This is a genomic window from Cupriavidus sp. USMAHM13 (genome assembly GCF_001854285.1).
Classification (GTDB): Bacteria; Pseudomonadota; Gammaproteobacteria; order Burkholderiales; family Burkholderiaceae; genus Cupriavidus; species Cupriavidus malaysiensis.
In genome coordinates this window covers 848607-958688 of the sequence record NZ_CP017752.1, presented here as the reverse complement: position 1 = coordinate 958688, position 110082 = coordinate 848607, and the positions used below count along the sequence as shown (strand labels likewise).

The window sequence follows — 110082 nt, the reverse complement described above, 5'->3', positions numbered from 1 at the left end:
TCGAGGTGCGTGCCGATGCGCGCCGTGGCCCCCAGCGGACCCAGCGTTGCCAGCAACGCGGGATGCAGCAATACGCGATGGAGCTGGCGACGCCACGCCGGCATCGGCCCGAACAGGCTCTGGATATTGATGCCGGTGCCGTGCGGCGCGCGCGCGGCGTCGCTGAACACCAGATGCCGGTAGGTCTCGCGCCACGCAGCGCGGTGCACGAAGTCACGGGCGGCATGCCGGCGATAGAAAGCGCTGAGCCGGCTGTGGCGTTCGCCATGCCGAACCGCCTGCCAGCGCATCGGCACCGCCTGGGCGGCACCGGCGAGGCTGTGCGGCAGCAGGTCCGAGCCTGTGAGCGCGCCGAAGTCGACCTCTCCGCCATAGACACCGCGGGCAGTGCGGCGTCGGCGCAGCGCGGCGGCCAGCCTCCGCAGCGCGGCCGGACATGCTGCCACCCCGCGCGCCCCGAGATCGATCTGCACGACCGGCACCAGATGAACGCCGTGTGCCTCCGGCGCTCCGGTCAGCCAGCGGGCTTCCGCCGGCCAGCCCGCCATCCGCAGCAGGTTCAACAGGATGGCGGCGAAGCCGCCGACGCTGATCGACATCTCGGTCCGCAGCGCCGGAAGCGCATCGAGAGCCCTGCGGCGGTCGATGCTGATCACCAGCCTGCCCGGCGTTCCCGCCCCGCCGATCGCCGACGGTCCCCGGGCGTGCAGCAGGCTGACGTGCCAGGGCTGGCAATTATGCGAGGACGGCGCCAGTGCGGCGAGCGCCAGCAGGTCGCTCAGCGAACCCGGCCACGGCAGGCCTGCCTTCACATCCGCCGGGCTCATGCCTTCTGCACCAGTTCGAAGCCGTGCAGCCGCGCCAGTGCCGCGATCTCGCGGACCTGCGCGGTGGTGATGGCGGCCTTGCTGAAGTCGCGACGGATGCCGGCCAGGCCCAGCAGCAAGGTCTCGCCGGCGCAGGCGTAGACCTTGCCAGGCGGCAGGCGCATCCCGGGAAGCCCGAAGCCGGGCGCCATCGGCAGGCTGACGATGCCGCCGCGGATCAGGCGCACGTTGGCACGCGCGGCGAGCGAGCGGGCGTTCACGTCTCCGGGCACGGCCACGTCGCAGACGAGAACGGGACGGTCGGCCGCCAGGCAGGTCGCATCAAGTACCGCATGCGCGCTGTTGGAAGCACTGATGACGATATCGGCCTGCCGGCACAGCTCAGGTGCCTCGCCGAGCCGGATCAGTCCGCTCTCCAGCAGCCAGGCGGCCACCGGCTCGCTGTCGGGCAGCGGGCCGCTGCCCCACCTGTCGCGCAAGCGCGCCATCAACCGCCCTTCGGCGCCATCCGCGCACAGGCTGCCGGCCCGCGCGTGCCCGGGCATCCGCATGGTCTCCAGCAGCTCCGCCGCGATCGCCTGCGCGACCGCGCGCAGGCGGGCGAGCGAGCCGGGACGTCCCAGCAACAGCAGGCTGCCGCACTCCCGCGCCAGCAGCGCCGCGTGTGTCTGGCCGATATTGCCCGCCGCGCCGACCACCGCCACATCGGCACTCTCGAGTGCGATCCCCGCCTCGCGGGCTGCCTCGCGGGCCGCCGCCATGCTGGTGGCGACCGTCAGCGCATTGCCGGTCGTGACCGCCGGATGATCATGGTCGAAATCGGTGCAGTTCGCGGTAACGATCGAGGTGTAGCCGCCGAAGCCCACCAGGCTGCAACCGTCTTCCCGGGCCTGCCGGTAGGCGTGGTGTACCTGCGCGCGGATCTGCCCCGACTTGTTGAAGCGCATGTCCAGCTCGATCGCCTCCGCATCCATCAGGATCGCGTAGAGCACCAGCTCCACTTCGCGGCCGAGCGCAGAGCGCACGCGACGGCGCGCCACCTGGCGAGGCTCCAGCGCGCGCTGCATCCGGCCCCGCAGTTCGCCGATCTGGTCGTCGGACAGGCCGGCCACGGCGGGATCCCAGGCGCGCACGCTGTCGGTATCGACCAGGTGGGCAATGAATCCGACGCGCTCGCAAGGCCCGTCGCCACTGTCATGGGACATGGCGGCGTCCGCCCCGAAGCCGTCCGCCGGACGCTCGCCGGGCGTTCCATCGATTGCCGGGCCGGACAGGTGATGCAGCAAGGCCGCGACGTCCCCGGCATCGAGCACCGCGCAAAGGCCATCCAGCGCGCGGCAGGCCTGGCGCACGTCATCCGCGGCAAGATAGGCCGAAGGCTGCAGGCGCAGCACGCGCCGGCGTCCGAGCGATGGCAGCACGCGCACCTGATGGCTGTGCAGAAGGTAGCCCGCGCTCAGCATGCCGAGCATCTGCTGCTGCGCCAGGCTGGCCAGCACCGCCGACGGGTGATCCGAGAAGTCCTCCAGCTCGACGCCCAGCATGCAGCCGCGGCCGCGCACATCGCTGATCACGCGCGGCCAGCGCTGCTGCAGCCCACGCAGTTCCGCCAGCAGCGTTTCGCCGAGCCTGGCGCTGCGGCGCGCCAGATCGTCCCGCTCGATGATCTCCAGGCTGCGCTTGGCGATGATCGACGACATGTCGTCCTCGGCGAATGTCGAACTGTGCAGCATGCTGAACTCGGGGAAGTAGAGATCCGCCCGCACGGCCAGGGCGGAAATCTTGGCGAGGCCGCCGCCCAGCGACTTGGCGAAGGTCAGGTAGTCGGCCGGCAGCCCGCAGGCATGGCTCTCGACGGGCCGCCCGGAGCGGCCCAGGCCGCACTGGATCTCGTCCGCGATCAGCGCCACCTGCGGGTGGCGGGCACGCAGTTCCCGCAGCAGGGCCTGCTCCTCGGCGCCGAGTTCGACGACACCGCCCTCACCGCGCAGCGGTTCGTAGATCACGGCCGCCAGCGTCGGTACCCTGTGCCGGACCAGCGCGAACGGTTCGAAGGCGAAGCCGAAGAACTCGAGGCACCGGCCCTCCACCTCCTCGAGGAAGTCTCCCGGCGACTCGATGAAGACCGCGCCGTCGTGGTTGCGGATGAAGGGCAGCCTGGCATCGCGGTTCCAGGTATGCGCCAGCGATCCCATCGTCTTGCCATGGAAGGCGCGCGGAAAGGCCGCGATAACCGCCTGCGTGTTGGCGGCGCGCTGGTTCGCCGCCGACACTGCCGCCAGCAGGTCATCCAGGCTGGTGAGCGGCTCCTGCCTGAGGCGGCGCTCGCAAGCCTGCAGGAAGGCGGCGTCGACGCGCACTGCGCCGCGCTCGATCCGCGTCAGGAGTTCGCGCACATTGGACGCCGCGGCTTCGGCAAGCCGCGCCACCCGCTGGCCGAAGGCGTAGCGGGCGTGCTTCAACGCCGCCTCCACGGCCTCGGTTCCGGTGCTGTACAGCGCGATGCTGAAGGCCGTACCGGTGTGCCGCTGCAAGTAGTCGGCGAGGCTCTCCTTCAGGTCGAGCGAGCGCTTGCGGCATGAGCCTTGCGCGAGGAAGGGACGCCGCCGCGCAATGCAGTCCTGCAGCACCTCGGTGATCTCGGGATGGTAATGCCCGAGCAGTGAGGCGCCGAAGCCCCCGACCAGATCCAGCACCGGCACTTCGGCGCCATCGTCGTCCTGCAGGTACAGGTGGTCGCCCCTGGCTCGCGTGTACTCCACGTACACGCCCGCTGCCGCGAGCAGTTCCTCCTTGCCCAGACCCGCCTGGCCCACACTGGCTAGCGTCTTCATCATGCCCGTCCCGCGTGAGGTTGGAACTCGCGGCCGAGCTGCCTCAGGAGCTGGTCCTTGAGGACTTCACTGCCGCCCGAGAACAGTGTCGACGGCAAGGCATTGCGCAACTGCCGCTCCGCATCGCCTTCGAGCACGCCGGCCGCCCCGTGTATATGCACGGCGTCCAGTCCGTTCTTCACTGCCGCCTCCGACACCAGCAGCTTGGCAATGGCCGCCGCGTCCTGGGCCGGCTCGCCGTGGTCCAGTTTCCACGCCGCGTGCAGGCATGCCAGCCGGGCACTCTCCAGCCGCACGTGCATGTCGGCGATGCGATGCGCCAGGGCCTGCTGGGCAAGCAGGGGCTTGCCGAACTGCTCCCGCGTGCGGGCACGCTGCCACGTGCGGCGCAGCTGGCGCCGCATGCTTCCCAGATAGATCGCAAACAGGCAACTGCGCTCCCATTCCATGCTGGCCAGGAAGATCGGGCCGCCTGCGCCCTCGGCGCCGAGTCGCTGCGCGGCGCTGACCCAGGTTCCGTCGAAGCGGATATCCCCCATGGCCGTGGTACGCAGGCCGACCTTCTCGTGAGGCTTCGCGCTGATGTGCACGCCCGGGCTATGCCTGTCGAGGACGAAGGCGCTGTAGTCGAGGAAACCCCCGCCATTCCCGGTGCGGGCATGCACCACGATGAAATCGCATACCGGCGCGTTCGTGATGTAGCACTTCTCGCCTTGCAGGCGATAGCCGTCTCCCTCGCGGATCGCGGTGCATTGCATCGCATTGATATCCGACCCGGCCTGGGCTTCGGTGATGGCGTGCGCGCCTATCCAGCCCTGCTGCACCACGGCGCTGAGCCAGCGTTCACGCTGCGCATCATCGCCGAAGCGCGCCACCGGGTGGACGCAGGCGCAAAGGTGCGCGGCCAAGGCGAACAGCAGGCCGGTGTCCTCGCAATGCTCGGCAAGCGCTTCCAGCGCATGGACGAGGTCCAGCGCACCGTACCCTTCGCCCCCCAGTCCGGCGGGCACGTTCAGCGCATGAACGCGGTGGCTGGCCAGGATGGCCCAGCGTTCCGGGCAGAAGCGGCCCTCCCGGTCACGCCCGGCCAGGGCGGGATCCTGCAGGTCGCGCCCGAGCGCTCCCATGTGCGTGGCGATGTCCCGGTGACGGGCACTGGTGGAGAAGTCCATGCGTTCAGCCCCTGCTTTCCTCGAGTAGTACGTGATAGTTGACGCCGCCTGTGCCGAAGGCATTGACGGCGGCACGGCGGGTTCTCGCCTCGGCGGCCGGCCACGGCGCCCCGCGTTCGAGCGGATCGAAGCGGGATGCGGCAAGGCGCAGTTCCGCCTTGAGCGGCGCGCCGAAATAGTTGGCCGGAATCGCCTGGGCGCGCAGCGCCAATACCGTCTTGATCAGGCCGGCGATGCCGGCCGCGGCAAAGCAGTGCCCGAAGCGCGATTTCAGTGCGCCGAGGTGCAAGGGCCGGGCGCGCTGGCCATACACCGCGGCGAGGGAAGCGATCTCCACCTCGTCGCCGATCAGCGTGCCGGTGCCGTGCGTCTCGACGAAGTCGATCGCGTCCGGTCCGAAATCGACCTGGCCGAAGGCCCGCTGCATCGCCTTGACCTGGCCATCCGGGTTCGGCGCGACCATCGATCTGCTCTGCGTACAAGAGGCCGAAGCGCGTATGCGGGCCAGCGCAGGCACGCCCCAGCCTGCGGCATCGTCTGCCGTGGCGAGCACCAGGACCCCGGCGCCATCGCCTGGAGTGAAGCCGTCTGCCGCCTGTGTAAAGCTGGCGATCAGTCCGCTGGACAGCATTCGCTGCGAGGCGCACAGCACCAGGTCCGCAACGTTGACGGGCGTTTCCGCCCCAGCCACCACGGCCAGGCGGCAGCGCCCGCTGCGCAAGCTGTTCAGCGCCAGGTCCAGCGCCGCCAGCGATCCCGCGCAGGCGGCCTCCACCGCGACACAGCGCGCGGACGCGCCCGCAAGCCGCGCCAGCTCCCGGCTGATGCCGCTGGCACTGAGCTGCCGGCAGGCATCGCCGCCAAGGTCGGCCGCTTCCGGCCCGCCCTGCCCTCGCTCGCGCAGTCGTGCGGCGGCCGCCCGCACCGCAGGCTCGGCCATCCCCAGCCGCCGCGCCACGGTGACGAACGCTGCCTCGATGCGCGGCAGCGCATCGCGCGCGGCCAGCCGGCGCAGCGGTGACGGCGTCAGGTTGGATGCCGTCACCACCAGCACCTCGTCCGCGCCCGCCGGCAGCGGCAGGGGCAGCCCATCCAGCGCTTCGCGGCCTGCCGCCAGGGCCATGCCGAAGGCGTCGTCACGCAGCGCCGCCGCCGGATCGCCCCGCAGCGGCTCGCAGTAGCTGGCCGCGCCGATGTAATAGCTCAGCGGCGCCCGCGGGTCTTCGTCATAGTAGGCCGCGCTGCCGTGGCGCTCCGGCGCCAATGGACGGAAGCAGTGCGTCGGCGACTGCAGCGCCCGCCAGTAGTCCTCCTTGTCCTGGCCACCGCCGAAGCGCGCTCCGATGCCCAAGACGGCGACAGGCGCCGGCGGTTCCGCATCAGGCAAGCCAGCGGGCGCTCCGGCCGGTGCCGGTGCCAGGGCGATGTGGTAGCGACGACCGTCCAGTGCCTCCCCCCGCACCGCCACCCGCAGGCCGGTCGCGTCGCCTGCCTGGGCATGCCCGGCTCCTCCACGATGTTGTGCCAGTGCTGCCTGCAGCAGGGCGCTCAGCACCTGCATGGAGAAACCGTAACCGCAGGCATCGTGTGCCAGCAGGCAATCGACCGGCACCGCGCCCGCTTCCATGCCGGACCGCGGCGCCTCGATGCCGTCGAGTACCAGCAGGCGACGGCCGGTGCCGGCCGGCGGCTCCCCGGCTGGTGCCTGCCCGCAGTCCACGCCGAAGTCGTCGATCAGCGCCATGGCACGCGCGCCAGCCGTCGCCGCATCCTGCAGTACCAGCGCGCAAGCGCCTTCACTGAACGCCGACATCAGGGATGCCGGCAGGCACGCACGCAACAGTCTCTCCACCAGCGGCGAGGCCAGGCACTGGGCGCCGAGCAGCAGCACCGATCGGGCCTGGCCGAGCGCGATGGCGTCCGCCGCGGCCAGCAAGCCTTCCAATCCGCTGCGCTCCTGTGCCTCCAGCGCGAATGCGCGGCCGCGCAGGCGGAAATGCGCCGCCACACGTGCCGGGATGCTGCTGGCCATCTCCCCGATCTTGTCGTGGGTGGTCGCCTGGAAGGTCTCGTCGAGCGTGCGCTTCCAGGCCGCGCGCGCGCGGCCGGGCTCGATGCCCGCGCTTTCCCAGCACGGCTCCGCCCACTCCACGGCAGCAATACGCGCGTAGTTCTCGTACTGCCGGTTCATCCCCAGCGCGTTGCAGAAGATGACATCCGTATGCTCGCGAGCGACCGCGTCTGCCTCGATACCCGCCATCGCCAGCGCCTCGCCGGCCAGCGCCATCAGGTCCAGTTGCACCGCATTGATCGAGTTCCGGTAGATCGGCGGGATGCCGAAGCCGCCGGGATCGACGGGCGATGGCCCCAGACGCCCCGGCGATGCCGCCGGTCCCCGTCCCATGCGCTGCCACAGCGCTTCCACATCGGCCGCCTGCGGATAGCGGCAGGCCAGCCCGGTGATCGCCAGCACGGCACCGGTTCGAGGATGGCCGCTCATTTCGCCTCTCCCTGCCGCAGTTGCTGCTGCAGGCGACGGTAGTCCGCCTTGCCGTTCGGCGTGCGCGGCAGCGCGTCGATCCTGATCATGCGATTCGGGATCATGTAGCGCGGCAGCAGGTCCGCGCAGAAGCGCTTCAACTCCAGCACCGGCACCGCCTCTTCGCCGGGGCGCGTCACGTACCAGGCATGCAGGCCCGGCGCCGCGCCCTCCTCGCCGGCATGGGCCAGGACAGCGACCTCGTGCACGGCGGGATGGCGGGCCAGCGCGGCTTCGATCTCGCCAAGTTCCACCCGGTAGCCGTTGAGCTTCAGCATGCGGTCCTTGCGACCGCGATAGACGAAGCTCCCATCCACCAGTTCGCCATAGTCGCCGGTGGCGTGCATGCCGGCACGGTGGTTCGGTGTATTGGGGTCATCGTCGCGCCGCCAGTAGCCGGGCGTCACGCAGGCGCCGCGCACCCAGATCTCGCCGATTGCACCGGCTGCGGTGAGCGGCTTCCCGCAGTCGTCCTGGAGCCAGACTTCCGCCGCGCTCACCGGCCTGCCGATCGGCAGCGGGTCATCGCTGCGCAGATCCGCCGCTGTCACCCGATGGAACAGGCAGACGTTGGTCTCGGTCGGACCGTAGAAATTGTAGAGGCGGCATCCTTCCGGCAGCGCCCGTGCCATGGCCCGCAGTTGGGGCTTGGGCATGACTTCGCCGGCGAACACGATGCAACGGGGAGCGGCCGCGCCCAAGCACTCCCAGGCGCCGGCGCGGTCGAGCAGCGCCAGCATGGACGGCACGCTGTACATCACGCTGATGTGCTGCTGCACGAGGATGTCCGCGATCCTGGCGACCTGTCTGCTCTCGGCTTCGTCCGTCACATACAGGGACGCTCCGGCCCGCAGGCTTGCGAACAGGTCGAAGGTGCTGAGGTCGAAGTTGAAGCTCGCCAGGTTCAACAGGCGGTCCGAGTCGCGCAGATCGAGCGTTCGCGTGCTCCAGCCGACGAAGCTGGCCAGATTGCGGTGGCTGAGTTGCACGCCTTTCGGCTGCCCGGTGGAACCCGAGGTATAGAGCAGCGCGGCCACGTCGTCCGCCGATCCCGGCGGATCCCCGTTGGCGAGGGCGCCTGCCCCGGCTGCGGGCAGTTCGTACAGGCGCGCGCCAAGCTTGCGCACGGGGCACGACAGGCGCGGCGGTTGCGGGAATGGCGCGTCATCGATGACGATCAGGCAATCGAGCGGTGTCGTCGCCGCGCCGGACAGCCACTGGGCGGCATGCGCGCTGTCGGCGATCAGCACCCTGGCGCCGGCGTCCGCGACGATGGTGCCTGCGCGCTCGACCGGCTGTGCGCCATCCAGCGGCAGATAGCGGTTGCCGGCAAAGAGCGCCGCCAGGACGGCGAGCGCGTAGCCATTGCCCTTGTCCATCCAGATCGCCGCCGCCTCGCCCCGTCCTGGCAGCAGCCCGCTGGCCAGGAGCCGTCCTATCCACTGCGCTGCCTCGCCGTAGCTGACGCCTGACGCGCCCAGCAGGAAAGGCGCCTGGGGCCGCTCCCCGGCATGGCGCAGCAAGGCCAGGTGCACGAAGGCGTCGTCGGGCGTGTGCATGGTGCTCATTTCCTCTCGCATCGGGCGCGTTCAGTGCGGCAGCAAACCATGTTCGCGCGCGGACTCGATCAGGATCCGCACGGCTTCGTCGAGATCGTCGCGGGTGTGCGACTCGAGGACACTGATGCGCAGCCGGGCATCGCCCACCGCGACGCCGGGGAAGACCACGGTCTGGCAGAACATGCCGCGCCGACGCACCGATCGCCCCAGGGCCATGGCGCGCCCCTCGTCGCCAATCACGATCGGGATGATCGCGCTCGCGGAGCGCTCCGTATCGAAGCCGATGGCATCCAGCGCGGACTTGAGGTAGCTGACGTTCTCCCAGAGCCGGCGCAGGCGCTCCGGCTCGGCTTCGAGAACGTCGAGCGCGGCGATCAAGCCGGCCGCCACGGTCGCCGGGATGGTCGCGGCGAAGACGTAGGCATTGGCATAGAAGCGCAGGTAGTCGATCACCTCCTTGTCGCCGACGACGAATCCGCCCTGCCCGCCCAGCGCCTTGCTCATCGTGCCCACTTCGAGGTCGACCATGCCCTTCATGCCGAAATGCTCCGCGGTGCCCGAACCCGTGGCGCCGAGCACACCCGTCGCATGCGCGTCGTCGATCAGCAGCTTGGCGCCATACTTGCGCGCGAGCCTGACCAGTCCGGGCAGGTCCACGATATCGCCGTGCATGCTGAAGACCCCATCGGCCACGATCAGGCGGCCGCCCGGGCGGTCGTCGGCACGCTGCAGCACCGCTTCGAGCGCGTCCATATCGTTGTGCGCATAGATCTTGCGGGCGGCACCGGACAGCTTGCAGCCGTCCTGGATGCTCATGTGGTTGCAGGCATCGGTAATGGCGACGTCATTGGCTCCCAGCAGCGCGGAGATCGTGCCCAGGTTCGCCGAGTAGCCGGATGGAAAGACGATGCAGTCCTCGCGGCCCTTGAACCTGGCCAGGCGCTGCTCGAGCTGCAGGTGCAGGTCGGTGGTGCCGCCGATCAGGCGGCTTCCGGTATTGGTCGCGCCATAGTCGCGCACGGCCGCCGCGATGGCATCGATGACACGCGGATGGTTGGCCAGGCCCAGGTAGTTGTTGGAGGCAAACAGCAGGAACTCGCGTTCGCGGCATTCGGCGCGGTCGAAAATGCGCGCGCGGCTCGTGCACAGGCCGCTCGAGGCCATGCCGTACCAGAACTCCCCGGCCGCTTCGCGTGAGCGCAGGAAGCGGCCGAAGCGCCGCGTCTTGGCGAACAGGTCGGACTCGCCGGAGCCGATGAAGTCGCGCATGGTGAGGTTGCCCGGTGCCGGCTCCCCCTGGACGTCCTCCGGGAACGCGGTCCCTTCGAGTTCGAAGACGGCGAAGCCGTGCAGCAGCGCACCAAGCGTATCGAATTGCTCCGCGCTGACGCGATCCGCGCCCCGGAACCGCTTCTTCAGGTCGGCAATGATCTCTGCCAGCATGATCGAATCGATGCCGAGCTCTTCCTGGAGCAGCGCATCGGGGTCGAGATCCGACTCGGCATACTGCGAGTGCGTCCTGACCACCTCGCGCACGACGGCGATTTTCCTGGCGCTATCAAACAAAACGGCGTTGTTCATGAAGCCTCTGCGTGTGGATATCTGGAAGGTCTGCGCTTGGTGGAATCCGTCAGTCGAGCCTGGCTGCCGCTGCGGCGGGCGTGGAAGCGGCACGGGTCAGGCTGTCGCGCATCTTCAGGTAGTAGGCGTTGACCTTGTCCAAGGGAATCAGCTTGTTGGCCTGGAGGTGCGAGATGCGCGGCTCCTGGCCGCGGATGGCTTCCATATCCTTGGCCTGCTGGATATACCGCTCCATGCGGCACATCAGCCACGGCCGCACCCTGCGCCAGAGGGGGATGGGCAGCGGCTTGATCATCGGCAGCAGCAGGTCGCGCTTCGGCTCCTGGTAGCAGACACAGACCCAGCAGTTGTCGTCGTCGACCGGCGTAGCGATCAGGTAGACGTCGAACACGTCATTGCGGATCTGCACCATGTTCGGCATCTGCACGTCCACGCCGATGCGCCAGCCGCGATTCCAGGGCATCTTCGCGCTCAGGGTTTCCTCGGCGGTGCGCTCGTCGTCCGCCCGCAGGATGAAATTGCTGCTGATCAGCGTGCCCTTGACCTCGCACCGAAAGTCATCGACGCGGCCACCCTTCGGATCCCAGATATTGAGCACCGACCCCTTGTGCACGAAGGGCACGTGGTAGACCTCGCAGACGCTCTCGACATAGCGTGTGTAGTGCACCGGCGCCTCCCATCCATAGCGGGAGGTGAAGCCCTGGTACTGGCTGAAGTTCTCGAACATGGGCACCTCCGGCAAGGTCTGCCCGTCCCCGTCGCCCGTCCAGAACCAGATCAGCCCATGCTGCTCACGCAGCACATAGGCTCGCACGCACATGGCTTTCGGCACCGTTCCGTTGCGGCCCAGCACCGGCATATGCACGCACCTGCCTTTCTGGTCGAACTGGAAGCCGTGATAGGGGCAGGCGAGCAGGTCGCCATGCTGCTTGCCATGGCTCAGCGGAATGCCTTTGTGCGGGCAGCGGTCATCCAGGCATACGGCCCGGCCGCTGGTATCCCGATAGACCACCAGCCGCTTGGAGAAGCGGGTGATGCCGACAGGCTTCTTGCGCACGTCCTCGCTGCGCAGGATGGCGTACCACTGGTTTGGGATCATGGGGCGATCTCGACGGTTTGCGGGCCGGCCTGCAGCCGCCCGATCAGACGGGCCAGCGCTCCGACGCTGGCGAAGTTGCCCGGGTGAACTTCGGAGACGGGAACGGCGATGCCAAAGCGCCGATGGGCGAAATCGACCACGTCGAACAGCGCCGCGGAATCGAGGATGTTCAGTTCCAGCAGCGGCGTGCCGGCGTCGATCCGGGTGCCGTCGCCCAGGAAGCTGTCGCTGATGAAGCCGATCAGCGCCTCGCTCACGTTGTCAGGCAATGCCATGGGAGACTCCTTGCGAAGATTGCTTCAGATGCCAGAGGCGATGTATCTCGCGTGCGAGCAGCTCCGGCGTGTTGTGCCGATAGAGTGAATCCGGTGCCACCCCGATGCCGTGGCTGGCGTCGAGTTCAGAGAGGATCTCCAGCGAGGACACCGAATCGAGCGCCAGCTCCGCGAAGCTCTCGTCCGGCCGGATTCGCGACGGGTCCGAGCGAGTGATGCGGCCGATGCGGGCGACGATCCAGGCCTGGATGCCCGCCACCGTCCAGCCGCCGTCGCCCGGGGCGATGGCCCCCTCCACCGGCATCGGCCCGGCGGCCTCGCGACGGTCGTCGCTGCGGTGATAGACGGGCAGGTCGCCGGAGAGGAAATCGCGGCGGATCGCCGTACGCTGCAGCTTTCCCGAAGAAGTGACCTTGATGGTCTTGCGCGGCACGAACAGGATCACCTCGGCCTTGATGCCGAAGCGGGCGATCAGGCCCGCGTTGATGCGACGCGCGACATCGTTGTGGTGCGTGAGCGTGCGGGGGCATTCGGCCGCGATCGCCACCACCTCGGCCCCGTCCTGCGTCAGCGGGAAGGCGGCAAACCTGCCGTTGACCAGTTCCGGGGCCGCCAGCGCGGCCGCCTGTTCGATGTCCTGCGGGTAGTAGTTGGCGCCCCGGATGATCAACAGTTCCTTCATGCGCCCGGTCACATACAGCTCCCCCTGGTCGATGAATCCCAGGTCTCCGGTACGCAGGTAGCGGCCCGTGCCGCCCGCAAGCGGCTGCCGGAACGTCTTCTCGGACTCCTCGGGCCTCCCCAGGTAGCCATGCGCCACGCTCGGACCGCTGATCCAGATCTCGCCGATCTCCCGCGCCATGCGCTCACGGCCGAGTTCGGGGTCGACGATGCGCAGGTCCAGGCTGGGGTGCACCCTGCCGCAGCTCACCACCGACTGCGTGCCGCCTTGCGCCTGGTCTTGCTCACGGACGATGCCGCGCGCCAGCGCCCTGGCATCCACGTGCACGGCGCGCAGCGATTCGGCATGAGGCTTGCCGGAGACCATCAGCGTGGTTTCCGCCATGCCGTAGCAGGGATAGATGGCCTCTGGACGGAACCCGGCGCAGGCGAAGCGCGCGGAGAACTCCGTCATGGTGCGATGGCTGATCGGCTCCGCGCCGCAGAAGGCGATGTTCCAGCTGGAGAGATCGAGCTTGCGCAGGTCGCGCTCGCGCACATGGCTGACACAAAGCTGGAAGGCGAAATTGGGCCCGCCGCTGCTGGTTCCGCGGAAGCGGGTGACGGCCTCCAGCCAGCGGAATGGATTGCGCACCAGCAGGCTGGTCGGCATCAGCAGCGCGGGGAACCCGGCATAGGTAGGTTGCAGCACCCCGCCCACCAGGCCCATGTCGTGGTATGGCGGCAGCCAGATGACCGAGCGGCTGACGCCACGCCGGTGGTTGAAGCAGTCCTGGATCAGCGCCGAGTTCTCGACCAGGTTCCGGTTGCTGACCATCACCCCCTTTGGCCGGCCCGTGGAGCCGGAGGTGTACTGCAGCATGGCGATGGCGGCCGGGTCCGGCGAAAGGCCGGCCAGGCTCGCAGCCGGCATCCGTTCGAGATCGGACAGCGCGCACCAGTGCACGCCTTTCAGCTCGCCGTCCCGGCGCAGCGGCGCCAGCGCCGTGTCCAGGCATTCACGCTCGGCCAGCACGATGCATTCGCGCAGGTCCTGCAAGATGTGCCGGATGCGATCCGCCTGCAAGGGATTGCCAGGGGGAAAGGTCGGCACAGCGATGGCACCGGCGGCGATACAGCCATAGAAGGCTGCAACGAAGGCCGGACCCTGCGGCAACGCGATCACGATCTTCTGCTGCGCCGATCCTCCCGGCTGCGCCAGTGCCCGGAACCCCTGGGCATAGCGGGCCACGCTTTGCGCCAGCTCGCCGTGCGTGACCGGCTCGCCGGCGCCATCCTCCGGATGCAGGAAGTGAAAGGCCAGTCCTCCCGGCTCTTCCTCGGCATTACGTCGAATCGAGTTCAGAATTGTCCAGTTCATCGGATGGCGATGCGAATCGCGGTCGGCGCCAGCGTCGATCGGCGTGCGGTCCATGGGCGCGGAGTCAATCGAAAGGGTTGGGCGCAGCAGGGGCTGTGGCATGGATGTCAGGCCAGGGCGAGCTGCCCGCCATGCTGCGTGCCGGCGGCGCGGTGCCCATCCACAGGCGGGATCGCGTGTGCGTCGATCAGGCAGGCGATCAGAGACTCCTCGTCGTGGACCATGGGTGCGCCCACGCGTCGTGCGCTGAAGCCGGCCTTGCGCAAGAGGCGCTCGACCGCGAGGGGCGAGACGGTGATGACATGCGCAGCGCCTTGCCTTGCGGCGCAGGCCAACGCGGCCGCGAGCAGCGCAACCGCCAGCGGCGAGGAGAAATGATCGAGGGGTCCGTTCCTCGCGCCATGCGGCGGTGTCGCGGCGAAGCGCGACAGCTCCCAGACGCGGGCCGACGAAGGCGGAGCGGCGCCGTCGAGCAATTGCGGGAAGACCTCCGCGAGGAGATAGGGCCGGGTCGTGGGCAGCAGCCGCGCGATGCCCACGATCTCGCTATGCGATTGGGCCACGACATAGAAGGTCTCGGGGTGATCGAACTGGTCCAGTTCCCCTTCCTGCCCGCAAGGCATGCGCCAGCCGAGTTGCTGGACGAAGACCTTGTAGCGGTAGCGGGCGATACGATCCGTAAGCGATCTGCCCAATTCCTTCGCGGTTCCGGAAACGATGTTCAATGCAATCCCCTCAGTCAGAACTGGGCTAGATTGAACAATGTGCCGACGGATTCCGTAACTACCTGAAATGGTAGGACGTCATGACGCACCCTGTGGCCGCCGCGCCCGAGCCGCCTTGCGCTGTCGATGGACTCCGGCCGGCAAGGCAGCCGATCGGGATGGAGGCGAAATCTGCAGGGGTACGGCATGAGAACGCGCGACGGAGGCACCGCTGCGGGAAGCGCCGTGGCGCCGCGCTGCATTCCCCCCTTGCGGCGTTTTGACAACCAGGACTGCCCCGATCACACTGCCACAAAATCGAACGCATCGATGACAGGAACGACATGCGGATTGACGACAGATGGGAATCGCAGACGGACGGCATCCGGGCAAGGGATCTGCGGCGCGACGCGCTGGTCCGCCTGCGCGAGGCCGTTTCCCGCACCCGCGCTCAAGCGGATACCCCAGCGGATACCCAAGCGGATCGGCTGGCCGCCGATGCCTGCGTGGTGCGCAACGGCTGCTTCGACCATGCTTGATACCGGCGCCCAAGCCCTCGTGCTCGGCGGCGTGCTGAGCGCCGCCGCCGCCGCGGCCCACCTGGCCTGCATCGCCGTCGGTGCCCGCGCCTATCGGTTCATGGGTGCGGGCGAGCGCATGGCGCGCGCGGCCGAGGCCGGCCAGATCCGGCCGGCATTGCTGACCTTGTTCATCGCCGGCGTGCTGCTGCTCTGGGCCATGTACGCCTTCTCGGGCGCCGGCATCGGTCCTCGCCTGCCATGGACGAAACCAGCGCTCGCCTGCATCGGCGCGGTCTACCTGGCACGCGCCGTCTGCTTCCCGCTTCTCAGGCCCGCGTTCCCCGAGAACTCCACGCGCTTCTGGCTGGTGTCGTCGGGCATCTGCGCGGTGCTCGGTTCGCTCTACGCGGTGGGTGTCGTCGCGGCCTGGGCGGATCTGTGATCCGTCGTGGCGTCGCTGCCTGGGCTGACGCGGCCCGGCGCATCGTCCATCGGGTGGGAATCGATCATCGGGATCCGGTGGCAGGGGTCCTGATCTGGATGCCGGCCTGCGCTTTCGCCGCCGCAAAGAAAAAACGCCAGCCGCGCTGCGGCTGGCACTGAGCTTTCCCTTCCTGCCTGGGCTGCATGCGTGCGCAGCGTCTTGTTATCGATCCGGCCTGCGCCCGCCTTCGGGATCCCGCCCACGAAGACGATGCGCTCGCCGCCGCTCAGAACGGCCTGCTGCCGATAATGCCCGCCCGCTCCATCTTGCGGTGGCAGGGCGGGTAGTCCATCACCGCGTAGTGCTGGGTCGCGCTGTTGTCCCAGATCGCCACGCTGTCCGGTTCCCAGCGCCAGCGCACCTGGAACTCGGGGATATAGGCCTGGCTGATCAGGTAGCGCAGCAGGTCGGCCGCGCCGGGGTTGCCGTCCTGCCCGAAGCGCACGCGTGCCGGCGTGTGGTAGTTGGTGAAGTGGGTGGTGAAGCCGTTCACGTAGAGGATCTTCTCGCCGGTCTCGGGGTGGGTGCGCACCACCGGATGCTCGGCGTCCGGATACTGCGCCTTCAGCGCGAGCCGCTTCTCGATCGGCATCGCCGCGCCGAAGCTGGCTTCGATGCTGTGGCGCGCGCGCAGGTCGGCGATCTGTTCCTTGACGTGGGCCGGCAGGTTTTCGTAGGCCAGCACCATATTGGCCCACATGGTGTCGCCGCCCACCGGCGGGCACTCCACGCAGCGCAGCACCGCGCCGAACTGCGGCGCCTCGCGCCAGGTGGTGTCGGAGTGCCAGGCGTTCTCGTAGCGGTCGTTGGGCTGGTCCGGCGTCTTGTAGATGCGTACCAGGCCGGGGTGCTCGGGATCGCTGCCGGCGACCGGATGGTCTTCCAGTTCGCCGAAACGGCGCGCGAAGGCCACGTGCTCGGCGCGGCTCAGTTCCTGCTTGCGCAGGAACAGCACGCGATGGCGCAGCAGCAGGGCGCGGATCTCGGCGAACAGGCCGTCGTCGCGCACGGCGTCGGCAAGCTGCACGCCGCGCAGTTCGGCGCCGAGCGCACAGGTGAGTTGGCTGACTTGCATGGCGGCCTCCTCAGATGACGAAGATCGACGAACCGGTGGTCTTGCGCGCTTCCAGGTCGCGGTGCGCCTGCACGGCATCTTCCAGCGCGTAGTGCTGGTGGATCTCGATGCGGATGCGGCCGGCGCCGACGTGGTCGAACAGCTCGCCGGCCAGCTCGGCCTTCTCGGCCGGATCGGCGATGTAGTCGGCCAGCGCCGGGCGGGTCAGGAACAGCGAGCCCTTCATGGCCAGCAGCACGGGATCGAAGGGCGGGATCGGGCCCGAGGCGGTGCCGACGCAGACCATGGTGCCGCGCCGCTTGAGCGAATCCAGCGAGGCCATGAAGGTGTTCTTGCCGACGCTGTCGAACACCACCGATACGCCCACGCCGTCCGTCAGCTCGCGCACGCGGCGGGCGACATCCTCGTGGCTGTAGTTGATCACATGGTCGCAGCCATGGGCGCGCGCCACCTCGGCCTTGGCCTCGGACGAGACCGTGCCGATCACGGTCAGGCCGAGCAGCTTGGCCCACTGCGAGACGATCAGGCCGACGCCGCCGGCGGCGGCGTGCAGCAGGACGGTGTCGCCGGCGCGGAAGGCGTGGATGCGGCGCATCAGGTAGGCCGAGGTCAGGCCGCGCATGGTCATGGCGGCCGCGATCTCGCAGCTGATGGTCTCGGGCAGGCGGATCAGCGGCGCCGCCGGCACCAGGCGCTCGGTGCTGTAGGCACCCAGCGTGTTGACGAAGCCGGTGTAGGTGACGCGGTCGCCGACCGCCACGTTGTTCACGCCCGGTCCCACGGCCTCGACGATGCCGGCAGCCTCCACGCCAATGCCGCTCGGCAGCGGCACCGGATAGATGCCCGTGCGGAAATAGGTGTCGGCGTAGTTCAGCCCGACCGCCACGTGGCGGATGCGGACCTCGCCGGGGCCGGGATCGCCGACTTCGACCTGTTCGCAGCGCAGCACTTCGGGACCGCCGGTTTCATACATGCGGATGACCTTGGCCATCGGTTGTCTCCTGTCGTGATCGCGGCGCGCGAGGCGCGCCATGCATGCTGTGCACTGTAGGTGCCGGCGCCGCGGCGCGCTTTGCATTGCGCACCGGGAACTTTGCATTTCATGCCAGGCACATCTATGATCGCTGCGCGTGCCGGGGCGGCCGGCACGCCAGGCCAGCCCAGGGGCAACCCGGGACAACCCGGGACAACAATACGGAGACAGTCGGGACGTGGAGACGCTGATACGTGCCGCGGCACTGAGCCATTTCTTCGAGGTCGCGCACAGCCTCGGCCTCAATCCGCAGCCGCTGCTGCGCCGGGTCGGCCTGAGCCGCGCCATGCTGCAGGACCCGGACCGGCGCGTGCCGGCCGCCGCCGTGGTGGCGCTGCTGGAAGCCTCGGCCCAGGCCAGCGGCTGCCTGACCTTCGGCCTGCGCATGGCTGAAACCCGCCAGTTGTCCGATTTCGGCGCAATGAGCCTGTTGATCGGCCAGCAGCCCACGCTGCGCGCGGCGCTGGCCACGCTGATCCGCTACCGCCACCTGGTCAACGATTCGATCGCGCTGCTGCTGGAGGACGTCGGCAAGACGGTCGTGATCCGCCACGAACTGGTGTCCGCACCGGGCTCACGCCAGGCCACCGAACTCGCCATCGGCGTGCTGGCGCGCCTGGGCAGCGCGCTGCTGGGCGCGCGCTGGCAGCCGGTCAGCGTGAACTTCACGCATGCGGCGCCAGCCGACCTGCGCGCACATCGCCGGCTGTTCGCCTGCCCGCTGGTCTTCAACAGCGAATTCAACGGCATCGTCTGCCTGGCGGCCGACCTGGACGCGCCCAATCCCGGCGCCGACCCGGTCATGGCGCGCTATGCGCAGCGCTTCGTCGATGCCCTGCCGGCCCCCGGCGGCGGCGCCATCGGCCACGAGGTGCGCGCTGCCATCTACCTGCTGCTGCCGATGGGGCGGGCCACCAGCGCCGCGGTGGCGCAGGGGCTCGGCCTGAGCCTGCGTACCATGCAGCGCCAGCTCGACGAGGCGGGCGAGACCTTCACCGGCATCCTCGACGAAGTGCGCCGCGAACTGGCCCGGCGCTACGTGGAAAACCCGCAGTACTCGCTCACACGCGTGTCCGGGCTGCTCGGCTACGGCTCGCCGGCCGCCTTCTCGCGCTGGTTCTCGGCCCGCTTCGGCATGGCGCCGGTGGCCTGGCGCAAGCAGGCCGGCGGGCGCGCCGGCTGATCCCCTGTGCAGCGCAAGGCGCCTGGCCGCTCAAGTTTTCGCTCCGGCTGTCCGTAAAGGGTTCCCATTGCCATCCGATGTGGCATACGCCATCCCTGGACCCGGACATGCGAAGCATTCTTTTGCTCGAGGACGAGGCGGAACTGCGCGAGGAAATCGCCGCCTTCCTGCAGAAGCGGGGCTGGACGGTGCTCCAGGCCGGCAGCCTGGCCGAGTCCGCGCCCCTGATCGAACAGGCCGACATCGCCGTGATCGACGTGATGCTGCCGGACGGCACCGGCTTCGAAGCCGTCGCCCGCCTGCGCCGGCAGCGCCCGGGCTGCGGCATCGTCATGCTGACCGCGCGCGGCGAGACGCAGGACAAGGTGCGCGGCTTCGAGGACGGCGCCGACCACTACCTGGTCAAGCCCGTCAAGCTGCTGGAATTCGACGCGGTACTGCGCGCCCTGAGCCGGCGCGTGGCCGCGAGCTGGCAGCTCGACCGCCAGGCCAGCGAACTGATCGCGCCGGAAGGCTCGCGCATGATGGTCTCGGTCAACGAGGGCAGCCTGCTCGAACTGCTGGCACGCCACCCGGGCCAGCCGGCCAGCCGCCGCGAAATCGTGGAGAACTTCGGCCAGGAGTGGCTGCACTACGACGAACGGCGCCTGGAAACCCTGGTCAGCCGGTTGCGCCAGCGCTGGCGCAGCCTGACGCGCAGCGAACTGCCGCTGCGCACGGCGCACCGCGTCGGCTATATCTTCGCCGCGCCGCTGGCGCTGGCCTGAGCGGTCCTGGCGGGAGGGCCACGCCTCCCTGCCGGCCCTCCCGCCTTTTCCGCTCCCCCCCGTTTCCCCCGTTTCCCCCGTTTCCCCCGTTTCCCCCGTTTCCCCCGTTTCCCCCGTTTCCCCCGTTTCCCGCCCGTTTCTTACTCCCCGTTTCCACCGGTTGCCGGCAGGACTTGAGCCTTCTCGCTACCGCCGGTTTGCTCCCCTCTCCCGCTTGCGGGAGAGGGGCCGGGGGAGAGGGCAGGCGCCGGCCGGCCGCAGCTTGGGATTACACCATCGGCTTCGTCCCGATGCTCGCGTGCTGGACCACACCGACGGCTTCGTCATGCGTGGCGCCTTGCTAAACCACCCCTCTCCCCCGCCCTCTCCACATGCGGGGAGAGGGAGCCAAGACCGTGTGCTTGGCGTTCTGTGTTGGTGCACTCGTCGGCATCGTCCAGCGCGTCGTGTTTCGCACCGCGCCGGCCTGTTCCTCCATCACTCCCCCCTTCGCTCCCCATCGGTTCCCCCTTGCTGCCATTAAAGGCGCCGAAGCGGCGCAAATGGTGGCGACATTGTGAAAGCACATGCCCCGCCGTCTCCGGCACGCCACCGCATGCCCCTCCCATGGGGGGGGCGGGCGCGCCGACGGGGCCGGACCGGCGTGGCATAATCGGGCGGCCCATGCCGCTTCCGGCACGCCGCCTCCGCTGGACCCGAGCCGAAGGGATCGATGCCAGACTCCGCCGCCATCTCCGCCATTCCCCCCGATACGCCACAGTGCCTGCAGGTGCTGGTCGTCGACGACATGCCGGCCAGCCGCGCCGAGACCGCCCAGCGGGTGCGCGAAGCCGGGCACCGGGCGGTCGAGGCAGGCAGCGGCGAGGAAGCGCTCGCCGTGGTCGCGGCCCGCCATGTCGACCTGGTGCTGCTGGACCTGCTGATGCCCGACATGGACGGCTTCGAGGCCACGCGCCGCCTGCGCGCGCGCGAGCCATACAGCTGGCTGCCGGTGGTGGTGATGTCGTCGATGAGTGGCGCCGACCATTTCGTCAAGGCCATCGAGCAGGGCGCCGACGACTACCTGCTCAAGCCGGTCAGCCCGGAACTGCTGCAGGCCAAGCTGCGCAATATCGGCCGCGCGCTCGAGCTGCAGACGCGGCTGGCGGCGCAGGCCATGCACAACCGCGCGCTGTTCGACCATGTCGGCGACGCCGTGCTGGCGCTCGACGGCGCGCAGCGCATCTGCGACGCGAACCGCGCCGGCCTGGCGCTGCTGGGCTTGTCCGCCCTGCCACCCGACGGCATCCCGCTGCACTCGCTGATTCCCTCCGGGCTGCCGCCGCTGGAGCCGGGCGACGCGCGCCAGGTCCGCATCGAGCGCAACCTGCGCCGCGCCGACGGCCGCGAGAGCGCCGCCGAGATCGGCATGACCGGCTGGCCCAGCGGCAGCGCGGCACGCGTGTCGCTGGTGCTGCGCGACCTCAGCGAGCGGCGCCGCCTCGAACGCCTGAAGGACGAATTCCTCAGCACCATCAGCCACGAGCTGCGCACCCCGCTGACCTCGGTGCTGGGCGCGCTCGGCCTGCTCGCCGGCGGCGCCGCCGGCGAGCTGCCGGAGCAGGCGCGGCGCCTGACCGAGGTCGCGCAGCGCAACGGCGAGCGGCTCGGCCGGCTGATCGACGACGTGCTCGACCTGACCAAGCTGGAAGCCGACCGCATGATGCTGAACCTGCGCGTGCAGGCGCTGGAACCGCTGCTGGCGGAAGCGGTGCAGGCCAATGCCGACTATGCGCGCCGGCTCGGGCGCACGCTGCAGGTGGTGGCGCCGCCGCCGCCGGGACTGCGGGCCGAGATCGACGCCGACCGCTTCCTGCAGGTGATGGCCAACCTGCTGTCGAACGCGGTCAAGCACTCGCCGCCGGAGCAGCCGGTGGAAATCCGCTGCCACTGCACCCAGGGCCGCCTGCGCATCGCCGTGCGCGACCACGGCCCGGGCATCGACCCGGCCTTCCGCGCCAGGCTGTTCGAGAAGTTCTCGCAGGCCGAGCAGACCGACCGCCGCAGCGGTGCCGGCACCGGCCTGGGCCTGCACATCAGCCGGCTGCTGATCGAACGCATGGGTGGCAAGGTCAGCGCGGTGTCCACCGCCGGGCACGGGGCCGAGTTCGTGGTCGACCTGCCGGTCTGGCGGGGCGGCGCCGAACGCACGCTGTCGCAGCCGCAGGTGATGGTGATCGATGGCGATCCCCGCGCGCGCGACCGCATCGCGGCGCTGCTGTCGCCGCTGTGCGAGTTGCATTGCCTCGACGACCTCGGGCAGGCGGTGGACGAAGCGGCCCCGGCGCCTGCCCTGCTGATCGCCGACCCGGCCGGCGCGGACGGCCCCCTGGACACGGTCTGCGTGCGCCTGCGGCGGCTGGCCGGACCGGCACCGGTGCTGCTGTACACCGACGTGATCGGCGCGGAGCAGGCCGGCGCCCATGGCTTCACCCTGCTGAGCAAGCGCGGCACCGGCAACGATGCCTTCCTGCGCGCCGTGCGGCTGGCCGCCAACCTGGCCGGAGACTGACGCCATGGACGCCTTGCGGCGGGTGCTGTGCGCCGAGGACGACCCCGACATCCGCACCATTCTCGAACTCAGCCTGGCCACCGTCGGCGGCTACGAGGTCTGCATGTGCGCCGACGGGCGTGCGGCGGTCGAGCAGGCACCGGGCTTCCGGCCCGACCTGATCCTGCTCGACGTGATGATGCCGGGCATGACGGGGCCCGAGGCGATGCAGGCCATCCGCGCCATGCCGGCGCTGCGCGGCACGCCGGTGGTGCTGATGTCGGCGCGCGCCCTGCCGCACGAGATCGAGGCGCTGCTGGAGCATGGCGCCACCGGCGTCATCGTCAAACCCTTCGATCCCATGACGCTGGCGGACAACCTGCGCATCTACTGGGAACACGGGCGTGGCATCGGCGCCGGATAGCGCGGCGGCCGCGCAGCGGCAACTGCAGCGCCTGCGCGAGCGTTTCCTCGCCGGCCTGCCCGGCCGCGCCGACGAGCTGGCCCGGGCCGTCGAGGCCTGGGCCGCCTCGGCCGCGGCCGAAGCGGCGCCGGAAACGGCGGCACAGGCCCGCCTGGCCGCCGCCGCCGTGCTGCACCGCCTGGCCGGCGCCGCCGGCCTGCATGGCCTCGCGCCGCTGGGCGCGCAGGCGCGCGCGCTGGAAGACGCGGTCATGGCCGCCGCCGCCCCGTCCCCCGCCCTGCTGGCCACCCTCGCCGGCTTGCGCGCCACGCTCTCCACCCTCGCCACGCCCGCGGGCCCCGGCGGCACCTCCGGCGCCGATGCCGACGGCCTTGCCGGCTGATGCCGGTGCGCGGCAAGCGCGCGCGAATTCACAAAGCGGTGACATTGTGAACGCCCTTCCCGCATTTAATCACCCTGCGGCCGGCGCCTTTTTCCGCCCGGCCGGAGAACAAGGAGCTTGCCATGCAATTGACGGCCATCCGGGAAACCTCCGGCGTCCTGCTGATCCGGCTCGACGAGGCCCACCTCGACGCCAGCAACGTCAAGGCATTCAAGGAAGCCATCAACCCCTTGCTGGAAGACTACCAGCGCGTCGTCTTCGACATGTCGGCGCTGAGCTTCGTCGACAGCTCGGGCCTGGGCGCGCTGATCGCCTGCCTGCGCCGCACCCACAAGAGCCAGGGCGATTTCAAGCTGTGCGGCATGCTGCGCCCGGTGCAGGCCCTGTTCGAGCTGATGCGCATGCACCGCGTGTTCAGCATCCACGCTACCGCCGAAGACGCCGTGCGCGCCTTCGCCTGAGCCACGCCAACGGAGGTCACCATGCCAGCCCCGACCTGCCTCTACGCCGCCGCCCCCCAGGCCGGCCGCATGCCTGCCACGGCGACCGCCGCCAGCCAGCCGCGCCGGCAGCCCTCGCGCCGGCACGCACGGGCCGCGGCCGCGCGCTGCCAGCACCTGGCTTCGTACCGCCTGCCACGCGGCAACGCCGCGCGCCCGACCGCCAGCCGCCACGGCTGAGAGCCTGCCCGGCCGGAGCCCCGGGCCCCGGCCGGCATGGCGCATGACGAAGGCCGCTTGCCGCACCGCCTGGCCGCCGGCACGGCAGCATCCGCAGGAGGTCACCTGCGGCGCCCCCTGCCTTCCCCCCACACGACGCACACCGGACGACGGCGGACACCGGGAAGTCGCCCTGGTGCCGGGACACCGGGGTTGAGCCGGGCGCCGGCCGCGCACGAGGATGGCCGACAAAGTTCACAAAGCGGCCACATTGTGTCGGCCACGGTGCGCTTCAATCCAGGTACCGATTCAGGTACCGATTCCCCGGGGAGCCGCCATGTCCATCGCCCACCATGCCAAGCCGACACCGACGGCCGTCCTGGCCATGCTGCGGCGCGGAGAAACGGACTTGCCGGCGGGCCGCCAGCCGCCCCGCCTGCCCGCCCGCCGTGCCGGGCCGCCGCTGGCACTGTCCCACGCCCGATGGATGAAATATGGACCGTGGACCCCATTCCTCATCCTGAGCAGCGCCGCCGGCATGCCGGCGTCCCGCATCGACAGCGGCACGCTGTCCATGGCCGCGCTGGCAACGCTGGCAGCGCTGGCTGCCCCCGCCGCACTGGCCGCACTGGCCGCACTGCCGGCCGCCCCGTGGCCGGGCTGCCGCGCCGGCCGGCTGCGCGGTCGGCGCGCATGAACGCGTACCCCGCACCGCCGGCCACGGCGCCAGCCTCACGCGCGAAGAGGCCGACGTGATCCGCTTGCCCAAGCGCCATCCAGCCAAGAGCGGCAGCGCCGATTCCGGCCACGCCAGCCGCCAGATTGCCGCAGGCCCGACCGCGCTGACGGTCGGCGCCCGGCCCGAGTCATTTGCATTGCAAGGGGAAAACCAGAACATGACACCTGAACCCGACACCCGTCGCGGGGGCGCCGCTGCGCGCGCGCAGGCCACGCTGGCGCAGCGCGGCCCGTGGCGGATGGCCTGGCTGCTGGCCCTGGCCGCCTGCTGCCTGGCGGCGACGGTGCCGCACGCCCACGCCGGCGTGGTCGCCGAACGAGTCAAGAGCCGGCACCAGGTACGCGTCTGCATCTGGCCGGATTACTACGGCATCACCTACCGCGACCCGCGCACCCAGCAGCTGCGCGGCATCGACATCGACCTGTCGGCGGCGCTCGGCGCCGACCTCGGCGTCAAGGTGGCCTATGTCGACTCGTCCTTCGCCACGCTGATCGACGACGTGCGCGGCGACCGCTGCGACGTGGCCATGTTCGCCGTCGGCGTGCTGCCGCAGCGCCAGGCCGTGCTGCGCTTCAGCCAGCCCTACCTGCAGAGCGACATCTACGGCATCACCATGCGCGCCAGCCGCATCGTGCGCAGCTGGGCCGATATCGACAAGCCCGGCGTCAACGTGGCGGTGCAGGCCGGCACCTTCATGGAACCGGTGATGCGCGCCAGCCTCAAGCAGGCCAACCTGGTGGTGCTGGCTCCGCCGCAGACGCGCGAACAGGAGTTGCAGGCCGGCCGTGTCGATGTCTTCATGACGGACTACCCTTACAGCCGCCGCCTGCTCGATAATGCGGACTGGGCGCGGCTGGTCTCGCCGTCCCAACCCTTCCACCGCATACCCTACGCCTACGCCATGCGCCAAGACGACGAGGAGTGGTACCGGACCATCAACGCCTTCGTCGAGCGCATCAAGCACGACGGCCGGCTGGAACAGGCTGCGCGCCGCCACGGGCTGACCGAGGTGCTGATCCGCCAGTGAAACCACCCGAGGCGCCGCCCGGCCGCGGCACCGGCCATCCGCCTGCCTGGCTCACCAGCACCATGGTGCTGTGGGCCGCGGCCGCCATCGCCAGCCTGATGGTCGCCGCCGCCGCCGGCTTCGCCTGGTGGGAGCGCAGGAACGCCATCGACAACGAGCTCGACAACGTCGAGATGCTGGCGCGCGCGCTCGACGACCAGTCGAGCCGCGCGGTCGGCACGGCCGCCATCCTCGGCGACGCCTTCCGCGAAGACCTGGCCGCCTACGACAGCCAGGCCAGCCGCGAACGCATCGACCTGCTGCTCACCCAGGCCATCGCCGGCACGCCCTCGGTGCGCAGCTTCTCGCTGGTCGCCGCCGACGGACTGATCCTGGCCAGCTCCAACCCGCAGGCGCGCGGCAAGCGCATCGATCCGGAGCGCCTGCCGCGCCTCGCGGACACCGACAACGCCGACGCGCTGCGGATCGGCAAGCCGGTGGCGGGCCGCGACCTGGCCGATTCCGAACTGGCCCGCCATCCCGACCCGGCCCTGCGCATGCTGCCGCTGAGCTTCGTGCCGCTGGTGCGGCACGTGGCCCTGCGCAGCGGCGGCGACGCCTACATGGTGATCGCGCTGAACACCGACTACCTGGCCAATACCTTCGGACTGATGCTGTCCGACGCCGGCCGCACCGCCGCGCTGCTGCACTACGACGGCACGCTGCTGGCGGCCACCGAGGGCATCCAGGCGGCCCCCGGCGCCAACTTCTCGGCCAATCCGGTCTTCCGCGAGCTGCTGTCGCAGCGCGACCACGGCAGCCTGTCCGGCATCGGCCTGGACGGCGAGCCGGCCCTGCTCGCCTACCGCGCCTCGCGCCGCTGGCCGCTGGTGGTGATGGTCGAGCTGGGGCTCGACGCAGCGCTGGCCGGCTGGCAGGGCCTGATGCACTGGGTGGCCATCGCGCTGGCCGCCGGGCTGGCCCTGCTCGGCCTGGTGGCGGGGGCGGCCTGGCGCAGCCTGCGCAGCAACGAACAGGTGCGCGCCGCCCTGTTCGCGCTGCACCGCGAGATCGCCGCCAGCGAGGCGCGCAAGAGCGCCATCCTGGCCTCGGCCATGGACGGCATGGTCACGCTGGACGCGCGCGGCCACATCCTGGAGTTCAACCACGAGGCCGAACGCATCTTCGGCCACCGCGCGCAGGATGCGCTCGGGCGCTCGCTGGACGCCCTGGTGTTCCCGCCGGAATCGCGCGGCGCGCTCGACGGCGTGGCGCGCACGCTGCGCGGCGGCATCCACGCCCAGCACGCGGGACAGCGCTGGGAGCTGCCGGCCATGCGCGCCAACGGCGAGCGCTTTCCGCTCGAAGTCTCGGTGGTGCCGGTGGAGTCCGACGGCGAGAGCATCCTCTCCTGCACCCTGCGCGATATCTCCGAGGCCAAGCAGGCAGCCGAGGAGCGCGAGCAGCTGCTGGAGCGCTACCGCGAATCGTCGGCGAGCCTGCGCGTGCTCAAGCGCGCGCTGGACCAGCACGCCATCGTCAGCATCTACACGCCCGAGGGCGTCATCGCCTACGCCAACCGCAAGCTGGCCGAAGTCAGCGGCTACCGGCGCGAGGAGCTGGTCGGCCAGGACCTGCGCCTGCTCGCGCCGAAGGGCCAGCGCGAACCGATCGAGCACGACCCGCTCGCCCTGGTCCGGGCCGCGCAGGCCTGGGCGGGGCAGCTGGTGCACCAGAAAAAGGACGGCACCCTGTACTGGGCCGCCTCCACCATCGTGCCGGACCTCGACGCGCACGGACGGCTGCGCCAGATCTTCCTGATCCAGACCGACATCAGCCGCCAGATCGCCGGCGAGCGCGCCATCGAGGCGGCGCGCCGCGCCGAGCTGGAACTGGGGGCGGGCATCCAGCGCGCCCTGCTCACGCGCGACCTGCCGCCGGCCGTGCTCGACTGCTTCCTGTCTGGCTTCAATACCGCCTCGCAGGGCATCAACGGGGATTTCTTCGACCTGTTCCAGTTCAGCGAGGGCTGCTTCGACATCCTGGTCGGCGACGCCATGGGCAAGGGCGTGCCGGCCGCGCTGCTGGGCGCCGGCCTGAAGATGCAGTTCGCGCGCTCGCTGGCCGAACTGGTCACCCGCGGCGGGCCGGCCGACCGTGCCCCCCAGGCCGTGCCGGCGATCGCGGCGGGCGCGGCCGGCGCCGCGCGCGGCAACCGGCGCGCGCCGCCGCAGCCGGCCGAGATCATCGCCCACGTGCAGCGGGCCATGCACCGGCAGCTGGAAGAGCTCGAGAGCTTCGTCACCGTGTGCTACCTGCGCATCGACCGCAACCGCAACACCCTGACCTGGGTCGGCTGCGGCCACGAGGAGACGCTGCTGCTCGGCGCCGACGGCAGCCACCGCTTCCTGGCCAACCAGCATCCGCCGCTGGGCGTGCTCGAGAGCGCCGACATCGAGCAGTCCGAGGTGGCGCTCGGTGCCGGGCAGACCGTGGTGCTGTATTCCGACGGCGTGACCGACGCGGTGGGCACCGATGGCGAGCGTTTCGGCCTGCCGCGCATGACCGACACGCTGCACCGGCTGCTGGGCACGCACCAGCGCCCCGGCACCATCGCGCGCGGCATGCAGCACGTGATGCAGGCCTACACGGCGGACGGCAGGATCGCCGACGACATGACCATGCTGGTGCTGCAGACCCCGGCCGAGGCCGCCGGCGCGCGCGAATGGCGCTTCGAGATGCCGCGCGCGATGACGCAGCTCAAGGCCCTGCACACCTTCGTCGAGGCCCATGGGCGCGACGGCGGGCTCGACGAGGTGCAGGCCAGCGCCCTGGCCCTGGCCGCGGTGGAACTGGCCAGCAACGCGGTCCGGCACGGCGGCCACGCCGAAGACGGCGGCCCGCTGGAGTTCATCTTCCGCGCCGCGCCCGACGCCTGCCAGCTCGAACTGTTCTACACCGGCACGCCGTTCTCGCCGCCGCGCACGCTGGCACCGGACTTCAGCGGCGGCTCCGAAGGCGGCTTCGGCCTCTTCATCATCCGCGAAAGCTGCGACGCCGTGCGCTACGGCCACGCCGACGGCGTCAACCATGCCACCCTGGTCAAGCGCCTGCACGCGGCGCTGGCCGCCAGCGCGGGCGGCTGAGGCCGGCGCGGCCGCGCGCCCGATCCTGGCGGGCCGCCGCGGTTTTGCAATCGTGTAACCATCCCGGCGCCGCTCCGCGGTGCAATGGCATCCAGAACAACATGCTGGATGTCCATGATGGCCACGCCTCTCCTCTACATCCTCCCCAGCGGTGAGCTATCCGGCACCGAGCGGATGGCCATCCGCACGCTGCAGCACCTCGCCGACAGCTTCGACGGCGTGATCGTGGCGCCGCCGGGACCGGTGCATGCGCACGCCAGCCAGTGCGGGCTGCGCAGCGAGAGCTTCCGGTCGAGCGCCGGCCTGGCGCGCCTGCTGTGGCGCGCCGCGCGCCGCGAGCCCGAGCTCGCGGTGGCCTCGCTCGACCTGTCGCAGGCCTTCCTGGTGGTGCTGGCGCAGGCCCTGGGGCGCGCGCGCGTGCGCCACCTGCACATCGTGCGCGGGGGCAGCGACGAACGCCTCAGCTACGGCTACAAGCGCCTGCTGCAGCCGTTCCCGGTGGCTTTCGTCGCGGTCTCCGACTTCGTGCGCGAACGGCTGGTCGCGCACGGGGTGGACGCCGCGCGCATCAGCGTGGTGGAGAACTTCATCGAGCCGTCGGCGGTGGCCTGGCGCCCGGTGTTCCGCGAGGCCGGCGTGCGGCGCGTACTGATGCTGAGCCGGCTCGACCGCATCAAGCGCGCGGGCCTGCTGCTGCAGGCGGTGCGCAGCCATCCGGCCCTGGGCGCCATGCAATTCGACCTGTACGGCAGCGGTGAACAGGAAGCGGAACTGCGCGCGGCCGCGGCCGGGCTGCCCAATGTCACGCTGCACGGCTTCCGTGCCGACGCGGCCGGCCAGCTGCGCAGCTCGGACCTGCTGGTCCACACCTGCGCCGAGGAGCCGTTCGGCCTGGTGGTGCTGGAAGCCTTTGCCGCCGGCGTGCCGGTGCTGGTGCCCAACGCCGGCGGTGCCGGCGGCCTGGTGCGGCACGGCGAGACCGGCTTCCACTATGCGGCCAACGATCCCGACGCGCTTGCCGACGCGCTGCAGGCACTGCAGTCGGCCCCGGCCGCGCTGCTCAACGCGGTGGTGGCCAATGCCCGCGCCGAACTGTCGGACCGTTTCCACCCGGCCCGGCTGGCGCAGCGCTACCGCGACCTGCTGCAGCCGCGCGGCTGAACCCGCGCCGTACCGACGCACACCGACACAGACTGGACCGACCAAGCGGAGCCGACCATGCCGAATCCTCCCCTGCACCACACCCGCGACAGCCTGTACGGAACGGCCGGCCACCCCGGCTGCACGACCGCCCCCGACATCTCGGTGGTGGTGATCGGACACGACGACGGGGCCCGCCTGCGGCGCTGCCTCGACAGCGTGCACGGCGCCGACTGGCGCGGTCTGGCCTACGAGCTGATCTACGTCGAGGCCGGTCCGGTCGGTGGCAGCCCGGCCCAGGGCATCCGCCCCGGCAGCGCGGCCGGCCGCAATGCGGGCTGGCGGAGCGCGCGCGCCACCGCCGTGCTGTTCCTCGACGGCGATACCCTGCTCGCCCCCGCCTTCCCCCGGCTGGCGCTGGCCGCGCTGCGGCGCGGACGCTACGCCGCCGTATGGGGCGACGGGCACGAGGCGGCCTCCGGCCGGGCCGCCGATCGCGGCGCCAACGCCCTGTTCCGCCTCGACGCGCTGATCGAGGCCGGCGGCTTCGACGACAGCCTGGACACCGGCGCGGGACCGGAGCTGTGCCGCCAGCTGCGCGCCACGGGCTGGCGCATCCTCCTGCTGGACGCACCCGCGACCCCGCACGAGGTTGCCGTCCCCCGCACCGTCCCCCCCGTCAGCCAGGCCCGGTGCGGCACCACGCGCGCAGGCCGGGCGCAGGCCAAGGTCCCGGCGCACTGCCGCCAGCGCGACAACGCGCAGCAGCTGCGCGACATCCACCGCAACCTGCTGCATGGCGCCGCCATCGCGGCGCTGCCCCTGGTACTGGCCGCCGCCCTGGCGGCGGGGCCGGCGGCCAGCGCGGCCGTGGCCGGCGCGGCGCTGCTGGCCATGCTGCGCGCGGCCATGCACAGGTGCCTGGTGGACGGCAACGAACGCTCCGCCGCGCTTCACCTCGTGCACTCGCCCCTGCGGAAGCTGCCGATCCCGTGGCACCGGCTGCGCAGCGGCTGGCCGGCGCGGCACGGCGGTGCTCCCGCGCTGACCGACTACACGCTGCGGGCGTACGACGCTTCCCTGCACGCGCACCCCGGCATCACCTTCGCCGCGCGGCGCCGCGCCGGGCAGGGAGAGCCGCGATGAGACCGGGCACCTTGCTGCGGCTGGCCGAGGGCCGGCGCGCGCCCGCTGCGCCCGCCGGGAGACCCGCCATGCCGACTGAAACCTCGTACTACCAGTCCAACGGCCCGTCCCGCGACACGCGCCGCCACAAGCCCCGCGCGCCGGCACACGGCCTGGCGATCCTGGTCGTCACCCGCAACTCGGCGCACGGCATCCTGCGCCTGCTGGACGGCCTGCGCCCCGGCGTGCGGCCGGCCGACTGGCAGCTCATCGTGGTCGACAACGCCTCGCGCGACGGCAGCGCCGAGCTGGTCGCCGCGCAGCACCCCTGGGTCACGCTGGTGCGCAGCCCGCGCGACCTCGGCTTCGCCGGCGCGGTCAACCTCGCCGCCAGCCGCGCCGATGCGCACATCCTGCTGCTGCTCGATCCCCGCGTATCGGCCACGCCGGCCTGCATCGCGCAAGGCCTGCAGCGCATGTGGTCGGAACCGGGCGTCGGCATCGCCGGCGGGCGCCTGCTGGGTGACGACGGCAGCGACCGGCCCTCGGCCCGGCGCTTCCCCTCGCTGCTCAACGAAGCGCTGGCGCTGAGCGGCCTGGCGGCGCGCTTCCCGCGCTCGCGCCTGTGCGGCCGCGCGGACCGCACCTGCTGCGATCCCGCCGTGCCCGCCGAAGTCGACTGGGTGCCGGGCGCCTTCGCCTTCGTGCGCACGACACTGTTCGCGGCGCTCGGCGGCTTCGACCTGCGCTTCTTCCGCTACTACGAAGAGGTGGACCTGTGCCGGCGCGCGCGCGGCCACGGTTACACGGTGCAGTACTGGCCGGAACTGCGCGTGCGCCATGCCGGCGGTGACCTCCCCGGCGCCGGCGCCCAGCTCACGCCGTGGCACATGCGCAGCGCACTGCTGTATCACCGCAAGCACCACGGCTGGCTGACGGCCTGGGCCAGCAACCGGCTCGCATCCGCCTGGCACGGCCTGCGCGCGCTGCGCCACTGGCGCTTCGCCAAGGCCGGCGGCGCGCGCGGCGACAAGTACCGGCAGTCGCGCCAGCACGTGGCGCAGCTGCGCCGCGCCTGGCACGACACCATGGGCGGGCGCGTCTCGCCGCCCACGCCGTGGTGAGGCGCCCCGCCCCGCCCAGGCCAAGGCCGGCCCCCGGCGCGCGCCCGCGCCGGTAGCGCCGCGCGCCGGATCCCCGTGCCGGGCTTGATCTTCATCAACAGGAGGCGGGAAAGTGGAGCCGAGCCGTCAACGCGCCGGGGCCGATATCGGTTCTCCTGGCAGGCGCCGCAATCGTCCACCGCCCCGGAACACGCGGACGCCTGGAATACGGCCCCGGCGGGGTGATGACAGCGACAGCACCACACGTGCCGCCTGCGTGCCACCTGCGTGCCATCTGCGTGCCGCTCGCCAGCCCCTGTCACTGATAAGTAAAAAGAAAAGCATGACGATGTTACGCAGCCTGTATCGCCGGCTCGGCCTTGGGCACCTGGTCCTGGCCCTGGCGGTCTTCTCCTTGCTTGCTGCCTTCGCGAATACCTTCTATTCCGCCTACCGCGTGCAGCGCGAGATCCTGCTGACCAACGCGCTCGAAGCCAACCGGGTCTATGCGGCGAAACTGGCCGACAGCACCGCCAACTTCGTCAGGTCGGCCCAGCAGCAACTGGCCGTCAGCGCCTCCCTGCTGGGCGCCAGGCCCTTCGGGCGGCAGGCGCTGGAAGACGAAGCCTGGCGCCTGCTGCACCAGACCGACTCGTTCAACTCGGTGCTGATCGTCGACGCGCGCGGCACGGTGCTGGCCGTGATGCCGACCACGCTGAACCTCGCCGGCAAACAACTGGACAGCGAAGGCGCGCGCGCGGCGCTCGATGCCCGGCAGCCGCGCATCACCCAGGCCTACGTGTCCGCCGCCGGCAACCTCGTGGTCAATATCTCGCAGCCGATCCTGGGCAAGGACGGGCGCTACCTCGGCTATGTGGCGGGCTCGATCTACCTGCGGGAAAAGGGCATCCTGCATGCGCTGCTGGGCGAGCACTACTATCGCGACGGCTCCTACCTCTATGTGGTCGACCGCGCCGGCCGCATTCTCTACCACCCGGACAGCGGCAGGATCGGCAAGGTCGCCAGGGACAACCCGATCGTCGCGGACGTCATCGCCGGCAAGGCCGGCACGCGCCGGATCGCCAACAGCAGGAACATCGACATGCTCGCCGGCTTCGCTCCGGTGCCGGTCGCGGGCTGGGGCATCGTGGCGCAGCGCCCTGTCGCGGCGACACTGGCCGAGATGGACCGCCTCACGCTCGCCGTGCTGCGCGATACCGTGCCGCTCGTGATCGCTTCGCTGCTGGCCGCCTGGTACCTGGCCGGGCTGATCGCCAAACCCCTGCGCCAGCTCGCGCAGGCGACCGGGGAAAAGGACACGGCGGCCACCCTGCGCAGCATCCAGGGCATCCGTGCCTGGTACTTCGAGGCGAGGCAGCTCAAGCAGGCGGTGCTGGAAGGCCTCGCCACGCTGCAGGCGCAGATCGGCGCCCTCAACGAGGCCGCCGTCACCGACCCCATGACGGGCCTGCGCAACCGGCGCGCCCTGTCGGCGCAGCTGCGCAACTGGGGCGCCGCCGCCCAGCCCTTCGCGGTCATCGCCATCGACGTGGACCGCTTCAAGCGCGTCAACGACACGTACGGGCACGAGGCGGGGGACAAGGTGATCTGCCACATCGCCAGGCTCATGCGCGAATGCTCGCGCCAGGGCGATTTCCTGTGCCGGGCCGGTGGCGAGGAATTCCTCATGCTGCTGCCCGGCTGCGGCGCGGCCGAGGCCATGCTGATCGCCGAACGGCTGCGCCAGCGCACCGCCGCCACGCCCGCGCCAGGCGTCTGCGCGGTGACGGTCTCGCTCGGCGTCGCCAGCTGGCCCGAGTCGCACGGCAGCATGGAGCGGGTGCTGGCGCTGGCGGACGCCGCCCTCTATGCGGCGAAGGAACAGGGGCGGAACCGGACCGTGGCCGACGCCTCCCTCGACCTGCCGGACGCGCCCCGTCCCCCGGCGCCACGCTCCGCCGGCTGAGGCCCGGCCGCGGGCCGCCCGGCCCGATGGCGTCCGCTACCGCTGGCCGCTGCTCAATGCCGTACTGCCGCCGCCTCCTGTTCGAAGCGGTAGCCGTAGCCGTACACCGGCGCCACCCGCCAGCCCTTGCTGCCGTCGAGCTTGAGCTTCTTGCGCAGGCGGCTGACATGGGTGTCGACGGTGCGCGTGTCGACGTCGGCGTTCAGGCCCCAGATGCGGTTGAGCAGGTGGTCGCGCGAGAGCAGCTTGCCGGGACTGTCGAACAGGTAGACAGCCAGGTCGAACTCCTTCTGCGTCAGTTCGACAGCCTGGCCGTCGAGCGCGATGCGCACCGCCTGCAGGTCGATCTCATAGGCGCCATGGCGCTTGGCCGCCGTGCCGGCGACGGTGGTGCCGGCGGTGGCGCCGGTGGTGGTGCCGTAGCGGCGCGCCAGGGCCTCGATACGGGCCAGCAGCACCGCCGGCCGCACCGGCTTGACGAGGTAGTCGTCGGCGCCGGACCTGAGCGCGCTGACGGTGGTCTGCTCGTCCTCGCGCGCGGTCAGCACGATGATGGGCAGCTCCCAGCCGAGCTGCTCGCGCGCCCAATGGATGATGTGGCCGCCGTCGGTGTCGGGCAGCATCCAGTCGATCAGCAGCAGCTCGCAGCCGCGTCCCACCTGCGCCATGAAACCCGCGCCGTCGCCGAAGCCCTGCGCCACATGGCCGCCGCCCTCCAGCCAGGCCAGGATCACATCGCGCTGGTCCGGATCGTCTTCCAATACCGCGATCTGCATTGCCCCTCCCTTTCATCGCCCAGGCCCTCCCGCCATCGGCTGGCGGGGCCAGATTCTACCTGTTGCGCGCGCACAACCCGGCGCCACGCGGCCGGCCCGGGCGCGCCAGGGCCCACCCTCCCACCATAGCAGCCGGGCGCCTGCGAGCGCACCCCTCGCTTGATGGATATCAATCCGCGGCGTGACGGCGGCGTCTACAGTAGGAAGTGACTGTCCCGAGGCGCCGGCCGCGATTGCCTGCACCTGGCCGCGAGCGGCGCCGCCGGGACCCGACCGCATCGCCGCAACGCCGAACCGTTGGAAACGCGCCCCCTCCCACCCCAGACCGCCCGGACCGCCCGGACCGCCCGGACCGCCCAGGCTGCCGGCCCGCCCGGCAGCGCGCGGGTGCGCGCCATCCGTGGCGCGGTGCTCGACATCGACTGCGCCGGCCAGCCGCTGCCCGCTCTCTGCGACGTGCTGGCGGTAGCGCTGGACGGAGGCGGCGAGGTGCTGGCGGAGGTACAGGCCCACCTGGACCGCGGCAGCGTGCGCGCCATCGCGCTGCAGTCGACCAGCGGCATGCGGCGCGGCGCGGCCGTGCGCCTGGGCGGCGGACCGCTGCGGGTGCCGGTGGGCGAAGCCGTGCTCGGGCGCCTGCTCGACGTCACCGGCACGCCGCGCGACGGCGGGCCGGCACTGCCCGCCGGCACGCCGCTGCGCCCGCTGCACCGCGCCGCGCCGCCGCTGGCGGCGCAGGCGCCGGGCACCGAGATCTTCCGCACCGGCGTCAAGATCCTCGACCTGCTGACACCGATCGCCCAGGGTGGCAAGGCCGCCATGTTCGGCGGCGCCGGCGTCGGCAAGACCGTGCTGGTGATGGAACTGATCCATGCCATGGCCGAGCGCTACCAGGGTATTTCGGTCTTCGCCGGGGTCGGCGAACGCTCGCGCGAGGGCCACGAGATGCTGCTCGACATGCGCGGCTCGGGCGTGCTCGGCCGCACCGTGCTGGTCTACGGCCAGATGAACGAGCCGCCCGGCGCGCGCTGGCGCGTGCCGCTGACCGCCGTGGCCGCCGCCGAGTTCTTCCGCGACGAGCGCCGCCAGGACGTGCTCTTGCTGATGGACAATGTGTTCCGCTTCGTGCAGGCCGGCGCCGAGGTCTCCGGGCTGCTCGGGCGCCTGCCCTCGCGCGTCGGCTACCAGCCCACGCTGGCCAGCGAGGTGGCGGCGCTGCACGAGCGCATCACCGCCACGCGCGACGCCGCCATCACGGCGATCGAGGCGGTCTACGTGCCGGCCGACGACTTCACCGATCCCGCCGTCACCGCCATCGGCAGCCACGTCGACAGCATGATCGTGCTGTCGCGCGCGATGGCGGCCGAGGGCATGTACCCGGCGGTCGATCCGATCGCCTCGTCCTCGGTACTGCTCGATCCGCTGCTGCTGGGCGACGACCACGTGGCCACCGCCAACGCGGTGCGCCAGGCCATCGAGCACTACCGCGAGCTGCAGGACGTCATCGCCCTGCTCGGCGTCGAGGAGCTGGGCGCGCAGGACCGCCGCGTGGTGGCACGCGCGCGGCGCCTGCAGCGTTTCCTGACCCAGCCGTTCACCGTCACCGAGAACTTCACCGGCGTGGCCGGCCGCTCGGTGGCCGTCGCCGACACCCTGGCCGGCTGCCGCGCCATCCTCGACGGCGAATGCGACGACTGGCAGGAGCAGTCGCTCTACATGATCGGCACGCTGGACGAGGCACGCGAGCGCGAGCAGCAGGCGCGGCAAGGGGGCACGCCATGACACCCGCCATGACACCGGCCATGACGCCTGCCAGCGCCGCGCCGCGCGCCCTGCACCTGCGCATCGCCACCCCCGACGGACTGGCGGTGGACGAGGCCGGCGTGCGCGCGCTGCGCGCCGAGGACGACAGCGGCGCCTTCGGTGTGCTGCCGGAGCACGCCGACTTCCTCACCGTGCTGGTGCCCTGCGTGGTGCGCTGGCACGGCGCCGACGGCACGCATCGCTTCTGCATGGTGGAGGGCGGCATGCTGCGCGTGGACGGCGGCGCGGAAGTCGCCATCGCCACCGCCGCCGCGGTGCTGGGCGACAGCCTGGAGGCGGTGGCCGCGCGCGTGCGCGAAGCGCGCGAGCGGCGCCTGGAGGCAGCGCGCAATGCGCGCGTCGAGCAGACCCGGCTGCATGCGCGCGCGGTACGCGAGATCGTGCGCTGCCTGCGCCCGGACCTGCATGTCGACGGCATCGGGAGGCTGGAGCCATGAGCGCAACGCAGCACGATGGCGCACATGCCGCCGGTGGTCCTGGCGGTCCTGGTGACGCCGATGGCGCCGTCGATGGCGCCGTCGATGGGGGCGGCGGCAAGGGCGGCGCTCACGGCCAGGGCAAGGGCAACGGCAACGGCAACGGCGGTGAACGCGTGGCGCAGCGCGCGCTGGCCCGCGCACGGCAGGCCGCGCGCGTGCCGGAGCCCTCGCTGGCCAGCCGCCTGGCCCAGATCGGCGTGCTCGGCTGGACCATCGTGCTGCCCACCGTGCTCGCGCTGGCGGCCGGCCGCTGGCTGGACCGGCGGCTGCATACCGGCGTCTTCTTCTCGGCGCCGCTGTTGATGATCGGGGCCGCCATCGGCCTCTGGTGCGCCTGGCGCTGGATGCGGCGCCACGGCGGGGAGGATGGGCAATGATCGACCTGGGCGGAGCGGCTGCCGCGCTCACCGGCGGACTGGCCGGTGGAGCGGCGGGCGCGGTGGCGGGGCTCGTGGCGGGACTGGCGGGAGGGCTGGCGCACTTCGGCAGCCTGCACGCCGTGGTGCGGCGCCTGCAGCGCGGCGCCACCGCCGGCGCGCTGGCGCTGCAGGGCGTGCGCCTGGCGCTGACCGGCGCCCTGCTGTTCGCCTGCGCCAAGGCAGGCGCGGCACCGCTGCTGGGCGCCGGCGCCGGCCTGCTGGCGGCGCGCGCCGTGGTACTGCGCCGCCTGCCCCGGCCACGCGATGGACGCGCTGCGCGCGCGGACACGCCATGACCTTGCACTCGCCGCTGCTGACCGAGCCCTTGTTCCACCTCGGGCCGGTCCCCGTCTCCGCCCCCGTGCTGATGACCTGGGCCATCATGCTGGCGCTGGGCGCGGGCGCCTGGCTGGCCACGCGCCGCCTGGCGCTGCACCCGTCGCGGCACCAGGCCGCGCTGGAACTGCTGGTGACGACGCTCGACCAGCAGATCCGCGACACCATGCAGGTGGCGCCGGAGCGCTACCGCGCCCTGCTGGGCACGCTCTTCCTCTACATCCTGCTGGCCAACTGGTCCTCGCTGCTGCCCGGCGTCGAGCCGCCCACCGCCCACCTGGAGACCGACGCCGCGCTGGCCCTGCTGGTGCTGGCCGCGACGGTGCTGCACGGCGTGCGCAGCCGCGGCCTGGCCGGCTACCTGCGCACCTTCGCCGAGCCCAGCTGGCTGATGGTGCCGCTCAACCTCGTCGAGCAGCTCACGCGCACCTTCTCGCTGGTGGTGCGCCTGTTCGGCAACGTGATGAGCGGCGTCTTCGTGGTCGGCATCGTGCTGTCGCTGGCCGGCCTGCTGGTGCCGATCCCGCTGATGGCGCTGGACCTGCTGACCGGCGCGGTGCAGGCCTACATCTTCACGGTACTGGCGATGGTCTTCATCGGCGCGGCGGTGGCCGACGCGCAGCCGGGCGCGGTCGAAGGCATGCGGCCGCGCGGGCCGGACGAGCGGCCGGCCCGGGGCGCTGCACGCGAGCCGCGGGCAGCGCTGGATCAGGACAAGGAAAAGGAGAGCGCAAGATGAACAACCTCGTGGAAGTGGTCAGCATCATCGCGGCGGCAGTGGCGGTGTCGTTCGGCGCGATCGGGCCGGCGCTGGCCGAAGGCAGGGCGGTGGCCGCCGCCATGGACGCGCTGGCGCGGCAGCCCGAAGCGGCCGGCACCATCTCGCGCACCCTCTTCGTGGGCCTGGCGATGATCGAGACCATGGCCATCTACTGCCTGGTGGTGGCGCTGCTGGTGCTGTTCGCCAACCCCTTCCTCAAGTAGGCGGGGCCCATCATGCGCATCGACTGGTGGACGCTCGGCCTGCAGGCCGTCAACGCCCTGGTGCTGGTGTGGATCCTGTCGCGCTTCCTGTTCCGGCCGGTCGCCAGGATCATCGCCGCGCGGCAGCAGGCCTGCGACGACGCACTGGCCCAGGCCCGCACGGCGCGCGACGAGGCCGGGCGCGAGCGCGAAGCCGCCGCCGCGGCGCGCGCGCAGGCCGAGGCCGAGCATGCCTCGGCGGCAGCCGGCGCCGCCGCCGAAGCGGCGCGGCTGCGCGACACCCTGGCGCAATCGGCGCGGGCCGAGGTCCAGGCCGAGCGCGCCGCGGCCGAGGCCGACATCGCGGCCGCCCGGCGCGCCGCCGTCCAGCGCGGCGGCGAGGATGCGGCGCGCCTCGCGCTCGACATCGCCGCGCGGCTGTTCGCGCGGCTGCCGCGCGAGGCCCGCATCGGCGCCTTCATCGACGGCCTGGCCGCCGCCGTGGCCGCGCTGCCGGCCCCGGCGCGCGCCGGCCTGCTGCAGGCGGACGCCGGCCTGGTACTGGCCGCGCCCTGCGCGCTCGCGGCGGATGAACTGGCGCGCTGCGCGCAGGCACTCGGCGCGGCGCTGGGCGCGGCCCCGGTCCTGGCCACGCGCGTGGACCCCGGGCTGGTGGCCGGCCTGGCGCTGGAAAGCGACCGCCAGGTGATCGGCAACAATGTGCGCGAGGACCTGGCGCGCGTGCGCGCCGCCCTCGCCCAGGAGCACGACGATGTCCCTGCCGCCTGAACCGCCGCTGGAGGGGGCTCCCCTGCCGCCGCAGGCCGGGCCGGCTGAATCGGCGCAATCTGCACTATCTGCACCGTCGGCAGAAGCAGCGGGAGCAGCGGGAGCGGCAGACGACCGCCACCCGCGCGCCGGCGCCTGGCTGGCGCAGGCGCGCGGCGCGCTGGCGCGGGCCGAGCTCGGCCCGCTGGCGCGCGAAGTGGGGCGGGTGGAACGCGCCGCCGACGGCATCGCCATGGTCGCCGGGCTGCCGCAGGCACGGCTCGACGAACTGCTGCGCTTCGATGGCGACCGCTATGGCCTGGCGCTGACCCTCGACGCGGACCGCATCGGCGCCGTGCTGCTCGACGACGACGGCTCGGTGGGCGCCGGCTGCCGCGTCAGCGCCACCGGCGAGGTGGTCAGCGTGCCGGTGGGGCCTGCCCTGCTGGGGCGGGTGGTCGATCCCCTCGGGCGGCCGCTCGACGGCCTGCCGCCGCCGGAGTGCGCGCAGCGCCTGCCGATCGAGCGCGCCGCGCCGGCCATCGTCGAGCGCGACCTGGTCAGCCAGCCGCTGGCCACCGGCATCCTGCTGGTCGACGCGCTGTTCCCGATCGGCCTCGGCCAGCGCGAACTGATTCTCGGCGACCGCGCCACCGGCAAGACCTCCATCGCCCTCGACGCCATCGTCAACCAGAAGGACAGCGGGCTCATCTGCATCTATGCCGCGGTGGGCCAGCGCGCCGGCGCCGTGGAGCGCGCCATCGAGACCGTGCGCGCGCAGGGCGCGGCCGGGCGCTGCATCTTCGTGGTGGCCTCGGCGGCGGCGGCGCCGGGCCTGCAGTGGATCGCGCCGTTTGCGGCCTTCAGCATGGGCGAGTACTTCCGCGACCGCGGCGAACATGTGCTGGTGGTGATCGACGATCTCAGCCAGCACGCCGCCACCCACCGCGAACTGGCGCTGCTGACGCGCCAGCCGCCGGGACGCGAAGCCTACCCTGGCGACATCTTCTACCTGCACGCGCGCCTGCTGGAGCGCGCCGCCAAGCTGTCGCCCGCGCTCGGCGGCGGCTCGCTGACCGCGCTGCCGATCGCGCAGACCGAGGCGGGCGACCTCTCCGCCTACATCCCCACCAACCTGATCTCGATCACCGACGGCCAGCTGGTGATGAGCAGCGAGCTGTTCGCAGCCAACCAGCGCCCGGCGGTCGACATCGGCCTCAGCGTCAGCCGCGTCGGCGGCAAGGCCCAGCCCGCCGCGCTGCGCCAGGTCTCCGGCCGCCTGCGGCTGGACTACGCGCAGTTCCAGGAACTGGAGATGTTCACGCGCTTCGGCGGCCTCACCGATGCGCGCGTCAAGGCCCGCATCGTGCGCGGCGAACGCACCCGCGCGCTGCTGCGCCAGCCCCGCTTCGCCGCGCTGGCGCCGCTGTCCCAGGTGGCGCTGCTGGCGGCGCTGGCGGCGGGCGCCTTCGACGGGCTGCCGGTCGAGGACGTGGGCCGCCTGCGTGCGCGGCTGCCCGCGTGGCTGCAGGCACATGGCGCGGCCCTGCCCGATGGCGGCCCGCTCGGCGCCGAGGCCGAGGCGTCGCTGGCGGAGGCGGTGCGGGCCTGCCTGCGCGGGATGGCGCAGGAGTCCGCTCGGGGGGCGGCACAAGCGGCGGCACAAGCGGCGGCACAAGCGGCGACACAAGCGGCGGCACAGGACACGGCGCACGAGGCGGCGCATGCCAGCGAGGCGTCCGGCACTGCCACCGCGACCGCAGCGGAGCCCGCGCCGCAGCGCGCACCGGGGTCCCCGCCATGAGCACGCGGCGCGGCGAACTCCAGGCCCGCATCGCGGGCGTGCGCCAGCTCGAGGCCGTGGTCGGCGCCGTGCGCGGCATGGCGGCCAGCCGGTCGGCCGAGGCGCGCGCCCACCTGCCCGGCGTGCACGCCTGCGCGGCCATGCTGGCGCAGGCCATCGGCGATGCGCTGGCGCTGGCCGGCGCGGCGGACCCGGCCGGTGCCGCCGCGCAGCCGCCACGGCAGGCACCGGCCGCACCAGCCACCCCGCGCGTCAGCGTGGTGATCGGCAGCGACCAGGGCTTCGTCGGCACCTTCAACGAGCGGCTGCTGGACACCGCCCAGGCCGGCGCCGGCGCCCACGGCACGGTCTACTACATCGTGGGCCAGCGCGCCGCCGCGCTGGCCGCCGAGCGCGGCCTGGCACCGGCCTGGTCGGCGCCGATGGCCGCCCACCCGGGCGACGTGGCCGCGCTGGCCACACGCCTGGCGCACGCGCTCGAACCGCAGCTGGCGGCCGCCCGGCCCGCCGCGCTCAGCGCCTGGCACGCGTGCCCGCCACCGGCCACGTCGCCCATCCGCGAACTGCGCCTGCTGCCCTTCGACTACGGCCGCTTCACCCGGCCCGCCCACCGCCAGCCGCCGCTGGCCAGCCTGCCCGCGCCGCTGCTGCTGGCGCGCCTGGCCGAGTCGTATATCCACACCCAGCTGTGTGAAGCGCTGTTGCAGTCCTTCGCCGCCGAGAACGAAGCACGCATGCGCACCATGCTGTCGGCGCGCGACCACGTGCGCGCGACCCTGGCCCGGCTGGAGATGCAGGCGGGACGCGAGCGCCAGGAACAGATCACCAACGAGATCATCGAACTGGGCGCTGCCGGCGCCGGGGAGGAGGCATGAGCCCTGGGCCGCGCGGGCCGCCACCCCTGCCGCCGCGCTGCGGCCACAGGCGCGCCACCCGCGCTGCCTTGACGCAGGACAAGATGTGCACCACCGGCTGTGCCAGCATCACAGGCAACCATCACAACGCACCCGTCGCGGCCCGGCGCGCCCACCGGCGTCCGCCGCCACCCCGGGGCATCCAGGAGACCACACCATGACCCAGACCGCATCCACCCAGCCGCACGCGGCCACGCCGGGCCCCGCCAGCGCCGCTGAGATCCGCGCCGTGATCGGCCCCTTCGAGGCCGAAGTGATCGCGCAGATCCTTGCTCTCGAACCGACCCTCGATGAAGTACGGCTGGCCTACAAATGGCTGCGCTCCGACGAGCACCTGCTGCGCGGCATGGATTCGAGCCTGCTGTCCGGCCGCGCGGCCCAGGTGTTCGAGGTGCTCGACGCCGAATTTCCCGACTTCGACTCCGGCGGCCACCCGGCCTGAGCGCCAGCGGCAGGCCCGACGCAGCGCCGCGCCGCGCTCGGGCGGCGCTTGACCTGGATCGCAGCCGGTGCCGGTCACGGCGCGCGGATCAGCCGGCCTCGCCGATCATGATGGCCGGATGCGCGGCGAGAAAGCCGCCCGCGTAGGCCAGTTCGCCCGAGGCCTGCGCATGCAGCGTCAGCAGCGGCTGGCCGGCGCGCACCGTGTCGCCCAGCCGCACGTGCAGGTCGATGCCCGCGACCTGGCGCTCGGGCGCGCCGGCCAGCCTGGCGGCGCGTGCCAGCCGGCGGTTGTCGATGGTGGCCACCACGCCGTCGCGTGGCGCCGGTACATCGCGCAGGAACAGCGCGCGGCCAGGCGCGCGCAAACCGCCCTGCGCCTCGCAGATGGCCTGGAACCGGGTCCAGGCGGCACCGCCGGCCAGCAGCGCCGCGGCCAGCGCCGCCCCCTCGCCGGCGCCGCAGGCCCCGCAGAACTCCATCAGTTCGCCGGCCAGCATCAGGCTGCGCTCGCGCAGGTCGTGCGGCGCCGACGGCGCGCCCTGCAGCACCGCCAGCACGTCACGCGCCTCCAGCGCCGGCCCGATACCGCGCCCGACCGGCTGGGTGCCGTCGGTGCGCACGATGCGCACACGCACGCCGAGGGCCTGCGCGGCAAGCGTCAGCAGACTGCGCAGGCGCTCCAGGTCGGCTTCCTCGCGCACCTTGGCGGTTGGGCCCACCGGCACGTCGATCAGCACATGGGTGGAGCCCGCGGCCACCTTTTTCGACAAGATCGACGCCACCAGCTGCGCGTCGCTGTCCAGGTCGAGCGCGCGCTCGACCTGGATCAGCATGTCGTCGGCCGGACTCAGCCCGAGCGCCCCGCCCCAGGCCAGCGACGCCCCGGCCTGCTCCACTACCTGGCGCAGCGTGGCGGCATCGAGGTCGACGCGGGTCAGCACCGCCATGGTGTCGGCGGTGCCGGCCGGCGAGGTGATCGCGCGCGAGGAGGTCTTGGGCACCAGCAGGCCGGCCGCGGCGGCGACCGCCACCACGATGGGCGAGGTGCGGTTGCCGGGCAGCCCGCCCACGCAATGCTTGTCGGCCACCACGGGCCGATTCCAGGACAGCCGCTCGCCGGTGCCGATCATGGCGCGGGTCAGGTCGATGGTCTCGCGCTCCGTCATGCGCCCGCCCGCGCAGGCGGCCAGGAAGGCGGCGATGGGCACGCCGGTGTAGCTGCCGCTGGCCACGTCCTGCATGATGGCGTCGAGCTGCGCGCCCGCGAGTTCGTTGCCGTAGACCTTGGCGCGCACCCAGCGCAGCGATTCCAGCCCGGGCGCGTGGGTGACGTAGACCAGATCCCCCGCACGCGCCTCCAGCGCGCCGCTGGCGCTGGCCGACAAAGCCGCCTCGGCGCGGCCGAGCACGCCCGAGCCGACCACGTTGACGGTGGCGATCAGCCGCCGCGCGCCGACCTGCACCTGCACGCGCGCCTGCGCGCGGAAGCCCTCGGCGCGGCACACCGCGCAGTCGCGGTGCAGGTAGATCACGTGCTCCTGCCAGGTATCGATATCCAGCGCGCGGTAGCGCAGGGGCTCCAGCACGCAGGGGCTGTCGAAGCGGACCGTGTCGTTCATGGCAGTCTCCCCGGGGCGCGCCGGCCCGGCTCAGTCATCGGCATTGCTGCGCGTGAGCAGCATGGGACCGGCCCATTCGCGCAGCACGGCGCGGGCCACGCTGCCCATCACCGCACGGCGCAGGCCGCGACGCCCATGGGTACCCATCGCGATGAGATCGGCGTGGCAGGCCTCGGCGCGTGCCACCAGCGTGCGCGCGACCTGGCCCGGCGCGACGCAGTGCTCGACCAGTGCCAGCGTATGGGCGACACCCGCCGCGCCGAGCTGGTCGCCGGTGGCACGCAGCACACCGCGTCCGAACTCGGCCATGCTGCGCCATAGCGCGTCACGGTCGAGGTAAGCCACTTCGAGCAGGGGCTCGCGGTCATCCAGCACATAGACCGCGTGCACGGTCGCGGCCATCGCGCGGGCGAGTGCCGCCGCCTCGAACGTGGCCAGGCGGGAGGCATGGCTGCCGTCCACCGCCAGGAGGATGGTTCGATACATGGGTGCTCCTTGCGCTCGCGCAGGGCGATCCGTGCCGGACGGACCGCTGCTGCCAGCCTAGCCAAGGCGCATGCCGCCACGTTGACATGGGTCAAGGGCGCCGCGCGCGGCTCGCCTAGTCTGCAGGTGTGCCGCCGCGAGGAGAACCGAGATGAAGGGCGATATCCAGCTCAAGCAGGACGTGATGGAAGAACTGGCCTGGGATCCGGCCGTCGACGCCACCGGCATCGGCGTCGAGGTGCAGGACGGCATCGTGACGCTGAGCGGCCACCTGCCGACCTTTGCCGAGAAATACGCGGCCGAGGCAGCCGCGCAGCGCGTGACCGGGCTCAAGGGCCTGGCGGTGGAGCTCGATGTGCGCCTGCCCGACGACGCCCAGCGCACCGACGCCGACATCGCGCGCGCGGCGCGCCATGTCCTCGATTGGATGAGCGGACTGCCTGCCGACCGCATCCACCTGATGGTGGAGCACGGCGCGGTCACGCTGCGCGGCGAAGTCGACTGGAACTACCAGCGGGTGGCCGCCGAACAGGCGGTGGCGGGCCTGTTCGGCGTGCGCGGCGTCAGCAACGGACTGGCGGTCCGCCCCGCCATGGCCGCCGACGACGTCAGGCAGCGCATCCGCCAGGCCATCGAACGGCAGGCCAGCGACGATGCCGGCCACGTCAGCGTGGAAGTCAGCGAAGGCGTGGTGACGCTGCGCGGCACGCTGCGCACCTGGGCCGAACGCCAGGCCGCCTTCGAGGCGGCGTGGTCGGCGCCGGGGGTGAGCGCGGTGCACAACCAGATCCAGGTCACGCTGTAAGGCCGCGGCGGCCGGTGCGGGGCGGCGCTCAGGGCGGCGCATCCCGCGCCGCCAGCTCGCTCAAGGCCAGCACTTCGCCGGCCAGTGTGGTGGCCACCGACAGCAGGCGGGACTGGATGCCAGCCTCCGGTGCGTCACCGCCCAAGTCACCGCAGCCAGCCCCGTACTCCAGGCTTGCGACCAGCAGCGCGTGCAGTTGCGCCGCCTTCTCGGCGGCAAGGCTCAGCGGCGTTTCCGCGATGACTTCGGTGTTCAGATAAAGACTGGCGCCGACCTGTTCGGCACGCACGCCCCCGCGGAAAGAGCAGGGAGAAGTGGCTGCGGCGGCCGCCAGGGAGTGGGATAAACGAGGCGCCGAGGGCGGTGAACTAGCCATGACATGGACTCCTGTGTGCGGTTCGGGCACTGCTTCAAAACGCCGCCAACCGGCGGCTTTCCACGCACAAGTGTTCGGGACGCCAATCCCGTTCGCCGCTGTATCGACGATGCGGACAATATAGTGCCGCCCAAGGGCCAGCGGCCGGCGACGATTCCGCATGGCGACGCGATTTCCGCTCTCCGCCTTCGCTGCCCGACGGCAGCGCATCGACGCGACGCCCCGCCCGCCCCGGTTTCGGCGGACAATACCCCCTTTCCGTGCCGACGCATCGATCCCAAGCCTCATGAACAGCGACGCCGCCGTCAAAGCCCTGGCCGCGCTGGCGCAGCCTTCGCGCCTGGCCATTTTCCGCCTGCTGGTCCGGGCCGGCCGTACCGGCCTCTACGCGGGGCAGATCGGGGAAGCGCTCGGCCTCCCGCCGGCTACCCTGTCCTTCCATCTCAAGGAGCTCTCGCATGCGGGGCTGATCGCTGGCCAGCAGGAAGGGCGCAATGTGCTGTACCAGGTCCAGTTCCCGCAGATGAACGACCTGATCGGCTTCCTGGTGGAGCACTGCTGCGAGGGTGACGCGCAGGGCTGCGACGTGCCCACCTCCGCCTGCGCGCCGGCAGGCCGGAAGGCCCGGGCCTAAGCCCGCCTGCGCCGCGAGGAGCCCCGGGCCCGCGCGGACAGCCAGGATGGCGGCGCGCTCAGTCAGTCGGCTGCTCGCCCGAGGACTCGATCACATTGGGATGGCCACGCCGCGCCGCTCGCGGCTCCAGCAGCCGGTGCAGCCCCAGGCCGATGGCGCCGCCCACGCACTGTGCGATGACGAAGCCCGGCACGCTGGCGGGGGCGATGCCGGCAAAGCTGTCGCTGAACATGCGGCCGAACGCGGCCGCCGGATTGGCGAACGACGTGGATGCCGTGAACCAGTAAGCCGCGCCAATATAAGCCGCCACCATGGACGAGGCACGGCCCGCCGGCGCCCGCAAGATCACCAGCAGCAGCCCCGCCGTAGCCACCGCTTCCGCGATCCATTGGCCAGGGCCGCCGCGCACCTTGGTGGAGTACTGCAGGATGCTCAGGTCGAACATGGCATGGGCCAGCCAGGCGCCGAGCACCGCGCCGGCCAGTTGCGCGAGCAGATACGGCGCCAGCGCGGAGCCCGGCAGTTCGCCGCGAACGGCCATGACCGCACTGACCACAGGATTGAAGTGCGCGCCGCTGAGCGGCCCGAAGACTTCGATCAGTACGTACAGGCCAAGCACCGTGGCGCCCGTGTTGGCCAGCAGTGCGATGGCGACATTACCGCCGGCAAGCCGCTCCGCCATGATGCCCGAACCGATGACGATGGCCAGCAGCAGCGCCGTGCCCAGCGACTCCGCCAGAACCTTGTGCCGCAAGTCGACCATGGCGTTCAGCTCCGCGCAATGCGCTGCAGCGCGACCTGCAGCTCGGCGTCGCTCATCTCCTCGAGCGGCAGTTGCAACAGTTGCAGCATGCGATAGCCGATGGCCTGGCGCGTCAGCTCGAAGGCGACCCGCTTGCCGTCATCGCCACCCTGCGCGTTCGACGGATCGGCGTAGCCCCAATGCACTTTCACGGGGCTTCCCGGCCAGTAGGGACATTGCTCCGCCGCCGCGCTGTCGCACACGGTGATGACGACCCGCATGCGCGGGGCATCATCCGCCACGAATTCATCCCAGCTCTTGCTGCGGAAACCGGCCGTTTCCACACCGGCATTCTGCAGGGCCTCGATCGCGAACGGGTTGATGCGGCCGCTCGGCGCGCTGCCAGCGCTGTACGCGCGGACGTCGCGGCCGAGCTGCTGCGCCAGATGATTGAGCATGCCCTCGCTCAGCACGCTGCGTGCCGAATTGTGGGAGCAGAGGATCAGGACGTTGTTGGTCTTGCCGCCCATGCCGGCCTCCTCAGCAGCAGGACGTCTTGGACGTCACGGCCACGCCGATGGGCTTGCCCCTGGGCGCACGCGGCGCGCAGCAGGCCGATTCGGCAGCAGGGGCAGCGGCAGCAGCGGGCGCCTCGGCCGGCCGGCTTTCGCCGAAGACCGGCACGTTGCCCAGCGTGTGGAAGTGCTCCCAGGCGATGCCTTGCGGATCCGTGATCCAGTGCTTCTCGCTGCGCGCGTAGCAACAGGTGGTCTCGCCCTCGTCCAGCAGCGCCATGTCGGCCGCCTCGGCGCGCGTCTTCAGCTCCGCCAGTTCCGCCGCATCGTCGGTCTGGAAGCCCAGGTGGTCCAGGCCCGCCTGGGTACCACGCGTCGAGATGGCGAAGTTCACCCGCGGATCCTCGAGCATCCACTTGGCGTAGTCGGCTTCGACCCGCGCCGGCTCCGCCGCGAACAGCTTGGAATAGAAGGCGATGCTCTTGCCGAGGTCATCGACGTGGATGTGTACGTGAAAGCGCTTCATGGGATTCTCCCTCAACATTCGCAGACACCGCCGGCGGCGGTGGTTTCCGGGCAGGCGTCCCCCTGGCAGCAGTTCGCCGTCAGGAAGCCCAGCAGTGAATTCATATGTTCGAACGCCGCCCGATAGATCAGGTGCCGGCCATCCCGTTGCTGCAGGACCAGGCCCGCGTGCATCAATTCCTTCAGGTGAAAGGACAAGGTGGCGCCGGGCACCTCCAGGCGCACCGCAATGGCTCCGGGCGTCAGGCCTGTGTGGCCGGCCACCACCAGCAGCCGATAGACCTCGAGGCGCAGCCCGTGGGCCAGCGCGGCGAGGGAGCGGATCGCATCTCGTTCTTCCATATTTCCATACTAATGGAAATATAAAATATAAACAAGCCATGAGCGCGCAGTAGCATGGTGGCGGCACTGGATGGATACAGCCAACGCGCTACGGATAGGCCGCACGCGCCTTGTTTAGCTTACCGCTCACGTTTGAGCGGCAATCCATCATAATCGCTCATGGGTGAGCGCTAATATGCGCTCTCGGTTGACATGCACGCTGTCCGACCCAATACTGGAAGCTTGGGAATCGGAATCCGTAAGCGCTTACATGGCCCCCTCTAACGACGATAAGCGCTCATATGTGAGCGCAAAGAAGGATGTCACCATGCCGACGCCGGTGACTCGTGCGCTGATCAAGCTCGGCCAGGACCTGTCGCTGGCCCGCCGCCGGCGGATGCTGACACAGGTGTCGATGGCGGAACGCATCCAGACATCCGTGGCCACGCTGCGCAGGCTGGAGAAAGGCGACCCCCGCGTTCCGATCGGCACCGTTGCGCAGGCCTTCTTCGTCCTGGGCGAGTTGAACAAGATCACCGGCATGCTCGACACGGCCGCCGACGACATCGGGCTGACACTCATGAACGAGCAATTGCCGCAGCGTGTACGTGGGAAAGGCCGCAAACCTCCTTCTGGGGCCCTCTGACCCATGGCACTGACTCAGAAGAATGTGGGCGTGGCCTTGGGCCAGAGTGCCATCCCTCTCGGCGAGCTCGCCTACGCCAAGGACGGGCGGCGCGAACATTCGACGTTCGCCTACGATGCCACCTGGCTGTCCAACGCGGCGAAGTTTTCCATTTCGCCAGACCTCCCACTCGTAGACGGCAACCAGTTCCGCAAGGCACCATCCAAAGAGGACTCCATTTTCCACTTCGCATTCGCGGACACCGAGCCGGACGGCTGGGGCTGCCGGGTCATCGCGCGCGATCACGCCAAGCGTCGCAAATCCGCGCAGCAGGACGGCAAGCCCGTTTCGAATGCCGAACTCAGCGAGATGGACTACCTGCTCGGCGTCGATGATATGAGCCGGATCGGCGCCATCCGGCTCCGGGCCCCGGACACCCGGGCTTTCCTTCGCGTCATCGAAGAAGGCGGGCGCGGTACACCGCCGTTGCTCGAGCTCGCGCCGCTGATGGCTGCGTCGCGCGCGGTGGAGATGAACCAGGAGACCGAGGCCGATCTGCGATACCTTCGCGGCCGCGGCACCTCCATCGGTGGCATGCGACCGAAATGCACGATCGTAGACGAAGACGGACACCTGGCCATCGGCAAGTTCCCGAGCGTGAAGGATGACCGCAGTGTGACGCGCGGTGAAGTCCTCGCACTGCACCTGGCTGCAGCCGCCGGCATCTCCGTCGCCGATTCGCGCATCGTGATGTCTGAGGACACCCCCGTCGCACTCATCCGCCGCTTCGACCGGGTTGCAGGCGGCGGCCGGATTCCCTACCTGTCGGCGGGCTCGATGATGCAGGCGTCCAGACAGGAGGACCATGCCTACACGCAGATTGCGGACACCATCATCGCAAACAGCGTCGACCCGGGCCAGGACCTCCAGGAGCTGTGGCGCCGGCTCGCCTTCAATCTGCTCATCACGAACGTCGACGACCACGTGCAGAACCACGGCTTCCTGCATGTCGCACACGGCCAATGGCGCCTGGCGCCCGCATTCGACATCAATCCGTTCCCGGACAAGGACCAGGAACTCAAGTTGTGGCTCGATGAGGCCTATGGCCCTGTCGATTCCATTGAGGCGGTAGTCAGCGTGGCGGGCTATTTTCGCTTGGATTCCGCCACGGTCCGGCGTGTGCTGGGTGAGGTCTGTGCCGCCATCCGCACCTGGAAAACCGTGGCGACATCGGCAGCGGTCGGCATGTCAGGCCGTGACCTGGAAGACTTTGCGCCTGCCTTCGAGAACCAGCAGATGCGCATCGCCAAGACGCTCTTGAAATAACAGATAGGCAGACAGGCCGATAGCGGCTACGGGCACGGCCCGTCGTCTTCGCCCGGGCCGTGCCTGCTCACGCATGACGGCACAGAGATCAGGCCGGATCGAACCGTCGCCGCTTGAAGCTGACGGTATCCTTGAACTCCTCGCTGCTGCCCACCCGGCGCAGATCCGCCCAGGTGCCTTTGTAGTAGGGCACGACATTGCGGTCGGTCCAGGGCGTGGTCACGTTGCCGACGATGCCGTTGTAGTGGGCAAACTGCATGAAGGCCTGCTTGTGCTTGATGTCGGGCTCCAGGTAAGCCATAGCATAGGTCGTGCCGTAGTCGTTGAACACCTCGACCACGTCGCCCGAAGCAATGCCGAGCGGACGCGCGTCCTCGGGGTTCAGCTCCAGGTAGGCCATCGGCACCCGCGCCCGCACGAACTCGTTGTACTGATCGTGGTACATCGTCTGCCAGACCTCGTTGACACGGCCGTTGTTGATCCAGAAGTGGTACTTGGCCTTCTGCGCCTCGACCGGCTTCGGCAAGCCGGGCCAGGTCGCCGGCTTGAACTCGGCCTTGCCGTCGGCCGTATCGAACTTGCCCTCGGTGTAGAGCATTTCCGTGCCGACCAACTTGCCGTCTTGATAGGCCTTGGCCGGCAGCTGCACGCCGTTGTTGCCCATGGCACGCAAGCGTTCGTAGGTCACCAGGTTGCCGGTGCCGCCGCCTTGGCTGTCGATGGGGCTCGCGCCGGGCTGCCCGGCCTGGCGGAAGCCGTCGTTGAAGGCATCTTCCTCGCTGCGCCAGTCGAAGCCGTCGAAGCGGGCGGCCATGTCCTGCTTGCCCTCGGCCTGGTAGAGCCGCTTCAGCGCATTGGCGATATCGGCGGCGATCAGGCAATCCGGGCGGGCCGTCCCCGGCGGATCCATGAAGCGCTGCGACAGGCGCATGCGGCGCTCGCCGTTCATCGACGTCAGGTTCATCTCGCCGGGGTGCGCGGCCGGCAGCATCAGGTGGGCGCCGTCGGCCAGCATGGTCGGGTAGAGGTTGATGTTGACCAGGAACAGCCCACCCTTGCTCTTCACGGCGTCGTAGACCGCGTCGGCCATCTGCGGTACCGAGGCGCCGCGCAGGCGCCCCATCGCCTCCCGCACGATCGCCGTGCGGCGCAGAATCACGGCGCGGTGCTCCTGCGCATTGAGCGTGGTCTGGAACGGATTGGCGCCCCAGGCCGTGTACATCATGCCCTTGCCGTGGATGATCTCCTGGTCCACATAGATCTTGGTCTTGCCGGGATAAGGCGGCCGCGCGTATCCCTCCTGGTGGCCGCCCATGCGGACCACGCCCGTCCCGCGCCGGCCCACGTTGCGGGTTGCCAGCACCAGGTCGACCAGCGCCGACTGGATCAGGTAGTTGTCGTTGCCCCAGATGATGCCTTTCTCGTAGGCGTGCATGGTGTGCGGCCGGTGGCCGGACGCCTTGGGCTTGTAGGCCCATTCGGCCGCGCGCCGCAGGCGCCCGACGGGCACGCCGGTGATCCGGCTGGTGTCCTCCAGTGACAGGTGGTTCGCACGCAGGGCCGCGTCGAATCCCTTGGTGTAAGCGCCGATGAACTCCTTGTCGTGCCAGCCCTGGTCGACCACGTAGGTCAGCAACCCGTCGAACAGGGCGATGTCGGTACCCGGTTCGATATCGAGGTGCAGCACGTTGTCCTTGCCGGCCGCCTGCTCGGCCACCGCGATGGTTGTCGTGCGGCGTGGATCGACGAAGATCACCTTGGCCGGCGCGATGCTCTCGCCCGGGAAGCGCTGCTTGCGCTTGTCGACGGTCTGGCCCTGCAGGTTGGGCAGCCAGTGCGCCAGGAAGTAGTTGGTCTGCGTCTCGTAGGAGTTGCAGCCGATGGCGACAATCACGTCCGCCAGCTCGGCGTCCTCGTAGCTGTTGTTGAGTTCACCGATGCCCATCTCGCGCGTCGCGTGGCATTCCGAGTTGTACGCCGGACGATTGTGGATCCGGACCAGCGGCGTGCGCAGTGCCGTGAACATCAGCTTGCCGGTTCCCCAGGTGTTCTCGAAGCCGCCGCCGGCGCCGCCATGGTCGAAGCAATCGAAGGCGAGCTCGCCGGGGCCATCGCGATCGAGGACGCGCTTGGTAACCCCTGCGTAGAGCGCCAGCGCATCGTCCCAGCCGATATCGACCCACTGATCGGCCAGGTAGAGACGCGGGCTGCGCAAGCGGGCGCGGCCGACCCCATCGGGGTTGAACATCACCTTGGCGAGCTGTCCGCCGCGTGTCGACGACAGCCCTTTGTTCACGCTGCACCGCTTGTCGGGCACGATCAGGATGTTGTGCCGGCTGCCGTCGCGATCGGTGACCGTGTTCTGCATGTTCGGCGTCATGATCACGGCCAGCGGCGGCAACTGCTTGCGAAAGTCCAGCCCCAGGGCATTCTGGCCCGGCGCCCGCCCGCCTTCGCTGTTTTCCGGCCATTTGTAGACGTGGTAGCCGCAACCGACGATGCAGAAGTGGCAGGTCAGATCCGTCCGCTGCGCGTTCACCGGGGGCAGCGCGACCCGGTCCTTGTTGGTAGCCATGGCGGTACGCTCCGCTTACAACAGGTTGGCTTGCCGGCCGTAGATCAGCCCCTCGACACCGACGGCCCGGAAGGTGCCGTCGCTGGCGTTGTACTCGAGTTGCACCCGCGGGAGGTTCTCGGTCGCCTGGCCCGACACCATCTGCCCGGACTTCTCCGGATCGAAGATGCTGAAGTGGCACGGGCACTTGAAGGTGCGCGCCTTGGCGTCATAGGCAACGGGACAGCCCATGTGCGTGCACAGCGTGCTGTAGGCAACCACATCGTGATCCGGTCCCGCGCCACCGGGCACCGGCGCGCCCATCTTGATCACCGCGCAGGGCGACGCGGCGTCCGGATAGGAAAAGGCGAGCGGGATGTTCACCTGGAGTTGCGCCAGGCGCGCGACCGGGCGGGTGGGGAACGGTAGGGCCGTGCGGCCAAGGTCGGCGGGGGGGCGATGCCGCCTGCGCCGGACCCGGTACATTGCCGGCGACGCTGAGCCCGGCCGCGGCACCGCCGGTGGCCTTGAGGAACTGCCTGCGCGATATCGACATGGTTGCCCCCTCCAGACAGGAACCGCAGCCATCAGCGACGCGGGTTACGGGCGTGCCGTGGTCGTTGGCATGGGGGCGATGGATGCCGAGCGGCCGCGACCCATCATGGGCCACGTGCTTTGATAGCCGATATTTTCGGAAATATAGAAATTATCTAGCTTAACGGGGCGGCAAATGCACGCTGCAACGCGGCACCGGCCGCCCGGATCTGCGCGCCCGGCTGCGAACGCGGCGCCGCAGCGGCTTTCCCTGATCCAGGTCAAGCCGCGCCGCCGCCGCCGCGCCACACTGTGGATCAAGAGAGCGGAAACATGCCAAGCGCGCTTGCCCTCCCGCGCCAGCCCCCACCCATCATCAGGAGTCCCGCCATGCCCCAGACCATCCTCGTCGCCATCGATGACAGCAGCTGCGCCAGAAAGGCCCTGCAGCAGGCGGTATCCCTGGCCGCCTCGACCCAGGCGCGGCTGGAGATCCTGCACGTGGTGGACTACGGCTACCTGAAGTACGACCTGGGCTATGTCGACGCCGGCGCACTCGGGCCGCAACTGGTAGTGGCGGGCGAAGAACTGCTGCGCGACGCCGCGGCCGCCGCCGACGCGGCCGGCGTCTCGTGCGGCGTGCACCTGGTCAACGATGTGCTGACGCTGGGCGACATCCCGTCCGCGGTGCGGCAGGCCGCCAGCGAATGCAAGGCCGACATGATCGTGATCGGCACGCACGGGCGCCACGGCCTGCGCCGCCTGCTGCTCGGCAGCGTGGCCGAAAGCCTGGCGCGCGAGTGCGAGGTGCCCGTGCTGCTGGTGCGCGAGCCGGCCGCCGCGGCAGGCGGCCAGCAGGCCGAAGCGCGCGCCGCGGCCTGAGCCCTTCCCCTTTTTTCATTGCTCGCCGCAAGGCCGGGAGACCTACCATGTATCAACGCATCCTGCTGGCGGTGGATGGCAGCCACTGCGCCGAACTGGCCATGGAGCAGGCCATCGGCCTGGCCAAGGCCGGCGGCGGCGCCGTCCAGGCGATTTTCATCGCCGACGACATCGACATGCTGTATGACGCACGCTACTACGACCCCGGGCAGATGCGGCGGGAACTGGAGGCCTGGGGCGAGAAGGTGCTCGCCGCCACCGCCAGGCGCTGCGAGGCGGCCGGCGTGCCCTGCACGACACGCCTGGTGACCCGGCCGGCGGCGCCGGGGCATTTCGCCGATTCCATCGTCGCCGAAGCCGAGGCCTGCGGCGCCGACCTGCTGGTGCTCGGCACGCATGGCCGGCGCGGCCTGTCGCGCGCGCTGATGGGCAGCGTGGCCGAGGGCGTCGTCCGCAAGAGCCGTCTGCCGGTGCTGCTGGTGCGCAGCGATTCGCGCCAGCCGGCGGCGGCTTAGCCGGCATCCGGCACGGGACCGCTGGCGCGCACGTTCTGCGGCGGCAGTGGCTACAGTAGGTAGAGGGAAGCTGGAGGAATCCAGCCAGCACAGCGAGCACGGCATGAACAAGCAGATTGCCTTTCCGGACGCCACGCCCGACTACTGCGCGGCCGGCCCCTGCCTGGACTGCGCGGCCACGGTCGACGGCCACCCCGCCACCTACTCGGTCACGGCCGAGGCGCTGGAAGACCACTTCGGCGCGCGCTCCCTGCGCGCCGACGACCTGCTCTGCGCCTTCCAGCACCACCGGCAGGAAATCCAGGACGTCGCGCGCGCGCTGTTCGAGATGACCGGTGCGCACCGCATCGTCCTGCACAGCGGGCACTTCCGCTTCGCCGGCTGAGGGCGGCCCGGCAAGGCGGCCGCGGCGCTCGCGGCGCGCAAGCGCGCGCGCTCCGCGCCCGTGCGCAAACCCAGGCGCGCACAGGAGGAAACCGACATGTCCACGCAAGACCTGGGCTGCCTGGGCAGCGAACACCTGCGCCTGTTCGGTGCCGTCACGCAGTGGTTCGCGCGTTATGAACTGCTGATGCAGGAGGCCATCGCCACCTTGAGCGGCGCCGATCCGACCGCGGTGATGCTGCTCGTGCGCCGGCTCGACTTCGGCGCCCAGCGCGAGGCGCTGCTCGACCTGCTGCGCTGCCGCCACGTACCGGTGGACCGCTTCGACCGGATCCACGCCTACCTGCTGGTGCCTCATACCCATCGGCAGTTGCTGCACGACATTGCCCACGCGCGCTGGGCGCCGGGACGCCTGCCGGGCTCGCTGCAGCCCGCCTGGGTGTTCGGCCTGCCGCGCAGCATCGTGGCGCTGCACGAGGTGCCCGATGATGGCGGCGAGCCGGCGCCGGCGCGCGCCGCCGAAGAAGACGCCTACTCGCTCGACGACCTGAGCGGCATCGTCCGCACCCTGGCCACGCACCACGCGGCGCTGGCGTCCTACCTGCGCGAGATCGGCCTGGTGAAGGACCCCGGCAGCGAAGCCGCCTGAGTCCTGCACCCGTGCCACCCGGGCGGCGCCACGGAGGCCGCCGCCACGCCTACGGCCGGCCCGGCCGCAGCCGCTCGTGCTGGCGCTGGCAGGGCAGGCAGCGCCGCGCGGTCGGGCAGGCCAGCAGGCGCGGCTGCGGGATGCCCTGCCCGCAGTCCGCGCAGATGCCGTAGTCGCCCGCCGCCAGCCGCGCCCGCGCCGCGGCAATCTCCGCCAGCTCGCGGCGCGCGTGCGCCTGCGCCGCCTCGCTCACTTGCGCCGAGGCGGCGCGGCCGGCCAGGTCCTTGTAGTCGACCTGGTCGGTCTGGTCGGTCTGGTCGGTCGGCTCGATCCGGTCGACCTGGTCGGCCGGACCGGCCGCCGCTTCCACCGGGACCGCGCCGGCCCCGGCTCCGCCGCACTGCGCCAGCGCACGCTGCTCGGCCTGGTCCAGGCGCGTCGCCACCTCTCCCCGCCATCCCTTGCACAGGGCACCGCACGTGCCCGTGCAGGCCTTGCCTTCCGCTGTTGTCATCGTGCCCCCTCGCCTCTCCGGCTGCCTCGTCGATGGCGGACCGCGCGCGGCATCCGCCCTGTCTCCGATTGTCTCCGCGCGCGCCACCGCGGCCTTGCGCCAGGTCAAAGCCGGTCGCGGCGCGCCGCCTATATTGCGAACAGGCCCGGCCAACGCAGAGGAAGGACGACATGAAGACGGATGCCCAGCTCCACCAGGATGTCAGCGCCGAACTCGAATGGGAGCCGGCGGTGCACGCCGCCGCCATCGGCGTCGAGGTCAACGACGGCATCGTGACGCTCAGCGGCCACCTGCGCAGCCACGCGGAGAAGCTGGCGGCGGAGCGCGCCGCCGAGCGCGTCGCGGGCGTACGCGGCGTGGTGGTGCAGCTCGAAGTGCGCCCGGGCGAAGCGATCGGCGACGAAGCGCTGGCCCAGGCCGCGCACGCGGCGCTGCAGTGGCAGGCCAACCTGCCCGCCGGCGCCATCAAGGTGCGCGTCGAGAAGGGCTGGATCACGCTGAGCGGCGAGGTCGAGTGGGGCTACCAGCGCGCCCTGGCCGAACGCACCGTGAGCCATCTGCGCGGCGTCACCGGCCTGCACAACTACCTGACCGTCCAGTCGCGCATGACGCCGCCCGACGTCGCCCGCCGCATCGAGGCCGCCCTGTGCCGCCACGCCCAGCGCGAGGCCCGCCACATCGATGTGCGCGTGGAGCATGGCGTGGTCACCCTCAGCGGGCAGGTGGATTCCCTGGCCGAGCGCGACGCCACGGTCGGCGCCGCCTGGTCCGCGCCGGGGGTGGTCAATGTGATCGATGAACTGCGCGTGAACGGCGCGCCGGCGGCGCACCGCTGAATCCGCCGCGCATCTTGCAAGGCGGCGTTGCGCCGCCTGTCTTCCCAGGAGAGAACGATGAGCAATATCCGACTGCATGATCCCTTCTCGCTCGAGCCGATCGGCGATGTGATGCAAGGCATGCTGCGCGCGCTGCGCGGCAGCGCCGACAGCGGCATGCCGTTCAAGGTCGATGTCAGCGAGTCCGACAAGGCCTACACCGTGGTGGCGGAAATCCCCGGCGCCAAGAAGGAGGACATCCAGGTCGCGGTGGAGCGCGGCACGGTGATGATCTCGGCCAAGGTCGAGCGCGCCTCCGAGACCAAGGAAGGCGAGCGCGTGATCCGCCGCGAGCGCTACGCCGGCACCATGCAGCGCGCCTTCACGCTCGACAGCAATATCGACGAGGGCAGCGTCGATGCGAGCTACGAGGACGGCGTGCTGAAGGTCGTACTGCCCAAGAAGGAAGCCACGCCGCAGCAGCGCATCACGATACGCTGAGGCGCGCGCAGGCCGCTTCCCGCGGCTTCCTGCCGCTTCCTGCTGTCGGCCGCCGGCGCGCGCGAGTGCGCCGGCGCCGCGCATCGCCCTGGAGGATCCGCCATGCGCCCAGCCAGCATCCTTGTCCATCTCGACAGCTCGGCGCGTTCGAGCCTGCGCCTGGCACTCGCGGCCCGGCTCGCCCAGGCTGCCCAGGCCAGGCTGATCGGCCTGTACGCCGCCTTCGAACCCGATCCCGCCTGGTACGCGATGATGGAAGGCGCCGAGACCTATATGGCGGAAGACATGGCGCGCCGCGACGCCACCCGCGCACGCGCCGAGGCGGCCTTCCACGCCGCCGTCGACGCGCTGCCGATCGCATCGGAGTGGCGCCAGGCCGACGGCGACGCCGTCACCTCGGCGCTGCGCGAAGCGCGCGAGGCCGAACTGGTGGTGGCGGGCCAGACCGATCCTTCCGAGCCGGAGGGCTATGTCGGGCCGCAGTTCCTCGAATCCCTGATCCTCGAATCGGGCCGGCCGGTCCTGGTGGTGCCTTGCGCCGGCCGCTTCGACACCATCGGTACGCGCGCCATCGTGGCCTGGAACGGCAGCCGCGAAGCGGCACGTGCCCTGCATGACGCCATCCCGCTGCTGTCCGGCGCGCAGGCCCTGCTGCTGTGCGCGGGCGACCTGCGTGCCAGCGCGACACCGCCGGCACACGCCTGCCGCGCGCTGGCGCTGCACGGCGTGCAGGCCGCACTGGAGCGTTCGCCGCCGCTGGCCGATGCCGGCGTCGGCGAACTGCTGCTGTCGCGTGCCGCCGACTTCGGTGCCGATCTCATCGTGATGGGCGCCTACGGACGTGGGCGCATGCGCGAGCTGGTGCTGGGCGGTGTCACCCAGGCGCTGCTGTCCAGCATGACGGTGCCGGTGCTGATGGCGCATTGATTCGCATTGATGCGCATTGACCGGCGCCGGCGGCGGCGTCGCCGGAATCTTCGGCCGCGCCGCCCTGATCCGCACAGCGCGCACAGGCCGATGCCGAGCCGGCATGCGGTCAGCGCGGCGAAGGCGGGCTGGGACGGGAGCATGCCGACCCGTCCGCGGCGCTTGGCGCCGGTCGCCGTGAGTGCGCCGACACCGCCCTTGCGTTCGATCAAGGTGGCGCGGCACGGCCACCATATAGTGAATCCGGACCCCGCACCGATAACAGGAGCCACCCATGAGAGTCGACGAAGTGTGCTCCCACGCGCTGCACCACGTTTCCGCGACCTGTACCTTGCGCGAAGCGGCGCAGCTGATGCGCGACCGCCGCGCCAAGCTGCTGTTCGTCACCGAGCAGGACGGGCCCTACCAGCGCATCCTGGGCGTGGTCACGGACCGCGACATGGTGGTGCATGGCCTGGCCGACCTGCCCGCCTGCGGAGAAGCCCTTGTCACCTGCGTGATGACGCCCGGGGTGATCACCACCGAACGCCACGCCGCCGTCAGCGACGCCCTGCGCAGCATGCTGGCGCACGGCGTGCGCCGGCTGGCCGTGCGCGATGGCGAATCCGCCGTGATCGGACTGTTGACGCTGGACGATGCGGTGCGCTCGCTGAGCGCCGAGGTGGACATGGTGTCCAACGTGCTGCGGCGCGAGCGCAGCGAGAACGGCCTGCCCGGCGAGATGGCGGCGACGCCCGCGTTCCGCTTGTAGCGCGTTCTGTACCTGTAGCTGTAGCGCGTTCGTTCGTGGCCGCCACCTGCCACCGCCTGCCACCGCCTGCCACCACCTGCCACCACCTGCCACCACCTGCCGGCGGCGGGCGGCGCCTTGCGCCCCCGCGCGGGCATCCCGGTCTCAGTGCGAGAAGAACACCGGTACCGTCATCGCGCCCAGCAGGGTCTGGGTGACACCGCCCAGCACCACCTCGCGCATGCGCGCGTGGCCGTAGGCCCCCATTACCAGCAGGTCAACGCCCAGGTCCGCGGCGCGCGACAGCAGCAGTTCGCCGAGCGCCGCATCGCCCGCGACACCGGGCAGCGTATGCAGCGTGGCGTCGATGCCGTGGTAGCGCAGGCTGGCCACGGCGTGCTCGCCGGGCGCCTCGCGCTCGCGCGCGGCGCCGCCATCGTGCGGCGCGCAGACGACATGCACGGTCCGCGCCAGGCGCAGCAGCGGCAGCGCATCGTGCAGCGCGCGCGTGGCTTCGCGGGTGCCGCTCCACGCCACCATCACCGTGGCGCCGACGCTGGCGAAGCGGCCCGCATAGGGCACCACCAGCACCGGGCGGCCGCAGCCCAGCAGCAACGACTCGACGAAGCGCTCGCCGATCCAGGCTTCGTCGTCGTCGGGATCGCTCTGCCCGGCCACGACGAGGTCGGCCAGGCAGGCTTCGCGCCGCACCACGTCGGCCGGATCGCCTGCCACCGCGCGCCACTCGACCGCCACCGGCGCCTCGTCCGCGGCGCCCTCGAAAGCATGGCGCATCTGGCTGATGGCCGCCTCGTGGCGCGCCTGCAGGGCATCCATGAAGCCGCGATCCTGCTGGCGCAACAGGGCCAGGCCCGGGTCCGGCTGCGGTATCAGCGGCAGGCCGAGCAGCCTGGCCCGCTGCGCGGCCGCCAGCCGGGTGGCGATCTCCAGGCGGTGATAGGCCCTGCGGCTGTTGTCGAGCAGCACCATGATGGTCGAGTAAGGCATGTTCAGGCTCCTGTGAAGACAGGGCGCCGCAGCGCCGGCTGCATTGACTGTAGCGTGCCCCCGCGGCCGCGGCTTGACCCAGCGCAAGATGGCGCGCCACCTGTCCTTTGACGCCCATCAAGCCCCGCCGGCAGGGATGGCCTAAGTTGGACAACGGAGCGGCACGCGGCAGGCCCGCCTGGCGCACCGCTGCCGCCACGGGTCCAGGAGACAAGCATGGAAGAGGTCAAGTCGCTCACGTATCAACCGCTCGCCGGCAAGGAGCCGAAGGCGGTGCGCGGCAAATCCGAGCGCACCATCGCGCTGCCGGCGCCCGACATGGCTTCCGGCCTGCCCTTGATGGGCGCGCTATGGGAACGCAAGAGCACGCGCGAGTTCGCCGCACGCGAGCTGCCGCTGGCGCGGCTGGGCGAACTGTTGTGGGCCGCCGGCGGCGTCAACCGCAGCGATACCGGCGGGCGCACCGCGCCGTCGGCGCACGGCCTGAACGAGATCGACATCTATGTGGCACTGCCGACCGGCGTCTACCGCTACGAACCGCTGCACCATACCCTGGTGCTCAAGCGCGCGGTCGATGCGCGCAACCTGACCGGCTACCAGGACTTCGTCGCCACCGCGCCGCTCGACCTGATCTATGTGGTCCGGCGCGCACGCCTGCAGGGACTGCCGAAGCCGGGGCAGGAAGTGTTCCCGGCGATCGCGGCGGGCGCCATCGCGCAGAACGTCTACCTGTACTGCGCCTCGTGCGGGCTGGGTACCGTGGTGCGCGGCTGGCTGAACCAGCGCCTGCTGGCAGAGGCGCTGTCGCTGAACGAGGACGAGGTGCCGCTGCTGGCGCAGACGGTGGGCTACACCACGGGCAACGGCGTGCAGTAGAAGAGGAAAGGAAAGGAGAGGGGGAGAAGAGAAGAAGCGCCCGGCCGCAGTGCACCGCGGCGGCCTCACAGATCGTCGGCCTCGTCGAACAGGCGGTGGCGGATCGCGTAGCGCACCAGGGCCGCGTCGTTGGCCAGTTCGAGCTTCTCCATGATGCGCATCTTGTAGGTGCTGACGGTCTTGGCGCTCACGCACAGCGCGGCGGCGATGTCCACCAGCGCCTCGCCTGCGACCAGGCGGCGGTAGACCTCCATTTCGCGGTCCGACAGGCGCAGGTGCGGAGCTTCCAGCCCTTCCTGCAGGCCGGTGGCGAGCTTCTCGGCGATCGCCTGGCTCATATAGGTGCCGCCCGCCGCGACCTTGGCGATGGCATTGACCAGTTCCATCGCCGCGCTCTCCTTGGTCAGGTAGCCGGCGGCCCCGGCACGGAAGGCGCGCATCACGTACTGTTCCTCGGCATGCATGGTCAGCACCAGGATGCGCAGCGCGGGACGCTCGGCGCGCAGCTGCCGGATCAGTTCGAGCCCGCTGCGCCCGGGCATCGACAGGTCGAGCAGCAGCAGTTCGGGCTCGCTTTCCCTGGCCAGGCGCGGCACCTCGGCACCGTCCGCCGCCTCGGCCACGATCTCGAAGCCGCCAGCGCGTTCCAGGATATGGCGCAGGCCGTCGCGCACCACGGCGTGGTCGTCGGCGATCATCACCCGGATCATGCGTGCTCCTCCTCGCCGCAGCCCGCCACCGCCGGGAAGCGCACGGTCAGGCCGAAGCCTGCGCCCGGCGTGTGCGCGATGGCCACGCTGCCGCCGATCAGCCTGGCGCGCTCGCGGATGCCGAGCAGGCCGAACGACACCCGCCTGCCGCGCTCCGGCATCTTGCCGTCCCAGCCGCAGCCATTGTCGCGCACGGTCAGCTGGTACCAGTCGCCGGCACGTACCAGCGCGATCTCGACGGCCGTCGCATGGGCATGGCGCGCGACATTGTTGAGCGCCTCCTGCACGATGCGGTAGACGGCGGTGCCGGTGCGCTCGGGCACCTCGACCTCGTCGCCGAGCGCGTGCGGCTCGATGCGGATGCCATAGCGCGTGGAGAAGTCCTTGGCCAGCCACTCGATGGCGGGCACCAGTCCCAGCTCGTCGAGCAGCGCCGGCCGCAGGTCGGCGGCGATGCGCCGCACCGAGCCGACGGTCTCGTCGATGACCGCCTGCATGGCGGCGATCTGCGCGCGCGCGGCATCGGCGGCGGCGGTCTGGCGCAGGTCCTCGTCGAGCATGGCGAGATCCATCTTGAGTGCGCTCAGCCGCTGCCCGAGATCGTCGTGCAGTTCACGCGCGATGCGCCGCTTCTCCTCCTCGCGCGCGGCCAGGATGCTGTCGGAAAGCTGCTGCAGTTCCTCGCGCGAGCGGCGCAGCGCCTGCTCGGCCAGCACGCGCTCGGTGGTGTCGCGCAGCATCACGGTGTACAGCTTGCCGCCGCCGTCCGGGGTCTGCGAGATGGAGGCCTCGATGGGAAACTCGACGCCGTCGCGCCGCAGCGCGTACAGGGTGCGCTGCTGTCCCATCTGCCGCTCGGTGACGCCGGTCACGCCGAAACGGCGCACATGGCGTTCGTGGGCGGCGCGGTAGCGCGCCGGGATGAAATCGCCGAGCTGGCGGCCCAGGGCGTCCTCCGCCTTCCAGCCGAACAGGGTCTCCGCCATCGGGTTGAACAGCACCACGCACTGCTGCTCGTCGACGGTGATGATGGCCTCCATCGACGAGCGGATGATGCCGGCCAGGCGGGCCTCGCTTTCGGTGGCCAGCGCGGCGGCGCCCGCCGCGGCCTTGCCGTCCGGCACCGGCAGCGGCACCCGGACCGTGCGCCGCCGCGCCGCCAGCGCCGCGGCGGCCATCGCGGCAACGGCAGCGATAGCGGCAACGCAGGCCGCCAGCTTCGGTGCGGTACGCCCGGCTGGATCCGAAGAAGTGGAGAAATGACCACGCAGCATGCGGGGGAAGGGGGCGGAAAAATGCCTTGGCGGGGGCATGAGATACGTTAGGCGAGTTTTGCCGACTTGGAAACTCCACCGCTCGGAGGAGATGGCCGACCCTCTCCACCCGCGCCGCATGATCCACATCCGGCATGCCTTCCCCTTCCCGGGCGATGCCGTAGCCAGGATGCCTGCCCTGTCGCCACGCCCCGCCCTTTCCCGCCCCGTCCCGTCGCTTCCCGCCCCGTCAGGGAAACCTGACATCTCTCTTCGCGCGGATGACAGCCGATTCAGCGCAGCCTGATTGGATCGGCGCCGCGCAGGTGGAATACTGGATTCACAGATCACCGGCGCGCCCGCGGACGGGCAGCCCACCGGGGCTTGCCGCGCTGCTGCGCGCGCCCGAGCCAGCCACAGGGATACCGACATGCTTGATACCTGCCCCCACGTCAGCGCGGATACCTTTCCCATCTCCCTGCCGTCGCACCGCCCGCAGCCAGCGCATGGCACCGAGGACAGCGCCGCCCCGGGCCCGGACGGCGCCGCGCGCTGCAACCGCTGCATGCTGCAAGGCGTCTGCTCCGGCATGTGCGGGCAGGCGCGCCCGGCGCCCGCCGACGGGCGCACCTGGCGCCTGGTCAAGCGCGGGCAGTACCTGTTCCGTGCCGGTGACGCCTTCCAGAGCGTCTACACGCTGCGCGCCGGCACCATGAAGACCGTGGTGCCCGCGCCCGGCGGCGGCGACCAGGTCACCGCCTTCTTCCTGGCCGGCGAGACCCTGGGGCTGGACGGCATCGACTCGGAGACCCACACCTGCGATGCGGTCGCGCTGGAAGACAGCGCCGTGTGCGTGATTCCCTTCGGCGTGCTGGAGGCGCTGTGCCGCGAGACGCGCGACCTGCAGCACCGCCTGCTCAAGGTGATGAGCGCCGGCCTCGTGCGCGAATCCGAGCACGCGATGCTGCTGGCAGGCCTTTCCGCCGAGCAGCGCGTCGCTTCCTTCCTGCTCAACCTGTCGGCGCGGCTGCGCGCGCTCGGCTATTCGTCGACGGCCTTCTCGCTGCGCATGACGCGCGAGGAAATCGGCAGCTACCTCGGCATCAAGCTGGAAACCGTCAGCCGCATCCTGTCGCGCTTCCAGCGCGAGGGCTGGGTGCAGGTCCGCTCCAAGTCGATCACCCTGCTCGACCCCGCAGCGCTGCGCGTGCTGCTGTAGCCGGGGCTGCCTTCACCAGGCCCCGCAGCGTCGCCCATCGCATCGTCGCCGCGCGACGCCGGCTCCTCTTAAGCCAGGCTTAAGCCTGGCCGCCTACCTTGCAGGCAACGGTCCGCCGCGCAGGCCCTGCCGCCCGCGCCGGCACACCGCCACGCCACGCCACGCCATCGAACGATCCGCCGGCACGCGCCGCCCGCCAGGACAAGGAGTCGACATGCTGCTCACCCTGCACAGCAAGGCCGCCCCGGACATCACGCTGCCCCGGGACCTCGCCCAATACCTGCTCGGCCTGGTCGGCAAGCGCATCGGCGAGCGCGGCGTGATCCGCCCCGACGAGCTTCCGGGCGCCATCGAGCGGCTGGAGAGCGCGCTCGGCCACGGCGGCGAGGCGCCGCTCGCGGACGCGCGCCGCAGCGCGGTGCTGTCGCGGCGCGCCTACCCCTTCCTCGACATGTTGCGCGCCGCCCGGCGGCAGCAGGCCGACATCCTGTGGGGCATCTGAGCACGGGCGCGGCCTGCCCGCGCTCAGTAGCCAACCGTCAGCGTGGCCTGGAAGGAGCGGCCGGGAGCGGGCGAATGCAGGTTCTGCGTGCCGTCGTTCCACACGTACTCGTAGTAGCGGTCGGCCAGGTTCTTGACCTGCAGGTCCAGCATCACTGACTTCGCGAGGCGGTAGCCGAGCCCGGCGTTGAGCAAGGCATAGGCGCCGTAGCGGCCCGTGCTGTTGGTCTTCTCCAGGTAGTAGCTGCTCTGCGCGCTGCCCCACAGCGACAGGCGCAGCGCGGGCGTGGCCTGGTAGTCGAGCCCGGCCGAGACCATGCGGTCGGGCACGTGGTCGATCTGCTTGCCGGCGGTGGCGCCATCGCCGGGGCCCGGATCGACGATGCGGGCCATCTGGAAGGCATAGGCGAACCACAGGTTCAGCCCTGCCATCGGCCGCAGATTGGCCTGCAAGTCCACGCCCCGGCGCCGCGTCTTGCCCAGGTTGTCGTAGTCGCCCGACGGATCGTTGAGCTTGCGCTTGACCTCATTGGAGGCCAACTGCTCCCAGTAGGCGACGCGCCCTTCCAGCCACGCGGCCGGGCGGAACTTGACCCCGGCCTCCCAGCCGTCGTTGAGCGACGGTGACAGGTCGGCGGTGCGTGGCGGGATCTTGTAGGCGCCGGCGCCGGTGCCGGCCTGGAAGGTGCGGCCCCAGTTGCCGTAGAGGCTGTAGCCTTCGGCCACGGCCAGCACCGCGCTGATCCTGGGCTGGCCGATGGTGCCGTAGTCGTTGATGGCGTAGTCCTGTCCGTTCAGGCCGTTGGCGAAGCCGCCACGGATCACGTCGACGCGGTAGGCCGGCACCAGCCTGAGCGCGGGCAGCGGCTGCAGCACGGCCTGCACGTAGGCGCCATAGACGTCGAAATCGAACGCCTGGTCGCGCGTCTGCGCCGTGCGCACCTGGGCCACCGTGGTGTAGCGCAGGCTGCGGTTATGCTGGCGCTCCATGTCCACGCCCCCTTCCAGCGCGAAGCCGCGCAGCCAGGACGGCTCGAGGCGGGGCCGCCAGGTCATCACGCTGCTGGCGCCGAACTGCTGCTCGTCGGCGAAGCGCTCCTGCTGCGACACGTTGGCGGAGTAGGTGACGTAGCGCCGGTCGCGGAAGGTATTCAGGTAGATCTTGCTGGCCCAAGATACGGTCTCACCGAGGTCGGTGTCGGCGTGCAGGCTGTACTGCCCCGTTTCGCGCGTGCCTTCGTCGGTACTGTTGAAGGCGTAGGACGCGGACGGGCGGGTGTAGGCGTCGGCCCCGGTCAGATAGCCGGGCTCCTGCGCGTGTCCGCTGTAGTAGCGCGCCATCGCGCCCACGCGCCAGCTGCCGTCGTCCGGCGTGAAGAACCACTTGCCCGAGAGCGCCAGCTTGTCATAGCGCGAGTGGTCGCGCCAGCCATCGCTGCGGCGGTAGCCGAAGGCATAGTTCTGCGCCAGGTTGCCGTTGTCGTAGCCTGCCACCGCTTCGGTATCGGCCGTGCCGAAGCTACCGTAGCCGACCCGCCCGCGCGCATAGTTGCCGCCCTGCAGCGTCTGGATGCCGGCATTGCCGGCGATGTTGTGCAGCCCGTAGCGCGGATCGTTGGTGCCGCGCACCGTCTCCAGCGAAGCGATCTCGAGCGGGAACACACCGTCGATGAAGGGCATGTTGCCATCGTTGCTGTTGCTGGGGATACCGTCGATCAGCAGCTTGACCGCGTTGATCTCGCCCTCGCCGTTGAAGCCGCGGAAGGACAGCTTGCCCGAGGTGGTGCCCTGGTTGAAATCGGTCAGCAGCACGCCGGGCATCTGGCCGAACAGTTCCCAGGCATACCCCACGCTCTGGTCGACCATGCGGTCCGCGCCGAGCACGTCGACCGAGGTCAGCACATTGCGCGTGGAGAGCTTGCCGCTCCGGCTGGCCTGCACGGTGACGCCGCCGAGCGTCAGCGTGGAGTCCGCGCGCTGCGCGTCGGCGCCGCGGCGCGCGCCCGCCTTGCCGCTCGCCACACCGCGCTCTCCTTCAGCCGCCACTTCGGCCGCCACTTCGGCCGCCACTTCGGCCGCCACTTCGGCCGCCACATCGGCCGCCACCTCGGCCGCCACCTCCGTGGCGCCGCCGGCCGCGTCGCCATCGCCGGCCCCGGTCCCGGCCCAGGCGCCGCCGGCCAGCGCGATGGTGCCGATTGCCAGCCAGCGGCGGCGCGGCCTGCCCCTCGGGGCGGCCGGAACGGCGCAAAGGCGGGCTGCGGGACGCGGGGCGGATGGAGACGGCGAGGAAGACGCCTGTGCCGCGGGGGCGGCGGCATGGCGCCGGCGCCGGTCGGCGCGCGATCGGTCAGGTGGCATTGCGCAGGGGCGGGAACGATAGGCCGCGGGACGGAAGTCGGGCGGCGCCGGCCGATGCGCGGCGCATCCCGCGGATGCCGGACGATTCTAGCGGCCGCCACCGCCGCGCGGCGTGCGACAGATCGACGCGGGACCGCCGGCGCGGCCAAATGCCACATCGTGTCTGCGAGCGTGCGCCGATAAAGTGGCGCCGAAAAAAATGAAGCGTGGGCGGCCCGCAGGCTGCGGCCGCGCGACAAGACAAGACACCAAGGAGGAAGGACCGCGATGAATCGACATGTGCTGCTGGCCTGCACGCTGGGCACCGCGCTCGGTCCGGCATGGTGCAGCGAGCCGCTGCTGGCCGCCGAGGAGAACGGGGGCAAGCGCGCCGCGGCCACCCTCGACCCGGTGGTGGTGTCGGCCACCCGTACCGGCAACATGCTGTCGGCCACAGCCGCCTCGGTCAGCGTGGTCACGCGCGACGACTACGAGGAACGCCAGGCTGGCTCGGTATCCGACGTGCTGGGCACCCTGCCCAACGTCGACTTCGGCGGCGGTCCGCGCCAGGCCGGCGAAATCCCCTCGATCCGCGGCTTCACCGGCAAGGAAATCACGTTGACGATCGACGGCGCGCGCCAGAACGGCGCGGCCGGCATCACCTCGCCGCTCTACCTCGACCCCTATTTCCTCGCCGGCACGGAAGTGATGCGAGGCGCCGCCTCCTCGCTGTATGGCAGCGGCGGGCTGGGCGGTGCCATGGTGTTCCGCACGCTGTCGGCGCGCGACCTGCTCGCCCCTGGCCAGGCGGCCGGGGGCGACGCGCGCGCAGGCTACACCTCAGCCGACCGCTCGCCGCACTATAACGGCCGCGCCTACGGGCAGTATGGCCCGCTCGATGCGCTGGCGGCCTTCGGCTACGCGGAGTCCGGACCCATCCGCCAGGGCGGCGGCACGCTGCTGTCGCCCAACGACGGCCATACCGGCAGCGGCCTGTTCAAGCTCGGCCTGGAGCCGACCGGGCGGCTGCGCTTCGAGCTGTCGCACCTGTCCTATCAGAGCGGCACGCTGCGCCCGAACAATCCGGAAGCCGACAGCAGCCTGGGCACGTCGTCGACGGTGCCGGTGCAGAACAATCGCGTCAGCCAGGAACAGACCGTGCTCAAGGGCACGCTCAAGGACACCGAGGGCCGGCCCGAGCTCGACATCACGCTGTATCGCACCCGCCTCAACCTGAGCGCGGACGCCAATCCATCCGTCTCCTCGCTGCCGGTGACAGCCAACGTGACCACCACCACCGGCGCCTCGCTGCAGCACTCGATCGCGCTGCCGGGCGAGGTGGTGGGGCAGCGCATCACTTACGGCCTGGACTATTACCGCGACGAGCAATACGCGTCGAGCGCCGGCGCGGCCAACCCTGTGATCCCGAACGGCGCGCAGAAGGTCTACGGCGCCTTCCTGCAGGACGAAATCCGCCTGGGCGAGCCATGGCGCCTGACACCCAGCCTGCGCGCCGACCGCTACGACACCGATGTCGGCGCCAACAGCGCGGCGGACAGCCATGTCTCGCCCAAGCTGACGCTGGCCTGGCAGCCGGCGGCGCGCGGCAACCTGTATGCCAGCTTCGGCGAAGCCTATCGCGCGCCGTCGATCAGCGAGTCCTTCCAGAACCTGTCGGGCCGCCACTACCTGTTCAACTTCGCCGCCAACCCCGACCTCAAGCCGGAGACCGCGCGTACCCTGGAACTGGGCGGCTCGCTGCAGGGCAGGGACCTGCTGGCGGCGGGCGACAGCGCGCGGCTGCGCGCCTCGGTGTTCCAGTCCTGGATCAAGGACCTGATCGCGAGCACGGTGATCGGCACCTATGCGCGCACCGCGCCCTTCGCCGGCGTCGGCACCATCACGCAGTACCGCAACGTCAGCAATGCCACCAGCCGCGGCGCCGAGGTCGAAGGCCTGTACCAGTCCGGCGGCTTGAGCTTCGGCGCGGCCTACAGCCGCGTGCGCACCACCGACGACGGCAACGGCGGCTACCTGTACTCGCCACCCGACAAGGTGGTGCTGACGCTGCGCCAGGCGCTGCCGCGCTGGCGCACCACGCTCGGCTGGACCAGCTCCCTGGTGGCCGCGCAGGACTATGACTCGACGCTGCTGCGGCGGCGCCCCGGCTATGGCGTGCACAGCCTCTACGCGAGCTGGACCCCGCCCGGTGTCAAGGACCGGCTGCGCCTGGACGTCGGCATCGAGAACCTGTTCGGCAAGCGCTATTTCCCCTACCAGTCCGGCAACGCGGTGGCCTACACCGCGGACACGGGCCGCAACTTCAAGATCGCGCTGAGCGCCAGCTTCTGAGCGCCGCGCCGCGCGGCGAGCCCCGCCTTCCCCGGCGCCCGCCAGCGGGCGCCGCTTCCCGACATCCGCTGAGGCCATGCCATGCTGCCCCGTCCCGCCATCCGCCTGCTGCCTCCCGCCGCGCCCCTTCTTCTGCTGGCCGCCTGCGCTGCGCCACTGCCGGCGCAGCTACCCGGCGCGGGCGCGGAGGGCACGGTGCCGGTGCAAGTCCCGGTGGCGGTGCGCTTCGCCGCGCGTGTCGGCGCGCAGCCCTTCCGCTGCGGCGCCGGCTACGACGGCATCGGCCGCACGGCCTCGCGCATCACGCCGTCCGACTTCCGCTTCTACGTGTCGTCGGTGGCGCTGCTCGACGAGGATGGGCGCGCCGTGCCGCTACGCCTGGAGCAGGACGGCCGCTGGCAGTACCGCGACGTGGCCCTGCTCGACTTCGAGGACGGCAGCGGTCCCTGCCGCAACGGCAACGCCGGCCTGCGCGAGGCCGTCACCGGGCACGTGCCGGCGGGCCGCTACCGCGGCCTGCAGTTCACGCTGGGCGTGCCGGCCGACCTCAACCACGGCGACCCTGCCGTGGCGCCACCGCCGCTGAACCTGAGCGCGATGTTCTGGAGCTGGCAGGCCGGCTACAAGTTCGTCAAGATCGACATGGCCACGCGCGGCCAGGCACGGGGCGGCACCGCCCCTCCCGCAGACGCCGCCCCCGTGCCGGCGGCCGCACCGCGCCGCCGCGCGGCCGGCTTCCCCATCCACCTGGGCAGCACGGATTGCGTGTCGCCGGCGGCCACCGCGGCGCCGTCTTCGTGCGCGCGGCCCAACCGCGTCACGGTGCGCCTGGACGCCTTCGACGTAGCCACCGAGCAGGTCGAATTCGATCTCGCCGCGCTGCTGCGCGACACCGACGTGGACGTCAACGCGCCGGACAGCGCGCCCGGCTGCATGGCCGGCCCGGACGATGCCGACTGCCGCTTCGTGATGCCGGCCTTCGGCCTGCCCTTCGACGGCCAGCCGGCGCTGCCGCAGCGCGTCTTCCGCGCCGCGCCGCGCGGCTGAGCCATGCCGATGCGACGCCTGCGCACCGGCCTGGCCCTGGCGGCCGCGGTGGTGGTCGCGCTGGCCGGCCTGACCGGAGCGGCCGCACCCGAGGCCACCTCCGCCGCCACCCCGGCCGCCACCCCCGCGGACGACTACCGCTGGGCGCTGCCCGACTGGATGCCCCGTCCGGTGGTACCGGCCGACAATCCGATGTCGGCCGCCAAAGCCGAACTGGGACGCCACCTGTTCTACGACAAGCGCCTGTCGGCCGACGGCAGCATCGCCTGCGCGAGCTGCCACCTGCAGGCGCGCGCCTTCACCGACGGCCGCCAGCTGCCGCTCGGCGTGCACGGCACACCCGGCGTGCGCAATGCGATGAGCCTGGGCAACGTGGCCTACCTGCCGGTGCTGACCTGGGCCAACCCCAACCTCAAGCGGCTGGAGCGCCAGCTGCTGGTGCCGCTGTTCGGCGAGACGCCGGTGGAAATGGGCATGGCCGGCCAGGAGGCGCGCCTGCTCGACACCCTGCGCGCCGACCCGCGCTACCCGGCGCTGTTCCGCGCCGCCTACCCCGAACGCGCCGGCACGCCGGACCTGGTCTCGCTGGCCACCATCAGCCGCGCGCTGGCCACCTTCGAGCGCACGCTGCTCAGCTTCGATGCGCCCTACGACCGCTACAAGTACGGCGGCCGGCCCGACGCCATCAGCGCGTCCGCCAAGCGCGGCGAGGCGCTGTTCTTCAGCGAGCGGCTCGAATGCGCGCACTGCCACGGCGGCTTCAACTTCACCGACAACAACCTGCACGCACGCCTGGCCGATGCCGAGTCCGGCTTCCACAACACCGGCCTCTACAACCGGGACGGCCACGGTGGCTATCCGGCCGGCAACCACGGCCTCCGCGAGTTCACCGGCGACCCCGCCGACGAGGGCAGGATGCGCACACCCTCGCTGCGCAACGTCGCGGTGACCGCCCCCTATATGCACGACGGTTCCATCGCCACGCTGCGCGAGGTACTGCGCGACCACTATGCGATCCAGGGCCGCGCCGCCAGCGGCCCGCACGGCCCCAGCCCGCTGCGCAGCGAGTTCATCGAAGGCTTCACGCTCAGCGCGCAGGAACTCGACGACGTGGTGGCCTTCCTCGAAGCGCTGACCGACCACGGCTTCCTCACCGACCCACGCCTGGCCGATCCGTGGCCGGCCGGCGGCGCGGCGGCGCGCTGAGGCGGCGGTCGGCCCGGCGCGCCGCCTCAGCGCGGCACCGCCATCCAGCCGGGAAAGGTGTCGAGCGTGAAGCCGGGCACGAGGAAATGGCCGAAGCGGTCCGGCGGCGCGTCGAGCGGCTCGTCCAGCGCGATGCGCTCGACCCGGCGCGCGCCGTCCACGCTGGCGCATTTCCAGCCCGCCACCAGCACAGGCGAGGCTGCCTGCGCGTCGGCCAGCACGATGCCAGCGTGGCGCCCGCGATCGACCGCGGCCCAGCGCGCCGCCGAGGCGGCCAGCAGGGTCTCGGCCAGCGTGGGCGGCAGCCGCGCGGCGAATTCCGACTGGCACAGCCAGCGGTAGACCCAGAGGTAGACGCTCCAGCCGAGCGACAGCCGCTGCGCCTCGGCCCAGGCCATGAACGGGCGGAAAATGCGCAGCCCGTCGGGGCCGGACAGCTCCAGCAGCGCGGGACAGACGTCGAACAGCGTGTGCCAGTAGGCGCGCAGGCTGGTATCGATGCGCACGAAGGCGGCGGACTCGCGCGCGAAATCCGACTGCAGCGCCGGCACGCTCAGCGCCGGCAGCAGTTCGGCATCAGTGCGCACCGTGCGTGGCGGGACCGCGTACGCCGGCCGGGTGGCGTGAATGTCAGTCAGCATCAAGGTCGGCATCAAGGTCGCGATCTGGGTCGCGATCTGGGTCGGCGGGAGCGGGGTCGGCGGCAAAGAGCGCGCGCAGGCGCCGCACCTCCGCGCGCACCGCAGCGGCATCGATGGCGGCGTCGCGCTCGTAGGTGAGGGTATGGCCGGGCGCGTCGATCAGCGGGCGCAGCGCCCGCAGCCAGGCCATGGTGTCGTCGGCGAGGTCGGCGTCATGGGTATCGAGCGCCAGCTTCGGCGCCAGCATCGATTCGCCATAGCCGGCCACGTGGAAATGGCTGGCACGCGCCGCCACCGGCAGCCAGGCATCCAGCGCGAGGCCGCAGTTGCGCTGCGCGCAGACCGCGTTGGAGAGGTCGAACAGCAGGCCGCAGCCGGTATCGTCCATCAGGCGCGTGAAGCAGTCCGGTGCATCGTGCCCGCCCGGCAGCAGCGAGGGGTAGTTCTCCAGGTGCAGGCGCACGCCCAGCTGCTGCTGCCACCATTGCACACGCGCGCGCAGCGCGGCATAGCCCGCGCGGTAGTCGATCTCGGCCAGGTGGTAGAGGTGGCGGCCCTGGTGGGTGAAGGTAGCCACATGGTCCGAGACATAGAGCGGGCGCAGCACCGCGATGTAGTCGCGCAGGCGTTGCGCCAGCGCCTCCAGCGCGGCCTGGTCGTTCTCGAGGAAGCGCGAGAACATGATGTGCAGGCCGAGCGGGCAGGGAAAGGCGGCGGCCAGTTCGGCGGGCGGGACCTGCAGGAAGTTGTCGATCAGCAGTTCGCAGTAGTCGATCTCGCCGTCCTGCGCCATCTGCCGTACGAAGGGATAGGTACTGCCCAGCGTGTAGTTGAAGCCGATCTGCATGGGGTCGGGAGCGCAACGGAGGAAGGGCGGCGCCCGCACCGCGGGCGCCGTTGCACCGGTGCCGTCAGGCACCCAGGGCGGCACAGCAGGCGCCGCAGCAGGCGCCGGCGCGGCCGGGGACTTCGATGGTCTGCTGGCTTGCGATACGGATCTTCATGTCGATTCCTCTTGCTGTCGGGGTTGGGGTTGGGGTTGGGGTTGGGGTTGGGGTTGGGGTTGGGGTTGGGGTTGGGGTTGGGACAGGGAATATCTGCAAGCCCCTGCGCGCCATATCGCACGTGCAGGAGCGTCCACAGCATAAGCAGTGGCGCCCTCCGGCGCAGCGTGACGGATTGCCGCAACCCCGATCGCCTCCGGCCCGTGCGCTGTCAGGCCCTGCCCGCCAGGCAGTCCACCACCTCCTCGTCGCTGACCTGCGGGAACGACAGATAGTGGTGCCCCACCGCCTGGAAGCCTGCCGGCGCGTACAGGCAGACCACTTCGTCGGCATACGCCTGCACCTCCCGCAGGCCATCGGGCGCTGCCACCGGCACCGCGCATACCAGCCGCGCCGGCGCCTGCGCGCGCACGGCGTGCAGCGCGGCGATCATGGTGGCCCCGGTGGCCAGCCCGTCGTCCACCACGATGGCCACGCGGCCGGCCGCAGAGGGTGCCGCCGCACGGCCCGGCGTATAGCGCGCGCGCCGCTGCCGGATGCGCTCCAGTTCCTCGGCGCGCACGCGCTCCAGGTAAGCGCTGCCGGCAGTGGGCTCGGCGTAGGGCGCCAGATAGGTCCAGCCGTCTTCGGCCACGGCGCCCAGCGCGAACTCGGGGTCGCCCGGCGCGCCGAGCTTGCGCACCAGCACCACGTCCAGGTCCGCCTGCAGCGCGTCGGCCAGCACGCGCCCCAGCGGCACGCCGCCGCGCGGCAGGGCCAGTACCAGGGCACGCTGCCCGCGGTAGTGGCCCAGTGCATCGGCCAGCTGCGCGGCCGCGTCCTGCCTGTCTACGAATCGCATCTTCGGCCCCTCTTCCATTCACCGCCGCCCGCAAGGTGCCGCCGCGCGCTGGCAAGGCGCGCCGGCCTGTGGCGGCGCGGCCAGCAGCTCGGCCGGTTCGTTCCGCGCGGGAAAGCGCAACTGCAGGTCGAGCGCGCGCCCGCCCGGCTTGACCTCGATGCCGTGGGACTCGATGGTGACGCCATAGCGGATCACCGCGCGGTAGGTGCCCGGCTCCAGCTTGAGAAACAGGTAGGGGCCTTCGCTCAGCACCAGCAGCACGATCTCGCGCCGCGCGTTGAACAAGGTCACCGACACATCGGACAAGGACCCGTCGCCGCCACTGTCGAGGAAATGCATGCGCACATTGAAGCGCGGCGCGATGCGGCGCAGCGCGGCGGCCTCATCGCTGCCGATGCCGCCGGACACATAGGTGATCCCGTTCACATGGTGCAGCGGCGGCACACCGCCTTCCTGCATGGCTGGCGCGTCCGCCGCGATGCCGACGACCGGCACGCCGGCCGCCAGCGCCAGGCCGGTGATGCCGAGCAGACTCAGTTTCCTTGCAAAGGCGCGCATGCTGCCCTCCTCGCTGGTTGGAGGCGTCGGGCGCCCCGGCCGGCGCATGCAGAGCGGACGGGGCCACGCCGCGATGCTTGCTACGAGACTAGGCCATGCGGCGCGGCAGGGCTTGGCGTGGATCAAGAAAGACGTGCGTGCGGACAGGATGCGCCCAAGCCGCTTGAGCCGGCCGACGGGTGTGCTCCCTTTCCGCTCATGGGAGAGGGGCTGGGGGTGAGGGCAGGCGCTGGCTGGCCGTGGTGGCTGGGATCGCACCATCGGCTTCGTTTCCGTGCTCGCGTGCTGGATCACACCGTTGGCTTCGCTGGATGCGGCGCCTTGCTAAACCACCCCTCTCCCCCACACTCTCCCCGTGCGGGGAGAGGGAGCCAAGACACTATGCTTGGCGCTCGGTGTTGGTGCATCTCGCCGGCTTGGTCCCGCGCGGCGGTGATCAGGGGAAAATCCGCGAAATGCTCGGCGAGATCGATGCGCTCGCCCGCCGGCGCCGTCAGGCAGACCAGTTCGTCAGCCAGCGGGCGCACCTTGGCCAGCCCTTGCGCGGGCGCGGCCGGCGCGGTATCCGCCCTGGGCCTGGGCGGGCGCAGCCAATCCGGGCCGGCGCAAGCCGCGCAAGCGGCGCACAGCACGAGGCCGGCGCAGCACCTCGCACACCCGCGCCATCGGCCATGCCGTTCTCGGACCGCCTGCCGCTTCCGCTCCATGTTCCACCTCCTGTCCGCGCCGTCCGCTGGCACGGCCGTGCCATTTGCGCGCCCCTGACCATGGAAAGGCTAGGCGAGCGTCGTCCGCGCGGCTTGACCCGGATCAAGCCAGCCGCACGCGGCACGCCTACGCTGTATGCATAGGGCAGGGCCGGGATCGCACCCCCTGCTGCACGGAGAGCCTTCATGTATCGACGCATCTTGCTCGCCATCGACGGCGGTGCCTGTGCCGCCACCGTGCTCGCCCAAGCCATCGAACTGGCTCGCGCCAGCGGGGCGGAGATGCGACTGCTCCATGTCGCCGATGACAGCGACGTGTTCTTCGAGGGCAGCGACGGCGCCCAGGCCACGGCGCCGCACAGCGCCAACGCGCACGGGCTGCGTCTGCTGGGCGAGGCCGCTGCCCGCTGCGCCGAGGCCGGCGTGGCCCACACCACGCGCCTGCTCGAACGGCCGGACAGCACCGGGCAGGTCGCCGCCGCCATCGCCGCCGAGGCCGAGGCCTGCAACGCCGATCTCGTGGTGCTCGGCACCCACGGCCGGCGCAGCCTCGGCGAACGGATGCTGGGCAGCGTGGCGCACAGCGTACTGACGAAGACGAGCCGGCCGGTGCTGCTGGTGCGGGCTGACTAGACCACTCTCAAGTCCGCTGCTTCTTATGGTTGCGGCTGGATCAGGCGGATCTGGTTATTGTTCATGTCGGCGACATAGATAGTGCCGCTGGCATCGACCGCGATGCCGGTCGCTCCCCAGAATGACGCAGCCTTGCCGTAGCCGTTAGCCGAGCCAGTCTTGCCAGAGCCCGCCAGCGTAGTCACGACACCCGCCGCAGTAACTTTGCGGATCGCACTATTATCGGTGTCCGCCACATAGACGTTACCCCTCGCGTCGAGCGCCAGGGCATACGGGAACTGGAACACTGCCGCAGTGCCCGTGCCGTCGACGAAGCCAAAGGTGCTCGAACCGGCCAGCGTGGTGACGACGCCGCCTATCGGGGTGATGCTGCGGATCCTGCTGTTTCCGGTATCGGCCACATAGACGTTGCCGCTGGCATCCACCGCCACGCCAAGCGGATTGGAGAAGCTTGCGGAGGCGCCGGTGCCGTCAGCGGAGCCGGCGGTGCTCGAGCCGGCCAGCGTGGTGACGACGCCCAGCGGGGTGATCTTGCGGATCTGATTGTTGCCGGAGTCGGCCACGTAGACATTGCCGCCCGCGTCCACCGCGACGCCATGCGGATTCCTGAATGACGCGGCGGCGCCGGTGCCGTTGGCGAAGCCGGCGGTGCCGGACCCGGCCAGCGTGGTGACGACGCCCCCCGGGGCGATCTTGCGGATCTTGTTGTTGTTGGCGTCGGCCACGTAGACATTGCCACCCGCATCCACCGCGATCCCGTTCGGGCCCGAGAACGATGCAGCGGCGCCGGTGCCGTCGGTGGAGCCCGACGTGGTGGAGCCGGCCAGCGTGGTGACGACGCCCGCCGGGGTGATCATGCGGATTTCGCTATTCCCTGAATCCGTCACGTACAGGTTGCCGCTGGTATCGAGCGCTACGCCATACGGGCTCTTGAACGACGCGGCGGTCCCGCTGCCGTCGGCGGCGCCCGCCGTGGTGGAGCCCGCCAGGGTGGACACCCGCGCCTGCACTGCACCGCAGGTAATCGCCACGTTCGTCACAGCGGCCGCGGCGATGCCGCTGCCATGGCTCACCGAGCAGGTTTGCCCGAGCGGCTGCGTGCCGATCGTGACCGCATAAGCGCTGTTGGGCGCAACAGGCGCGGCGAAGGTGAAGGCGCCGTTGGCGCTCAGTGTCAGCAGGGCGGCGCCGTTGTTCAACAGTTGCAGCGAGAAGCCGCTGGCAAGGCCGTTGACTGCACCGCCGATGGTGTACCCGGGGCTGGGGCTGGCGCTGGTGCTGGTGCCAGGGGAGGAGCCGGCGCTCTGGGGATCGTCACCGCCGCCCCCGCAGGCGGCGAGGCACAGGCACAGCGACGCGATGGCTGGCTGAAGCAAGGGAAAAGGGAGGGTGGCATGCTTCTTCATGTCTTCTTTCTCAGCGTGGAGGGGAACAAGGACGGCAACAGGCCGGGAATGCCTGATAGGCGCCGATGCTAGCGAGACGCCCGCCGGCAAAGCTGACAAGTCCTGACACCCGCCGACAGCGGAATCGGGCAGGCAGGGCACGCCTGATCGGGCAGCCCGGGCATGTCAAGGAGCGCCTGCAACGCCGTTACACGGCGCCGGAAGCACATTCGCCAGCGCGGTTTGACCTGGCGCAAACGCAGCACGCAGCGCGCCGCCCGGCGCCGGTGCAGCGGCTATATTTGCCTGCGCACGGGCCGCGGCATCCGCGCGGCGGCCACGACAGGCACGGCGCCCACGGTGCCCACGCACGGGAGACGAAATCATGCTGAGCCCGCACGAAATCGCGACGCTGATGGTACTGGGCCATCCACAGCCGCCAGCCGGCATGGATCCCGAGGACATTCGTGTGCTGGTCGAGCGCCGCCTGGTGCAGCTCGATGCCCAGGCGCCAGCCCAGCGCATCCAGCTCACCCACGAAGGCCTGCGCCTGCTGCAGGCCGTGCGCAGCCGCCGCGCTGCGCCGGACGCGGCGGCGCGCTGGCTGGCGTGAGCGCCAGAGCGCATCGCGGCTCGCCGCCATACCAGGACAGCCCCCCATGAAGCCGATGGAATCGCGCCGGCAGTTCTCCCTTTGGTACCTGGCCGCGGCCATGCTGGCCATGTTTGCGCTACAGGCCTATCTCTTCTCCGGCGAGGTGGAGACGCTGCCCTACAGCGACTTCAAGGCGCTGCTGCACGCCGGCAAGATCGAGGAAGTGTCGGTCGGCGAGCAGGTCATCAGCGGCACCTTCTCCACCGCCGGCATCGACGACGTGCTCGGCAAGGCGCGCGCCGAAGCCGCGCGCGGCCACGGCGACGGCCCGCGCGCCTTCAGCAGCGTGCGCGTGGCCGATCCCTCGCTGGTGCAGGAGCTGGAAGCTGCCCACGTGCGTTTCACGGGTCAGATGGATAACAAGGTGCTCGGCACCGTGCTCTCCTGGGTACTGCCGGCGCTGATCTTCTTCGCCATCTGGAGCCTGCTGATCCGCCGCATCGGCGGCGCCGCCGGCGGGCTGATGGAGATCGGCAAGAGCAAGGCCAAGGTCTATATGCAGACCGAGACCGGCGTGACCTTCGCCGATGTCGCCGGCATCGACGAAGCCAAGCAGGAACTGGCGGAGATCGTCGACTTCCTCAAGGAGCCGGGCCGCTACCAGCGCCTGGGCGGCAAGATTCCCAAGGGCGTGCTGCTGCTCGGCGCGCCGGGCACCGGCAAGACGCTGCTGGCGCGGGCGGTGGCCGGCGAGGCCGGAGTGCCCTTCTTCAGCCTGAGCGGCGCCGACTTCGTCGAAATGTTCGTCGGTGTCGGCGCGGCACGCGTGCGCGACCTGTTCCAGCAGGCCGAGACGCGCGCGCCCTGCATCATCTTCATCGACGAACTCGACGCGCTGGGCAAGACCCGTGCCCTCAACGCGGTGGGCGGCAACGAGGAGCGCGAGCAGACGCTGAACCAGTTGCTGGTGGAGATGGATGGCTTCGACACCAACAAGGGCGTGATCCTGATGGCGGCCACCAACCGGCCGGAGATCCTTGACCCGGCCCTGCTGCGGCCCGGCCGCTTCGACCGCCACATCGCGCTGGACCGGCCCGACCTGCGCGGGCGCGAGCAGATCCTCAAGGTGCATGCCAGGCGCGTGACCCTCGGCCCCGACGTCGAACTCGCCGCGCTGGCCGCGCGCACCCCCGGCTTCGCCGGCGCCGACCTCGCCAACCTGGTCAACGAGGCCGCGCTGCTGGCCGCGCGCGAGGGCAAGGCGGCGGTCTCTATGTCCGACTTCGATGCGGCGCTGGACCGCATCGTGGGCGGCCTGGAGCGCAAGAACCGCGTGATGAACGCGCTGGAAAAGGAAACCATCGCCTACCACGAGGCCGGCCATGCCATCGTGGCGGAGCTGCGCCCGCATGCCGACCGCGTCACCAAGATCTCCATCATCCCGCGCGGCATCGCGGCGCTCGGCTACACGCAGCAGACCCCGGCCGAGGACCGCTACCTGCTCAAGCGCAGTGAACTGCTCGACCGCCTCGACGTGCTGCTGGGCGGTCGCATCGCCGAGGAACTGGTGTTCGGCGACGTCTCCACCGGCGCACAGGACGACCTGCAGCGCGCCAGCGACATGGCGCGCCGGATGATCACCCAGTTCGGCATGGACGAGGCGCTCGGCCTGGCCACCTACGAAAGCCCGCCCAATCCACTCTTCTCCAGCAGCGGCCTGCCGCAGCGCGAGCGCAAGGAGTACAGCGAACGCACCGCGCAGATGATCGATGCGCAGGTACGCAAGACGCTGGCCGAGGCCGGCCTGCGCGTGCGCGCCACGCTGGCCGGCCAGCGCGCCCGGCTCGACGCGCTGGCGCGGCTGCTGCTGGAACGCGAGGTAGTCGACCGCAACGATCTCGACCGCCTGCTGAGCGGCAAGGTGCTGCCGCTGCCGCCCGCGCGGCCGCAGGCGGACAGTACACCCGGGCGCGCCGCGCCAAGGCCGGATCAGGACCTGCAGCAACCCTGAGGCCGCGCCGCGCAGGCTGCGCTACACCACGCCCTCGCGCTTCAGCGCTTCCAGCTCGGCCGCGCCCAGCCCGAGCGCGCCGTAGACCTCCGCATTGTGCTCGCCCACGCCCGGCCCGCTGCGCGCGGGCGCCGGTGCGTGGCCGGAGAAGCGCGGCACCACGCAGGGCGCGGGGATGCTGCCGAGGTCCGGGTCGGGCAGGCGCACGATGGCCTCGCGCGCCTGGAAATGCGGGTCGTCGACGATGTCCGCGATGGTGAAGATCTTGGAGAAGGGGATCTCCGCCGCGGCCAGCACGGCGGCGAGGTCGGCGTAGCGCTGCGCGGCGAACCAGGCACGGATCTCCGCGTCGAGCGCTTCCAGGTTGGCGGTGCGCAGCGGATTGCTGGCGAAGCGCGCATCGTCGCCAAGGTCGGGCCGGCCCATGGCGCGGCACAGGCGGCGGAAGATCGGGTCCGACGACGCCACCAGCGACACCCACTGGCCGTCGGCGCAGGCGTACATGTTCGACGGCGCGGTATAGGTGGCGCGGTTGCCGGCGCGCTGGCGCACCACGCCGAGCTGTTCGTACTCGACCGCGAGCGGTTCGAGCAGGCGGAACAGGGCCTCGGTGGCCGACAGGTCGATCTCGCGGCCGGGCATGCCGGCGCTTTCCGGACGGCGGCGCTCGGCCATGGCGCTGGCGATGGCGAAGGCGCCGAACAGCCCGGCAACCATGTCGCCCATCGGATAGTTCATGTGCAGCGGCGGGCCGCCCGGCTCGCCGGCGAGGTTGGTGAAGCCGCTCATGGCCTCGAAGATGCGCGCGAAGCCGGCGCGCCCGGCATAGGGGCCGGTCTGGCCGAAGCCGGTCAGGCGCAGCACGGTCAGGCGCGGGTTGGCCGCATGCAGCGTGGCCAGGTCCAGCCCCCAGCGGTCCAGCGTGCCGGTGCGGAAGTTCTCCACCAGCACGTCGAATTCCGGCAGCATGCGCAGGAACAGGGCGCGCCCGGCGGGCTGGCGCACGTCCAGCGTGATGCCGCGCTTGCCGCGGTTGGTCACCTTCCAGTACAGCGGCAGCGTGTCCTTGACCGGGGCGAGACCGCGCAGCGGGTCGGGGCCGCCGGGCAGCTCCAGCTTGACCACCTGCGCGCCCATGTCGGCGCACAGGGTGCTGGAGAACGGCGCGGCCACCACGGTGGCCATGTCGAGGATGCGGATGCCCGCCAGCGGGCCCGCGCCATGCGCCGCGGCGGCGCCTTGCTTCGTCGTCATGGTTGTCTCGTCAGGTCTCAGGGGCGCAGTCCCTGGGTGAAGATGCGGCGCGCCAGCGTGGCGCGGTGCAGTTCGGAGGCGCCGTCGTAGATGCGGAAGGGGCGCAGCTCGCGCTGGATCATCGATACCGGCGTGTCGTCGGAGATGCCGAGCGCGCCCAGGATCTGCACGGCGCGATCGGCCACGCGCCAGACCGCTTCCGACACGAAGATCTTGGCCATGGCCGACTCGTGCTTGACCGACTGCCCGGCATCCATGCGGCGCGCGCAGTCCTGCACCAGCAGGCGGCTGGCGTGCAGGTCGATGTGCGAATCGGCCACCATGGCCTGCACCTGCTGCAGGTCGGCCAGGCGCTGGCCGAACGACTCGCGGCGCAGGGCGTAGTCCTGCGCGATCTCCATCGCGCGCGCAGCGCGCCCGATGAAGCGCATGCAGTGCGACAGCCGCGCCGGCTCCAGGCGCGCCTGCGCGTAGGCGAAGCCCTGGCCGGGCTCGCCCAGCACGGCGCCGTCGCCGACCTCGCAGCGCTCCAGCAGGATCTCGCCATGGCCGCCGACCTGGTAGCCGTCCATGCCCGGGATATTGCGCAGCAGCCGGTAGCCAGGATTGCCGGTATCGACCAGGAACAGCGTGGCGCCGTCCCCGGTGCGCGCCAGCACGATGGCGAAGGCGGCGCCGACCGCGCCGCTGATGAACCACTTGTGGCCGTCGATCACCCACTTGCCGGGCGCGCCGCCGCGGCCCGGCACGCGTGTGGCGGTGGTGCGCAGCATGGCGGGATCGGAGCCCGCGCCGGGTGCCGGCTCGGTCATGGCGAAGCAGGAGCGCAGCTCGCCGCGCACCAGCGGCATCAGGTAGGCCTCGCGCTGTGCCGGCGTGCCGTGACGCAGCAGGTTGACCATGTTCGGCTGGTCGGGCGGCGCGCAGTTGAGCGCCGGCGCGCCGAGGAAGCTGCGGCCGGCCTCTTCGAGGATGGCGGCGCGCTGCTGCCAGTCCAGGCCGAGGCCGCCGATCTCCACCGGCAGGTGCGGGGCGTAGATGCCGGCGGCGCGCGCGATGGCGCGCAGCTCGGCCACCGCCGCGTCGAGCCGGCCGACATCATGGGCCAGCGCGGGATCCTCGCGCGGGATGGCATGCTGCTCGATAAAGTCGCGCACCTTGGCGCGCAGCGCGTCCAGTTCGGCGGGGGCGGTCATGGCGGCAGGCTCCACGGCGCTCACTCCAGGCTGGTGCCGGTAGCCTTGACCAGCGCCGCCCACCAGCTGGTCTGGGCACGGATCTGCTGCGCGAACTGTTCCGGCGTATTGCCGACCGGCTCGGCGCCGAGGTCGGTCAGGCGCTTGCGCAGCGCGGGCTGGGCCAGGATCTTCACCACCGCGCCATGCAGGCGGGCGATCACCTGCGGCGGCGTGCCGGCCGGCACCATCAGCCCCTTCCAGGCGGTCACCACGAAGCCCTTGAGCCCGGCCTCCTCGGCGGTCGGCAGGTCCGGCAGCGCGCTCGCGCGCTGCTCGCTGGCCACCGCCAGCGCGCGCAGCCGGCCCGCCTGCACCTGGGGCAGCAGCGCCGGCATATTGTCGATCAGCAGCGTGATGTGGCCGGCCACCAGGTCGGCCACCGCGGGACCGGTGCCCTTGTAGGGCACGTGCTGCAGCTTGAGCCCGGCGCTGCGATTGAGCAGTTCGCCGGCAAGCTGGGCCGGGCTGCCGTTGCCGGGCGAGCCGAAGGTGAGCGAGTCCGGATGCGCCTTGGCGTAGGCGACGAACTCCTTGACGTTGCGCACCGGCAGCGCGGCGTTGACCGCCATCAGGTTGTGCTCGCGCGCGATCATGGTGACCGGCGCCAGGTCGCGCAGCGGGCTGAACGGCATGTGCGCGTACAGGCTGGGATTGATCACGGTCGGGCCGGCCGCGGCCAGCAGCAGCGTGTAGCCGTCCGGCGCGGCCTTGGCCACCGCTTCGCCGCCGATGTTGCCGCCGGCGCCCGGCTTGTTTTCCACGATGACGGTCTGGCCGAGCTCGGCGCGCAGCTGCTCGGCCAGCAGGCGCGCGACGAGATCGGTGGAGCCGCCCGGCGCGAACGGCACCACCAGGCGGATCACGCGGTTCGGATAGGTGGCGGCGGCCTGCGCCTGCGCGGGCGCCGGCTGGCACAGCAGCCCCAGCAGCAGCGGGGCGGCGGCAATGAGGAACTTGAACATGGCGGAGGTCTCCTGCGGGGGCTCAGCGCGCGGCCTGGGCCAGCGTGCGCCTGGCGATATTGAGCTGGTGGATCTGGCTGGTGCCTTCGTAGAGGCGGAACAGGCGCACGTCGCGGTAGAAGCGCTCGATGCCGAAGTCGGCGATATAGCCGTAGCCGCCGAACATCTGCACGCAGCGGTCGGCCACGCGCCCGCACATCTCGGAGGCGAAGTACTTGCAGATCGAGGCCTGCATCGTCACGTCCTCGCCGCGGTCGCGCTGGCGCGCCGTTTCGAGGATCAGCGCGCGCGCGGCGTGGATCTCGGTCTGGCAGTCGGCGATCATCGCCTGCACCAGCTGGAAGTCGGCCAGCGGCTGGCCGAACTGCTTGCGGCCGCTGACGAAGCGCAGCGCCTCGTCGAGCATGCGGATGGCGGGCCCGGTGCACAGCGCGGCCAGGTGGATGCGCTGCTTGTTGAGCACCTTCATCGCGGTGCGGAAGCCCTGTCCCTCGATGCCGCCGATCAGGTTGGCGGCCGGCACGCGGCAGTCCTGGAAGTGCACCTCCGACACCGGCGAGCCGGCCTGCCCCATCTTCTGGTAGGGCGCGCCGGTGGTCAGCCCCGGCGTGCCGCGCTCGACGATGAAGGCGGAGATGCCGGCCGCGCCGGCCTGCTGCGGATCGGTGCGCGCCATCACGGTGAAGAGGCCGGCGATGGGTGCGTTGGTGATGAAGCACTTGGTGCCGTTGAGCACGTAGTGGTCGCCTTCGCGGCGCGCGCTGGTGGCGAGCGCGGTGGCATCGGAGCCGGCCTCGGGCTCGGTGAGGGCGAAGGCGCCGGTCAGCTCGCCGCGGGCCAGGCGCGGCAGGTAGCGCTGCTTCTGCTCCGGCGTGCCGTCGGCCACCAGCGCCTCCGAGCCGATGCCGGTATTGGTGCCGACGCGCGCGCGGAAGGCGACCGAACACTGCGACAGTTCGATCGCCGCCAGCACCAGTTCCTCGGTGCTCATGCCCGCGCCGCCGTAGGCCTCGGGGATCGAATAGCCGAACAGGCCCTGCGCGGCCATCGCGTCGACCAGCGCCGGCGGCACTTCGTCGCGCGCGGCCACCTCGGCCTCTTGCGGGATCAGGCGCTCGCGCACGAAGCGGCGCAGGCTGTGCAGGAAGGCGTCGAAGGCGCCGGGGTCGCGGATCATCTGTCTGTCTCCATCGTGCTGTGCATCGTTCCGTGCCGCCGGGGCAGCAGGTCAGGCACAGCCTAGCAGCGGGGCCCGGAATGCGAGACCGCTGTTTCGATATCCGGAACGCGCGCCGCGCCGGCCCGCGCGGCGCGGCGTATGATCGAGCCGAGCCGCTGCCTGCCCCTGCAGCGCCTCCACCCGCCTCCAGCCAACGCCACCGCCGCCGCCCGTCGCCGTCCGCATGCCGCCGCGCCCACGCCATCCCGACCACGAGTTCTCCACCACGCTGGCGCATGGCCTGGCCTTGCTGCAGTGCTTCCGCGTCGGCGAGCCGATGCTCGGCAATGCCGAGCTGGCGGCGCGCACCGGGCTGTCGCGCGCCACCATCAGCCGGCTGACCTATACGCTGGCGGCGCGCGGGCTGCTGCTGTACGACCAGCAGTACCGCCGCTACCGGCTCGGCCCCACCGCGCTGTCGCTGGGCTATCCGCTGCTGGCGGGACTGCGCGTGCGCCAGGTCGCGCGGCCGCGCATGCGCGCGCTCGCCGACGAGGTCGGCGGCTCGGTCTCGCTGGGCATGCGCGACCGCCTGCAGATGGTCTACGTCGAGACCAGCCGCGGCCACGACGCGGTCGCCTTCCGGCCGGACATCGGCGCCGCGCTGCCCATGTTGAGCACGGCCATGGGCCGCGCCTGGCTGGCGCGCGCGGGGGCCGAGGCGCGCGCACCGGTGCTGGAGGCGCTGCGCGCCGGCGAACCGGAGCTATGGGAGCGCTGCGCCGGCGCCGTGGCGCAGGCCTGCGACGACCTCGCCGCGCTGGGCTTCTGCCGCTCGCGCGGCGACTGGCAGCGCGACGTGCACGCGGTGGCGGTGCCGATGCGCGCCGAGACCGACGGCGAGATCCTGGTCTTCAATTGCGGCGTGCCGGCGCTGCGCATGACGCCGCGCAAGCTCGAGCGCGAGATGGGCCCGAAACTGGCGCGGCTGGTGGCGGCGGTGGAGGCGGACCTGGAGCAGGACCTGGAGCGCCGGCATGGCGGCTGAAGCGGAAAGCGGGCGCGACCCGCAGTTCGCCAGCACGCTGGCCAAGGGCCTCGACATCCTGCTGGCCTTCCGCCCAGGCGAGACGCTGCTGGGCAACCGGGAGCTGGTGCTGCGCACCGGCCTGTCCAAGTCGGCCGTGGCGCGGCTCACGCATACGCTGACGGTGCTCGGCTACCTGCGCCACGAGCGCGCGCTGGGCAAGTACCGGCTCGGCGCGGCGGTGCTGGCGAGCGGCTATCCGCTGCTGGCCGGCATGCATATCCGCCAGGTCGCGCGGCCGCTGATGAAGGCGCTGGCCGACGAACTGGGCGGCGCGGTATCGCTCGGCGTGCGCGACCGCACGCAGATGCTGTACGTGGAGACGGCGCGCTCCACCGAGGAATTGCTGACCGCGCCGGACATCGGCGCGGCGGTGCCGATGCTGAGCACCGCCATCGGCCGCGCCTGGCTATGCCGCTGCGGCGCCGCCGAGCGCGAAGCCGTGCTGAACCGGCTGCGCCTGCACGATGCCGAGGCGGTGCGGCGCGCCATGCCGGCGCTGGCCGCGGCGCGCGAGAGCCTGGAGCGGCGTGGCTTCTGCTCCAGCCCGGCCGAATGGCACCCCGACGTCTACGGCTTCGCCACGCCGCTGTGCGCGCAGGTCGACTCGCAGTGGTTCGTGCTCAATTGCGCGGTGCACCGCAAGCGCGGCCGCTTCGCCACCGTCGAGGCCCAGGCGGGCGCGCGCCTCGCCGCGCTGGCGCACGGCCTGGAGCGGCTGCTGGGCCTGCGCTGAACGCGCCGCCGGTCCCTCAATGCAGGCGGAACACGGCGATGGCGCCGTCGAGCGAACGCGCCTGCTCCTCCAGCGCGGCGGCCGCGGCGGCGGCCTCCTCGACCAGGGCGGCGTTCTGCTGCGTCGCCTCGTCCATCAGCGTGACCGCCTTGTTGACCTCGTGGATGCCGGTGCTCTGCTCCTTCGAGGCCGCGGCGATCTCGCCCATGATGTCGGTCACGCGGCGGATCGAGGCGACGATATCGGCCATCGTGCTGCCGGCGCGCTCGGCCAGCGCGCTGCCCGCTTCCACCTTGGTCTGCGAGGCCTCGATCATGGCCTTGATCTCCTTGGCGGCGGCGGCGCTGCGCTGAGCCAGGCTGCGCACTTCGCCGGCCACCACGGCGAAGCCGCGGCCCTGCTCCCCCGCGCGCGCCGCTTCCACCGCGGCATTCAGCGCCAGGATGTTGGTCTGGAAGGCGATGCCGTCGATCACGCCGATGATCTCCGTCACGGTGCGCGAAGCGGTGCTGATCTCGCGCATGGTCCGCACCACGTCGGACACCACCGTGCCGCCCTGCTGCGCGACTTCGGAGGCGCTGTCGGCGAGCTGGCAGGCCTGGCCTGCGTTGTCGGCGTTCTGCCGCACGATCGAGGTCATCTGCTCCATGCTGGCGGCGGTCTGCTGCAGCGAACTGGCCTGCTGCTCGGTGCGCTGCGACAGGTCGGCGTTGCCCGCGGCGATCTGCCGCGTGGCCGCCGAGATGGCGCCCGAGCCGTGGCGCACGCGCTGCACGGTCTCGGCCAGCGCGCCCTGCATGCGCGCCAGGCCATCCAGCAGGCGGCCCATCTCGTCGCGCCGCTGGTGGCGCACCGGCTGCGCCAGGTCGCCGGCGGCGATGCGGTCGAACTGGGCGACCGCCGCCTCCAGCGGGCCGACGATGGCCCGCAGCAGCGACCAGGCGCACCACGCGGCGACCGCCAGCGCCATCAGGATGGCGGCCAGCACCACCCAGCGGAAGCGGGCGTAGGCCGACTGGGAATCGTCGAAGTTGGCCTGCGACAGCTTGAGCTGCAGCTTGCCGAGCGCCTGGCTGGCGTCGTTGGCCGCGCGGAAGGCCTTGGAGACGCTCTTCTCCATCAGGGCATCGGCGCTGGCGCGGTCGCCGGCGCGCAGGGCGGCGATGATGTCGCGCAGGCTCTTGACGGCCGCCTCGCGCTGCGGCGCGAGCGCCTGGGCCAGGCGGTCCTCCTCGGCGTCGCGCGGCAGCGCCAGGTAGCGCTTCCAGGCCGCGTCGGAGCGGGTGATCAGCTCCTCGGTGCGGTCGAGCAGCGGCATCGCGTCCGCGTCGGACGGGTACAGCATCGACTTGTCCAGCGCGGTGCGCGCACGGGTCAGGCTCAGGTCGGACTCGCCCAGCGCCAGCGCGGACGGAAACTGGTTGGTGAAAGTCTGCTCGTGGGCGCGGTTGGCGTCGCGCAGGCCCAGCAGGCCCGCCGCGCCGACCAGCAGGGCAAGCAGGAACAACGTCGAGACGGACAGCAGCAGTCGGAGACGGATCGTCAGGCGGGAGGACATGGGGGCGGGGGCGAGTGCATGCAGGCGGTCTCCCGCGCTGCGCCCATCGCAGCACGGCCGCCGGCTATACGCCCCGGCTATCGGACGGTGCCGGGCGAACTTGAGCGGCGCGCCCGGGGGTGGCCCGTGGCTGTGGCGCATGCGCCGCACTCGCCGCACTCGCCGCACCGGAACCAGACCGGCTCGGCGGGCCACCTTCCGCCCCATGGCACGCCTGGCTGGCGTGACGGGCGCGGCACGCGGGGCATTCCGCGCCCTGTCTCAGCGCGCGGCGGCTTCGGGCGGCTTCGGGCGGCGCCGGCCAGCGGCGTGCCGAACACCGAGGCAAAGCCCGCGCTGATGCCGCCATCAGCAGGATGCGCCCGATCAGTAGGTTGTGGCCTCCCGCCACGGCGCCACCGGCGCGGGCGGCTTGCGGACTGCCGGCCTGCTGGGCGGCTACTGGCGGAGCGGCTACTGGCGGAGCGGCTACTTGCTGACCGAGAACGCGGGCAGTTCCAGGCCCTTGAACAGCGCCGGGCTCGGAGCCGCCTCCGACCTGGCCTGCGCCGAACAGCTGCGCCGGATCGCCTCCAGTTCGCGCTGGCCGACCTGTCCGCCCCGCTCGACGATGGCCTGGAACAGCCGCGAACCCGCGTCGTCGCAGGCGTGCAGGGCCTGCAGCGCGGGCCAGACGAAGTTGATGCCGACCAGCGCGGGAAGGCCGATCAGCAGGCAGGGTAAGGCGGACTTGAGCATGGGGGCGGTCAATGATGCGTTACAGCAAGGATTAACGGCGCCCGCCGCGCCAACTGAACCCGCCGCCGTCCCCGCCCTCCGTCCCCGCCTCTCCCGGCCGCCGCGCGAGGAGTCCTCCTGGCGCGCCGCCTCAATCCTTCGGCCGGAAGGTGATGGTGAAGCGTGTCGGCAGGCGGCCGTCGTCGGGCAGCGGGAAGGGCGCGGACAGCGCCACCGCGCGCATCACCGCAGTGTCCCAGCGCGCGTCGCCGCTGGACTGCACCAGCCGGGACTGCAGCAGGCTGCCGTCGCCGCGCAATTCCACCATCACCACGGCGGCAGGGTTGCCCGCGATCTCGGCGTCGACGCGCACGTTCGGCCGCACGCGCCGCCGCACCGCATCGGCGAAGGCGCGCGCCGACGACGTACCCGTGCCGGCAGCCGGCATGGGGGCCGCGGCGGCACCGGCGGCCGGCAGCAGGCCATCCAGGTCCTGCAGGCTCGCCTGTCCGGTGGCGGGCGGCGGTGCCTTGGCGGCAGCGGGCGCAGCCGCCAGCGACGCCACCGATGCCACCGATGCCACCGGCGCCTCGGTCTGCGATGGGACGGCCCGGCCCGCCGTGCCGGCGCCGGCACCTTCGAGCCGGCTGCCCTGGCCAAGGGCGATCTGGCGGCAGCCCGGCAGCATGTGGTCGCGGATCAGGCCGTTGGTCAGGTCCACCGCGAACACGGCGCCGCGCTCGGCCAGCGGGATCACGGTGCCGCCGCGCCCGAAGTCGAAGCTGCCGCGCCAGACCGGCCGATGCCCTTGCATGGCGCCCAGCGTGGCGAGATAGTGGATCGAAATGCGGTTGCCGCCGCCCATCATGACCACGCCGCCGCCATGGGCGATGGTCAGCAGCGTATCGGCGCGGAAATCGGCGGCGCGCTGGACCGGCGTGCGCTGGTCCAGTTCCAGCCCCGACAGTTCGACGAAACCGGCGGTATTGCCGCAGGCGCCGACGATCTCCTGGAACTTCTGCTGGAAGGCCTGCGAGAACTCGCTGCCCCAGCCCATGCCCGCGCCGGTGGCGACATAGATGCGGCCGGGCCGGGCGACATAGTCCGAGGCATGGTTGGTCTGCACCACGGTGGCAGGCGCGCAGCCGGCCAGCAGCACGGCGGCGAGCAGGGAGAGCGCCGCGGGCAGGCGCGGCACGGAGCATGGCGGGATCGGCAGCAGCATCGGCGGGCAGGGAGCGTGACGGATGGGCCCGATTCTACGGGAGCGCGGGGGCGGCATGGCGCGGTTCTGCCGAGCCCGCCCCGCCCTGCCGGGGGCGGCGCGCATCGGGCTCAGCGCAGCGCCGGCCGCGCCGCCAGGCCTCCTCCCTCGACACCGCGCGGCCATGGCTGCGCCAGCGGGAGGCGCAGCCGCGGCGCGCCCGCCAGCGACCGCGCCGCGTGCATGGCGATGCCGAAGCGGTCGTAGAAGGCCGACGCCAAGTCGCCCTGCGGCGGCCAGCCGGCCGCCCGCTTCACCTGGGCCGCGGCATGGCCTGCCAGGGTTTCGAACAGCGCACGCATCAGCCGCTGGGTGCGGCACAGCTCGGTCAGCGCCGTGCCTTCCGAGAACAGCATGCGGCGCAGCTGCGGCGGCGGGATATCGAGCAGCCTGGCGATGTCGCTCGCATTCCACGCGTGCTGCGGCTGCAGGAAGATGCGGCGCGAGAGTTGCCGGTGCAACGCGCCGTCGACCGCGGGCGGACGCGCCACATGCAGGGCCAGCGCACACGACGAAGGCTGCTCGCTGCTGCCATCGAGGCCGAGCTCGACCGGCTCGAAGGCATCGAGCAGGACCTGCTGCCCGGGCGCCAGCGCGCGCTCGAAGCCGCGCCGCCGGAGGATCACGCGGCCCTGCAGGGCGGCCACCGAGAGCGGGAATGCCGGCAGGAGATGGCGCAGGCTGAGGTGCTGGCAGGCGTGCAGATGGGCGTGCATGGGATGTGGGGGCAGACGGTTCCGGCTGCCATCATCGCCGCCGGCCGCCGTGGCCGCTATCTGCATTTCCCGAAGCTAACGTTCGGCCGGCCGTAACGCCCGCGCCGCTGCCGCCCTTCCCGCCGCCGCGCCTGCCACGGGGCGGCCCGATTCACTATAATCGCGGGACTGTCCGCCTGTCCCATCGCACCGCCGCCACCCGGCCGCGGCATGCCCTGGGCCCCATAACGATTCGAGCGATGCGCGCGATCCCCGCGATCCGCCCGCTCCGAGACACCGCCGCCCGCAGCAGTCATGCGCTTCGACCTGGTCGACCTGAAACTCTTCACGCATATCGCCGAGGCCAACAGCCTGACGCGGGGCGCGGAGCGCTCGCACCTCTCGCTCGCGGCGGCCAGCACCCGCATCAAGAACCTCGAGGAACACGTCGGCGTCAAGCTGCTCAGCCGCAGCAACCAGGGCGTGAAGGTCACCGGCGCCGGCGAGACCCTGCTGGCCCACGCGCGCCGCGTGATCCGCCAGCTCGAGCAGCTGAGCGGCGACCTGCAGGAGTACGCTTCCGGCGTCAAGGGCCATGTGCGCGTGCTGGCCAATACCACCGCGATGAGCGAGTACCTGCCCGCGGTGCTGCGCACCTATCTTGTCAACCACCCGGACGTGACCATCGAGATGCAGGAGCGCCTGAGCCCGGACATCGTACGCGCGGTGCAGGAGGGCATGGTCGACATCGGCATCGTCGCCGGCAATGTGCGCACCGAAGGCCTCGAGGTGATGCCGTACCGGCACGACCGCCTGGTGCTCGCCACCGCGCTGAGCCATCCGCTGGCGCAGCGCCGGCACGTCGGCTTCATCGACACGCTCGACTACGACTTCATCGGCCTGCCGGAGGCCAGCGCGATCCACAACTTCCTCAAGCGCGCCGCCGGCGACCTGCAGCGCGCGCTGCGCTGGCGCGTGCAGGTCAGCAACTTCGAGACCGCCTGCCGCATGATCGAAGCCAACGTCGGCATCGGCGTGCTGCCCGAGAGCACGGCCAGCCGCCACGCGCGCACCATGGCGCTGCAGATCGTGCGGCTGGAGGACGAATGGGCGGAACGCAAGCTGCAGATCTGCGTGGCCGATCTCGCCGCGCTGCCGGTCTTCGCGCGCAAGCTGGTGGACCTGCTGGTCGAGGACGGCCTCGGGCGCCAGGACTGAGCGGGGAAGACAGCCAACACCGCCGGCCAAGCATAGTGTCCTGGCTCCCTCTCCCCGCACGGAGAGGGCGGGGGTGAGGGGTGGTCTAGCAAGGCGCCAAGCCCAGCGAAGCCAACGGTGTGATCCAGCGCGCGAGCACAGAGACGAAGCCAACGGTGTGATCCAGCACGCAAGCACGGAAACAAAGCCGATGGTGTGATCCCACTCGCCACGGCCAGGCAGCGCCTGCCCTCACCCCCGGCCCCTCTCCCGCAGGCGGGAGAGGGGGGCAGACCAGCGGGGAGCCAACCGGCGCACCGCCGGCGGCTAGCGCGGCTCCGCCAGCATGCCGCGCAGCTGGAGCTTGAGCAGCTTGCCGCTCGCGGTGCGGGGAATGGTGGCGACGCGCAGGATGCGCTGCGGCCGCTTGTAGGGCGAGAGGCGTTCCTTCAGGTAGGCCTGCACCGCCGGCACGTCGAACGCTTGTCCTTCGGCCACCTCGACGAAGGCGACCACTTCCTCGTCGCCGTCCTGGCCCGGCATGCCGACCACCGCGGAGACGCGGATCGACGGATGCGCATTGAGCACCGACTCGACCTCGATCGGATAGACGTTGAAGCCCGAGCGGATGATCAGGTCCTTGGTGCGGCCGACGATGAAGAGCGCGCCGTCCTCGCCGAGCCGGCCGATGTCGCCGGTGTTGAGCCAGCCGTCGGGACGCAGCGCGTCGGCGGTGAGTTCCGGCGCGTGGTAGTAGCCGCGCATCACGCCCGGCCCCCTGACCCACAGCTCGCCCGGCGTGCCGGCCGGCACCGGCTGTCCGTCGGCGCCGACCACGCGCAGCTCCGCGCCCTCGACGATCTGGCCCGCCGAGCAGTCGGCGCGCGGCTGCTCCATGCGCGTGACGAACAGCGAGCCGGCGTACTCGGTCATGCCGTAGCCGTGGTGCAGCGGCAGGCCGAACAGGGCCTCCACCTCGCGCTTCAGCGTCAGGTCCAGCGGGCCGCCGCCGGTGTAGAGGTAGCGCAGCCGGCCCCACGGCTGCGCGCCGGGGCCCTGCGCGCCTGGGCCTTGCGCGCGTAAGTGGGCCAGGATGCGGCTGAACAGGGTCGGCACGCCCTGCAGGATGGAGATCTCGCCCGCGCGCAGCGCCGCCACCACGTCGGCGGCGCTGAAGCGGGCGCACAGGTACAGGCTGGCGCCGGCCTGGAAGGTGGACAGCAGCACCGTCGCCAGCCCGAACACGTGCGACATCGGCATCAGCGCATAGGCGCAGTCGTGCGGCCGCAGCCGGCGCGACGCCACCGTGACGCGGGCATAGTGCAGCAGGCCGCGGTGGGTGACCATCACCCCTTTCGGCTGCCCGGTGGTGCCGGAGGTATAGAGCAGCGCGGCGACCTCGCGCGCGACCGCTTCGGGCTCGCGCGGACTGGCCGTGTCGAGCGCGCCCGCCATCAGCGGGCCGAGGCCGGGCAGCACGCCCTCCAGCGCGCGGTAGCGCACGCCATGGCGCAGCGCGTCCGGCGACGCGCCATGGGTGAACAGCGCCAGGCGCGGCCGGCAGTGCGCATGGATCTCATCGACTTCGCGCTCCGACAGGCGCGCATTGACCACCACCGGCCAGGCGCCGAGCTCCGACAGCGCGAACAGCAGCGTGATCACCGCCAGGCAGTTCTCGGCGACGACCAGCACGCGATCGCCGGTGGCCACGCCCTGGTCCTGCAGGTAGGTGCGCGCCGCTTCCACGTTCGCCCACAGCTGCGCATAGGACACCGTGCGGCCGTCTTCGACCACGGCCGTATCGTCGGGGGCCAGCCCGGCGCGCTGGCGCGGGATATCGCTGATCCGCTGCGCGGTGGTGGGGGGCGGGGACATCTCGCTGGGGTTCCTGGGCAAGGCGGTCGATCGGCGGGCGGGGCCCGGCGGGCCCCGATGGGTGCCAGTGTAGGGTCGCCCGGGACGGGGTGCAATCGCCGGGCGTGACGTGCCCGGCGCGGGGCAGCCCGCCCCCGCCCGGGGGAGGGCCGGCCGGGGCTCAGAACGAGCGCGGCAGGCCGAGGATGTGCTCGGCCACGTAGGAATAGATCAGGTTGGTCGAGATCGGCGCCACCTGGTACAGGCGCGTCTCGCGGAACTTGCGCTCCACGTCGTACTCGCAGGCGAAGCCGAAACCGCCATGGAACTGCAGGCAGGCGTTGCCGGCCTCCCAGCTCGCCTTGGCCGCCAGGTACTTGGCCATGTTCGCCTGGGCGCCCATCGGCTGGTGTGCGTCGAACAGCTCGCAGGCCTTCCAGCGCATCAGGTTGGCGGCCTCCAGCTCGATGAAGGTCTCGGCGATGGGGAACTGCACGCCCTGGTTCTGGCCGATGGGGCGGCCGAACACCTGGCGCTCCTTCACGTACTGGGTGACGCGGTCCATGAACCAGTAGCCGTCGCCGATGCATTCGGCGGCGATCAGGGTGCGCTCGGCATTGAGGCCGTCGAGGATGTACTTGAAGCCCTTGCCCTCCTCGCCGATCAGGTTCTCCTCGGGAATCTCCAGGTCCTCGAAGAACAGTTCGTTGGTCTCGTGGTTGACCATGTTCGGGATCGGACGCACGATCATGCCCTTCTTCTGCGCCTCATGCAGGTCCACCATGAAGATGGACATGCCCTCGCTCTTCTTCTTGACCTCGGCCAGCGGCGTGGTGCGCGCCAGCAGGATCATCCAGTCGCTGTGCTGCACGCGGCTGATCCATACCTTCTGGCCGTTGACGACGTAGCGCCCGTCCTTCTTCTCGGCCTTGGTCTTGATCTTGGTGGTGTCGGTGCCGGTGGTCGGTTCGGTCACGCCCATGGACTGCAGGCGCCACTCGCCGGAAGCGATCTTGGGCAGGTACTTCTGCTTCTGCGCTTCGGAGCCGTGGCGCAGCAGCGTGCCCATGTTGTACATCTGGCCGTGGCAGGCGCCGGAGTTGCCGCCGCAGCGGTTGATCTCCTCCATGATGACCGAGGCCTCGGTCAGCCCCAGGCCGGAGCCGCCGTACTCCTGCGGGATCAGCGCGGCCAGCCAGCCGGCCTTGGTGAGCGCGTTGACGAAGGCCTCGGGATAGGCACGCTGCTCGTCCACCTTGCGGAAGTACTCGTCCGGGAACTCGGCGCACAGCGCGCGCACCGCGTCGCGGATTTCCTGGTAGTTGTTGGATTGGGTCTGCTCGATCATGGAAACGTTCGGCGTGTTGGCTGTTCAGGGCCCCCGGGCTTGCCGCGCAAGCGCCGGCGGTGCGGCGGCGCGGGCCGGCACGGCGGCGGCGGGCCGCTGCCCGCACACGCCGGACCCGGTCCACGCCCGTGTCTGGTACGTCAGGTCCGCATGGTCGGGCCAGTCGGCCGCCGGCGCAATCAGCGTTTGCGGAAGCGCGTCTTCGCGTGTGCTTAAGTCCTGCCCGGGTCGCGCCGGGATCGCGCCGGGATCGTGCCCCCCGCGGCGCCGCGCCAGGCCGCTCCGCCGCCGCCTTGCACTTCACTTCCACCCCACGGTCGCGCCCCACTTTCACCATTGCCGAAGGCGGCCATTGGCATTGTCGAATAGCGCAAAACGCCGTTTGGCGAGATCCTGCCGGCAATTTCCGTACACAAGAGAGGGATCGACATGGCAGGCATGATGCAGGACAAGGTGGTGGTGGTGACGGGCGCCGGCGGCGGCATCGGGCGCGATATCGCCCTGGCCATGGCCGCCGAGGGCGCCAAGGTGGTGGTCAACGACATCGGCACCTCGACCAACGGCGAAGGCCAGGATGCCGGTCCCGCGCAGCGCGTGGTCGAAGAGATCCAGGCCGCCGGCGGCCAGGCGGTGGCCAACACGGACAGCGTGTCGGAAGCCAACAGCGCGGCCCGCATCATCGCCTGCGCCGTGGACACCTTCGGCCGCGTCGACGGCGTGGTGAACAACGCCGGCATCCTGCGCGACCGCTTCTTCCACAAGATGAGCGTGGACGAATGGGACGCCGTGCTCAAGGTGCACCTGTACGGCAGCTACTACATGAGCCGCGCCGCCGCCAACCACTTCAAGGAGCAGGAGGGCGGCGCCTTCGTGCACATGACCTCGACCTCGGGCCTGATCGGCAACCTGGGCCAGGCCAACTACAGCGCCGCCAAGCTCGGCCTGGTGGCGCTGTCCAAGAGCATCGCGCTGGACATGCAGAAGTTCAACGTGCGCTCCAACTGCATCGCGCCGTTCGCCTGGAGCCGCATGATCGGCTCGATCCCCACCGACACGCCCGAGCAGCAGGCGCGCGTGGCCAAGATCCAGCAGATGACGCCCAACAAGATCGCGCCGCTGGCCGTCTACCTGCTCTCCGACGCTGCCCGCGAGGTCAATGCCCAGGTCTTTGCCGTGCGCAACAACGAGATCTTCGTCATGAGCCAGCCGCGCCCGCTGCGCTCCGTGCACCGCAGCGAAGGCTGGACGCCCGGCTTCATCGCGGAACACGGCATGCCGGCGCTCAAGGCCGCCTTCGTGCCGATGGAGCGCTCGGGCGACGTGTTCTGCTGGGATCCGGTCTGAGCCGACGCGAGCGGCAGGAACCACCCGGCAGCACCCGCAGAACCCGCAGAGCCCGCAGAGCCCGCAGAACCCGCAGAGCCCGCCAGCAGCACCAACGATCCGAGCCAGCGACCAGGAGGAGACACCCATGGCCATCCGCTACGACCACCTCAAGCAGCGCGCCTTCGCGCCCATCCGCCAGCACTACGCCGAGCGCGACACCATGCTGTACGCGCTCAGCCTGGGCCTGGGCAGCGACCCGCTGGACGAGGCCGCCCTGCCCTTCGTGTTCGAGGGCAAGGCCGGCGGCCTGCGCGCCCTGCCCACCCAGGCCGTGGTGCTCGGCTATCCGGGCTTCTGGGCGCGCGAGGCCGACACCGGCATCGACTGGGTCAAGCTGCTGCACGGCGAGCAGCGCATGCGCCTGCACCGCCCGCTGCCGGCCAGCGCCGACATCGTCGGCCACAACCGCATCACCCACCTGAGCGACAAGGGCGAGGGCAAGGGCGCCATCATGGTGACCGAGCGGCGCCTGGAAACCGCGCAGGGCGAACTGCTCGCCACCGTGCAGCAGGTCTCCTTCCTGCGCGGCGACGGCGGCTACAGCCTGCGCGACGGCGGCCAGCCCAGCGACGCGCCGCTGCCGGCGCTGCAGCCCGTGCCCGAGGAGCGCGCCCCGGACTTCACCGACACCCGGGCGATCCGCCCCGAGGCCGCGCTGCTGTACCGCCTGATGGGCGACTACAACCCGCTGCATGCCGACCCGGCGGTGGCCGCCGCGGCCGGTTTCGCGCGCCCCATCCTGCACGGCCTGGCCAGCTACGGCCTGGTGGGGCATGCGCTGCTGCGCCAGTGCGCCGGCGGCGACCCGGCCCGCCTGCGCGCGCTCGACATCCGCTTCGCCGCGCCGGTCTACCCCGGCGAGACGCTGGTGACCGAGATCTGGCGCGTGCCGGGCCAGCCGAACCACTTCCAGCTGCGCGCCCGCGTGGCCGAGCGCGACAAGGTCGTGCTCAGCCACGGCTGGGCCGAGCTTGCCTGAGCCGCTTGCCTGAGCCGGCCCGAACGCCGACACCGGCCGACACCGGGCGACAGCGGCCGGCACCGGCCGGCATTCCGCCCGACCGCCATCCCGCCGCCGGCCGCAGCCCGGCCGCCGGCCTGCCCCCCCTGCCCCCCGCCCCCTTAGGAGCTACCGTTCCGTGGACACGCAAACCCTGGCCTCGCGACTGCAGGCCCTGATCCGCCCCGGCGACACCGTCTGGTGGGGACAGGCCACCGCCGAGCCGCTGACCCTGACGCGCGCGCTGGTCGGGCACCGCCACGCCATCGCCCAGGGCGGGCGGCTCGGCATCTTCGTCGGCATCGGCCAGGCCGACACGCTGCAGCCCGCGCAGGCCGACGTGTTCGACTTCTTCGGCTACGCCGCCAGCGGCCCGCACCGGCAGCTGGCCAAGGCCGGCGTGCTGGACATCGTGCCCAGCCACTACTCGCACCTGCCCGGCCTGATCCGCGCCGGCACGCTGCCGGCGGACGTGGTGCTGGTGCAGGTGTCGGCCGCCGACGAACTGGGCCGCCACAGCCTGAGCGTGGTGCACGAATACATGCCGGCCGCGCTCGACCGCGCCCGCGTGGTCATCGCCGAGGTCAATCCCGCCCTGCCCTGGACCCATGGCAGCCGCTACCTGACGGCGGACGACATCGACCTGCTGGTGCCGGCGCAGTATCCGCCGCTGGACCTCGGCCGCGGCGCCCCCGGCGAGGCCGAGCAGGCCATCGCGCGCCATATCGCCGGCTGGATCGAGGATGGCGCCACCTTGCAGATGGGCATCGGCAACCTGCCCGAGGCGGTGGTGGCCGCCCTGCACGGCCACCGCGACCTGGGGCTGCACAGCGGCGCCGTCGGCGACGGCATCGCCGCGCTGGCCGAGGCCGGCGTGCTGACCAACGCGCGCAAGACCGTCGACACCGGCCTCGGCATCGGCGGCATCCTGATGGGCGGCGAGCGGGTGCGGCGCTGGGCCCACCGCAACGCAGGCTTCGAGCTGCGCGAGACCCGCTATACCCATGACCCCGAGGTGCTCGCCGCCAGCCACAAGCTGGCCGCCATCAACGCCGCGATCGAGGTCGACCTGACCGGCCAGGTCAATGCCGAGGTGGCCGCCGGCGTCTACGTCGGCGCCGTGGGCGGCGCGGTCGACTTCCTGCGCGGCGCGGCGCGCAGCCGCGGCGGCCTGCCCATCGTCGCCCTGCCGGCCACGGCCAAGGACAGCAGCCGCATCGTGGCGGCGCTGTCCGGCCCGGTCAGCACGCCGCGCGCCGACGCCGGCCTGATCGTCACCGAATACGGCGTGGCCGACCTGCGCGGCGCGACGCTGTCGCAACGCATGCGCCGCATGCTGGACATCGCCGCGCCGGCGCACCGCGCCGAGCTCGAACGGCAGGGCCATGCGCTGCTGCGCCAGTGCGGCGCGGTCTTCGTGGCCCAGCCGGGACCGGCGGCCGCGGCCTGACATGCCGGCCGCCGATCCCGCCTGACCGACCCAGCCCATTCCACAGACCTTCCCAAGGAGACTCCCATGCGCAGAGCCGCAATCGTCACCCCCCTCCGCACCCCCGTCGGCACCTTCGGCGGCAGCCTGCGACCGGTGCCCGTCGAGGAACTGGCCGCCACCACGGTGCGCGCCGTGGTGCAGAAGAGCGGCATCGATCCCGCCCGCATCGACGACGTGGTGTTCGCCCAGTCCTACGCCAACAGCGAAGTGCCCTGCGTGGGCCGCTGGGCCGCGCTGCAGGCCGGCCTGCCGGTCGAGGTGCCGGGCATGCAGCTCGACCGCCGCTGCGGCGGCGGCCTGCAGGCCATCGTCACCGCCGCGATGATGGTGCAGAGCGGCGCCGCCGACGTGGTGATCGCGGGTGGCGTGGAGAGCATGAGCAATATCGAGTACTACACCACCGACATGCGCTGGGGCGCGCGCTCGGGCAATGTGCGCTTCTTCGACCGCCTCGACCGCGGCCGCGAACGCTCGCAGCCGGTGGAGCGCTTCGGCAGGATCTCCGGCATGATCGAGACCGCCGAGAACCTGGCGCGCGACTACGGCATCAGCCGCGAGCAGGCCGACGCCTTCGCCGTGCGCAGCCACGCGCGCGCCGCGGCGGCGTGGGAAGCGGGCCGCTTCGCCGATGAGATCGTGCCGGTCCAGGTGCCGCAGCGCAAGGGCGACCCCGTCGCCTTCACGCGCGACGAGGGCTTCCGCCCCGATACCTCGCTGGCCAGCCTGGCCAAGCTGCGCGCATTGATGCCGGACGGCACCGTCACCGCCGGCAACGCCAGCCAGCAGAACGATGCCTCCGCCGCCTGCCTGATCGTGGCCGAGGACAAGCTGGCCGAGCTCGGCCTCACCCCCATGGCCACGCTGGTGGGCTGGGCGGCCGCCGGCTGCGAGCCCTCGCACATGGGCATCGGCCCGGTGCCGGCGGTGAAGAAGCTGCTGGCGCGCCTGAACCTGACGCTGGAGCAGATGGACCTGGTCGAGCTGAACGAGGCCTTCGCCTGCCAGGTGCTGGCCGTGCTCAAGGGCTGGGACTGGCACGACCAGGATGCCATCGAGCACAAGCTCAACGTCAACGGCTCCGGCATCTCGCTGGGCCACCCGATCGGCGCCACCGGCGTGCGCATCCTGGCCACGCTGCTGCACGAGCTGCAGCGCCGCGGCGGCCGCTACGGGCTGGAAACCATGTGCATCGGCGGCGGCCAGGGTATCGCCGCCGTCTTCGAGCGCTGCTGACGCGGCGCCGTTCCCCCTGAAGCGCAGCACCCCGCGCCCGCGCGCCGGCCCGTCCGGCGGCGCGGCGGGCGCGGCCGTGCCTGCGTTTCCTGCTTTCCGCTTCCTGTTTTCCGCTTCCCGCATTACGAAGGAGATTGTCTTGATGTCCGCTTCACGCCGCCGCCTCCTGCTGTCCACCCTTGCCCTGTGCGGCGCGGCGCTGGCCACCGTCTCCGCGCACGCGCAGGCCGGCGGCCAGCCGATCCGCCTGGTGGTGGGCTACGCCGCCGGCGGCCCTGCCGACCAGGCCGCGCGCCTGTTCGCCGTCGCGCTGGGCAAGAGCCTCAACGCCAACGTCATCGTCGACAACAAGCCCGGCGCCAACGCGACGCTGGCCGGCCACGAGGTGGTGCGCGCCCGCCCCGACGGCAACACGCTGTGGTTCGCCGCCAGCGCCGCGCTGACCGTCGCGCCCAACATCATGCGGCACCTCCCGTTCGATCCGGCCAAGGACCTCACGCCGGTGGCACCGGTGGCGCGCTACTACAACATGCTGGTGGCCAACCAGAAGGAGCCGTTCCGCACCACCCAGGAGCTGGTGGCCTACGCCAAGGCCCACCCCGGCAAGCTCAGCTACGGCTCGTCCGGCGTGGGCAGCTCCAACCATATCGCCGCGGCCCTGTTCGCCCGGCAGGCGCAGATCGAGCTGAACCACATCCCCTACAAGGGCAACGCGCCGGCCATGACGGACACCATCGGCGGCCAGATCGACCTGCTGTTCGACATCATCAGCACCGCCAGCTCCTACGTGCACGGCGGCAAGGTCAAGGCCATCGCCGTGGGTTCGCCCAAGCGCAGCCCCGCGCTGCCCGACGTGCCGACCTTCCGCGAGTCCGGCATCGCCGGACTCAAGGACTACGAGGCCGGCGGCTGGTACGCCATCTACGCGCCCAAGGGCATGGCTCCCGAGCTGGCCCGCAAGCTGGGCCAGGCGGTGCAGCAGGCCGTGGCCGACCCCGACCTCAAGAAGCGCTACGCCGACGTCGGCTACGAGCAGTGGAACGGCAACGCGCAGGACGTGGTGAACACGGCCGCGCGCGAGCGCGCCCAGTGGGCCACCGTGCTCCAGGGCGTGACGCTGGACTGAGCGCGCCGCCGCGACGTGCGGCGGTTCCGCCGGTACGAAGGGAGCCCGCAGGTCCAGCAGGTCATCATCGCGCGCAACATGGTGCGCGAAGCGCGCGGCGCCGCCCGGGAAGCGTCGCCCAAAGACCGCCTTCCAAAATCCCGAACTCAGGCGCACGGGCGCCCTCTAGCATGGATGCCCGTGCCTGCCGTGCGTGCAGGCTGCCCGTCCCGTTCGACCCGACCGCCATGACCGACGCTTCCGCCGCCCCCTCCGCCCGTACCGGTGCCTTGAGCCACCTGCGCGTACTCGACCTCTCACGCGTGCTGGCCGGCCCGTGGTGCACGCAGAACCTTGCTGACCTGGGCGCGGACGTGATCAAGATCGAAAAGCCCGGCGAAGGCGACGACACCCGCCACTGGGGCCCCCCGTTCTTCGCCGACGAGTCCGGCGCGCCGACCCGCCAGGCCTGCTACTTCGCCGCCTGCAACCGCAACAAGCGCTCGCTCACCGTGGACATGGCGACCAGCGAGGGCCAGGCGCTGATCCGCGAGCTGGCGCGCCAGAGCGACGTGGTGGTGGAGAACTTCAAGACCGGCGGCCTCAAGCGCTACGGGCTGGACTACGACAGCCTGCGCGAGCTGAACCCGCGCCTGATCTACTGTTCCGTGACCGGCTTCGGCCACACCGGCCCCTATGCCGCGCGGCCCGGCTACGACCTGCTGATCCAGGCCATGAGCGGCCTGATGAGCATCACCGGCCATGCCGACGGCGAGCCCGGCGGCGGCCCGATGAAGGTCGGCGTGGCGGTGATCGACCTGTTCACCGGCATGTATGCCACCACCGCCATCCTGGGCGCGCTGGAGGCCCGCCACCGCACCGGCCGCGGCCAGCACATCGACATCGCGCTGCTGGACGTCGCCATGGCCGTGCTGGCCAACCAGGGCGCCGGCTTCCTCAATGCCGGCAACGTGCCGCAGCGCCAGGGCAATATCCATCCCAGCGTGGTGCCCTACCAGGACTTCCCCACCGCCGACGGCAATATGCTGCTGGCGATCGGCAACGACGGCCAGTTCGCGCGCTTCTGCGAGGCCGCCGAAGTGGACTGGGCGCAGGACGAGCGCTTCGCCACCAATGCCGGCCGCGTGACCCACCGCAAGACGCTGATCCCGATGATGATGGAGGTCACGCGCGGCCGCCCCACGGCGCAGTGGATCACGCTGCTGGAAGCCAAGACGGTGCCGTGCGGCCCGATCAACGACATCGCCCAGGCCTACGACGATCCGCAGGTGCGCCACCGCGGCCTGCGCATCGAGCAGGAGCGCTACCCGGGCGCGCGCCCGCCGGCGTCCGACGGCATCGCCCGGGTGGTCAGCACCGCCAGCCCGCTGCGCCTGTCCGACACGCCGCCGACGCTGCGCCATGCGCCGCCGGCACTGGGCCAGCATACCGAGGAAGTGCTGCGGGACTGCCTGCAGATCGGCCCGGAGCAGTTCGCGGCGCTGCGCGCCAAGGGCGTCGTGTAACGCTCCTTCCCGCGGCACCGGGCGGCACCGTGCGGTGCCGGCGGTCGCGCTCAGTGGCTGATCATCCAGGGCCGCGAGCCCGCCTGCCTGGCGCCCTCCGCGCGCCCCGCCAGCTTCACCGGCCCGCAGCAGCCGCAGCCCGGTCCGTGCCGCGCGCTTTCCTTGGGCGCGCTGGCGCTGCGCTCGTTGAGCGCGTGCGCCTGGCGCGTCGCGGCGTTCATGCTGGCCAGCGCGGGCGCGGCCACCCAGGCACGGGGCGCGGACGCCCCGCAGCCGGGGCAGCGCGCCGCCTCGTCGCGCCGCGCCATCGGCCGCATCACGGCGAAGTCGCCGCAGTCATCGCATCGGTAGTCGTAGGTGGGCATCGGTTCTCCGCAAGGGCGGCAACGGTGGCAACGGTGGGGCGCGACGATCCGCGTCAGGGCAGGTCCGGCGACAGCGGCAGGTCCACGCCGCCCTGGATCATGCGCGCCGGGCCGCTGGCGCTCGGGCGGATGTCGAAGTCGAAGATCTGCGTCGGCAGCCACAGCGTGGCGCAGGCGTTCGGCACGTCGACCACGCCGCTGATATGGCCCTGCACGGGCGCGGTGCCGAGGATCGAGTAGGCCTGGGCGCGCGAGTAGCCGAACTTGGTCAGGTACTCGATGGCGTTCAGGCAGGCCTGGCGGTAGGCCACGTTCACGTCGAGGTAGTGCTGCTTGCCCGCCTCGTCCACCGAGATGCCTTCGAAGATCAGGTAGTCGTTGTAGGCCGGCGTGATCGGGCTGGGCTTGAAGATCGGATTGCGGATGCCGTACTTGGCCATGCCGCCCTTGATCAGCGACACGCGCATGTGGACCCAGCCCGCCATCTCGATGGCGCCGCAGAAGGTGATCTCGCCATCGCCCTGGCTGAAGTGCAGGTCGCCCACCGACAGGCCCGCGCCATCGACGTAGACCGGGAAGTAGACCTTGGCGCCGCGCGACAGATCCTTGATATCGCAGTTGCCGCCGTGCTCGCGCGGCGGCACCGTGCGCGCGCCGGCGGCGGCCGCCTGCTCGCGCGCGTCGCCCTGCAGCCGGCCCATGTGGGCGGTGGCGGCGAAGGGCGGGTTGGCCAGCCCGGGCACGCGGGCGGGATCGCTGGAAATCAGCTCCGCTTCGCGCCGGTTCCACGTCTCCAGCATGGCCTTGTCCGGCAGGCAGCCGATCAGCCCGGGATGGATCAGGCCGGCGAAGTTCACGCCGGGAATATGGCGCGACGAGGTGAACATGCCGTGGAAGTCCCAGATCGACTTCTGCGCCTGCGGGAAATGGTCGGTGAGGAAGCCGCCGCCGTTCTGCCTGGAGAAGAAGCCGTTGAAGCCCCACTGGCTGTCGGCCTTGGCGCCGATGTCGAGCAGGTCGACCACCAGCAGGTCGCCGGGCTCGGCGCCTTCGACGCCGACCGGGCCAGAGAGGAAATGCACGATCGACAGGTCGATGTCGCGCACGTCGTCGGCCGAATCGTTGTTCTGGATGAAGCCGCCGGTCCAGTCGTAGGTCTCCAGGATGAAATCGTCGCCCGGCTTGACCCAGCAGGCCATCGGGATGTCCGGGTGCCAGCGGTTGTGCACGTCGGGGTTTTCGTAGGGCGACTGGGCCAGGTCGACCTGGATCAGGGTGTCTGTCATGGCGATGCCTCCTGCTTGGGATGCCGGTGGTGGGAAGTGGGAAGTGGGAGTGGGAAGGCCGCTCAGACCGAGAGCAGCGCGCGGATATGGCCGACGTCGGTGCTGTCGCGGGCGGTCTCGTGGACGAAGCGGCCGCCCTCGATGACCAGCAGCCGGTCGGCCACGTCGAGCGCGAAGCTCAGGACCTGCTCGGAGAAGACGATGGTGATGCCGCGCGTGCGGCGGATCTCGTCGAGCGCGCGCGCGATGTCCTTGATGATCGACGGCTGGATGCCCTCGGTCGGCTCATCGAGCAGCAGCACCTTGGGCTCGGCGACCAGGGCGCGCGCGATCGCCAGTTGCTGCTGCTGGCCGCCCGACAGGTTGCCGCCCTTGCGCTTGCGCATCTCGAACAGCACCGGGAACATGGCGAAGATGTCCTCCGGAATGCGGCGCGCGCTGCCCTGCTGCATGCCGGTGAGGATGTTCTCCTCGACGCTCAGGTGGGAGAAGATCATGCGGCCCTGCGGCACGTAGCCGAGGCCGGCGCGCACGCGGCGGTAGCTCTCCTCGCGCGCGACGTCGCGGCCGTCGACGCGCACCTGGCCGGAACGCACCGGCAGCATGCCGATCATGGCCTTGAACAGCGTGGTCTTGCCCATGCCGTTGCGGCCCATGATGGCCACCGTCTCGCCCTGCGCGGCCGCGAACGAGACGCCGTGCAGCGCCTCGCTCTGGCCATAGTTGACGACCACGTTATCGACGCTCAGCATGCGGGCTTCCTCCTGTCGCGTTGGATTGGGGCGGCCATCTCAATGGCCCAGGTAGACGTCGATCACGCGCGGGTCGCTCTGCACCTGCGCCATCGAGCCTTCGGCCAGGATCTTTCCCTGGTGCATCACGGTGACCTTGTGGGCGATCTGCTGCACGAAGTCCATGTCGTGCTCGATCACGATCACGGCGCGTCCCTTGCTGATGCGGCGCAGCAGCGCGGCGGTCTGCTCGCGCTCGCGCACGCTCATGCCGGCGATCGGCTCGTCCAGCATCAGCAGCTGCGGTTCCTGCATCAGCAGCATGCCGATCTCCAGCCATTGCTTCTGGCCGTGCGACAACTGCGCGGCCTCGCGCTCCAGCGCGTCGCCGAGGCCGATCTCGGCAGCCACCCCGGCCACGCGCCGGCGCACCTCGTCGGTGGTGCGGAAGGCCAGCGCGCCCAGCACGCCGCGCCCGCGCGGGAAGGACACCGCCAGGTTCTGGAACACGCTCAGGTTCTCGTAGATCGACGGGGTCTGGAACTTGCGGCCGATGCCGGCGCGCACGATCTCGTACTCCGGCAGGCCGCTCATCTCGCGGTTGGCGAACTTGATGCTGCCGCCGCTGGCGCGCGTCTTGCCGCAGATGAGATCGAGCAGCGTGGTCTTGCCGGCGCCGTTCGGGCCGATGATCACGCGCAGCTCGTCGCGGTCGACGTAGAGCGTAAGCCCGTCGATCGCCTTGAAGCCGTCGAAGGAAACCGTCAGGTCCTCGACGGCCAGCATGAAGTCGGTATTGCTCATGGTCGCTCCCGCTCGGGTTCAGGCTCAGGCAGTCTTGGCAGGGATGCCGTCGGCGGGCTCCTGCGGTGTCTCGCCGGCGCGGCGGCCCAGGTACTTGCCGTAGAGGCCGGCCAGCCCGTCGGGAAAGGCCACCACCACGCCGATGAAGAGCGCCGCCATCAGGAACAGCCACAGGTCGGGAAAGCTCTCCGAGAAGTAGGTCTTGCCGGCGTTGACCAGCAGCGTGCCCCACACGGCGCCGACCAGGCTCATGCGCCCGCCCACGGCGGCGAAGATCACCATCTCGATCGACGGCACGATGCCGACGAAGGACGGCGACATGAAGCCGACCTGCAGCGTGAACAGGGCCCCTCCCACCGCCGCCAGCGCGGCCGCCAGGCAGAACACGAAGACCTTGAACATGGCGACGTCGTAGCCGGAGAAGCGCACGCGGTCCTCCTTGTCGCGCATGGCCAGCAGCAGCACGCCCAGCTTGGTGTGCTGGATCCAGCGGCACAGCGCCATGGCGCCCAGCAGCAGGGCCACGTTGACGAAGTACAGCACCAGCCGCGCGCCGTCGGTGCGGATGTCCCAGCCGAGCAGGGTCTTCAGGTCGGTGATGCCGTTGACGCCGCCGGTGTAGCCCTGCTGGCCGATGATCAGCACCGACAGGATCAGCGCCACCGCCTGCGTGATGATGGCGAAGTAGACGCCGCCGACACGGCGCCGGAACATGGCGAAGCCGACCACGAAGGCCAGCAGCACCGGGACGGCGACCACGCCGAGCAGCGCCAGCGGCAGGTGGCGGAACGGCTCCCACCACCAGGGCAGCGCGGTGAGCTGGTTCCAGTCCATGAAGTCCGGGATACCCGGCGTCGACTGGATCGCGGTGCTCTTCGCATCCGAGGCCTCGAGCTTGAGGAACATCGCCATGGCGTAGCCGCCGAGGCCGAAGAACACGCCCTGGCCGAGGCTGAGCACGCCGCCGTAGCCCCACAGCATGACCAGGCCGACGGCGACGAAGGCATAGCTGAGGTACTTGCCGATCAGGTTCAGGCGGAACACGTCGCACGCCAGCGGCAGCACCACCAGCAGCACCAGGGCCAGCACGGCGTAGCCGAGCCATTCGCCGCGCAGCGCGGCCAGCGCGGCGCGGGGGAGGGATTTCGCGGCAGGCATCTGCAACTCCGGTTAGCGCCGCACCGCGGGGGCGAACAGGCCCTGCGGACGGATCATCAGGATGGTCACGATCAGCAGCAGCGTCAGCACGCGCGCCATCGAGCCGGTCAGGAAGAACTCGGTGATCGACTGCGTCTGCGCGATGCCGAAGGCCGAGGCCACCGTCCCCGCCAGGCTGGCCGCGCCGCCGAAGGTCACCACCAGGAAGGAGTCGACGATGTAGAGCGAGCCGCTGGTCGGCCCGGTCGAGCCGATCGTGGTGAAGGCCGCGCCGGCCACGCCGGCGATGCCGCAGCCGATGGCGAAGGTGAGCCGGTCGGTGCGCCGCGTATGGATGCCGGCGGCATTGGCCATGGCGCGGTTGGCGGTGGTGGCGCGCACGCGCAGGCCCCAGCGCGAGCGGTACAGCGCCAGCCACACCAGCCCCGCCACGCACAGCGTCAGCGCCATCACGAAGAGGCCGTTGATGGGGATGTCGAGGCCGGGCGCCGGTGTCCACGAGCCCATCAGCCAGTCGGGCAGCGTGGGGCTGACCTCCTTGGGCCCGAAGGTCGAGCGGAACACCTGCTGCATGCCGAGCGACAGGCCCCAGGTGGCCAGCAGCGTGTCGAGCGGGCGCCGGTACAGGTGCCGGATCAGGGCCCACTCGGCCAGCCAGCCGGCGGCGAAGGCGATCACGAAGGCCGCGCCGATGGCCAGCGGGAAGTAGTACGGCATCCAGGCGGGCGCCAGGCGCTCGACCGTGGCCGAGGCCAGGAAGATGGTGTAGGCGCCGATGGTCATGAACTCGCCATGGGCCATGTTGATGACTCCCATCTGGCCGAAGATGATGGCCAGCCCGAGGGCCATCAGCAACAGCACCGAGAACAGGCTCAGGCCGGCGAAGCCCTGCATCAGGCCGATGTTCAGCATGTCGGAGAGACTCATGACCGGCTCCTCGGCTTACTGGTAGCCCTTGGGGAAGGGATTGGGCGGGATCAGCTGCGGCGACTCGGCCACCACCTTGAACTGGCCATCGAGCTGGGCCAGGCCGACGCGCGTCTTGCTCCACAGGTGGTGGTTCGGATCGACCTTGACGTAGCCCTCGGGCGCGCTCTTCAGCTCGATGCCCGGCGAGGCCGCCACCACCTTGTCGACATCGAAGCTGCCGGCGCGCTCGACGGCGGCCTTCCACAGCCAGGGACCGAGGTAGGCGGCCTGGGTGACGTCGCCGATCACCGACTTGGCGCCGTACTTGGCCTTGAAGGCGTCGACGAACTGCTTGTTGTTGGGGTTGTCGAGCGACTGGAAGTACTTCATGGCGGCGTAGAAGCCGGCGATGTTCTCGCCGCCGATGCCGAGCACCTCGTCCTCGGTCACCGAGATGGTCAGCAGGAACTGCTTGTCCGCGGTGATGCCGGCGGCCTTGAGCTGCTTGTAGAAGGCCACGTTGGAGCCGCCCACCACGATGGCGTAGATGCAGTCCGGCTTGGCCACCTTGATCTTGTTGATCAGCGAGTTGAAGTTGGTGTGGCCGAGCGGGTAGTACTCCTCGCCGACCACCTTCAGCTTGAGGAAGTTCTCGATGTGCTTGCGCGCGATCTTGTTCGAGGTGCGCGGCCAGATGTAGTCGGAGCCGATCAGGAAGAAGCTCTTGGCGCCCTTCTGCCTGGCCGCCCAGTCCAGTCCCCAGAGGATCTGCTGGGTGGCTTCCTGCCCGGTGTAGATCACGTTCTTCGACTGCTCCAGGCCTTCGTAGAAGGTGGGGTAGTAGAGCAGGCCGTTCTCCTTCTCGAAGACCGGCAGCACCGCCTTGCGCGAGGCCGAGGTCCAGCAGCCGAACACGGCGGCGACGCGGTCGTTGACCAGCAGCTTCTTCGACTTCTCGGCGAAGGTGGGCCAGTCCGAGGCGCCGTCCTCCTTGATCACCTTGATCTTGCGGCCCAGCACGCCGCCGGCGGCGTTGATCTGGTCGATGGCGAGCTGCTCGGCCTGGATCGAGCCGGTCTCCGAGATCGCCATGGTGCCGGTGGCCGAGTGGAGCTGGCCCACGATGACCTCGCCGTCGCTGACGGCCAGCCGGGTGGTGTTGACCGCCGCGGTGGGCGGGTTGGCGGCGCCGGCCTGGCCGGCCAGGCCCGCCAGCGACAGCGCCGGCAGGGTGGCGATGCCCTGCACCAGCCGGCGCCGCGGCAGCGATACGGCGCGGCCTTCGGCGGGAATGGGCGAGGACGGCGCGGGGCTGGCCCCGTCTCGGTTCTTGTCACGCATGGTCGATGCTCCTTGGCGGCAGGTGGGATAGGGATCGGGTTCGGGATCGGGATCGGTGCCGCGGCGCGGGGATGCTGCGGTGCGGCGTTGAGCGGACTATGCGGCGGCGGCGCCGGCGCGGCCATACGTCATTCAACGTACGCGGCACCGCGGCACGCTTCTTGCGTCGC

At 71.1% G+C, this 110082-nt stretch carries 106 protein-coding genes and 1 pseudogene (1 of these 107 cut by a window edge); 55 read left to right on the top strand and 52 right to left on the bottom strand.

The features are described 5' to 3' along the window. The 11 genes from BKK81_RS22645 to BKK81_RS35585 form a co-directional block, all read right to left on the bottom strand. Positions 1–827: the 5' portion of a hypothetical protein gene (locus tag BKK81_RS22645; RefSeq protein WP_071017903.1), read on the bottom strand. Its footprint begins 331 nt before the window's first position; the window shows 827 of its 1158 coding nt (coding positions 1–827); its start codon is at positions 825–827; its stop codon lies beyond the left edge, outside the window. Beyond that, on the bottom strand, positions 824–3664 hold the full coding sequence (locus BKK81_RS22640; RefSeq protein WP_083384361.1) for an aminotransferase class III-fold pyridoxal phosphate-dependent enzyme: 2841 nt from the start codon (positions 3662–3664) through the stop codon (positions 824–826). Before BKK81_RS22640 ends, BKK81_RS22645 begins: the two co-directional genes overlap by 4 nt. Beyond that, the gene (locus tag BKK81_RS22635; protein ID WP_071017899.1) at positions 3661–4833 is read right to left on the bottom strand and encodes an acyl-CoA dehydrogenase family protein; all 1173 of its coding nucleotides are present in this window, start codon (positions 4831–4833) and stop codon (positions 3661–3663) included. Before BKK81_RS22635 ends, BKK81_RS22640 begins: the two co-directional genes overlap by 4 nt. Positions 4834–4837: 4 nt before the next feature. Continuing rightward, positions 4838–7333 (bottom strand): polyketide synthase, encoded by a 2496-nt coding sequence (locus BKK81_RS22630; protein ID WP_083384359.1) that lies wholly within the window; start codon positions 7331–7333, stop codon positions 4838–4840. Beyond that, positions 7330–8940 carry an AMP-binding protein gene (locus BKK81_RS22625; protein WP_197524038.1) on the bottom strand — a complete coding sequence of 537 codons (1611 nt, stop codon included), beginning with the start codon at positions 8938–8940 and terminating at the stop codon, positions 7330–7332. Before BKK81_RS22625 ends, BKK81_RS22630 begins: the two co-directional genes overlap by 4 nt. A 21-nt stretch (positions 8941–8961) precedes the next feature. Beyond that, positions 8962–10512, bottom strand: coding sequence for an aminotransferase class I/II-fold pyridoxal phosphate-dependent enzyme (locus BKK81_RS22620; RefSeq protein WP_071017896.1), 1551 nt, complete (start codon positions 10510–10512; stop codon positions 8962–8964). Positions 10513–10561: 49 nt separating this feature from the next. Further along, positions 10562–11611, bottom strand: a complete 1050-nt coding sequence (locus BKK81_RS22615; RefSeq protein ID WP_071017894.1) for a Rieske 2Fe-2S domain-containing protein — start codon at positions 11609–11611, stop codon at positions 10562–10564. Then, entirely contained in the window at positions 11608–11886 is a 279-nt protein-coding gene (locus BKK81_RS22610) for an acyl carrier protein (protein ID WP_071017892.1), read from the bottom strand. The genes BKK81_RS22615 and BKK81_RS22610 overlap by 4 nt, the downstream gene beginning before the upstream one ends. Beyond that, entirely contained in the window at positions 11873–13981 is a 2109-nt protein-coding gene (locus tag BKK81_RS22605; protein WP_197524037.1) for an AMP-binding protein, read from the bottom strand. Before BKK81_RS22605 ends, BKK81_RS22610 begins: the two co-directional genes overlap by 14 nt. A 53-nt stretch (positions 13982–14034) precedes the next feature. Next, positions 14035–14652: an acyl-homoserine-lactone synthase gene (locus BKK81_RS22600; RefSeq protein ID WP_083384357.1), complete on the bottom strand. Its 618-nt coding sequence runs from the start codon at positions 14650–14652 to the stop codon at positions 14035–14037. 281 nt (positions 14653–14933) lie between these two features. Next, complete coding sequence (locus tag BKK81_RS35585) at positions 14934–15164, bottom strand: hypothetical protein (protein WP_156811423.1); 231 nt, start codon at positions 15162–15164, stop codon at positions 14934–14936. Between BKK81_RS35585 and BKK81_RS22590 the strand changes: the two genes are divergently transcribed. After that, on the top strand, positions 15163–15594 hold the full coding sequence (locus BKK81_RS22590; RefSeq protein ID WP_071017886.1) for a hypothetical protein: 432 nt from the start codon (positions 15163–15165) through the stop codon (positions 15592–15594). The genes BKK81_RS35585 and BKK81_RS22590 overlap by 2 nt on opposite strands. Positions 15595–15862: 268 nt before the next feature. Here the strand turns inward: BKK81_RS22590 and BKK81_RS22585 are convergent, their stop codons facing one another. Then, positions 15863–16711, bottom strand: a complete 849-nt coding sequence (locus BKK81_RS22585; RefSeq protein ID WP_071017884.1) for a TauD/TfdA dioxygenase family protein — start codon at positions 16709–16711, stop codon at positions 15863–15865. Between the two features lie 10 nt (positions 16712–16721). Then, on the bottom strand, positions 16722–17702 hold the full coding sequence (locus BKK81_RS22580; protein WP_071017882.1) for a quinone oxidoreductase family protein: 981 nt from the start codon (positions 17700–17702) through the stop codon (positions 16722–16724). Between the two features lie 220 nt (positions 17703–17922). Between BKK81_RS22580 and BKK81_RS22575 the strand changes: the two genes are divergently transcribed. The 14 genes from BKK81_RS22575 to BKK81_RS22510 all read left to right on the top strand — a co-directional run bounded on the left by BKK81_RS22575 (position 17923) and on the right by BKK81_RS22510 (position 33914). Continuing rightward, positions 17923–18927, top strand: coding sequence for an AraC family transcriptional regulator (locus tag BKK81_RS22575; protein WP_071017880.1), 1005 nt, complete (start codon positions 17923–17925; stop codon positions 18925–18927). A 107-nt stretch (positions 18928–19034) separates the two neighbouring features. Then, complete coding sequence (locus BKK81_RS22570; protein ID WP_071017878.1) at positions 19035–19694, top strand: response regulator transcription factor; 660 nt, start codon at positions 19035–19037, stop codon at positions 19692–19694. 712 nt (positions 19695–20406) lie between these two features. Continuing rightward, entirely contained in the window at positions 20407–22245 is a 1839-nt protein-coding gene (locus BKK81_RS22565) for a hybrid sensor histidine kinase/response regulator (RefSeq protein ID WP_071017876.1), read from the top strand. 4 nt (positions 22246–22249) lie between these two features. After that, positions 22250–22648, top strand: a complete 399-nt coding sequence (locus BKK81_RS22560; RefSeq protein ID WP_071017874.1) for a response regulator — start codon at positions 22250–22252, stop codon at positions 22646–22648. Then, complete coding sequence (locus BKK81_RS22555) at positions 22629–23030, top strand: Hpt domain-containing protein (RefSeq protein WP_071017873.1); 402 nt, start codon at positions 22629–22631, stop codon at positions 23028–23030. Before BKK81_RS22560 ends, BKK81_RS22555 begins: the two co-directional genes overlap by 20 nt. Before the next feature lie 122 nt (positions 23031–23152). Further along, a complete protein-coding gene (locus BKK81_RS22550; protein ID WP_071017871.1) occupies positions 23153–23491 on the top strand; it encodes an STAS domain-containing protein in 339 nt (112 codons plus the stop codon). A gap of 21 nt (positions 23492–23512) precedes the next feature. Next, positions 23513–23710 carry a hypothetical protein gene (locus BKK81_RS22545; RefSeq protein ID WP_071017869.1) on the top strand — a complete coding sequence of 66 codons (198 nt, stop codon included), beginning with the start codon at positions 23513–23515 and terminating at the stop codon, positions 23708–23710. A gap of 316 nt (positions 23711–24026) precedes the next feature. Beyond that, entirely contained in the window at positions 24027–24386 is a 360-nt protein-coding gene (locus BKK81_RS22540) for a hypothetical protein (protein WP_071017868.1), read from the top strand. 280 nt (positions 24387–24666) lie between these two features. Beyond that, complete coding sequence (locus BKK81_RS22535; protein ID WP_071022058.1) at positions 24667–25455, top strand: ABC transporter substrate-binding protein; 789 nt, start codon at positions 24667–24669, stop codon at positions 25453–25455. After that, positions 25452–28580, top strand: a complete 3129-nt coding sequence (locus BKK81_RS22530; protein ID WP_071017860.1) for a SpoIIE family protein phosphatase — start codon at positions 25452–25454, stop codon at positions 28578–28580. Before BKK81_RS22535 ends, BKK81_RS22530 begins: the two co-directional genes overlap by 4 nt. A gap of 114 nt (positions 28581–28694) precedes the next feature. Then, positions 28695–29741 carry a glycosyltransferase family 4 protein gene (locus tag BKK81_RS22525; protein ID WP_162287362.1) on the top strand — a complete coding sequence of 349 codons (1047 nt, stop codon included), beginning with the start codon at positions 28695–28697 and terminating at the stop codon, positions 29739–29741. Between the two features lie 57 nt (positions 29742–29798). Further along, a complete protein-coding gene (locus BKK81_RS22520) occupies positions 29799–30866 on the top strand; it encodes a glycosyltransferase family 2 protein (protein ID WP_071017858.1) in 1068 nt (355 codons plus the stop codon). A 68-nt stretch (positions 30867–30934) separates the two neighbouring features. Next, positions 30935–31969 carry a glycosyltransferase family 2 protein gene (locus tag BKK81_RS22515; protein WP_083384354.1) on the top strand — a complete coding sequence of 345 codons (1035 nt, stop codon included), beginning with the start codon at positions 30935–30937 and terminating at the stop codon, positions 31967–31969. A 322-nt stretch (positions 31970–32291) separates the two neighbouring features. Further along, positions 32292–33914, top strand: a complete 1623-nt coding sequence (locus BKK81_RS22510) for a sensor domain-containing diguanylate cyclase (RefSeq protein ID WP_231908199.1) — start codon at positions 32292–32294, stop codon at positions 33912–33914. A gap of 53 nt (positions 33915–33967) precedes the next feature. Here the strand turns inward: BKK81_RS22510 and BKK81_RS22505 are convergent, their stop codons facing one another. Then, complete coding sequence (locus tag BKK81_RS22505) at positions 33968–34690, bottom strand: response regulator transcription factor (RefSeq protein ID WP_071017857.1); 723 nt, start codon at positions 34688–34690, stop codon at positions 33968–33970. Between the two features lie 387 nt (positions 34691–35077). Here BKK81_RS22505 and atpD point away from each other — a divergent pair, with 387 nt between their 5' ends. The 10 genes from atpD (at position 35078) to BKK81_RS22455 (ending at position 42639) form a co-directional block, all read left to right on the top strand. Continuing rightward, positions 35078–36472 carry a F0F1 ATP synthase subunit beta gene (atpD, locus tag BKK81_RS22500; RefSeq protein WP_231908198.1) on the top strand — a complete coding sequence of 465 codons (1395 nt, stop codon included), beginning with the start codon at positions 35078–35080 and terminating at the stop codon, positions 36470–36472. A 20-nt stretch (positions 36473–36492) separates the two neighbouring features. After that, positions 36493–36951: a F0F1 ATP synthase subunit epsilon gene (locus tag BKK81_RS22495; RefSeq protein WP_071022048.1), complete on the top strand. Its 459-nt coding sequence runs from the start codon at positions 36493–36495 to the stop codon at positions 36949–36951. Further along, on the top strand, positions 36948–37370 hold the full coding sequence (locus BKK81_RS36110; protein WP_197524036.1) for an AtpZ/AtpI family protein: 423 nt from the start codon (positions 36948–36950) through the stop codon (positions 37368–37370). The genes BKK81_RS22495 and BKK81_RS36110 overlap by 4 nt, the downstream gene beginning before the upstream one ends. Then, positions 37367–37708 (top strand): N-ATPase subunit AtpR, encoded by a 342-nt coding sequence (locus BKK81_RS22485; RefSeq protein ID WP_083384353.1) that lies wholly within the window; start codon positions 37367–37369, stop codon positions 37706–37708. Before BKK81_RS36110 ends, BKK81_RS22485 begins: the two co-directional genes overlap by 4 nt. Continuing rightward, positions 37705–38487 (top strand): F0F1 ATP synthase subunit A, encoded by a 783-nt coding sequence (locus BKK81_RS22480; RefSeq protein WP_083384352.1) that lies wholly within the window; start codon positions 37705–37707, stop codon positions 38485–38487. The genes BKK81_RS22485 and BKK81_RS22480 overlap by 4 nt, the downstream gene beginning before the upstream one ends. Further along, positions 38484–38732: a F0F1 ATP synthase subunit C gene (locus tag BKK81_RS22475; protein ID WP_071017853.1), complete on the top strand. Its 249-nt coding sequence runs from the start codon at positions 38484–38486 to the stop codon at positions 38730–38732. The genes BKK81_RS22480 and BKK81_RS22475 overlap by 4 nt, the downstream gene beginning before the upstream one ends. Positions 38733–38744: 12 nt before the next feature. Next, positions 38745–39500 (top strand): F0F1 ATP synthase subunit B family protein, encoded by a 756-nt coding sequence (locus tag BKK81_RS22470; RefSeq protein ID WP_071017851.1) that lies wholly within the window; start codon positions 38745–38747, stop codon positions 39498–39500. Next, entirely contained in the window at positions 39484–41283 is a 1800-nt protein-coding gene (locus tag BKK81_RS22465) for a F0F1 ATP synthase subunit alpha (protein WP_083384351.1), read from the top strand. Before BKK81_RS22470 ends, BKK81_RS22465 begins: the two co-directional genes overlap by 17 nt. Next, positions 41280–42158 carry a F0F1 ATP synthase subunit gamma gene (locus BKK81_RS22460; RefSeq protein WP_071017849.1) on the top strand — a complete coding sequence of 293 codons (879 nt, stop codon included), beginning with the start codon at positions 41280–41282 and terminating at the stop codon, positions 42156–42158. Before BKK81_RS22465 ends, BKK81_RS22460 begins: the two co-directional genes overlap by 4 nt. 196 nt (positions 42159–42354) lie before the next feature. Then, a complete protein-coding gene (locus BKK81_RS22455) occupies positions 42355–42639 on the top strand; it encodes a hypothetical protein (RefSeq protein ID WP_071017847.1) in 285 nt (94 codons plus the stop codon). Between the two features lie 88 nt (positions 42640–42727). Here BKK81_RS22455 and BKK81_RS22450 read toward each other — a convergent pair whose 3' ends face one another. Further along, positions 42728–44260: a thymidine phosphorylase family protein gene (locus tag BKK81_RS22450; protein ID WP_071017845.1), complete on the bottom strand. Its 1533-nt coding sequence runs from the start codon at positions 44258–44260 to the stop codon at positions 42728–42730. A 30-nt stretch (positions 44261–44290) separates the two neighbouring features. Beyond that, positions 44291–44746, bottom strand: a complete 456-nt coding sequence (locus BKK81_RS22445) for a universal stress protein (RefSeq protein ID WP_071017844.1) — start codon at positions 44744–44746, stop codon at positions 44291–44293. Positions 44747–44897: 151 nt separating this feature from the next. On the opposite strand from BKK81_RS22445, the gene BKK81_RS22440 reads away from it, so the two are divergent. After that, complete coding sequence (locus tag BKK81_RS22440; RefSeq protein ID WP_071017842.1) at positions 44898–45551, top strand: BON domain-containing protein; 654 nt, start codon at positions 44898–44900, stop codon at positions 45549–45551. Positions 45552–45579: 28 nt separating this feature from the next. Here the strand turns inward: BKK81_RS22440 and BKK81_RS22435 are convergent, their stop codons facing one another. Continuing rightward, positions 45580–45840: a hypothetical protein gene (locus BKK81_RS22435; protein WP_156811422.1), complete on the bottom strand. Its 261-nt coding sequence runs from the start codon at positions 45838–45840 to the stop codon at positions 45580–45582. Between the two features lie 373 nt (positions 45841–46213). On the opposite strand from BKK81_RS22435, the gene BKK81_RS22430 reads away from it, so the two are divergent. Continuing rightward, a complete protein-coding gene (locus BKK81_RS22430) occupies positions 46214–46561 on the top strand; it encodes an ArsR/SmtB family transcription factor (protein WP_071017840.1) in 348 nt (115 codons plus the stop codon). Between the two features lie 58 nt (positions 46562–46619). Here the strand turns inward: BKK81_RS22430 and BKK81_RS22425 are convergent, their stop codons facing one another. Genes BKK81_RS22425 through BKK81_RS22410 form a run of 4 tightly spaced genes read right to left on the bottom strand, consistent with a single transcriptional unit; the run spans position 46620 to position 48685 of the window. Then, positions 46620–47324: an aquaporin gene (locus BKK81_RS22425; RefSeq protein ID WP_071017838.1), complete on the bottom strand. Its 705-nt coding sequence runs from the start codon at positions 47322–47324 to the stop codon at positions 46620–46622. Positions 47325–47329: 5 nt separating this feature from the next. Then, complete coding sequence (locus tag BKK81_RS22420) at positions 47330–47833, bottom strand: arsenate reductase ArsC (RefSeq protein ID WP_071017836.1); 504 nt, start codon at positions 47831–47833, stop codon at positions 47330–47332. A gap of 10 nt (positions 47834–47843) precedes the next feature. Further along, entirely contained in the window at positions 47844–48344 is a 501-nt protein-coding gene (locus BKK81_RS22415) for an ArsI/CadI family heavy metal resistance metalloenzyme (protein WP_071017834.1), read from the bottom strand. 11 nt (positions 48345–48355) lie between these two features. Further along, complete coding sequence (locus BKK81_RS22410) at positions 48356–48685, bottom strand: ArsR/SmtB family transcription factor (RefSeq protein ID WP_071017832.1); 330 nt, start codon at positions 48683–48685, stop codon at positions 48356–48358. Positions 48686–48968: 283 nt separating this feature from the next. On the opposite strand from BKK81_RS22410, the gene BKK81_RS22405 reads away from it, so the two are divergent. Then, on the top strand, positions 48969–49310 hold the full coding sequence (locus BKK81_RS22405; protein ID WP_335582885.1) for a helix-turn-helix domain-containing protein: 342 nt from the start codon (positions 48969–48971) through the stop codon (positions 49308–49310). 3 nt (positions 49311–49313) lie between these two features. Continuing rightward, positions 49314–50615 carry a type II toxin-antitoxin system HipA family toxin gene (locus tag BKK81_RS22400; RefSeq protein ID WP_071017829.1) on the top strand — a complete coding sequence of 434 codons (1302 nt, stop codon included), beginning with the start codon at positions 49314–49316 and terminating at the stop codon, positions 50613–50615. A gap of 88 nt (positions 50616–50703) precedes the next feature. Here BKK81_RS22400 and BKK81_RS22395 read toward each other — a convergent pair whose 3' ends face one another. The 3 genes and pseudogenes from BKK81_RS22395 to BKK81_RS36945 all read right to left on the bottom strand — a co-directional run. After that, entirely contained in the window at positions 50704–53190 is a 2487-nt protein-coding gene (locus BKK81_RS22395; protein ID WP_071017827.1) for an arsenate reductase (azurin) large subunit, read from the bottom strand. Between the two features lie 15 nt (positions 53191–53205). Continuing rightward, positions 53206–53553 (bottom strand): arsenate reductase (azurin) small subunit, encoded by a 348-nt coding sequence (locus BKK81_RS22390; protein ID WP_335582884.1) that lies wholly within the window; start codon positions 53551–53553, stop codon positions 53206–53208. Between the two features lie 118 nt (positions 53554–53671). Then, a pseudogene (locus BKK81_RS36945) lies at positions 53672–53725 on the bottom strand (twin-arginine translocation signal domain-containing protein); the annotation flags it as partial. A gap of 368 nt (positions 53726–54093) precedes the next feature. Here BKK81_RS36945 and BKK81_RS22385 point away from each other — a divergent pair. The 4 genes from BKK81_RS22385 to BKK81_RS22370 all read left to right on the top strand — a co-directional run bounded on the left by BKK81_RS22385 (position 54094) and on the right by BKK81_RS22370 (position 56133). Continuing rightward, positions 54094–54585 (top strand): universal stress protein, encoded by a 492-nt coding sequence (locus BKK81_RS22385; protein WP_071017825.1) that lies wholly within the window; start codon positions 54094–54096, stop codon positions 54583–54585. A gap of 47 nt (positions 54586–54632) precedes the next feature. Beyond that, positions 54633–55100: a universal stress protein gene (locus BKK81_RS22380; protein ID WP_071017824.1), complete on the top strand. Its 468-nt coding sequence runs from the start codon at positions 54633–54635 to the stop codon at positions 55098–55100. A gap of 103 nt (positions 55101–55203) precedes the next feature. After that, positions 55204–55485, top strand: coding sequence for a DUF1488 domain-containing protein (locus BKK81_RS22375; protein ID WP_071017822.1), 282 nt, complete (start codon positions 55204–55206; stop codon positions 55483–55485). A 96-nt stretch (positions 55486–55581) separates the two neighbouring features. Further along, positions 55582–56133: a hypothetical protein gene (locus tag BKK81_RS22370; protein WP_071017820.1), complete on the top strand. Its 552-nt coding sequence runs from the start codon at positions 55582–55584 to the stop codon at positions 56131–56133. 49 nt (positions 56134–56182) lie between these two features. Here BKK81_RS22370 and BKK81_RS36105 read toward each other — a convergent pair whose 3' ends face one another. Continuing rightward, positions 56183–56647: a TraR/DksA family transcriptional regulator gene (locus tag BKK81_RS36105; protein ID WP_083384350.1), complete on the bottom strand. Its 465-nt coding sequence runs from the start codon at positions 56645–56647 to the stop codon at positions 56183–56185. Positions 56648–56817: 170 nt separating this feature from the next. On the opposite strand from BKK81_RS36105, the gene BKK81_RS22360 reads away from it, so the two are divergent. From BKK81_RS22360 to BKK81_RS22345, 4 genes are all read left to right on the top strand, one after another. After that, positions 56818–57483 carry a BON domain-containing protein gene (locus tag BKK81_RS22360; RefSeq protein ID WP_071017818.1) on the top strand — a complete coding sequence of 222 codons (666 nt, stop codon included), beginning with the start codon at positions 56818–56820 and terminating at the stop codon, positions 57481–57483. 57 nt (positions 57484–57540) lie between these two features. Then, entirely contained in the window at positions 57541–57963 is a 423-nt protein-coding gene (locus tag BKK81_RS22355) for an Hsp20/alpha crystallin family protein (protein WP_071017816.1), read from the top strand. Between the two features lie 102 nt (positions 57964–58065). Then, complete coding sequence (locus BKK81_RS22350) at positions 58066–58890, top strand: universal stress protein (RefSeq protein WP_071017814.1); 825 nt, start codon at positions 58066–58068, stop codon at positions 58888–58890. Between the two features lie 274 nt (positions 58891–59164). Continuing rightward, the gene (locus BKK81_RS22345) at positions 59165–59641 is read left to right on the top strand and encodes a CBS domain-containing protein (protein WP_071017813.1); all 477 of its coding nucleotides are present in this window, start codon (positions 59165–59167) and stop codon (positions 59639–59641) included. Between the two features lie 144 nt (positions 59642–59785). Here BKK81_RS22345 and BKK81_RS22340 read toward each other — a convergent pair whose 3' ends face one another. Next, positions 59786–60628, bottom strand: a complete 843-nt coding sequence (locus BKK81_RS22340; RefSeq protein ID WP_071017812.1) for a universal stress protein — start codon at positions 60626–60628, stop codon at positions 59786–59788. Positions 60629–60844: 216 nt separating this feature from the next. On the opposite strand from BKK81_RS22340, the gene BKK81_RS22335 reads away from it, so the two are divergent. Further along, positions 60845–61504, top strand: a complete 660-nt coding sequence (locus BKK81_RS22335) for a SagB/ThcOx family dehydrogenase (protein WP_071017811.1) — start codon at positions 60845–60847, stop codon at positions 61502–61504. A gap of 65 nt (positions 61505–61569) precedes the next feature. Here the strand turns inward: BKK81_RS22335 and BKK81_RS22330 are convergent, their stop codons facing one another. Beyond that, positions 61570–62214: a response regulator gene (locus BKK81_RS22330; protein ID WP_071017809.1), complete on the bottom strand. Its 645-nt coding sequence runs from the start codon at positions 62212–62214 to the stop codon at positions 61570–61572. Next, positions 62211–63488 (bottom strand): PAS domain-containing sensor histidine kinase, encoded by a 1278-nt coding sequence (locus BKK81_RS22325; protein WP_442873415.1) that lies wholly within the window; start codon positions 63486–63488, stop codon positions 62211–62213. The genes BKK81_RS22330 and BKK81_RS22325 overlap by 4 nt, the downstream gene beginning before the upstream one ends. 409 nt (positions 63489–63897) lie before the next feature. Here BKK81_RS22325 and BKK81_RS22320 point away from each other — a divergent pair, with 409 nt between their 5' ends. Beyond that, positions 63898–64686 (top strand): helix-turn-helix domain-containing protein, encoded by a 789-nt coding sequence (locus tag BKK81_RS22320; RefSeq protein ID WP_083384348.1) that lies wholly within the window; start codon positions 63898–63900, stop codon positions 64684–64686. Between the two features lie 214 nt (positions 64687–64900). Beyond that, positions 64901–65188: a DUF1840 domain-containing protein gene (locus BKK81_RS22315; RefSeq protein ID WP_071017807.1), complete on the top strand. Its 288-nt coding sequence runs from the start codon at positions 64901–64903 to the stop codon at positions 65186–65188. A 23-nt stretch (positions 65189–65211) separates the two neighbouring features. Here the strand turns inward: BKK81_RS22315 and BKK81_RS22310 are convergent, their stop codons facing one another. Beyond that, complete coding sequence (locus BKK81_RS22310; RefSeq protein ID WP_197524035.1) at positions 65212–67548, bottom strand: TonB-dependent receptor; 2337 nt, start codon at positions 67546–67548, stop codon at positions 65212–65214. Between the two features lie 267 nt (positions 67549–67815). Between BKK81_RS22310 and BKK81_RS22305 the strand changes: the two genes are divergently transcribed. The 3 genes from BKK81_RS22305 to BKK81_RS22295 all read left to right on the top strand — a co-directional run bounded on the left by BKK81_RS22305 (position 67816) and on the right by BKK81_RS22295 (position 72132). Beyond that, positions 67816–69879, top strand: a complete 2064-nt coding sequence (locus BKK81_RS22305) for a TonB-dependent hemoglobin/transferrin/lactoferrin family receptor (protein ID WP_071017805.1) — start codon at positions 67816–67818, stop codon at positions 69877–69879. An 81-nt stretch (positions 69880–69960) separates the two neighbouring features. Continuing rightward, positions 69961–70926 carry an MbnP family copper-binding protein gene (locus tag BKK81_RS22300; protein ID WP_071017803.1) on the top strand — a complete coding sequence of 322 codons (966 nt, stop codon included), beginning with the start codon at positions 69961–69963 and terminating at the stop codon, positions 70924–70926. A gap of 3 nt (positions 70927–70929) precedes the next feature. After that, the gene (locus BKK81_RS22295; protein WP_071017801.1) at positions 70930–72132 is read left to right on the top strand and encodes a methanobactin export MATE transporter MbnM; all 1203 of its coding nucleotides are present in this window, start codon (positions 70930–70932) and stop codon (positions 72130–72132) included. Between the two features lie 26 nt (positions 72133–72158). On the opposite strand, the gene mbnC is transcribed toward BKK81_RS22295, so the two are convergent. The 5 genes from mbnC to BKK81_RS22275 form a co-directional block, all read right to left on the bottom strand. Further along, positions 72159–72773, bottom strand: coding sequence for a methanobactin biosynthesis protein MbnC (gene mbnC / locus BKK81_RS22290; RefSeq protein WP_083384346.1), 615 nt, complete (start codon positions 72771–72773; stop codon positions 72159–72161). Further along, entirely contained in the window at positions 72763–73620 is an 858-nt protein-coding gene (gene mbnB / locus BKK81_RS22285) for a methanobactin biosynthesis protein MbnB (RefSeq protein ID WP_071017800.1), read from the bottom strand. Before mbnB ends, mbnC begins: the two co-directional genes overlap by 11 nt. Before the next feature lie 64 nt (positions 73621–73684). Beyond that, a complete protein-coding gene (mbnA, locus tag BKK81_RS36100) occupies positions 73685–73777 on the bottom strand; it encodes a methanobactin (RefSeq protein ID WP_083384345.1) in 93 nt (30 codons plus the stop codon). Between the two features lie 211 nt (positions 73778–73988). Further along, positions 73989–74618: a phosphoribosyltransferase gene (locus tag BKK81_RS22280; RefSeq protein ID WP_071022023.1), complete on the bottom strand. Its 630-nt coding sequence runs from the start codon at positions 74616–74618 to the stop codon at positions 73989–73991. Positions 74619–74636: 18 nt separating this feature from the next. Next, positions 74637–75176: a hypothetical protein gene (locus BKK81_RS22275; RefSeq protein ID WP_071017798.1), complete on the bottom strand. Its 540-nt coding sequence runs from the start codon at positions 75174–75176 to the stop codon at positions 74637–74639. Between the two features lie 893 nt (positions 75177–76069). On the opposite strand from BKK81_RS22275, the gene BKK81_RS22270 reads away from it, so the two are divergent. Beyond that, a complete protein-coding gene (locus tag BKK81_RS22270; protein WP_071017796.1) occupies positions 76070–76516 on the top strand; it encodes a universal stress protein in 447 nt (148 codons plus the stop codon). 23 nt (positions 76517–76539) lie between these two features. Here the strand turns inward: BKK81_RS22270 and BKK81_RS22265 are convergent, their stop codons facing one another. Further along, positions 76540–77922: an NHL repeat-containing protein gene (locus BKK81_RS22265; RefSeq protein WP_071017794.1), complete on the bottom strand. Its 1383-nt coding sequence runs from the start codon at positions 77920–77922 to the stop codon at positions 76540–76542. Positions 77923–78286: 364 nt separating this feature from the next. Between BKK81_RS22265 and BKK81_RS22260 the strand changes: the two genes are divergently transcribed. Further along, positions 78287–78514, top strand: coding sequence for a hypothetical protein (locus tag BKK81_RS22260; RefSeq protein ID WP_071017792.1), 228 nt, complete (start codon positions 78287–78289; stop codon positions 78512–78514). Between the two features lie 55 nt (positions 78515–78569). Further along, entirely contained in the window at positions 78570–80507 is a 1938-nt protein-coding gene (gene ftsH / locus BKK81_RS22255; protein WP_071022022.1) for an ATP-dependent zinc metalloprotease FtsH, read from the top strand. Between the two features lie 21 nt (positions 80508–80528). Here ftsH and BKK81_RS22250 read toward each other — a convergent pair whose 3' ends face one another. The 4 genes from BKK81_RS22250 to BKK81_RS22235 are packed head-to-tail and all read right to left on the bottom strand — an operon-like array spanning position 80529 to position 85138. Next, positions 80529–81761, bottom strand: coding sequence for a CaiB/BaiF CoA transferase family protein (locus BKK81_RS22250; RefSeq protein WP_071017790.1), 1233 nt, complete (start codon positions 81759–81761; stop codon positions 80529–80531). Between the two features lie 17 nt (positions 81762–81778). Beyond that, a complete protein-coding gene (locus tag BKK81_RS22245; protein WP_071017788.1) occupies positions 81779–82957 on the bottom strand; it encodes an acyl-CoA dehydrogenase family protein in 1179 nt (392 codons plus the stop codon). 20 nt (positions 82958–82977) lie between these two features. Further along, positions 82978–83961: a Bug family tripartite tricarboxylate transporter substrate binding protein gene (locus tag BKK81_RS22240; RefSeq protein ID WP_071017787.1), complete on the bottom strand. Its 984-nt coding sequence runs from the start codon at positions 83959–83961 to the stop codon at positions 82978–82980. 22 nt (positions 83962–83983) lie between these two features. After that, positions 83984–85138: an acyl-CoA dehydrogenase family protein gene (locus BKK81_RS22235; protein WP_071017785.1), complete on the bottom strand. Its 1155-nt coding sequence runs from the start codon at positions 85136–85138 to the stop codon at positions 83984–83986. Positions 85139–85364: 226 nt separating this feature from the next. On the opposite strand from BKK81_RS22235, the gene BKK81_RS22230 reads away from it, so the two are divergent. Further along, positions 85365–86168 carry an IclR family transcriptional regulator gene (locus BKK81_RS22230; RefSeq protein WP_071017783.1) on the top strand — a complete coding sequence of 268 codons (804 nt, stop codon included), beginning with the start codon at positions 85365–85367 and terminating at the stop codon, positions 86166–86168. Next, entirely contained in the window at positions 86158–86943 is a 786-nt protein-coding gene (locus tag BKK81_RS22225) for an IclR family transcriptional regulator (RefSeq protein ID WP_071017781.1), read from the top strand. The genes BKK81_RS22230 and BKK81_RS22225 overlap by 11 nt, the downstream gene beginning before the upstream one ends. Positions 86944–86959: 16 nt before the next feature. Here the strand turns inward: BKK81_RS22225 and BKK81_RS22220 are convergent, their stop codons facing one another. From BKK81_RS22220 to BKK81_RS22205, 4 genes are all read right to left on the bottom strand, one after another. Then, positions 86960–88501 carry a methyl-accepting chemotaxis protein gene (locus BKK81_RS22220; RefSeq protein WP_071017779.1) on the bottom strand — a complete coding sequence of 514 codons (1542 nt, stop codon included), beginning with the start codon at positions 88499–88501 and terminating at the stop codon, positions 86960–86962. A gap of 468 nt (positions 88502–88969) precedes the next feature. Next, positions 88970–89239, bottom strand: a complete 270-nt coding sequence (locus BKK81_RS22215) for a hypothetical protein (protein ID WP_071017777.1) — start codon at positions 89237–89239, stop codon at positions 88970–88972. Positions 89240–89369: 130 nt separating this feature from the next. After that, the gene (gene tolA, locus BKK81_RS22210) at positions 89370–90443 is read right to left on the bottom strand and encodes a cell envelope integrity protein TolA (protein WP_071017775.1); all 1074 of its coding nucleotides are present in this window, start codon (positions 90441–90443) and stop codon (positions 89370–89372) included. Between the two features lie 110 nt (positions 90444–90553). After that, a complete protein-coding gene (locus tag BKK81_RS22205) occupies positions 90554–91198 on the bottom strand; it encodes a hypothetical protein (RefSeq protein WP_071017773.1) in 645 nt (214 codons plus the stop codon). Positions 91199–91492: 294 nt separating this feature from the next. Here BKK81_RS22205 and BKK81_RS22200 point away from each other — a divergent pair, with 294 nt between their 5' ends. Beyond that, on the top strand, positions 91493–92395 hold the full coding sequence (locus tag BKK81_RS22200) for a LysR family transcriptional regulator (RefSeq protein WP_071017771.1): 903 nt from the start codon (positions 91493–91495) through the stop codon (positions 92393–92395). Positions 92396–92701: 306 nt separating this feature from the next. Here the strand turns inward: BKK81_RS22200 and BKK81_RS22195 are convergent, their stop codons facing one another. Both BKK81_RS22195 and BKK81_RS22190 read right to left on the bottom strand, forming a co-directional pair. Beyond that, entirely contained in the window at positions 92702–94249 is a 1548-nt protein-coding gene (locus BKK81_RS22195) for a class I adenylate-forming enzyme family protein (RefSeq protein ID WP_071017770.1), read from the bottom strand. Positions 94250–94409: 160 nt separating this feature from the next. Then, positions 94410–95576, bottom strand: coding sequence for an acyl-CoA dehydrogenase family protein (locus tag BKK81_RS22190; RefSeq protein WP_071017769.1), 1167 nt, complete (start codon positions 95574–95576; stop codon positions 94410–94412). Positions 95577–96014: 438 nt separating this feature from the next. Between BKK81_RS22190 and BKK81_RS22185 the strand changes: the two genes are divergently transcribed. From BKK81_RS22185 to BKK81_RS22160, 6 genes are all read left to right on the top strand, one after another. Continuing rightward, the gene (locus BKK81_RS22185; RefSeq protein ID WP_418235926.1) at positions 96015–96920 is read left to right on the top strand and encodes an SDR family NAD(P)-dependent oxidoreductase; all 906 of its coding nucleotides are present in this window, start codon (positions 96015–96017) and stop codon (positions 96918–96920) included. Positions 96921–97047: 127 nt separating this feature from the next. Next, positions 97048–97941, top strand: coding sequence for a MaoC/PaaZ C-terminal domain-containing protein (locus BKK81_RS22180; protein WP_071017767.1), 894 nt, complete (start codon positions 97048–97050; stop codon positions 97939–97941). Positions 97942–98101: 160 nt separating this feature from the next. Continuing rightward, positions 98102–99412: an acetyl-CoA hydrolase/transferase family protein gene (locus BKK81_RS22175; protein ID WP_071017766.1), complete on the top strand. Its 1311-nt coding sequence runs from the start codon at positions 98102–98104 to the stop codon at positions 99410–99412. Positions 99413–99478: 66 nt separating this feature from the next. Next, positions 99479–100687: an acetyl-CoA C-acetyltransferase gene (locus tag BKK81_RS22170; RefSeq protein WP_071017765.1), complete on the top strand. Its 1209-nt coding sequence runs from the start codon at positions 99479–99481 to the stop codon at positions 100685–100687. A 142-nt stretch (positions 100688–100829) separates the two neighbouring features. Continuing rightward, positions 100830–101813 (top strand): Bug family tripartite tricarboxylate transporter substrate binding protein, encoded by a 984-nt coding sequence (locus tag BKK81_RS22165; protein WP_071017764.1) that lies wholly within the window; start codon positions 100830–100832, stop codon positions 101811–101813. A gap of 227 nt (positions 101814–102040) precedes the next feature. Next, positions 102041–103318: a CaiB/BaiF CoA transferase family protein gene (locus tag BKK81_RS22160; protein ID WP_071022018.1), complete on the top strand. Its 1278-nt coding sequence runs from the start codon at positions 102041–102043 to the stop codon at positions 103316–103318. A 50-nt stretch (positions 103319–103368) separates the two neighbouring features. On the opposite strand, the gene BKK81_RS22155 is transcribed toward BKK81_RS22160, so the two are convergent. The 7 genes from BKK81_RS22155 to urtA all read right to left on the bottom strand — a co-directional run bounded on the left by BKK81_RS22155 (position 103369) and on the right by urtA (position 109912). Next, positions 103369–103683: a zinc ribbon domain-containing protein gene (locus BKK81_RS22155; protein ID WP_071017763.1), complete on the bottom strand. Its 315-nt coding sequence runs from the start codon at positions 103681–103683 to the stop codon at positions 103369–103371. Between the two features lie 53 nt (positions 103684–103736). Next, positions 103737–104969 carry a formamidase gene (gene fmdA / locus BKK81_RS22150; protein ID WP_071017762.1) on the bottom strand — a complete coding sequence of 411 codons (1233 nt, stop codon included), beginning with the start codon at positions 104967–104969 and terminating at the stop codon, positions 103737–103739. 62 nt (positions 104970–105031) lie between these two features. Then, positions 105032–105721, bottom strand: a complete 690-nt coding sequence (gene urtE, locus BKK81_RS22145; protein WP_071017760.1) for an urea ABC transporter ATP-binding subunit UrtE — start codon at positions 105719–105721, stop codon at positions 105032–105034. Between the two features lie 39 nt (positions 105722–105760). After that, positions 105761–106504, bottom strand: a complete 744-nt coding sequence (urtD, locus tag BKK81_RS22140) for an urea ABC transporter ATP-binding protein UrtD (protein WP_071017758.1) — start codon at positions 106502–106504, stop codon at positions 105761–105763. Positions 106505–106528: 24 nt separating this feature from the next. Then, the gene (urtC, locus tag BKK81_RS22135; RefSeq protein WP_071017756.1) at positions 106529–107662 is read right to left on the bottom strand and encodes an urea ABC transporter permease subunit UrtC; all 1134 of its coding nucleotides are present in this window, start codon (positions 107660–107662) and stop codon (positions 106529–106531) included. A gap of 12 nt (positions 107663–107674) precedes the next feature. Continuing rightward, positions 107675–108589, bottom strand: coding sequence for an urea ABC transporter permease subunit UrtB (gene urtB / locus BKK81_RS22130; protein ID WP_071017754.1), 915 nt, complete (start codon positions 108587–108589; stop codon positions 107675–107677). Between the two features lie 15 nt (positions 108590–108604). Next, positions 108605–109912: an urea ABC transporter substrate-binding protein gene (urtA, locus tag BKK81_RS22125; RefSeq protein ID WP_231908196.1), complete on the bottom strand. Its 1308-nt coding sequence runs from the start codon at positions 109910–109912 to the stop codon at positions 108605–108607. Between the last annotated feature and the right edge of the window lie 170 nt (positions 109913–110082).

Excerpts from the sequence above, each read along its gene's own strand:
- BKK81_RS22640 (WP_083384361.1), bottom strand. The coding sequence starts at position 3,664 with ATGATGAAGACGCTAGCCAGTGTGGGCCAGGCGGGTCTGGGCAAGGAG.
- BKK81_RS22635 (WP_071017899.1), bottom strand. The coding sequence starts at position 4,833 with ATGGACTTCTCCACCAGTGCCCGTCACCGGGACATCGCCACGCACATG.
- BKK81_RS22630 (WP_083384359.1), bottom strand. The coding sequence starts at position 7,333 with ATGAGCGGCCATCCTCGAACCGGTGCCGTGCTGGCGATCACCGGGCTG.
- BKK81_RS22625 (WP_197524038.1), bottom strand. The coding sequence starts at position 8,940 with ATGAGCACCATGCACACGCCCGACGACGCCTTCGTGCACCTGGCCTTG.
- BKK81_RS22620 (WP_071017896.1), bottom strand. The coding sequence starts at position 10,512 with ATGAACAACGCCGTTTTGTTTGATAGCGCCAGGAAAATCGCCGTCGTG.
- BKK81_RS22615 (WP_071017894.1), bottom strand. The coding sequence starts at position 11,611 with ATGATCCCAAACCAGTGGTACGCCATCCTGCGCAGCGAGGACGTGCGC.
- BKK81_RS22610 (WP_071017892.1), bottom strand. The coding sequence starts at position 11,886 with ATGGCATTGCCTGACAACGTGAGCGAGGCGCTGATCGGCTTCATCAGC.
- BKK81_RS22605 (WP_197524037.1), bottom strand. The coding sequence starts at position 13,981 with ATGGACCGCACGCCGATCGACGCTGGCGCCGACCGCGATTCGCATCGC.
- BKK81_RS22590 (WP_071017886.1), top strand. The coding sequence starts at position 15,163 with ATGCTTGATACCGGCGCCCAAGCCCTCGTGCTCGGCGGCGTGCTGAGC.
- BKK81_RS35585 (WP_156811423.1), bottom strand. The coding sequence starts at position 15,164 with ATGGTCGAAGCAGCCGTTGCGCACCACGCAGGCATCGGCGGCCAGCCG.
- BKK81_RS22585 (WP_071017884.1), bottom strand. The coding sequence starts at position 16,711 with ATGCAAGTCAGCCAACTCACCTGTGCGCTCGGCGCCGAACTGCGCGGC.
- BKK81_RS22580 (WP_071017882.1), bottom strand. The coding sequence starts at position 17,702 with ATGGCCAAGGTCATCCGCATGTATGAAACCGGCGGTCCCGAAGTGCTG.
- BKK81_RS22570 (WP_071017878.1), top strand. The coding sequence starts at position 19,035 with ATGCGAAGCATTCTTTTGCTCGAGGACGAGGCGGAACTGCGCGAGGAA.
- BKK81_RS22565 (WP_071017876.1), top strand. The coding sequence starts at position 20,407 with ATGCCAGACTCCGCCGCCATCTCCGCCATTCCCCCCGATACGCCACAG.
- BKK81_RS22560 (WP_071017874.1), top strand. The coding sequence starts at position 22,250 with ATGGACGCCTTGCGGCGGGTGCTGTGCGCCGAGGACGACCCCGACATC.
- BKK81_RS22550 (WP_071017871.1), top strand. The coding sequence starts at position 23,153 with ATGCAATTGACGGCCATCCGGGAAACCTCCGGCGTCCTGCTGATCCGG.
- BKK81_RS22545 (WP_071017869.1), top strand. The coding sequence starts at position 23,513 with ATGCCAGCCCCGACCTGCCTCTACGCCGCCGCCCCCCAGGCCGGCCGC.
- BKK81_RS22540 (WP_071017868.1), top strand. The coding sequence starts at position 24,027 with ATGTCCATCGCCCACCATGCCAAGCCGACACCGACGGCCGTCCTGGCC.
- BKK81_RS22535 (WP_071022058.1), top strand. The coding sequence starts at position 24,667 with ATGGCCTGGCTGCTGGCCCTGGCCGCCTGCTGCCTGGCGGCGACGGTG.
- BKK81_RS22525 (WP_162287362.1), top strand. The coding sequence starts at position 28,695 with ATGATGGCCACGCCTCTCCTCTACATCCTCCCCAGCGGTGAGCTATCC.
- BKK81_RS22520 (WP_071017858.1), top strand. The coding sequence starts at position 29,799 with ATGCCGAATCCTCCCCTGCACCACACCCGCGACAGCCTGTACGGAACG.
- BKK81_RS22515 (WP_083384354.1), top strand. The coding sequence starts at position 30,935 with ATGCCGACTGAAACCTCGTACTACCAGTCCAACGGCCCGTCCCGCGAC.
- BKK81_RS22510 (WP_231908199.1), top strand. The coding sequence starts at position 32,292 with ATGACGATGTTACGCAGCCTGTATCGCCGGCTCGGCCTTGGGCACCTG.
- BKK81_RS22505 (WP_071017857.1), bottom strand. The coding sequence starts at position 34,690 with ATGCAGATCGCGGTATTGGAAGACGATCCGGACCAGCGCGATGTGATC.
- BKK81_RS22495 (WP_071022048.1), top strand. The coding sequence starts at position 36,493 with ATGACGCCTGCCAGCGCCGCGCCGCGCGCCCTGCACCTGCGCATCGCC.
- BKK81_RS36110 (WP_197524036.1), top strand. The coding sequence starts at position 36,948 with ATGAGCGCAACGCAGCACGATGGCGCACATGCCGCCGGTGGTCCTGGC.
- BKK81_RS22485 (WP_083384353.1), top strand. The coding sequence starts at position 37,367 with ATGATCGACCTGGGCGGAGCGGCTGCCGCGCTCACCGGCGGACTGGCC.
- BKK81_RS22480 (WP_083384352.1), top strand. The coding sequence starts at position 37,705 with ATGACCTTGCACTCGCCGCTGCTGACCGAGCCCTTGTTCCACCTCGGG.
- BKK81_RS22475 (WP_071017853.1), top strand. The coding sequence starts at position 38,484 with ATGAACAACCTCGTGGAAGTGGTCAGCATCATCGCGGCGGCAGTGGCG.
- BKK81_RS22470 (WP_071017851.1), top strand. The coding sequence starts at position 38,745 with ATGCGCATCGACTGGTGGACGCTCGGCCTGCAGGCCGTCAACGCCCTG.
- BKK81_RS22465 (WP_083384351.1), top strand. The coding sequence starts at position 39,484 with ATGTCCCTGCCGCCTGAACCGCCGCTGGAGGGGGCTCCCCTGCCGCCG.
- BKK81_RS22460 (WP_071017849.1), top strand. The coding sequence starts at position 41,280 with ATGAGCACGCGGCGCGGCGAACTCCAGGCCCGCATCGCGGGCGTGCGC.
- BKK81_RS22455 (WP_071017847.1), top strand. The coding sequence starts at position 42,355 with ATGACCCAGACCGCATCCACCCAGCCGCACGCGGCCACGCCGGGCCCC.
- BKK81_RS22450 (WP_071017845.1), bottom strand. The coding sequence starts at position 44,260 with ATGAACGACACGGTCCGCTTCGACAGCCCCTGCGTGCTGGAGCCCCTG.
- BKK81_RS22445 (WP_071017844.1), bottom strand. The coding sequence starts at position 44,746 with ATGTATCGAACCATCCTCCTGGCGGTGGACGGCAGCCATGCCTCCCGC.
- BKK81_RS22440 (WP_071017842.1), top strand. The coding sequence starts at position 44,898 with ATGAAGGGCGATATCCAGCTCAAGCAGGACGTGATGGAAGAACTGGCC.
- BKK81_RS22430 (WP_071017840.1), top strand. The coding sequence starts at position 46,214 with ATGAACAGCGACGCCGCCGTCAAAGCCCTGGCCGCGCTGGCGCAGCCT.
- BKK81_RS22425 (WP_071017838.1), bottom strand. The coding sequence starts at position 47,324 with ATGGTCGACTTGCGGCACAAGGTTCTGGCGGAGTCGCTGGGCACGGCG.
- BKK81_RS22420 (WP_071017836.1), bottom strand. The coding sequence starts at position 47,833 with ATGGGCGGCAAGACCAACAACGTCCTGATCCTCTGCTCCCACAATTCG.
- BKK81_RS22415 (WP_071017834.1), bottom strand. The coding sequence starts at position 48,344 with ATGAAGCGCTTTCACGTACACATCCACGTCGATGACCTCGGCAAGAGC.
- BKK81_RS22410 (WP_071017832.1), bottom strand. The coding sequence starts at position 48,685 with ATGGAAGAACGAGATGCGATCCGCTCCCTCGCCGCGCTGGCCCACGGG.
- BKK81_RS22400 (WP_071017829.1), top strand. The coding sequence starts at position 49,314 with ATGGCACTGACTCAGAAGAATGTGGGCGTGGCCTTGGGCCAGAGTGCC.
- BKK81_RS22395 (WP_071017827.1), bottom strand. The coding sequence starts at position 53,190 with ATGGCTACCAACAAGGACCGGGTCGCGCTGCCCCCGGTGAACGCGCAG.
- BKK81_RS22385 (WP_071017825.1), top strand. The coding sequence starts at position 54,094 with ATGCCCCAGACCATCCTCGTCGCCATCGATGACAGCAGCTGCGCCAGA.
- BKK81_RS22380 (WP_071017824.1), top strand. The coding sequence starts at position 54,633 with ATGTATCAACGCATCCTGCTGGCGGTGGATGGCAGCCACTGCGCCGAA.
- BKK81_RS22375 (WP_071017822.1), top strand. The coding sequence starts at position 55,204 with ATGAACAAGCAGATTGCCTTTCCGGACGCCACGCCCGACTACTGCGCG.
- BKK81_RS22370 (WP_071017820.1), top strand. The coding sequence starts at position 55,582 with ATGTCCACGCAAGACCTGGGCTGCCTGGGCAGCGAACACCTGCGCCTG.
- BKK81_RS36105 (WP_083384350.1), bottom strand. The coding sequence starts at position 56,647 with ATGACAACAGCGGAAGGCAAGGCCTGCACGGGCACGTGCGGTGCCCTG.
- BKK81_RS22360 (WP_071017818.1), top strand. The coding sequence starts at position 56,818 with ATGAAGACGGATGCCCAGCTCCACCAGGATGTCAGCGCCGAACTCGAA.
- BKK81_RS22355 (WP_071017816.1), top strand. The coding sequence starts at position 57,541 with ATGAGCAATATCCGACTGCATGATCCCTTCTCGCTCGAGCCGATCGGC.
- BKK81_RS22350 (WP_071017814.1), top strand. The coding sequence starts at position 58,066 with ATGCGCCCAGCCAGCATCCTTGTCCATCTCGACAGCTCGGCGCGTTCG.
- BKK81_RS22345 (WP_071017813.1), top strand. The coding sequence starts at position 59,165 with ATGAGAGTCGACGAAGTGTGCTCCCACGCGCTGCACCACGTTTCCGCG.
- BKK81_RS22340 (WP_071017812.1), bottom strand. The coding sequence starts at position 60,628 with ATGCCTTACTCGACCATCATGGTGCTGCTCGACAACAGCCGCAGGGCC.
- BKK81_RS22335 (WP_071017811.1), top strand. The coding sequence starts at position 60,845 with ATGGAAGAGGTCAAGTCGCTCACGTATCAACCGCTCGCCGGCAAGGAG.
- BKK81_RS22330 (WP_071017809.1), bottom strand. The coding sequence starts at position 62,214 with ATGATCCGGGTGATGATCGCCGACGACCACGCCGTGGTGCGCGACGGC.
- BKK81_RS22325 (WP_442873415.1), bottom strand. The coding sequence starts at position 63,488 with ATGCTGCGTGGTCATTTCTCCACTTCTTCGGATCCAGCCGGGCGTACC.
- BKK81_RS22320 (WP_083384348.1), top strand. The coding sequence starts at position 63,898 with ATGCTTGATACCTGCCCCCACGTCAGCGCGGATACCTTTCCCATCTCC.
- BKK81_RS22315 (WP_071017807.1), top strand. The coding sequence starts at position 64,901 with ATGCTGCTCACCCTGCACAGCAAGGCCGCCCCGGACATCACGCTGCCC.
- BKK81_RS22310 (WP_197524035.1), bottom strand. The coding sequence starts at position 67,548 with ATGCCACCTGACCGATCGCGCGCCGACCGGCGCCGGCGCCATGCCGCC.
- BKK81_RS22305 (WP_071017805.1), top strand. The coding sequence starts at position 67,816 with ATGAATCGACATGTGCTGCTGGCCTGCACGCTGGGCACCGCGCTCGGT.
- BKK81_RS22300 (WP_071017803.1), top strand. The coding sequence starts at position 69,961 with ATGCTGCCCCGTCCCGCCATCCGCCTGCTGCCTCCCGCCGCGCCCCTT.
- BKK81_RS22295 (WP_071017801.1), top strand. The coding sequence starts at position 70,930 with ATGCCGATGCGACGCCTGCGCACCGGCCTGGCCCTGGCGGCCGCGGTG.
- mbnC (WP_083384346.1), bottom strand. The coding sequence starts at position 72,773 with ATGCTGACTGACATTCACGCCACCCGGCCGGCGTACGCGGTCCCGCCA.
- mbnB (WP_071017800.1), bottom strand. The coding sequence starts at position 73,620 with ATGCAGATCGGCTTCAACTACACGCTGGGCAGTACCTATCCCTTCGTA.
- mbnA (WP_083384345.1), bottom strand. The coding sequence starts at position 73,777 with ATGAAGATCCGTATCGCAAGCCAGCAGACCATCGAAGTCCCCGGCCGC.
- BKK81_RS22280 (WP_071022023.1), bottom strand. The coding sequence starts at position 74,618 with ATGCGATTCGTAGACAGGCAGGACGCGGCCGCGCAGCTGGCCGATGCA.
- BKK81_RS22275 (WP_071017798.1), bottom strand. The coding sequence starts at position 75,176 with ATGCGCGCCTTTGCAAGGAAACTGAGTCTGCTCGGCATCACCGGCCTG.
- BKK81_RS22270 (WP_071017796.1), top strand. The coding sequence starts at position 76,070 with ATGTATCGACGCATCTTGCTCGCCATCGACGGCGGTGCCTGTGCCGCC.
- BKK81_RS22265 (WP_071017794.1), bottom strand. The coding sequence starts at position 77,922 with ATGAAGAAGCATGCCACCCTCCCTTTTCCCTTGCTTCAGCCAGCCATC.
- BKK81_RS22260 (WP_071017792.1), top strand. The coding sequence starts at position 78,287 with ATGCTGAGCCCGCACGAAATCGCGACGCTGATGGTACTGGGCCATCCA.
- ftsH (WP_071022022.1), top strand. The coding sequence starts at position 78,570 with ATGGAATCGCGCCGGCAGTTCTCCCTTTGGTACCTGGCCGCGGCCATG.
- BKK81_RS22250 (WP_071017790.1), bottom strand. The coding sequence starts at position 81,761 with ATGACGACGAAGCAAGGCGCCGCCGCGGCGCATGGCGCGGGCCCGCTG.
- BKK81_RS22245 (WP_071017788.1), bottom strand. The coding sequence starts at position 82,957 with ATGACCGCCCCCGCCGAACTGGACGCGCTGCGCGCCAAGGTGCGCGAC.
- BKK81_RS22240 (WP_071017787.1), bottom strand. The coding sequence starts at position 83,961 with ATGTTCAAGTTCCTCATTGCCGCCGCCCCGCTGCTGCTGGGGCTGCTG.
- BKK81_RS22235 (WP_071017785.1), bottom strand. The coding sequence starts at position 85,138 with ATGATCCGCGACCCCGGCGCCTTCGACGCCTTCCTGCACAGCCTGCGC.
- BKK81_RS22230 (WP_071017783.1), top strand. The coding sequence starts at position 85,365 with ATGCCGCCGCGCCCACGCCATCCCGACCACGAGTTCTCCACCACGCTG.
- BKK81_RS22225 (WP_071017781.1), top strand. The coding sequence starts at position 86,158 with ATGGCGGCTGAAGCGGAAAGCGGGCGCGACCCGCAGTTCGCCAGCACG.
- BKK81_RS22220 (WP_071017779.1), bottom strand. The coding sequence starts at position 88,501 with ATGTCCTCCCGCCTGACGATCCGTCTCCGACTGCTGCTGTCCGTCTCG.
- BKK81_RS22215 (WP_071017777.1), bottom strand. The coding sequence starts at position 89,239 with ATGCTCAAGTCCGCCTTACCCTGCCTGCTGATCGGCCTTCCCGCGCTG.
- tolA (WP_071017775.1), bottom strand. The coding sequence starts at position 90,443 with ATGCTGCTGCCGATCCCGCCATGCTCCGTGCCGCGCCTGCCCGCGGCG.
- BKK81_RS22205 (WP_071017773.1), bottom strand. The coding sequence starts at position 91,198 with ATGCACGCCCATCTGCACGCCTGCCAGCACCTCAGCCTGCGCCATCTC.
- BKK81_RS22200 (WP_071017771.1), top strand. The coding sequence starts at position 91,493 with ATGCGCTTCGACCTGGTCGACCTGAAACTCTTCACGCATATCGCCGAG.
- BKK81_RS22195 (WP_071017770.1), bottom strand. The coding sequence starts at position 94,249 with ATGTCCCCGCCCCCCACCACCGCGCAGCGGATCAGCGATATCCCGCGC.
- BKK81_RS22190 (WP_071017769.1), bottom strand. The coding sequence starts at position 95,576 with ATGATCGAGCAGACCCAATCCAACAACTACCAGGAAATCCGCGACGCG.
- BKK81_RS22185 (WP_418235926.1), top strand. The coding sequence starts at position 96,015 with ATGATGCAGGACAAGGTGGTGGTGGTGACGGGCGCCGGCGGCGGCATC.
- BKK81_RS22180 (WP_071017767.1), top strand. The coding sequence starts at position 97,048 with ATGGCCATCCGCTACGACCACCTCAAGCAGCGCGCCTTCGCGCCCATC.
- BKK81_RS22170 (WP_071017765.1), top strand. The coding sequence starts at position 99,479 with ATGCGCAGAGCCGCAATCGTCACCCCCCTCCGCACCCCCGTCGGCACC.
- BKK81_RS22165 (WP_071017764.1), top strand. The coding sequence starts at position 100,830 with ATGTCCGCTTCACGCCGCCGCCTCCTGCTGTCCACCCTTGCCCTGTGC.
- BKK81_RS22160 (WP_071022018.1), top strand. The coding sequence starts at position 102,041 with ATGACCGACGCTTCCGCCGCCCCCTCCGCCCGTACCGGTGCCTTGAGC.
- BKK81_RS22155 (WP_071017763.1), bottom strand. The coding sequence starts at position 103,683 with ATGCCCACCTACGACTACCGATGCGATGACTGCGGCGACTTCGCCGTG.
- fmdA (WP_071017762.1), bottom strand. The coding sequence starts at position 104,969 with ATGACAGACACCCTGATCCAGGTCGACCTGGCCCAGTCGCCCTACGAA.
- urtE (WP_071017760.1), bottom strand. The coding sequence starts at position 105,721 with ATGCTGAGCGTCGATAACGTGGTCGTCAACTATGGCCAGAGCGAGGCG.
- urtD (WP_071017758.1), bottom strand. The coding sequence starts at position 106,504 with ATGAGCAATACCGACTTCATGCTGGCCGTCGAGGACCTGACGGTTTCC.
- urtC (WP_071017756.1), bottom strand. The coding sequence starts at position 107,662 with ATGCCTGCCGCGAAATCCCTCCCCCGCGCCGCGCTGGCCGCGCTGCGC.
- urtB (WP_071017754.1), bottom strand. The coding sequence starts at position 108,589 with ATGAGTCTCTCCGACATGCTGAACATCGGCCTGATGCAGGGCTTCGCC.
- urtA (WP_231908196.1), bottom strand. The coding sequence starts at position 109,912 with ATGCGTGACAAGAACCGAGACGGGGCCAGCCCCGCGCCGTCCTCGCCC.